General features: G+C 52.0%; 105 protein-coding genes (2 of these 105 only partly in view). 55 read left to right on the forward strand and 50 right to left on the reverse strand.

Annotated features, from left to right (window positions below; all coding sequences use genetic code 11):
- The 4 genes from EHSB41UT_RS12340 to EHSB41UT_RS12355 all read left to right on the forward strand — a co-directional run.
- Positions 1–407: the final stretch of a DUF1302 domain-containing protein gene (locus EHSB41UT_RS12340; RefSeq protein WP_087110244.1), read on the forward strand. It extends 1,429 nt beyond the left edge of the window; only the last 407 of its 1,836 coding nucleotides appear in the window; its start codon lies beyond the left edge, outside the window; it ends in the stop codon at positions 405–407.
- 20 nt (positions 408–427) lie between these two features.
- Complete coding sequence (locus EHSB41UT_RS12345) at positions 428–1,795, forward strand: DUF1329 domain-containing protein (RefSeq protein WP_087110246.1); 1,368 nt, start codon at positions 428–430, stop codon at positions 1,793–1,795.
- Positions 1,796–2,026: 231 nt separating this feature from the next.
- Positions 2,027–2,623, forward strand: coding sequence for an acetate uptake transporter (locus EHSB41UT_RS12350; protein WP_087110249.1), 597 nt, complete (start codon positions 2,027–2,029; stop codon positions 2,621–2,623).
- A 137-nt stretch (positions 2,624–2,760) separates the two neighbouring features.
- On the forward strand, positions 2,761–3,915 hold the full coding sequence (locus tag EHSB41UT_RS12355) for a MalY/PatB family protein (RefSeq protein WP_087110251.1): 1,155 nt from the start codon (positions 2,761–2,763) through the stop codon (positions 3,913–3,915).
- A 9-nt stretch (positions 3,916–3,924) separates the two neighbouring features.
- Here the strand turns inward: EHSB41UT_RS12355 and EHSB41UT_RS12360 are convergent, their stop codons facing one another.
- Complete coding sequence (locus tag EHSB41UT_RS12360) at positions 3,925–7,296, reverse strand: ankyrin repeat domain-containing protein (RefSeq protein ID WP_087110253.1); 3,372 nt, start codon at positions 7,294–7,296, stop codon at positions 3,925–3,927.
- 241 nt (positions 7,297–7,537) lie between these two features.
- Between EHSB41UT_RS12360 and EHSB41UT_RS12365 the strand changes: the two genes are divergently transcribed.
- From EHSB41UT_RS12365 to EHSB41UT_RS12445, 17 genes are all read left to right on the forward strand, one after another.
- The gene (locus EHSB41UT_RS12365; RefSeq protein WP_087110255.1) at positions 7,538–9,817 is read left to right on the forward strand and encodes a YgiQ family radical SAM protein; all 2,280 of its coding nucleotides are present in this window, start codon (positions 7,538–7,540) and stop codon (positions 9,815–9,817) included.
- A gap of 158 nt (positions 9,818–9,975) precedes the next feature.
- Positions 9,976–10,233 carry a Flp family type IVb pilin gene (locus EHSB41UT_RS12370; protein ID WP_207626629.1) on the forward strand — a complete coding sequence of 86 codons (258 nt, stop codon included), beginning with the start codon at positions 9,976–9,978 and terminating at the stop codon, positions 10,231–10,233.
- Positions 10,234–10,239: 6 nt separating this feature from the next.
- Positions 10,240–10,671, forward strand: coding sequence for an A24 family peptidase (locus EHSB41UT_RS12375; protein ID WP_133060495.1), 432 nt, complete (start codon positions 10,240–10,242; stop codon positions 10,669–10,671).
- 145 nt (positions 10,672–10,816) lie between these two features.
- Positions 10,817–11,635, forward strand: a complete 819-nt coding sequence (locus tag EHSB41UT_RS12380) for an RcpC/CpaB family pilus assembly protein (RefSeq protein WP_087110259.1) — start codon at positions 10,817–10,819, stop codon at positions 11,633–11,635.
- Positions 11,635–13,005, forward strand: a complete 1,371-nt coding sequence (locus EHSB41UT_RS12385) for a type II and III secretion system protein family protein (protein ID WP_207626630.1) — start codon at positions 11,635–11,637, stop codon at positions 13,003–13,005. Before EHSB41UT_RS12380 ends, EHSB41UT_RS12385 begins: the two co-directional genes overlap by 1 nt.
- Positions 13,002–13,238, forward strand: coding sequence for a hypothetical protein (locus tag EHSB41UT_RS12390; protein WP_087110261.1), 237 nt, complete (start codon positions 13,002–13,004; stop codon positions 13,236–13,238). The genes EHSB41UT_RS12385 and EHSB41UT_RS12390 overlap by 4 nt, the downstream gene beginning before the upstream one ends.
- A gap of 2 nt (positions 13,239–13,240) precedes the next feature.
- Positions 13,241–14,485, forward strand: a complete 1,245-nt coding sequence (locus EHSB41UT_RS12395; protein WP_087110263.1) for a CpaE/TadZ family protein — start codon at positions 13,241–13,243, stop codon at positions 14,483–14,485.
- Positions 14,485–15,864: a TadA family conjugal transfer-associated ATPase gene (locus EHSB41UT_RS12400; RefSeq protein WP_087110265.1), complete on the forward strand. Its 1,380-nt coding sequence runs from the start codon at positions 14,485–14,487 to the stop codon at positions 15,862–15,864. Before EHSB41UT_RS12395 ends, EHSB41UT_RS12400 begins: the two co-directional genes overlap by 1 nt.
- The gene (locus EHSB41UT_RS12405) at positions 15,864–16,787 is read left to right on the forward strand and encodes a type II secretion system F family protein (protein ID WP_087110267.1); all 924 of its coding nucleotides are present in this window, start codon (positions 15,864–15,866) and stop codon (positions 16,785–16,787) included. The genes EHSB41UT_RS12400 and EHSB41UT_RS12405 overlap by 1 nt, the downstream gene beginning before the upstream one ends.
- On the forward strand, positions 16,787–17,662 hold the full coding sequence (locus EHSB41UT_RS12410) for a type II secretion system F family protein (protein ID WP_207626631.1): 876 nt from the start codon (positions 16,787–16,789) through the stop codon (positions 17,660–17,662). The genes EHSB41UT_RS12405 and EHSB41UT_RS12410 overlap by 1 nt, the downstream gene beginning before the upstream one ends.
- Positions 17,649–18,452, forward strand: a complete 804-nt coding sequence (locus tag EHSB41UT_RS12415) for a tetratricopeptide repeat protein (protein ID WP_087110269.1) — start codon at positions 17,649–17,651, stop codon at positions 18,450–18,452. The genes EHSB41UT_RS12410 and EHSB41UT_RS12415 overlap by 14 nt, the downstream gene beginning before the upstream one ends.
- Positions 18,452–18,955, forward strand: a complete 504-nt coding sequence (locus tag EHSB41UT_RS12420) for a TadE family protein (RefSeq protein WP_087110271.1) — start codon at positions 18,452–18,454, stop codon at positions 18,953–18,955. The genes EHSB41UT_RS12415 and EHSB41UT_RS12420 overlap by 1 nt, the downstream gene beginning before the upstream one ends.
- Positions 18,945–19,484, forward strand: a complete 540-nt coding sequence (gene tadF / locus EHSB41UT_RS12425) for a tight adherence pilus pseudopilin TadF (protein WP_165767248.1) — start codon at positions 18,945–18,947, stop codon at positions 19,482–19,484. The genes EHSB41UT_RS12420 and tadF overlap by 11 nt, the downstream gene beginning before the upstream one ends.
- Before the next feature lie 2 nt (positions 19,485–19,486).
- On the forward strand, positions 19,487–20,767 hold the full coding sequence (locus tag EHSB41UT_RS12430; RefSeq protein ID WP_087110275.1) for a TadE/TadG family type IV pilus assembly protein: 1,281 nt from the start codon (positions 19,487–19,489) through the stop codon (positions 20,765–20,767).
- 197 nt (positions 20,768–20,964) lie between these two features.
- Positions 20,965–21,867, forward strand: coding sequence for an AAA family ATPase (locus tag EHSB41UT_RS12435; protein WP_087110277.1), 903 nt, complete (start codon positions 20,965–20,967; stop codon positions 21,865–21,867).
- Positions 21,864–22,871: a DUF58 domain-containing protein gene (locus EHSB41UT_RS12440; RefSeq protein ID WP_087110279.1), complete on the forward strand. Its 1,008-nt coding sequence runs from the start codon at positions 21,864–21,866 to the stop codon at positions 22,869–22,871. Before EHSB41UT_RS12435 ends, EHSB41UT_RS12440 begins: the two co-directional genes overlap by 4 nt.
- Positions 22,872–22,874: 3 nt before the next feature.
- Entirely contained in the window at positions 22,875–24,950 is a 2,076-nt protein-coding gene (locus EHSB41UT_RS12445; protein ID WP_087110281.1) for a transglutaminase TgpA family protein, read from the forward strand.
- A 10-nt stretch (positions 24,951–24,960) separates the two neighbouring features.
- On the opposite strand, the gene EHSB41UT_RS12450 is transcribed toward EHSB41UT_RS12445, so the two are convergent.
- Complete coding sequence (locus EHSB41UT_RS12450) at positions 24,961–25,998, reverse strand: hypothetical protein (protein ID WP_133060496.1); 1,038 nt, start codon at positions 25,996–25,998, stop codon at positions 24,961–24,963.
- A 199-nt stretch (positions 25,999–26,197) separates the two neighbouring features.
- On the opposite strand from EHSB41UT_RS12450, the gene radD reads away from it, so the two are divergent.
- On the forward strand, positions 26,198–27,985 hold the full coding sequence (gene radD / locus EHSB41UT_RS12455) for a DNA repair helicase RadD (RefSeq protein ID WP_087110285.1): 1,788 nt from the start codon (positions 26,198–26,200) through the stop codon (positions 27,983–27,985).
- 238 nt (positions 27,986–28,223) lie between these two features.
- On the opposite strand, the gene arfB is transcribed toward radD, so the two are convergent.
- Positions 28,224–28,637 (reverse strand): alternative ribosome rescue aminoacyl-tRNA hydrolase ArfB, encoded by a 414-nt coding sequence (arfB, locus tag EHSB41UT_RS12460; RefSeq protein WP_087110286.1) that lies wholly within the window; start codon positions 28,635–28,637, stop codon positions 28,224–28,226.
- A 138-nt stretch (positions 28,638–28,775) separates the two neighbouring features.
- On the opposite strand from arfB, the gene EHSB41UT_RS12465 reads away from it, so the two are divergent.
- Positions 28,776–29,069, forward strand: coding sequence for a GIY-YIG nuclease family protein (locus tag EHSB41UT_RS12465; RefSeq protein WP_087110288.1), 294 nt, complete (start codon positions 28,776–28,778; stop codon positions 29,067–29,069).
- On the opposite strand, the gene EHSB41UT_RS12470 is transcribed toward EHSB41UT_RS12465, so the two are convergent.
- Positions 29,044–30,594, reverse strand: a complete 1,551-nt coding sequence (locus tag EHSB41UT_RS12470; protein ID WP_133060497.1) for a hypothetical protein — start codon at positions 30,592–30,594, stop codon at positions 29,044–29,046. The two genes, EHSB41UT_RS12465 and EHSB41UT_RS12470, sit on opposite strands and share 26 nt — an antisense overlap.
- 565 nt (positions 30,595–31,159) lie before the next feature.
- Positions 31,160–31,648, reverse strand: coding sequence for a DUF4442 domain-containing protein (locus EHSB41UT_RS12475; protein ID WP_087110292.1), 489 nt, complete (start codon positions 31,646–31,648; stop codon positions 31,160–31,162).
- 177 nt (positions 31,649–31,825) lie between these two features.
- On the opposite strand from EHSB41UT_RS12475, the gene EHSB41UT_RS12480 reads away from it, so the two are divergent.
- Entirely contained in the window at positions 31,826–32,356 is a 531-nt protein-coding gene (locus tag EHSB41UT_RS12480) for a DUF2780 domain-containing protein (protein ID WP_087110294.1), read from the forward strand.
- 70 nt (positions 32,357–32,426) lie between these two features.
- Here the strand turns inward: EHSB41UT_RS12480 and EHSB41UT_RS12485 are convergent, their stop codons facing one another.
- The 8 genes from EHSB41UT_RS12485 to EHSB41UT_RS12520 form a co-directional block, all read right to left on the reverse strand.
- Positions 32,427–33,530 (reverse strand): BMP family ABC transporter substrate-binding protein, encoded by a 1,104-nt coding sequence (locus EHSB41UT_RS12485; RefSeq protein ID WP_087110296.1) that lies wholly within the window; start codon positions 33,528–33,530, stop codon positions 32,427–32,429.
- A gap of 90 nt (positions 33,531–33,620) precedes the next feature.
- Positions 33,621–34,547 (reverse strand): ABC transporter permease, encoded by a 927-nt coding sequence (locus tag EHSB41UT_RS12490; RefSeq protein WP_087110298.1) that lies wholly within the window; start codon positions 34,545–34,547, stop codon positions 33,621–33,623.
- A gap of 1 nt (position 34,548) precedes the next feature.
- On the reverse strand, positions 34,549–35,670 hold the full coding sequence (locus EHSB41UT_RS12495; protein WP_087110300.1) for an ABC transporter permease: 1,122 nt from the start codon (positions 35,668–35,670) through the stop codon (positions 34,549–34,551).
- Positions 35,667–37,259, reverse strand: coding sequence for an ABC transporter ATP-binding protein (locus EHSB41UT_RS12500; protein WP_087110302.1), 1,593 nt, complete (start codon positions 37,257–37,259; stop codon positions 35,667–35,669). The genes EHSB41UT_RS12495 and EHSB41UT_RS12500 overlap by 4 nt, the downstream gene beginning before the upstream one ends.
- 196 nt (positions 37,260–37,455) lie before the next feature.
- Positions 37,456–37,692 carry a hypothetical protein gene (locus EHSB41UT_RS12505; protein ID WP_087110304.1) on the reverse strand — a complete coding sequence of 79 codons (237 nt, stop codon included), beginning with the start codon at positions 37,690–37,692 and terminating at the stop codon, positions 37,456–37,458.
- Positions 37,693–37,704: 12 nt separating this feature from the next.
- Positions 37,705–38,859: a Na/Pi symporter gene (locus EHSB41UT_RS12510; protein ID WP_087110306.1), complete on the reverse strand. Its 1,155-nt coding sequence runs from the start codon at positions 38,857–38,859 to the stop codon at positions 37,705–37,707.
- Positions 38,860–39,151: 292 nt separating this feature from the next.
- A complete protein-coding gene (locus tag EHSB41UT_RS12515) occupies positions 39,152–39,634 on the reverse strand; it encodes a DUF1097 domain-containing protein (RefSeq protein ID WP_087110308.1) in 483 nt (160 codons plus the stop codon).
- Between the two features lie 139 nt (positions 39,635–39,773).
- Positions 39,774–40,697 carry a LysR substrate-binding domain-containing protein gene (locus tag EHSB41UT_RS12520; RefSeq protein ID WP_087110310.1) on the reverse strand — a complete coding sequence of 308 codons (924 nt, stop codon included), beginning with the start codon at positions 40,695–40,697 and terminating at the stop codon, positions 39,774–39,776.
- Between the two features lie 235 nt (positions 40,698–40,932).
- Between EHSB41UT_RS12520 and EHSB41UT_RS24630 the strand changes: the two genes are divergently transcribed.
- From EHSB41UT_RS24630 to EHSB41UT_RS12535, 4 genes are all read left to right on the forward strand, one after another.
- Positions 40,933–41,085, forward strand: coding sequence for a hypothetical protein (locus EHSB41UT_RS24630; RefSeq protein WP_165767249.1), 153 nt, complete (start codon positions 40,933–40,935; stop codon positions 41,083–41,085).
- A 373-nt stretch (positions 41,086–41,458) separates the two neighbouring features.
- Positions 41,459–41,758, forward strand: coding sequence for a hypothetical protein (locus EHSB41UT_RS12525; RefSeq protein WP_087110312.1), 300 nt, complete (start codon positions 41,459–41,461; stop codon positions 41,756–41,758).
- Positions 41,759–41,892: 134 nt separating this feature from the next.
- Positions 41,893–42,501: a hypothetical protein gene (locus EHSB41UT_RS12530; protein WP_087110314.1), complete on the forward strand. Its 609-nt coding sequence runs from the start codon at positions 41,893–41,895 to the stop codon at positions 42,499–42,501.
- A gap of 247 nt (positions 42,502–42,748) precedes the next feature.
- The gene (locus EHSB41UT_RS12535; protein WP_165767250.1) at positions 42,749–43,537 is read left to right on the forward strand and encodes an alpha/beta hydrolase; all 789 of its coding nucleotides are present in this window, start codon (positions 42,749–42,751) and stop codon (positions 43,535–43,537) included.
- A gap of 52 nt (positions 43,538–43,589) precedes the next feature.
- Here EHSB41UT_RS12535 and EHSB41UT_RS12540 read toward each other — a convergent pair whose 3' ends face one another.
- Positions 43,590–44,174 carry a 2-hydroxychromene-2-carboxylate isomerase gene (locus EHSB41UT_RS12540; protein ID WP_087110318.1) on the reverse strand — a complete coding sequence of 195 codons (585 nt, stop codon included), beginning with the start codon at positions 44,172–44,174 and terminating at the stop codon, positions 43,590–43,592.
- Between the two features lie 13 nt (positions 44,175–44,187).
- The gene (locus EHSB41UT_RS12545) at positions 44,188–44,913 is read right to left on the reverse strand and encodes an SDR family oxidoreductase (protein ID WP_087110320.1); all 726 of its coding nucleotides are present in this window, start codon (positions 44,911–44,913) and stop codon (positions 44,188–44,190) included.
- A 100-nt stretch (positions 44,914–45,013) separates the two neighbouring features.
- On the opposite strand from EHSB41UT_RS12545, the gene EHSB41UT_RS12550 reads away from it, so the two are divergent.
- Entirely contained in the window at positions 45,014–45,514 is a 501-nt protein-coding gene (locus tag EHSB41UT_RS12550) for a winged helix-turn-helix transcriptional regulator (RefSeq protein WP_165767251.1), read from the forward strand.
- Here the strand turns inward: EHSB41UT_RS12550 and EHSB41UT_RS12555 are convergent.
- From EHSB41UT_RS12555 to EHSB41UT_RS12580, 6 genes are all read right to left on the reverse strand, one after another.
- The gene (locus EHSB41UT_RS12555) at positions 45,490–45,942 is read right to left on the reverse strand and encodes a GNAT family N-acetyltransferase (protein ID WP_087110322.1); all 453 of its coding nucleotides are present in this window, start codon (positions 45,940–45,942) and stop codon (positions 45,490–45,492) included. The two genes, EHSB41UT_RS12550 and EHSB41UT_RS12555, sit on opposite strands and share 25 nt — an antisense overlap.
- Positions 45,939–46,397 (reverse strand): HIT family protein, encoded by a 459-nt coding sequence (locus EHSB41UT_RS12560; RefSeq protein WP_087110324.1) that lies wholly within the window; start codon positions 46,395–46,397, stop codon positions 45,939–45,941. Before EHSB41UT_RS12560 ends, EHSB41UT_RS12555 begins: the two co-directional genes overlap by 4 nt.
- Positions 46,398–46,457: 60 nt before the next feature.
- Positions 46,458–46,814, reverse strand: coding sequence for an inorganic diphosphatase (locus EHSB41UT_RS12565; protein WP_087110608.1), 357 nt, complete (start codon positions 46,812–46,814; stop codon positions 46,458–46,460).
- On the reverse strand, positions 46,811–47,365 hold the full coding sequence (locus EHSB41UT_RS12570; RefSeq protein ID WP_087110326.1) for a GNAT family N-acetyltransferase: 555 nt from the start codon (positions 47,363–47,365) through the stop codon (positions 46,811–46,813). The genes EHSB41UT_RS12565 and EHSB41UT_RS12570 overlap by 4 nt, the downstream gene beginning before the upstream one ends.
- 53 nt (positions 47,366–47,418) lie before the next feature.
- On the reverse strand, positions 47,419–47,958 hold the full coding sequence (locus EHSB41UT_RS12575) for a GNAT family N-acetyltransferase (RefSeq protein WP_087110328.1): 540 nt from the start codon (positions 47,956–47,958) through the stop codon (positions 47,419–47,421).
- A gap of 113 nt (positions 47,959–48,071) precedes the next feature.
- Positions 48,072–49,019 (reverse strand): ADP-ribosylglycohydrolase family protein, encoded by a 948-nt coding sequence (locus EHSB41UT_RS12580; RefSeq protein ID WP_087110330.1) that lies wholly within the window; start codon positions 49,017–49,019, stop codon positions 48,072–48,074.
- 424 nt (positions 49,020–49,443) lie between these two features.
- Between EHSB41UT_RS12580 and EHSB41UT_RS12585 the strand changes: the two genes are divergently transcribed.
- Positions 49,444–49,650 (forward strand): cold-shock protein, encoded by a 207-nt coding sequence (locus tag EHSB41UT_RS12585; protein WP_165767252.1) that lies wholly within the window; start codon positions 49,444–49,446, stop codon positions 49,648–49,650.
- Between the two features lie 160 nt (positions 49,651–49,810).
- Here EHSB41UT_RS12585 and EHSB41UT_RS12590 read toward each other — a convergent pair whose 3' ends face one another.
- The 4 genes from EHSB41UT_RS12590 to EHSB41UT_RS12605 all read right to left on the reverse strand — a co-directional run bounded on the left by EHSB41UT_RS12590 (position 49,811) and on the right by EHSB41UT_RS12605 (position 53,527).
- Positions 49,811–50,572 carry an iron ABC transporter ATP-binding protein gene (locus EHSB41UT_RS12590; protein WP_087110332.1) on the reverse strand — a complete coding sequence of 254 codons (762 nt, stop codon included), beginning with the start codon at positions 50,570–50,572 and terminating at the stop codon, positions 49,811–49,813.
- A gap of 10 nt (positions 50,573–50,582) precedes the next feature.
- Positions 50,583–51,548, reverse strand: coding sequence for an iron chelate uptake ABC transporter family permease subunit (locus EHSB41UT_RS12595; RefSeq protein ID WP_087110334.1), 966 nt, complete (start codon positions 51,546–51,548; stop codon positions 50,583–50,585).
- A complete protein-coding gene (locus EHSB41UT_RS12600) occupies positions 51,541–52,500 on the reverse strand; it encodes an ABC transporter permease (RefSeq protein WP_087110336.1) in 960 nt (319 codons plus the stop codon). The genes EHSB41UT_RS12595 and EHSB41UT_RS12600 overlap by 8 nt, the downstream gene beginning before the upstream one ends.
- A gap of 106 nt (positions 52,501–52,606) precedes the next feature.
- Positions 52,607–53,527, reverse strand: a complete 921-nt coding sequence (locus EHSB41UT_RS12605) for a siderophore ABC transporter substrate-binding protein (RefSeq protein ID WP_087110612.1) — start codon at positions 53,525–53,527, stop codon at positions 52,607–52,609.
- Positions 53,528–53,794: 267 nt separating this feature from the next.
- On the opposite strand from EHSB41UT_RS12605, the gene EHSB41UT_RS12610 reads away from it, so the two are divergent.
- The 6 genes from EHSB41UT_RS12610 (at position 53,795) to astB (ending at position 62,771) form a co-directional block, all read left to right on the forward strand.
- Positions 53,795–55,771: a TonB-dependent receptor domain-containing protein gene (locus EHSB41UT_RS12610; protein WP_087110338.1), complete on the forward strand. Its 1,977-nt coding sequence runs from the start codon at positions 53,795–53,797 to the stop codon at positions 55,769–55,771.
- Between the two features lie 511 nt (positions 55,772–56,282).
- Complete coding sequence (locus EHSB41UT_RS12615) at positions 56,283–57,503, forward strand: aspartate aminotransferase family protein (RefSeq protein WP_087110340.1); 1,221 nt, start codon at positions 56,283–56,285, stop codon at positions 57,501–57,503.
- Between the two features lie 24 nt (positions 57,504–57,527).
- A complete protein-coding gene (locus EHSB41UT_RS12620) occupies positions 57,528–58,745 on the forward strand; it encodes a hydrolase (RefSeq protein ID WP_087110342.1) in 1,218 nt (405 codons plus the stop codon).
- A gap of 101 nt (positions 58,746–58,846) precedes the next feature.
- Positions 58,847–59,899, forward strand: a complete 1,053-nt coding sequence (gene astA / locus EHSB41UT_RS12625) for an arginine N-succinyltransferase (protein WP_087110344.1) — start codon at positions 58,847–58,849, stop codon at positions 59,897–59,899.
- On the forward strand, positions 59,896–61,362 hold the full coding sequence (gene astD / locus EHSB41UT_RS12630) for a succinylglutamate-semialdehyde dehydrogenase (RefSeq protein WP_087110346.1): 1,467 nt from the start codon (positions 59,896–59,898) through the stop codon (positions 61,360–61,362). The genes astA and astD overlap by 4 nt, the downstream gene beginning before the upstream one ends.
- Before the next feature lie 74 nt (positions 61,363–61,436).
- Positions 61,437–62,771 (forward strand): N-succinylarginine dihydrolase, encoded by a 1,335-nt coding sequence (gene astB / locus EHSB41UT_RS12635; protein ID WP_087110348.1) that lies wholly within the window; start codon positions 61,437–61,439, stop codon positions 62,769–62,771.
- Positions 62,772–62,849: 78 nt separating this feature from the next.
- Here the strand turns inward: astB and EHSB41UT_RS12640 are convergent, their stop codons facing one another.
- The 4 genes from EHSB41UT_RS12640 to EHSB41UT_RS12655 all read right to left on the reverse strand — a co-directional run bounded on the left by EHSB41UT_RS12640 (position 62,850) and on the right by EHSB41UT_RS12655 (position 66,343).
- Positions 62,850–63,542, reverse strand: a complete 693-nt coding sequence (locus EHSB41UT_RS12640) for an HAD family hydrolase (protein WP_087110350.1) — start codon at positions 63,540–63,542, stop codon at positions 62,850–62,852.
- Positions 63,543–63,756: 214 nt separating this feature from the next.
- Positions 63,757–64,110 carry a VOC family protein gene (locus tag EHSB41UT_RS12645; protein WP_087110352.1) on the reverse strand — a complete coding sequence of 118 codons (354 nt, stop codon included), beginning with the start codon at positions 64,108–64,110 and terminating at the stop codon, positions 63,757–63,759.
- Between the two features lie 141 nt (positions 64,111–64,251).
- The gene (locus EHSB41UT_RS12650) at positions 64,252–64,719 is read right to left on the reverse strand and encodes an RDD family protein (protein WP_207626632.1); all 468 of its coding nucleotides are present in this window, start codon (positions 64,717–64,719) and stop codon (positions 64,252–64,254) included.
- 157 nt (positions 64,720–64,876) lie between these two features.
- Positions 64,877–66,343 (reverse strand): DEAD/DEAH box helicase, encoded by a 1,467-nt coding sequence (locus EHSB41UT_RS12655; protein ID WP_087110354.1) that lies wholly within the window; start codon positions 66,341–66,343, stop codon positions 64,877–64,879.
- A gap of 285 nt (positions 66,344–66,628) precedes the next feature.
- On the opposite strand from EHSB41UT_RS12655, the gene speB reads away from it, so the two are divergent.
- On the forward strand, positions 66,629–67,603 hold the full coding sequence (speB, locus tag EHSB41UT_RS12660; protein WP_242667301.1) for an agmatinase: 975 nt from the start codon (positions 66,629–66,631) through the stop codon (positions 67,601–67,603).
- Between the two features lie 59 nt (positions 67,604–67,662).
- Here speB and EHSB41UT_RS12665 read toward each other — a convergent pair whose 3' ends face one another.
- The 4 genes from EHSB41UT_RS12665 to EHSB41UT_RS12680 all read right to left on the reverse strand — a co-directional run bounded on the left by EHSB41UT_RS12665 (position 67,663) and on the right by EHSB41UT_RS12680 (position 71,757).
- Positions 67,663–68,175, reverse strand: a complete 513-nt coding sequence (locus EHSB41UT_RS12665) for a hypothetical protein (RefSeq protein WP_087110358.1) — start codon at positions 68,173–68,175, stop codon at positions 67,663–67,665.
- Positions 68,176–68,205: 30 nt separating this feature from the next.
- Positions 68,206–69,252 (reverse strand): NAD(P)H-dependent flavin oxidoreductase, encoded by a 1,047-nt coding sequence (locus EHSB41UT_RS12670; protein WP_087110360.1) that lies wholly within the window; start codon positions 69,250–69,252, stop codon positions 68,206–68,208.
- Between the two features lie 117 nt (positions 69,253–69,369).
- Positions 69,370–70,368, reverse strand: coding sequence for a glycine betaine ABC transporter substrate-binding protein (locus tag EHSB41UT_RS12675; RefSeq protein WP_087110362.1), 999 nt, complete (start codon positions 70,366–70,368; stop codon positions 69,370–69,372).
- A gap of 60 nt (positions 70,369–70,428) precedes the next feature.
- Entirely contained in the window at positions 70,429–71,757 is a 1,329-nt protein-coding gene (locus tag EHSB41UT_RS12680) for a substrate-binding domain-containing protein (RefSeq protein WP_165767253.1), read from the reverse strand.
- A gap of 83 nt (positions 71,758–71,840) precedes the next feature.
- Between EHSB41UT_RS12680 and EHSB41UT_RS12685 the strand changes: the two genes are divergently transcribed.
- A complete protein-coding gene (locus tag EHSB41UT_RS12685; RefSeq protein WP_133060499.1) occupies positions 71,841–73,436 on the forward strand; it encodes an F-box protein in 1,596 nt (531 codons plus the stop codon).
- Positions 73,437–73,525: 89 nt separating this feature from the next.
- Here the strand turns inward: EHSB41UT_RS12685 and acnB are convergent, their stop codons facing one another.
- The 3 genes from acnB to EHSB41UT_RS12700 form a co-directional block, all read right to left on the reverse strand.
- The gene (gene acnB, locus EHSB41UT_RS12690) at positions 73,526–76,117 is read right to left on the reverse strand and encodes a bifunctional aconitate hydratase 2/2-methylisocitrate dehydratase (protein ID WP_087110368.1); all 2,592 of its coding nucleotides are present in this window, start codon (positions 76,115–76,117) and stop codon (positions 73,526–73,528) included.
- Positions 76,118–76,478: 361 nt separating this feature from the next.
- Positions 76,479–77,963 carry a hypothetical protein gene (locus tag EHSB41UT_RS12695; protein ID WP_087110370.1) on the reverse strand — a complete coding sequence of 495 codons (1,485 nt, stop codon included), beginning with the start codon at positions 77,961–77,963 and terminating at the stop codon, positions 76,479–76,481.
- Between the two features lie 88 nt (positions 77,964–78,051).
- Positions 78,052–78,909: a universal stress protein gene (locus EHSB41UT_RS12700; protein ID WP_087110372.1), complete on the reverse strand. Its 858-nt coding sequence runs from the start codon at positions 78,907–78,909 to the stop codon at positions 78,052–78,054.
- Positions 78,910–79,143: 234 nt separating this feature from the next.
- Here EHSB41UT_RS12700 and EHSB41UT_RS12705 point away from each other — a divergent pair, with 234 nt between their 5' ends.
- Positions 79,144–79,773, forward strand: a complete 630-nt coding sequence (locus EHSB41UT_RS12705; protein WP_087110373.1) for a MiaE family protein — start codon at positions 79,144–79,146, stop codon at positions 79,771–79,773.
- Here EHSB41UT_RS12705 and EHSB41UT_RS12710 read toward each other — a convergent pair.
- Positions 79,756–80,418 (reverse strand): hypothetical protein, encoded by a 663-nt coding sequence (locus EHSB41UT_RS12710; RefSeq protein ID WP_133060500.1) that lies wholly within the window; start codon positions 80,416–80,418, stop codon positions 79,756–79,758. The genes EHSB41UT_RS12705 and EHSB41UT_RS12710 overlap by 18 nt on opposite strands.
- Positions 80,419–80,602: 184 nt before the next feature.
- On the opposite strand from EHSB41UT_RS12710, the gene EHSB41UT_RS12715 reads away from it, so the two are divergent.
- Together EHSB41UT_RS12715 and EHSB41UT_RS12720 are read left to right on the forward strand one after the other, a co-directional pair.
- On the forward strand, positions 80,603–81,313 hold the full coding sequence (locus EHSB41UT_RS12715) for a KTI12 family protein (RefSeq protein ID WP_087110379.1): 711 nt from the start codon (positions 80,603–80,605) through the stop codon (positions 81,311–81,313).
- Between the two features lie 17 nt (positions 81,314–81,330).
- Positions 81,331–81,966, forward strand: a complete 636-nt coding sequence (locus tag EHSB41UT_RS12720) for a hypothetical protein (RefSeq protein WP_133060501.1) — start codon at positions 81,331–81,333, stop codon at positions 81,964–81,966.
- Here the strand turns inward: EHSB41UT_RS12720 and EHSB41UT_RS12725 are convergent.
- The 6 genes from EHSB41UT_RS12725 to EHSB41UT_RS12750 all read right to left on the reverse strand — a co-directional run bounded on the left by EHSB41UT_RS12725 (position 81,953) and on the right by EHSB41UT_RS12750 (position 89,722).
- Entirely contained in the window at positions 81,953–82,858 is a 906-nt protein-coding gene (locus EHSB41UT_RS12725; RefSeq protein ID WP_087110383.1) for a M23 family metallopeptidase, read from the reverse strand. The genes EHSB41UT_RS12720 and EHSB41UT_RS12725 overlap by 14 nt on opposite strands.
- Before the next feature lie 98 nt (positions 82,859–82,956).
- Positions 82,957–83,694 carry a UDP-2,3-diacylglucosamine diphosphatase gene (locus tag EHSB41UT_RS12730; RefSeq protein WP_242667302.1) on the reverse strand — a complete coding sequence of 246 codons (738 nt, stop codon included), beginning with the start codon at positions 83,692–83,694 and terminating at the stop codon, positions 82,957–82,959.
- Entirely contained in the window at positions 83,695–84,192 is a 498-nt protein-coding gene (locus tag EHSB41UT_RS12735) for a peptidylprolyl isomerase (RefSeq protein WP_087110385.1), read from the reverse strand.
- A 104-nt stretch (positions 84,193–84,296) separates the two neighbouring features.
- On the reverse strand, positions 84,297–87,473 hold the full coding sequence (locus EHSB41UT_RS12740) for an efflux RND transporter permease subunit (RefSeq protein ID WP_087110387.1): 3,177 nt from the start codon (positions 87,471–87,473) through the stop codon (positions 84,297–84,299).
- Positions 87,470–88,804, reverse strand: a complete 1,335-nt coding sequence (locus tag EHSB41UT_RS12745) for an efflux RND transporter periplasmic adaptor subunit (RefSeq protein ID WP_087110389.1) — start codon at positions 88,802–88,804, stop codon at positions 87,470–87,472. Before EHSB41UT_RS12745 ends, EHSB41UT_RS12740 begins: the two co-directional genes overlap by 4 nt.
- A gap of 195 nt (positions 88,805–88,999) precedes the next feature.
- Positions 89,000–89,722, reverse strand: coding sequence for a hypothetical protein (locus EHSB41UT_RS12750; protein WP_087110390.1), 723 nt, complete (start codon positions 89,720–89,722; stop codon positions 89,000–89,002).
- Between the two features lie 210 nt (positions 89,723–89,932).
- Between EHSB41UT_RS12750 and uup the strand changes: the two genes are divergently transcribed.
- Positions 89,933–91,864, forward strand: coding sequence for an ATP-binding cassette ATPase Uup (gene uup / locus EHSB41UT_RS12755; protein WP_087110392.1), 1,932 nt, complete (start codon positions 89,933–89,935; stop codon positions 91,862–91,864).
- A 123-nt stretch (positions 91,865–91,987) separates the two neighbouring features.
- On the forward strand, positions 91,988–93,304 hold the full coding sequence (locus EHSB41UT_RS12760) for an ankyrin repeat domain-containing protein (RefSeq protein WP_087110394.1): 1,317 nt from the start codon (positions 91,988–91,990) through the stop codon (positions 93,302–93,304).
- Between the two features lie 23 nt (positions 93,305–93,327).
- On the opposite strand, the gene EHSB41UT_RS12765 is transcribed toward EHSB41UT_RS12760, so the two are convergent.
- Positions 93,328–94,140, reverse strand: a complete 813-nt coding sequence (locus EHSB41UT_RS12765; protein WP_133060502.1) for a TLC domain-containing protein — start codon at positions 94,138–94,140, stop codon at positions 93,328–93,330.
- Between the two features lie 393 nt (positions 94,141–94,533).
- On the opposite strand from EHSB41UT_RS12765, the gene EHSB41UT_RS12770 reads away from it, so the two are divergent.
- The 3 genes from EHSB41UT_RS12770 (at position 94,534) to EHSB41UT_RS12780 (ending at position 99,499) form a co-directional block, all read left to right on the forward strand.
- Entirely contained in the window at positions 94,534–97,080 is a 2,547-nt protein-coding gene (locus tag EHSB41UT_RS12770) for an aminotransferase class III-fold pyridoxal phosphate-dependent enzyme (RefSeq protein WP_207626633.1), read from the forward strand.
- A 51-nt stretch (positions 97,081–97,131) separates the two neighbouring features.
- Positions 97,132–98,406, forward strand: a complete 1,275-nt coding sequence (locus EHSB41UT_RS12775) for a cytochrome P450 (protein WP_087110400.1) — start codon at positions 97,132–97,134, stop codon at positions 98,404–98,406.
- Between the two features lie 184 nt (positions 98,407–98,590).
- Positions 98,591–99,499 (forward strand): alpha/beta fold hydrolase, encoded by a 909-nt coding sequence (locus EHSB41UT_RS12780; protein WP_165767254.1) that lies wholly within the window; start codon positions 98,591–98,593, stop codon positions 99,497–99,499.
- Here EHSB41UT_RS12780 and EHSB41UT_RS12785 read toward each other — a convergent pair.
- From EHSB41UT_RS12785 to EHSB41UT_RS12795, 3 genes are all read right to left on the reverse strand, one after another.
- A complete protein-coding gene (locus EHSB41UT_RS12785) occupies positions 99,492–100,175 on the reverse strand; it encodes a metal-dependent hydrolase (protein WP_087110404.1) in 684 nt (227 codons plus the stop codon). The genes EHSB41UT_RS12780 and EHSB41UT_RS12785 overlap by 8 nt on opposite strands.
- A gap of 105 nt (positions 100,176–100,280) precedes the next feature.
- The gene (locus EHSB41UT_RS12790; protein ID WP_087110406.1) at positions 100,281–101,348 is read right to left on the reverse strand and encodes a malate dehydrogenase; all 1,068 of its coding nucleotides are present in this window, start codon (positions 101,346–101,348) and stop codon (positions 100,281–100,283) included.
- A gap of 216 nt (positions 101,349–101,564) precedes the next feature.
- The gene (locus EHSB41UT_RS12795; RefSeq protein ID WP_087110408.1) at positions 101,565–102,002 is read right to left on the reverse strand and encodes a universal stress protein; all 438 of its coding nucleotides are present in this window, start codon (positions 102,000–102,002) and stop codon (positions 101,565–101,567) included.
- A 248-nt stretch (positions 102,003–102,250) separates the two neighbouring features.
- Between EHSB41UT_RS12795 and EHSB41UT_RS12800 the strand changes: the two genes are divergently transcribed.
- Positions 102,251–102,688, forward strand: a complete 438-nt coding sequence (locus tag EHSB41UT_RS12800) for a hypothetical protein (protein WP_087110410.1) — start codon at positions 102,251–102,253, stop codon at positions 102,686–102,688.
- Here the strand turns inward: EHSB41UT_RS12800 and EHSB41UT_RS12805 are convergent.
- Positions 102,685–103,932 (reverse strand): hypothetical protein, encoded by a 1,248-nt coding sequence (locus EHSB41UT_RS12805; protein WP_087110412.1) that lies wholly within the window; start codon positions 103,930–103,932, stop codon positions 102,685–102,687. The genes EHSB41UT_RS12800 and EHSB41UT_RS12805 overlap by 4 nt on opposite strands.
- A 431-nt stretch (positions 103,933–104,363) precedes the next feature.
- Here EHSB41UT_RS12805 and fadB point away from each other — a divergent pair, with 431 nt between their 5' ends.
- The 4 genes from fadB (at position 104,364) to EHSB41UT_RS12825 (ending at position 111,449) form a co-directional block, all read left to right on the forward strand.
- Complete coding sequence (gene fadB / locus EHSB41UT_RS12810) at positions 104,364–106,520, forward strand: fatty acid oxidation complex subunit alpha FadB (RefSeq protein WP_087110414.1); 2,157 nt, start codon at positions 104,364–104,366, stop codon at positions 106,518–106,520.
- 13 nt (positions 106,521–106,533) lie between these two features.
- Entirely contained in the window at positions 106,534–107,709 is a 1,176-nt protein-coding gene (gene fadA, locus EHSB41UT_RS12815) for an acetyl-CoA C-acyltransferase FadA (RefSeq protein ID WP_087110416.1), read from the forward strand.
- 533 nt (positions 107,710–108,242) lie between these two features.
- Complete coding sequence (gene topA / locus EHSB41UT_RS12820) at positions 108,243–110,882, forward strand: type I DNA topoisomerase (RefSeq protein ID WP_087110418.1); 2,640 nt, start codon at positions 108,243–108,245, stop codon at positions 110,880–110,882.
- A gap of 81 nt (positions 110,883–110,963) precedes the next feature.
- Complete coding sequence (locus EHSB41UT_RS12825) at positions 110,964–111,449, forward strand: DUF6586 family protein (RefSeq protein WP_087110420.1); 486 nt, start codon at positions 110,964–110,966, stop codon at positions 111,447–111,449.
- 28 nt (positions 111,450–111,477) lie between these two features.
- On the opposite strand, the gene EHSB41UT_RS12830 is transcribed toward EHSB41UT_RS12825, so the two are convergent.
- Both EHSB41UT_RS12830 and lexA read right to left on the reverse strand, forming a co-directional pair.
- A complete protein-coding gene (locus tag EHSB41UT_RS12830; RefSeq protein ID WP_087110422.1) occupies positions 111,478–111,930 on the reverse strand; it encodes a SulA-like leucine-rich domain-containing protein in 453 nt (150 codons plus the stop codon).
- A gap of 27 nt (positions 111,931–111,957) precedes the next feature.
- Positions 111,958–112,578 carry a transcriptional repressor LexA gene (gene lexA / locus EHSB41UT_RS12835; RefSeq protein WP_087110424.1) on the reverse strand — a complete coding sequence of 207 codons (621 nt, stop codon included), beginning with the start codon at positions 112,576–112,578 and terminating at the stop codon, positions 111,958–111,960.
- Positions 112,579–112,774: 196 nt separating this feature from the next.
- Between lexA and EHSB41UT_RS12840 the strand changes: the two genes are divergently transcribed.
- The 4 genes from EHSB41UT_RS12840 to ptsP all read left to right on the forward strand — a co-directional run.
- The gene (locus EHSB41UT_RS12840) at positions 112,775–113,428 is read left to right on the forward strand and encodes a TetR/AcrR family transcriptional regulator (RefSeq protein WP_087110426.1); all 654 of its coding nucleotides are present in this window, start codon (positions 112,775–112,777) and stop codon (positions 113,426–113,428) included.
- Between the two features lie 32 nt (positions 113,429–113,460).
- Complete coding sequence (locus EHSB41UT_RS12845; protein WP_423226867.1) at positions 113,461–113,934, forward strand: L,D-transpeptidase family protein; 474 nt, start codon at positions 113,461–113,463, stop codon at positions 113,932–113,934.
- A gap of 53 nt (positions 113,935–113,987) precedes the next feature.
- Positions 113,988–115,031, forward strand: a complete 1,044-nt coding sequence (gene nagZ, locus EHSB41UT_RS12850; RefSeq protein ID WP_087110429.1) for a beta-N-acetylhexosaminidase — start codon at positions 113,988–113,990, stop codon at positions 115,029–115,031.
- A gap of 208 nt (positions 115,032–115,239) precedes the next feature.
- On the forward strand, positions 115,240–115,343 hold the beginning of the coding sequence (ptsP, locus tag EHSB41UT_RS12855) for a phosphoenolpyruvate--protein phosphotransferase (RefSeq protein ID WP_242667303.1). It continues 2,464 nt past the right edge of the window; the window shows 104 of its 2,568 coding nt (coding positions 1–104); it begins with the start codon at positions 115,240–115,242; its stop codon lies beyond the right edge, outside the window.

Raw genomic sequence — 115,343 nt, forward strand, 5'->3', positions numbered from 1 at the left:
TGCGTTACGGTCGTGCGTTTACCTACGGTCTGGGTGAGGGCGCTTTCTGTAATCAGGTCGTGCAGCTGTCGCCAACCACTGTCATTAATGGTACGGCCAGTCAGTGTACGACGGATGGCTATGTGACCAGCGATTCCTGGGGTTACCGGGTTATGGGTGTGCTGGAGTACAACAATGTCTTTGCCGGCATCAACCTGAAGCCGAAAGTGGCTTACTCCCATGATGTGAATGGCTATTCCGCCAACGGTGTATTCCTGGAAGGGCGTCAGGCTCTGACAGTGGGTGTCGGTGCGGATTACCTGAACAAGTACAACGCCAGTCTGTCGGTCACCAAATACTGGGGTGGCGAATACAACCCGGCTAAGGATCGTGATTTTGCTGCGTTCAGCCTTGGTGTGAGTTTTTAAGGACTGCGGAGACAATAATAATGATAAAAACACTCAAAAGAACTCATCTGGCCGCGTCTATGGCCATGTGTCTCGGTCTGGCCAGCACAGGCCTGCAGGCAGCGGTTTCTCCGGAGGAAGCGGCCAAACTGGGTAAGGATCTGACGCCAGTAGGCGCGATCAAGGCCGGTAACGCCGATGGAACCATTCCGGCCTGGACCGGCAAGCTGGTCACCACCCAGGATGCTGATGGTTTTCTGATCGACCCGTATGCGGCTGACAAGCCGTTGTACACGATCACTGCCGCCAATATGGATCAGTATGCCGATAAGCTGTCCGATGGTGTTAAGGCGATGCTTAAGCGTTACCCGGACACTTACAAGCTGCCGGTTTACGAGAGTCGTCGTCCGGTCAGCTATCCGCAGAAAATCTATGATGCGGCCAAGGTCAATGCGACTACAGCCAAACTGAAAGAGGGCGGTAATGGTCTGGTGGACTTTGCTGAGTCCGTGCCTTTCCCTATGCCCCAGAATGGTCTGGAAGCGGCCTGGAACCATCTGACCCGTTTCAAGGGCGGCGGTTTTGAAGCCTTCACCATGCAGATGGTGGTTCAGAACACCGGTGATTACATGGCCGTACGCCTGCATGACTATCAGGTGTTCCCACACTATCTGGAAGAGGGCTTTGATGCCGAGCAGGACAACAACGTTCTGTTCTACTTTATGCGTCGTGCCCTCAGCCCGGCTCGTCTGACCGGTAACGTGCTGCTGGTTCACGAAACCATTGATCAGGTGGAAGAGGCACGCCGTGCCTGGGCCTACAATGCCGGTCAGCGTCGTGTACGCCGCGCACCGACCGTAGCTTATGATGGCCCGGGTTTTGCTGCCGAAGGTACCCGGACGTCCGATAACGTGGACATGTATAACGGTTCTCCGGACCGCTATAACTGGAAGCTGGTGGGCAAGAAGGAGATGATTGTTCCTTACAACGCCTACCGTCTGGCCTCCAAAGAGATCAAGTATGATGATCTGATCCAGAAGGGCCATATCAACCAGGATTCTGCCCGTTATGAGCTGCATCGGGTATGGGTGGTGGAAGCCACGCTGAAGGATGATGCCCGTCATGTCTATGCCAAGCGTACCATGTACATTGACGAAGACTCCTGGCAGGCGGTTCTGGTGGATCACTATGATGGCCGTGGCCAGCTGTGGCGTGTGGCCGAAGGGCATCATGTGTTCCTGGACCAGCCTCAGACTACCGGTATGACTGCCGAGGTGCTGTATGATCTGCAGTCCGGTCGTTATATCGCCATGGGGCTGGTGAATGAAGAAACCAAGCCAACCAACTTTGAGTTCAGCCCCAAGCGCAGAACCTTTACGCCTGCGGCTCTTCGCCGTGCCGGTAAGTAATGGTTATGCTTAATCACGGCTGACAGCCAGAAAGACCTCCTGCGGGAGGTCTTTTTCATTAGAGGTAATCACTGGAATTGTCAGTGATTTGTAATGGTAAAAACCCCGATTGTGTGTCGGGAACAACGCTCTACAATGGTCAACCTTCTCAGATGGCCATCTGTCCCCCCAGCATGACCACCCGCGATATCTCTCTTTGATTTTCTGCCTTTATAAACAACAGGACATACGATGAGTACGCAATACGCAAACCCTGCCCCCCTGGGTCTGTGTGGTTTCGGCATGACAACCATTCTTCTCAATATTCATAATGCCGGCTTCTTTGATATCAGTGCTGTGATTCTGGCCATGGGCCTGTGCTACGGTGGTCTGGCACAGGTGCTGGTGGGACTGATGGAGTTCCGTCGTGGCAATACCTTCGGCACGCTGGCCTTTACTTCCTATGGCCTGTTCTGGTGGTCGCTGGTCCTGATCTGGGTACTGCCGGTACTCGGCCTGACCGAAGCTTCTCCGCACAGTTTCGTTGGCTGGTATCTGCTGCTGTGGGGCATCTTCACCCTTTGCCTGTTCTTCGGCACCCTGAAAGGCGCTTTCATCGGAAAGTTTGTTTTTGGCTCCCTGACCACGCTGTTCTTCCTGTTGGCGTACAAGGACTTTACCGGTAACGCCAGCGTAGGCATCTTTGCCGGTTATGTGGGCATTATCTGTGGTGCCAGCGCGATCTATGAAGCGATTGGCCTGACCCTGAATGAAAAGTACGGTCGGGAAGTGATCCCGATGGGCGAACCGAAACAAGCCAGTGTCCAGGTAGAAGCGGTACTGGTGTGATGACAGAAACGGGCTCCTGGTGAGCTCGTTTTTTTATGCTCTTTATATCTCCGTGCTGAAGGCTTGTCTCAGGTCAAACGGTTCTGATGGTCTGTGCGCTTAGACTGCGTTTTTGACCTGACGACACCGAGCTTTTTGTGACCTTTATATTTGACCAAGTGATGGACCGCTCCCATACCGACAGTGCGAAATGGGAACTCTATGGCCCCGATGTGCTGCCGCTGTGGATTGCTGATATGGATTTCGCCACAGCTCCGGTGATCACCGAAGCCCTGCATCAGCGTATCAGCCATGGTATCTATGGCTATACCCAGCCCGGAAAAGACCTTGAGCAGTTGATTGTTGACCGTTGTCGTGAACGTTATCAGTGGGAGATTCAGGCCGAGTGGATTGTGTGGCTGCCGAATCTTGTATCTGCTCTGCATATTGCTACCCGCGCCTATACAACCAGTGATGAGAGTGTTATTGCTCCGGTGCCGGTCTATCACCACTTTCTGATAGCTCCGAAGAATGCCGATCGTGAGCTGGTCCAACTGAACTGGACTGACCGTGATGGTGTGCCGGTATTAGACCTTGAAGAGCTGGACGCTCGTCTGGCGCGACAGGAAAGCAAAGAACCACGACTGCTATTACTGTGCAATCCCCATAACCCGAATGGACGGGTTCTTTCACAGGCAGAACTGCAGGAACTGGAACAGTTTTGCCAGAAGCACAATCTGATTATCTGCTCCGATGAGATCCACTGTGATTTGATTCTGGATAAGGAAGTACGCCACACCCCGTTTGCTTCCCTGAGTGATTTTGCCCGTGAGCATACCGTCACCCTGATGTCCGCCTCCAAAACCTTTAACCTGGCCGGCTTTGCCAGTGCTTACGCCATTATTCCCAATGCAGAACTACGTGCACGTTTTCAGCAGGTGCGCGATGGTATTGTGCCACCGCCGGATATGCTGGGCTTTATTGCAGCCAAAGCGGCATACAGTGAAGGTGGTGACTGGCATGAAGCCCTGCTCGAATATCTGCGTGGTAATCATGACTATTTGCTGCAGGCGATCAATGCCATTCCCGGTCTGACCATGAAGCCGTTGCAGGGCACTTATCTGGCATGGATTGATACCAGTGCACTGGGGCTGGATGATCCTCAGGCCTTTTTCCTGGAGGCTGGTGTGGGCTTGAATGCCGGTGCAGTCTTTGGTGATAAAGACTACGTGCGCCTGAACTTTGCCTGTCCGCGTTCGGTGCTTGAGGAGGCTGTAGGCAGGATGGCAGCTGCCATAGCAGCTAGAGGATGATATCTGGCGTTATAGCTCCAGGTTTTTGAATTGAGCGAACCGTGCCAATGCGACGGTCACCGAGTTATTAAAGGCCTGGCCAACATGCTGCTGAAGCATCTGGTAGTGGTTTTTCGTGGGTGAGTCATTGTCGAGGCAGCTATCGATATATTGGCTGGTGGCCTGGGTGGAGACGTCCAGTGCTGCCAGCAAGGCCTGAGCTTCAATCTCTCCCAGTCTGCCCGCCGCACCCTTTTTGAGTAAGCCGGCAATGGTCGGTTTGTTCAGACCATTGGCATCATGAGCAGACTGCTGACTATTGCTGGAAAAGAGCGGCGGTAGCATAGAGTTATGCTCCAAAACCCTTTGGGCGCCAGCATAATCTCCTGATACAGCCAGTTGATGGGCTTCCTCAAGACATTCCCTGGCAATGTCACTCATCGATAACTTGTAGGAAAAGGCTTCTGCTTTCAAGGCTTCCAGCGGATAGCCAATTTCCTGTGGAATTGGGGTCTGGCCTTCAGGCAGCAAGGACAGGTAAGTATGCCCGGTTTCCAGCAGGTGGGAGGTGGTATTGGCACCTTCTGTCAGTGTTGGTAAGTCGGAGTTGCCAATCAAATGTTGGAACACCGGCTTCGGCAGTTCCGGTAACAGGCAGAGAGCTGGCCCTGTTTGCTGGCCCAGGGCTTTTACCTGTTCCATGACCTCGCCTTCGGTCAGGTCAAGTATTGGGACTTTCTCAATCCGGTTAAGCACATGCAGGGTATTGGGATTAACGCGGGATTTATTGATAAACAACACCGTGGGTTTATCCTGTCCTTTCAGCGCCCTTGTCCAGTTCTCCAAAGTATTACTTTCGCTGACTTTGGGGTGATGGGTGCCATAAATAACCCCGGTATGAATCTTCTGGTCACGACACTGACTACAGAGTTGGGCCAGTTGCTCGCCATAATGATTGGCTGGCTGACCCAGTTGGGTAAATTGCTGATCCAGCCATTCGTGTTCGCTGGTAATCCCGGAGGTTGTGCTAAGTTGCTCTGGAATAATACTGTTAACAGGAAGGTTAAGTGGTCGGACATTAGCGTGGTCACCATCAATATCCAAGGACGCCAGTTGTAGCTCAGAGGCAAAACGATAGGGTGCCACTCGCAGATAGTGGTTAGGATGAAGTTTGTTAAAAGTCAGGCGCTTATCTGTCAGCGCGGAAAAACCCAGTTCCAGTTGCGGCTCATCCTCGACGGCCTGATCATATTCAACGACCTGAATCTCACTGTCACCCAGCTTGAACGTTTGTGGCACACCGTTGTTGGGATCAAAACCGGAGCCTGACAGCAGAATGGCGAGCTTGTGGAGACTGACCTCCCGCATGCGTTGAAATTCGAGGTGCTGTTCCGGTGACCAGTTCTGGCGGGGGGTATCCGTCAGACATGGGCTGTTATCCGACAGGATTTCATCCGGAGGTGACAGACGCAGCTGAATGGTCGGCGTACCAAGGTCGGCCAGTTTACGCACTAGCTGCAGGCTGGCGTTTTCATCACCCATGGAATACAGCCGCTTAGTGCTCTCATTAGGGAAGCAGTTAAAACGTCCATATACACCAACCTTACCCAGCTTTTGTACCAGTTGGCTGGCCTGCTGCTCCAGTTGGGCATTTCCCTTGGTGACAGTCGATGTCAGATCAAGGCTGTCCACAGTGCTGGTGTGTGAGTCGGTGTGATTTTTTTGCGCCTTAGCTGTATCAACGGCCAGATCAAGAGCCTTGAGTGTGTCAGGAGATAGAGTTGAAGTGTTGGTTGGCGCGCCAGTTGAGGCAGCCTGTTGTTGCAGGCGAACTGGTTTGGCGGGCAGGGGAATGCGTCTGGCCAGCTGAGCCATTCGGTTATTGAGTGTGGCATTGTTGCAGAAGGGTGTATCGCGAATGCTGGTGATGGCTTCCTGAAACCCGGGCACGGTTGCTGCCTGCTCAATCAGTTTCAGGCGTTCCTGTTCAGAGAGCCGGGTATTGCGGATCATGGCCTGAAATGGCGTTTCCTGTCTGTCATCCCTAATAAACAGGGTTTCGGGGCTGCGGGCCATCATAAGGCTGCAACACTCATAAGAGTGTCCCCGACAGGCCAAGTGTTGCGGTGTTGCCCCTTTGCTGTTGGTGATTGAAAAGGCAGGATCTCTGTTGATGCTTGTCGGCAGCTGCTCCAGAAGTTCGGGTGTCTGGGCCATAAGATGAAGCGGTGTAAGACCACGGGCGTTTTTCAGGGTGAGAGCGTTCCGGCCCTGCTGAGTTGTTACGGCCTGCTGGACAGCCTGGGCAGCGTGGCGTTCTTCACTGAGCATATGCATCAGTGTTTCCGGGTTGTCGGGCAGATGCTGGTGCAGGGCGTGAGGATACCGTTCCAAAAGCCATGGGGCGTCGACGACCATAGATTTGCAGCTTAACAGCATGGCATTGTTCAGCAGGGTTTTGAACCGCATGGAGATCATGGCCCGGTCGGCTCGATCCAGCTCTTCGTCCTCAGAGAGCGTCAGTTGCTCAAGCAAAGCCTTGGGCGCGTTATATTGCCGTAGTGCTTTATCGAGTTGTGTGGCAAACGTCGGTGACGCCTTTCGCGCCACGGAGAAAAGCAGTTGCTTGTCTTCATCATGCAGGGTGTCGTCTTTCAATATCTGCTGCAGTGGTGTGGTGCCCAGATAATCTTCCTGCAGCAGGAGTTCCGGTGCAGCCCGCAGAGCATATACGCAGTTGGCCTGCTGGTCGTTGTAAACCGCCAGATGCAAAGGGGTTTTGCCCAGCTGATCCACCTGATGGTAGGCAGAAGGATCTATATCCTCAGCCACCATTTTCATAATATCGGAACGCTGGCTCATCAGGAGGTGGTGGGGTGTTTCTCCGGCCCGGTTGGTCAGACTATGCAGGGCATCGATAACTGGCGGGTAACAGAAAAGCTGCGACAGGAAGGCATCATCATTTTCCTGGCACAGTTTGTGGAGCCAGGTGTTATTGTTCTTGTCATAGTTTCTACTGAGGCAGCTCGGATCCCGTTTGAGTAGCCATGGGTATTCCTGCAGGATTTGGCAACAGGTTTCGTAATCATTCTCGGCAACCAGCTGATCAAATTCTTCGCCCATCTCCTGTTCTTCTTCTGGATCAAACTCATCGGAATAACTAACTTCAATATCTCTTTCGGATAGCGAGCTGGATGACGTCGTGGAGAGGGTATCAATACCGCTGTCTGTTTCAGAATCCTGGCTCAAAAGGGTGGAGGGGGATTCTGTTTCGCTCACTTGGCGACCGAAAAAGTTTCCGGATGTCTCTTCCGTGGCAGGGTGGTGTTTACCGGTCTCAATACGGTTCAGATCGGGATTGGGTTGTGGCCTTGGTGTGCTGCCTACACCATCTTTTGACATATCGTCCCTGAATGCGCCGTTGACTCCTGATAACTCTAGCAAAATCATTGGCATGGTCAGATTTTATGGCACGGTGAATGCGGATGTTGTGGCAGGGCAGCGCGATTAGAATCCGTTGCTTGATCTGCTATTTTCAGTAGCCGTTGGTTTTTACCGGCGTCGATCGTGGTGACTTTTTGTATATGTTTACCGCGATTTTTGAGAGAATGCCCGGCTTTTAAAATCCATCGCGCCTGAGTCTATGCCTGTACATACCGCTCCTGATCTTTTCTCATATCCCAAATACTGGGCAGAGTGCTACGGAACTGCACCCTGGCTGCCCATGAGTCGTGAAGAGATGGATGCTCTGGGCTGGGATTCCTGTGACATTATCATCGTGACCGGTGATGCCTATGTCGATCATCCCAGCTTTGGCATGGCCGTTGTCGGCCGCTTTATGGAATCCCAGGGTTTTCGGGTAGGGATTATCTCCCAGCCGGACTGGACCAAACCCGATGACTTTATGAAGCTGGGCAAGCCCAACCTGTTTTTTGGTGTGGCTGCTGGCAATATGGATTCCATGATCAACCACTACACGGCTGATCTGAAAAAGCGCAATGACGATGCCTACACCCCGGATGCTGCTCCCGGCAAGCGTCCGGATCGTGCCGTCACGGTATATACCCAGCGCTGCCGTCAGGCTTATAAAGATGTGCCGATCTATATCGGTGGTATTGAGGCCAGCCTGCGCCGTATTGCCCAGTATGACCACTGGGATGATGAAGTGCGTCGTTCTGTGCTGGTGGATTCTGGCGCAGACATTCTTATCTACGGTAATGCCGAACGGGCCATGGCTGAGCTGGCTCATCGTATGTCAGCTGGTGAGACGATCGACACCATTCAGGATATTCGCGGCACAGCCGTTCTGAAAAAAGCCCTGCCGGAAGGCTGGACCGAGATTGATTCTTCCCGTATCGATTGGCCGCGGGACATTGCTTCCCTGGAAGAGGCCTACGGTGGCAGCCCTTACGAGATAAAAGAAGAGTCCACCTGCGCGGAGAATAAGCAGGCGGAAGCCGAAGGTGTTCAGCCGGTACGGATTATTCCTCTGCCACTGCATCGCAAAGCCGGTTACGACAAGAGCAAGACCTGTATCCGTCTGCCATCTTATGAAAAGGTGAGCAAGGATCCGGCTCTCTACGCCCACGCTTCACGGGTTCTCCATCAGGAGTCCAACCCGATGAATGCTCATGTGCTGATCCAGAAACATGGCAACCGGGAAGTGTGGGTGAACCCACCGCCGATTCCGTTGACTACCGAAGAGATGGATGGCGTGTTTGGCCTGTTCTATCAGCGTCGTCCGCATCCGGCTTATGGCAATGCCAAGATTCCGGCCTATGACATGATCAAGACCTCGGTCAATATTATGCGGGGCTGTTTTGGTGGTTGTTCTTTCTGCTCCATTACCGAGCACGAAGGCCGGGTGATCCAGAGCCGTTCCCAGGAGTCGATCCTGAATGAGCTGGAAGATATCCGCGACAAGGTACCAGGCTTTACTGGCCAGATTTCTGATCTGGGCGGCCCAACGGCAAACATGTATTTCCTGAACTGTAAGTCTGCGGAGATTCATGCCAACTGCCGTCGTCTGTCCTGTGTGTTCCCGACCATCTGCAAGAATCTGGAAACATCCCACGAGAAGACCACTGAACTCTACCGTGCGGCGCGCAAGGTGCGGGGCATCAAGAAGATCGCCATTGCTTCCGGTCTCCGTTATGACCTGGCGGTGAAGGACCCTGAGTATGTGCGCGAGCTGGTGACCCACCATGTGGGTGGTTACCTGAAGATCGCTCCGGAGCATACCGAGAAGAATACCCTGGATTTGATGATGAAGCCGGGTATGGGAACTTACGATGAATTCAAAAAGATGTTCGATAAATTCTCGAAAGAGGCGGGCAAGAAGCAGTATCTGATCCCGTACTTTATTGCCGCTCATCCGGGTTCGACCGATGAAGATATGATGAACCTCGGCCTGTGGCTGAAGAAGAACGGCTTCCGGGTGGATCAGGTGCAGACCTTCTATCCATCGCCTATGTCTCTGGCCACGGCGATGTACCACTCCGGTCGTAATCCGCTGAAGCGGGTGACCTATAAGGATGGTCGTCTGTATATTCCCCGGAATATGGAGCAGCGTCGTCTGCACAAGGCGTTCCTGCGTCACCATGACGAGAAGAACTTCGATCTGCTGCGGAAGTCGCTGACCGAGATGGGCCGTACCGACCTGATCGGCTATGGCGAGAACCAGCTGGTACCGCCGGCAGAGCGTCGTGGTTCCGGTCGCGGTCAGCAGCGTCAGGGTGGTCGTCCACCGGCGCGTACTGCTGCGGGTAAGCCATTCCAGAAAGCCCGTGGCGGTCAGTGGGATAACCGTCGTGCAGATAAGCCTGCTTCCGGTGGTAACCGACCTGCTGGTGGCAATAAAGGTGGAAAGCCGGGTAAACCAGCCAAGTCTGGTGGCGCTCGCCGCAGCAAGCCGGCTCGTTAATCCTATCTCCTGTCTTTACTGTTACTCCACTGACTGATCGGTCAGTGGAGTAGTCTGCTGTTTACTTTTCTACCGTTTTATTTAACCGCTGCGTTACAAATCTGCCGAAACTTTAACCGGGTCGCTTCCTCTAAATCTGGCATTTACAGCAATGTTACATGTCAGACAGAGAAAGAGTGGAGTGTGTGATGATCGGTGAAAGACTAACCGCTTTGTATATCAAATCCTGGCTGTTCCTTGATCAGTTAAAGAGTGACCAGCGTGGCGTCACGGCCATTGAATACGCTTTGGTCGCTGTGGCGATTGCTGCCGTTGTTGGCGTGGTGTTCTCGGCAGATGGCACCAACAGTCTGAAGGGCGCACTGCAGGGAGCCATGCAGCGGTTGAGCAACCAGCTGAGTGGTGCCGGTTCCTGATACCCGATGTTGGGATTACTGGTGTTGCTGGTATTGACCCTGAGAGTCTGCTGGACCGATGGGCGATACCGGCACATCAGTAACTGGCTGGTGATGGCGGTTGCCATCACCGTCATTGTGATCAACGGTTTTAGCCATCCCCCATGGTCATCGTTAGGGTTGCTGACTCTGGCGACAGGTGTCCTGTACGCAGCAGGGATAATGGCCGGTGGTGACGCAAAACTGATACTCGCTTATTTCTGCGGTATCAGCTCCTCTCTTTGGCTTGATGTCTTTGTGGTGATGGCAATGCTAGGCGGCCTTCTGGCGTTTATTAGCCTCGCTTATGGCGGGTTGCATCGTGATCTGGCCGGCGTACGCAGACGCGGCATTCCCTACGGTATCGCTATCGGGCTCTCCGGCATGCTGGGGGTGATAGCTTCGACAGTGACGGTTTAGATAGTGGCTGTTTAGATAGTGACAGTTTAGATAGTGACAGTTTAGATAGTGACAGTTTAGATAGCGGCGGCCTGAACCTCTCTGCTCGTGCGTTGCCTCAGAACACAGGCATAGATTATTGGATTGATCAGAACAGGGTAAGGTTATGCGACGGGGATGGCTTCTGGTTCCAGCTTTTATTATTTCAGCAATCGCGCTGATGGGTTTGTTAAGTGATGGTGAGCCGCAAACCTGCCAGAGTGAAGCCGGAGCTGATAACGGTTCAGACGCAGTGATCCTTCTGGTCAGTGCCCGGGAGCTTAACCGGGGGCAAGCCTTTCATCCCGAAGATATCATCCAGCGTAAGATTCCCGGATCCGCATCATCCTCTGAATCGGGTCAATCCCTATCACACCCGCTCACTGCTTCTCAGCTTACGGCCTTGCCCGCCGACGCCATCTGGGCGGAACAGTTGCCCGCCGGAACACCACTGACCCGCAGTCACCTGTTAACCCCGAACGAGCCGGGTTATGCCGCCGCTGCGGAGATTCGTCATCGTATTGCTTATCTGCTGACTATTGATCGTCAGCGGGTGACGGAACAGAACATCCGACCCGGCGACCGTGTCGATATCACCCTGATTGGAATGGCTGACAAGCATCTGGCCAAGTCCCCCCATACAGGTGCTTCACCGCGCTTGTCAGCAACAACTGTTGTTTCCGGTGTGCAGCTGCTGGAAATGAAGATTCCAGATTATTCACTGGATACCAGTACCCCTGCGACGTTATTGCTGTCTCTGGCGCCGGAAGAGATGAAAAAGCTGATGCTGGCCCGTCATGCCGGTGTGCTGGAAGTGACACCCAGCAGCCCGGTCGCAACCGAGGCCATGGTGCTTAAGGAAGTCTTTCCCCAACATGCCGGGGTGACTGAGCTAAGAGGTGAGCGCAGTTCAGGAAGCAGCCATCAGGCACGGGGGGATAACTAATGACCCCTTATCGAATCGTTGCGCTAGTGAAAAGCCTGATGATGCTGTTGTGCGCGCTTGTGGCTATGGCCGCAAAGGCAGCGGATAACAATCTCTATCTGGATGTCCATAAGGCCGAGATGCTGCACTACAGCGGTCTGATTGATACCGTGTTTGTGGCTGACCCGCAGATTGCCGATTATCGGGTCATCAATAACAATCGGCTGGTTGTTTATGGCAAGCAGCCAGGCAGCACTTCACTGCTGGTCACCGATGCCAAGGGCAATCAACTGGATCAGCGCACGCTGGTAGTAACCAATAATCTCTCCTCTGTTAAGGCCCAGTTGAAACTGCGCTTCCCGGATGCGGATATTGCTTTGACCACGGTCGGTGATCAGGTGGTTCTGAGTGGAACGGTTGCATCCGATGATGTCAGTCAGGACGTTTATAAGCTAACCGGCCAGCTGCTCGGCAAAAAATATAAGGAAGATAAATTTGCCTGGAAGGAAGGCGGGGACGATAACCAGATCAGCTTTATGACCCGTTACACCTACGAGGGGCTGGTGAATAACCTGCAGGTGGATGCGGTTAAACAGCTCAACGTTAAACTCACTATTGCCGAAGTCTCCCACTCTTTTATCCGTCAGCTGGGCGTGAAGTTCGGCTCATTGCTGGGTGAGGGCGATGGCGCCAAGTTTATTGGTAATGGTCAGTTCTTTAACCGGCTCGGGCATCTGAACTCTTCATCGATTGGTCGGTTTATTTCTGCGGCGGATGATGATGCCATGGGGCAGATTCTGGCGGAGCCCAACCTTTCGGTTCTGTCTGGTGAAACCGCCTCATTTCTGGCCGGTGGTGAGATGCCTATCATCACCTACGTCGAAGGTTCCCAGAATATTCACTACAAGGAGTTTGGGGTTCGGCTGACGCTGGCTGCCAAGGTGCATAAGGATTCCACCATCAACCTCTCGGTAGAGCCAGAAGTCAGCTCGGTGGATGTGAGCAAGAGCAACAACAAGCTCGACCTGCCCGCGTTTAAAACCCGCCGTACCCGAACCACCATTCAGCTGGCCGATGGGGAAAGCTTTGTGCTGGGTGGTCTGATAAGTGCCGAGGATCGGGATGCGCTCTCTAAGGTTCCGTTTGCCGGTGATATTCCCATTCTTGGCGCGGCTTTCCGTCATACCGATAACCAGCGGCAGAAAACGGAGCTGATCATTGTTGCTACCGTCAACCTGGTGAAGCCGGTAAAGGCGGGCAGTATCCAACTGCCACAGATGAACCGTGTTGATAGCCTGCTGCGTTATTTCAATCTGGATAGTCGCAAGGAGCAACCTGCCGTCTCCGCTCAGGCCCATAGCATTCTGGCCACTGGAGGGTTCAAGCAATGATGCGCTCTCACCCTCTTAATTATTTAAAGCGAATCCTCTTGTGCGCTCTGGTACTGCTGGCAGGTTGTGATGGTCGATTCGTCAATCTGCGTGAGACGCCGGAAAACCTGATCGAGTGCCCGCTGTATGAGCCGGCCGCTCGGGTCAATGGTGGTGCCGAACAGATACGTAGCTGTTATCTGGACCGGGCTCGACAGCAGATGTTGGTCAATCCGTCTGGGTCGGGAGAGTAACCATGCTGGATTTTGATGATCTGAAAAGCGACGGCTCGACTGACAGTAAACTGCTGGATCGAGGATCCATACAGTTGATCTATCAGAGTGAACAGTGCCTGCAGACGGTGCGGGAAGCTCTGGCCAGTGAAGGGCTTGCTGACCCGGAAACACTGAGTGGTGAGTTAATGGCCTGCTTTGATCAGCTGGCCGGCAGTCAGGCTCAGCTGGTTATTGTCGAGGCTGGCAATATGACATCTACGGACCTCACGTCAGATAATCTGAGTGAGCAGCTAAAGCTGTTACGTCGTCTATTGCCTAATCAATGTGCCATTATCCTACTCGGTGAAGATAACCGTATCAGCATTGAACGACAGTGGCGGCGCAGAGGTATTCGCTATCTCTACTGGCCGGCGACGCGAGATGACCTGATAGAGCTGGTTCGTGAGTGTCTCGCTCCCACTGCAACTCGTTCTACCCACAGCGCGTTGCGTATTGGCATTGTCGGAGCCAAGGGTGGTGCAGGCTGCAGCTTTCTGGCGGCACAGCTGGCCAGGGCGCTGGCGGTTGAGACCGGTCAGCCGGGTCTGCTGGTGGATCATGCGGAAAACGGCAGTAATCTGCATGTCATGCTCGGCCAGTCGGAGCTGGAAGCCCGCAGTCGTGAAACCCGCACATCCTTGAGCGGTGAGCCAATACTGGACTTTGTCACCGCCAGCAGCCTGCAGATTCGTATATCACAACATTTGAACTACCTCGGCAGCGGGGCTTCGGAGCTCAACCGACAAGCCGTTGATCTGCTGGCCTGGGATAACAGTTTTGTGGTGGAAGATGGCGGCTCTCTGCTGCTCAGCCATAACCCGGAGTGGCTGAGCAGTCTTAATATTGTTTTGCTGATAATTCCTGCGACACTATCAGGACTTGCCCAGGGGCGCCTGTTTCTGGAGCAATTGCAGAACGAATACGCCGATGGAGAACGAAACCCGCGCTGTATTCTGGTTCTTAATCATAATCAGCCGGGCCGCCAGATCACCCGCCAGCTGGCCGAGCAGTATTTCAAACGCACGCTGCAGGCGGAACTGCCGTGGATTGATCGTTGTGAAGATTGGTTGATCACCGGGACTTTGCCGGAGTCTGGTTGTCCAAAACTGGCTGCACCCTTGAATGATCTGGCTCGCACATTGCTGGGTAAGACGCAGCGTGATGAATCCCTGTTCAACCGGCTATTGCACTGGCTTCCTGAATCCTGGAGCAGGAGGCTGGGCTGATGAACCGGCAGAGTTCCACTCAATCTACGAGTACGCCATCTCAGGGCGCTGGTGGGGCAGCAGCTTCAGCAGCGGATAACGCGGTTTTCCAGAGCCTGTTTCTTAAGATTCGCAGCCAGATTATGGAAGCCTTGGATGCGGAAACGGTGGTGAATCTTCCGCCGGAGGTGCTCACCCGACAGATACGCTCAGCTATCGATACGCTGGCAGAACAGGAAAGCAGTCGTTTACCCGCCCACCTTCGCGCTGATTTCACCCGTCGGCTGGTTGATGAGATAACCGGCCTGGGCCCTCTACAGCCGCTGCTTGATGATCCTGATATCGCCGACATTATGGTGAATGGCCCTGATTGCGTTTATGTCGAGCGGGGCGGGCGTCTTGAGAAGACGATGGTCACCTTTATTGATGATCGTCAGCTCCAGACCATTGCCCGCCGGATTGCCGTTGATGCCGGTCGTCGTGTTGATGAGTCTACGCCCATGTGTGATGCCCGTTTGCCGGATGGCAGCCGGGTCAATATTGCTATTCCTCCCGTGGCTCTTGATGGGGCGATTATTTCTATTCGTAAGTTCAGCGTCCGGGCTGTGGGCTTCAAGGACCTGGTCGGCTATGAGAGTCTGTCCCAGGCTATGGCCAGAGTGCTGGCGATATCAGCTCGTTGTCGTCTCAATATTATTATTTCCGGTGGTACCGGTTCGGGAAAGACCACACTGCTGAATGCCTTGTCCAGCCAGATTGCCGAAACCGAGCGCATTATCACTATTGAAGATGCTGCCGAGCTACAGCTGCAGCAGCCCCATGTCGTTCGTATGGAAACCCGGCCGGCGGGTACTGAGAATACGGGTGCGATTACCGCTCGGGATCTGGTGATTAATGCCCTGCGGATGCGTCCGGACCGGATCATTATCGGTGAGTGCCGGGGGGCGGAAGCCTTTGAAATGCTGCAGGCGATGAATACCGGTCACGATGGTTCCATGTCCACCCTCCACGCCAATACCCCTAGGGATGCGCTGGCACGGATGGAAAGTATGGTGATGATGGCGGTGCCCAGCCTCCCGGTGTCCGCCATTCGTCGCAATATTGCCAGTGCCGTTGATCTGATTGTGCAGGTTTCCCGTCTGCACAACGGCAGTCGTAAAGTGATGAGCGTCTGTGAGGTGATGGGGATTGAAGGGGACAGTATTGTTCTCGAAGAGATTTTTTCCTTTGAGTTGCTGCCGCAGCAGAGCGGTCAGCAAGAGCTACAGGGGCGCTTCAACTGCCACGGACTTCTGAATCGCTCGGTCCTGACCAGAAAATCCCTGTTTTTTGGTATGGAATCGGTGCTGGCCGCCATCTTTGATGATCAGGCTAGAACCTCAGGTACGGGGGCAGGGTGATGGGCAGTCCTCTGGTTATGTTCTGTGCCCTTGGTGTGGGGATTGTGCTGGCGGTGATTGCCTGCTGGCCTGTCCGGAAGCTGCCGTCATTTCTCCAGAATGATAATGAGAATATGGCGGCCAGCGAGCAGAAGTCGGCCCTCGATCTCCGAACATTGGGAGCAGGAGGCTTCTCGGTACAACTGCAAAGCTATCGGGAAACGCTGGGTACTTTTCTTGGGGAACGGCTGGTATTCAAGGTCACCCTTGCAGGTATAAGCCTGCTGGCCGGTTGTTATTTGCTGCATCAACAGTGGTCGGTGCTGCCATTGTGGCTGTTATCTTTACTGGTCTGCTCCGCAGCGTTGATCGGTACGCTTATTTTTGCCAGGGTCTGGAAAAAACGACAGTTTGAGGCCGGGTTTGCCGATGCTCTGAACCTGATAGCCGGAGCCGTCAGCACTGGCGAAACTCTGAATAATGCCATTAGTTATGCCGGACAAACCTTGGAGGGCATTGTCGGTCATGCTTTTCGCCGGATGGGACAGGAGATGGCGGTAGGTCAACCGGCCGACGAGGTGCTGATGCGGGCCTGTCAGCGCTTTCCTTATCCGCAGTTTCTGTTTTTTGCCCTTGCTGTAAGGGCCAATATCAGCCGGGGTGGCCAGCTCAATGACGTACTGAAAAGTCTGAGTCGGGTGATGTTTAACAGCCGGTCACTGGATAAAAAGAAAATGGCGATGACGGCTGAGGCGCGCCTGTCGGCCAAAATTGTTGGTGCTATCCCGCTGATTTTTCTGGTGATCATGAAAGTGATTATGCCGTTGGATTTTGACTATGTGATGTTCAATCCAGAAGGTAAACCCATTCTTTATTACGTGCTGGGCAGTGAACTGTTGGGTGCAGCGATTATCTGGAAGCTGATGCGCGGGGTGGATAGCTGATGGATAAGGTGATGATCTCCGTGGTCGCACTGGTTATTGCCATGGTGCTGGTGGCCGGCATAAACAGTTATCTGAAGCAGCAGAGCCGCAAGGTGTGGCTGGGTTTGACCTGGTCACGACGGGTAAGAGGAGAGGGTTCTAATAGCCTGCTGACATGGTTGGCTTCCCGCCTGACCCAGCCAAGGGATGATATAGAAAAGAAGATTATTGCCGCCGGCTTTTATAACCGGGCTGTTGTGAGCCATCTGGCCCGCGTCTATTTTCCGGGCAAACTCCTGCTGGCGGTACTGAGCGGGGCAGTGGTTTATCTGGCTTTATCATCTGAGCTTTCTGACCGTCTGGTTATGATCCTGCTGGTGGCGATTGGCTGGATTCTGTTACCGGATATGTGGCTGGAGCGGCGCAAGAAGAAGCGCACGGTACGGGTATCTGGCAATTTGCCTTATTTGCTGGAGTTGATGGCGGTTTGCGTCCAGACCGGCATGACCATTGAAGCCGCTATTGAATATCTCTCCCATGAGCTGAAAGGCTTTGACCGGGATCTCGCCTATCTGATGGAAATCACCGCTTCCCGGGCAAGGATGTCAGGAACTCAACAGGCCTTGAATGATCTGAGTGAACAGCTGCCGTCCCGGGAGATGCAGAGCTTTATTCATACTCTGCAGCAAAGCCTGCGTTACGGCAGCTCACTGTTTGTAACCCTGACAACCCAGGCCGGCAATTTACGGGAAGTGAATATGCTTACGCTGGAAGAGAAGGTGGCCAAGCTGTCCGCCAAGCTCTCGGTACCGCTGATTCTGTTCATTATGTTCCCGCTGGTCATCCTGATGACCGCCCCCGGTATTATGAGGATGATGAGCAATGCTGCACTCTAAGGGATTGATTAACCGTTCACTCATTCTGACTGTTCTGGTTTTGGTAGCGGCGCTATTGAATGGTTGTTCCGCGCTGGGACCCACCCAGAAACCTTCCGAACAGGCCAAGTATCAAGGAGCCAATGAAGCGCTTCTGAAAGCGGCAGATAATCATGCCGGTCTGATCGAACTCTATAAAACCCGCATGCAGAAAGGCGAGCCTGCCGAGCGGGATCGTGCCCGGCTTGAGCTGGGGCAGGTCTATCTCGATACCGGGGATCCGGAATCCACCTTATTTACCATAGAGCCTCTTTTTCTACGTACGGTTGAAAATGGTGAAGGCCGTCCGGATGCCGAAGGCTGGTTGTTGAAATCTCGGGCCCAGCTGGCGCTGGGACAACCGACACCGGCCATGGAGTCTATCAAGCAGGCGCTGGCACTGCGTCCCGGTCATCCCCATATTCTGAACCAAAGTGGTTTAATTTATGCGGAAACCGGCAACTATTCGGAAGCCCGCCAGGCCTTTATCCAGGCCCGTCATGCCATGCTGGATGATCTGACCGTAAAGAATAATCTGGCCATGCTCGATATTCTCGAGGAAAACTACAAGGCTGCTATCCAGCGGTTGATGCCTTTGTACACCAGTGGTCAGGCTGATGATCGCATCAAGGCCAATCTGACTCTGGCCGTTGTGCGGGCCGGACTGTACCAGGAGTTTCGGACCCTGTGTGGTCAGGGCAAGACCGAACAGGAAACCGCTGCGCTGTTTATGGCACTGTCGGAAGCAAAGCCAGCCGCCGGAGTACACTGATGCCTGCGCGGCAGCCGTTACGCCAACCTTTACGTCAGGAAGGTATGGTGGCACTGGAAACAGCTTTGGGGTTGCCGGTGCTGATGTTGGCGATCTTTCTCTGGTGTGAGATGTGTTTTGTTGGTTATGTCAGTGCCATTCTCGATTACACCATCACCGAAAGCGCACGTCATCTGCGTGCCTATCCCCATGACCATTACCATCAGGCTTTCCACCGGATTATCAATAATGATCAGTCGTTCTGGCGTCACTTCATCGATACGGAAAGGCTGGTTCTTGAGTCCTGGTATCAGGCTGATATGGATATGCTGTATGAGAGCCACTGTCGGGAGAACACCGGGACTCTCTGTTACACCCAGGAGCAGAAGGGCAGTCTGATTGCTGTCTATCAGGTCGAGTATCGTTACCGGCCACTGTTTCATATCTTCCGGTTGGGGCGTATCGAAACACCGGTGCTGCGTCGTGAGGTCATTGCCGTACAGGAGTATGAACGTGGCAGTTAATAAGCTGACAGGCCGACAACGTCAGCGGGGCACGTTTGTTATCGAATGTGCGCTGGTGCTGGGTGTGCTGGTACTACTGATCGGTTTTACCTCCGATATCATCAGCTGGCAGGCTGTTTATGCCCGCTTACAGCGGATGGCCCATAGCGGCGCAACGCTGATACGTGAGCGTGAGTTGTTGTTCGCCGATCGGGAAGTCTTAACCAACGATGATGTACAGAAGCTGTACCAGATTACCAGACAGTCCTTAACCCGTACCTATGGGGACTTTGCGCCCGGACAGCTGGGGCTTTATGTCGAGCAGGTTGAGCGTCAATATCCTTCAGGTCAGTGGAGCTCTGTTGCATTTCATCAAGGTAGCCCGTGTCGTCCGGCACGGACGCTAAAAGGTAATAGTCGCCTGTTTCCTGCTGACCAGAGTCTGATTATTTATCAGGTCACGGTCTGTTATCCCGCTGATAGTTATTATCAGGCCTTACTGGGTAATGGTGGTGTACTTATCGCCAGTACCCTGATGCCGGGGCGCTGATCATGTTGTACCAGCTCATCAGCCGGAAGAAACAGTGTGGAGGCGCAGCAGTTATTACCATGTTGATGCTGCCGGTGCTGGCAGGAGTGATGCTGTTTGTGATGGAGTCGGCACAACTGCTTAGAGCCCGTTCAGCTTTGGGGGATGCCAGTGATGCGGCAGTGCTGGCTGTAAGCACTTTGAAAAATGATGATACTAAGGAACGGCGAGCCATGGCCCGAAGCTGGATGGAAGAGGCCGTGACAGGGCGAGGGGCAAACGCATGGCTGGATCGGGTAGATATAGACTTGTTGTCGTGTTTTGAGAACCCTGATTGTGATGCCCGCAGTGATAATGGTTTTGAAGAGTTACGACTCGTAGTTTCTGGTCAACCGCCGCAATGGTTTCAGTCCCGGGTCGCTGGCTATTCCATTAGCGGGAGTGTGGCACACTCGGCGCGAGCACGCCGATATGTCGATAGCGGAGCCAAAGATGTCTATTTTGTGGCTGACTTCTCTTCGTCCATGGATCTGTATTGGGCGAAACAGAGAAAAATCACCATGTTGCGTAATCTTCTTAATGATATGGCGCAACAGCTGGAAGATGAGACAGAAGACAGAGTTGCGGGTGATGGAAAAAATACCATCGCAGTCATTCCTTATTCCACTTATACCATGGAGACGCGCCCTGAACCGGGCAAGGAAATCTGTTCTCTGATACAGATACCTTTTGGTCTATCGCCGGAGGAAGAATACCAGCGCCATTGGGATCAGCTGGATGATGCCCTGGCGATTATGTTTCAGGCCAAGCCATGTCATCGTACCTATCCAGCCCGGTTAATGTCTGACCCACTGTTTTTTCCGTTTTTTACAGTTCCTTCGACGACCAGTGCCCAGGTGATCAAAAACCAGTTGGCGAAGATGAAGCCCGATGGGGAGACGGCGTCTTACGAAGGTATTATTCGAGCCGCACAGGAGGCGATGAAGGGTAAAAACCCGATTCGCACAATTATTGTGTTATCCGATGGCGCCGACACCAACTCCAACTTGCACCGTGCCATGGTCGAAGCCGGATACTGTGACACCATCCGGGAAGTTCTGGAAAACCAGGACAGCTATGATGGCAAGCCGGTACGAGCCTCTATTGCTGTAGTCAGCTTCAGTTATGCGCTCAAGCCTACCAATGCACTGGCCCAATGTGCGGATAAGGGCAAGGTCTATACCGCCGAGAATGTTGATGATCTACGCCGCAAGGTGGTATCGATTATTAAAGACGACTCAGCCCACCTCTATCGTAAGCCCTGATTCTTGTGTCGAACCTATCACCTCTGGTTCCCACGCTCTGCGTGGTAACCATATATGCATTCCTACGGGGGACCGTAGGAACGAGAAATGAAACCGTAAAGCAGAAGTCTGCGTAGATTAAGTTTCGCGTGCCGATAGCTTTTTCAGGCATAATCCTGAAAAAATCCAACAACTGACAATGTGGCGAACAAGAATTTATGACGCTGACTGACCAGGTTCTGTCCGGATTATCTCAGGCAATAAGTGGGAAACCCCAGCAGCTAAGGCTGGCACTGTGTTGCCTGCTGGCTCGTGGCCATCTGCTGATTGAAGATGTTCCGGGTATGGGGAAAACGACGCTGGCCCATGCACTGGCAAGAGTCACCGGACTGGATTGGCGGCGGGTGCAGTTTACCAGTGATCTGTTGCCAGCCGATATTCTCGGGGTTTCCATATTCGAGCGCACTAGCTCCACTTTCCGTTTCCAGCCGGGTCCGGTGTTTACTCAACTGTTGCTGGCGGATGAGATCAACCGCGCTACACCCCGCACCCAAAGTGCCTTGCTGGAAGCCATGGAAGAAGGGCAGGTCTCTGTTGAAGGGGAATCCCGTCGTCTGCCTGAGCCCTTCTTTGTGATTGCCACCCGTAATCCGGTAAACCAGTCCGGTACCTTCCCATTGCCGGAGTCGCAGCTGGATCGATTTCTGATGCGTATCGAGCTGGGTTACCCTGATCCTGCTTCCGAACGGGCCATGCTCAGTGGTCAGACGGGTCGTACCGTGCTCTCTAGTCTGCCGGTCCTGATGGATGACCAGCAGCTGCGTACCCTTCAGCAGCAGGTGGATCAGGTACAGGCCAGCGAACGATTGCTGGATTATCTGCAGCGGCTGGTGGCAGCAACCCGTGAAGGCGATCGGTTTGTCTGTGGTCTTTCTCCCCGTGCCGCGCTGGCGTTATTGGGGGCAGCGCGTGCCTGGGCATTTCTTGCCGGTCGTGACTATGTCTTGCCGGAAGATGTACAGGCAGTCTTTCCTGCTGTAGCCGGCCACCGTCTGCAATCCCGTGCCGGCGGCAGTGTCGCCAGTCTGCTGGCAGAAGTCGATGTGACCGGTTCGGCATGAAGTCGTTCTTATCTCAAATATTGCTACCTCAAGCGTTCAGAAACCGTTGGCAGCGTTGGCTGGATCGCCGGATTCCCCTAGCTCGCAGTATCACCCTTAATCAGAAAAGCCTGTTTATTCTGCCTACGGCCGCCGGTTATGGTTTTTTGCTGGTGGCCCTGCTGATTTTTCTGGCCGGCGTTAACTATCGCAACAGTCTTAGTTACGGTGTCGCCTTTTTTATGGTCGCGCTGTTTCAGGTGGCGCTGTGGCAGACCTGGCGCAACCTTGCCGGTTTAACTCTGACGGCACGGCATGGATATTCTGTTCATGCCGGTCAGCGTGCCCGCCTAGTGGTGACAGTGGGAAGTGAACAGAGCGGAACGGGTAAACGCTTCGGCGGCCTTGGGGTTATGGTCGGCTGGCCGGATGGCAGCCAACCGAACGGCAATCTGGTTCGGGTCGATCCTCAGGGGCAAAACGTAGACGTTGAACTGACCTGTGCCACTGAGAACCGGGGAGTATTGAGACCCGGTCGTCTACGGGTGGAAACCACCTGGCCGCTGGGGCTGTTCCGAACCTGGAGCTGGGTGGCTCTGGATCAAAGTGTACTGGTGTGGCCGTCCCTGATCCCAGTTGAGCCTTTCAATGCCTCTAGCAGTCAGGGGGAAGGGCATCAAAGTGTGGCCGGGGGGATGGATGACTTTGATGGCTTTCGCAGCTTTCAGCCTACCGACTCCGCTGCGCAGGTGGACTGGAAAGTCTGGGCACGCAGTGATGAGCTGGTGGTTCGACAGTTCCATGGGCTTGCAGGAGATGATCTGTGGCTGGATCTGGCTCAGGCACCCGGTCGAGATATTGAGCAGCAGCTCAGCTGGCTGGCGAGCCAATGTGTAGCATTGTCGTCCACTCAGGCCATCTGGGGACTTAAGCTGGGTGAAATAGTGATTGCACCGTCACAGGGTGGCAGTCACTGCCAGCAGTGTCTGGATGCACTGGCTCGTTTTTCAGGGCCGCAGGAGTAACAGATGCTGAACAGCTTGCTTAATAAAGAATGGCTCCGACGTAAACGAAAAACCGCACCTGCCGTTGCTCCGGTAACCCGTGCTGCCAGTTTCAGTCTGGTCTTTATTCTGGTGCTGGTCTGTCTGCCGTTGGCACCCTTGCTGCCTGCTGGCACATGGGTGCTGGTCAGTCTTGTCGTTGGTTGGCGGCTGATACTGTTACGTGCTCGTGGGGCTCACCCTGGAAAACTGATTCGTACGCTGCTGGTCGTTGTTGCTCTGGCTCTGGTTCTGCTGCATTACGGCACCTTGCTGGGGCTTGAAGCGGGTGCAACTACGCTGGTTTCTGCCTATACCCTCAAACTGCTGGAGATGCGCAGCCGACGTGATGCTCTGGTGCTGAGCTTTATGGGCTTCTTTGTTGTGGTGACCGGGTTGCTGTTCTCACAATCCATTGCCATGACCGGTTATCTGCTGGTGTGCCTGGTGGCTCTGGTGTCGGTACTGGTGGGGCTGCATCAGCCGGGCACACAGACGGATATCGGACCCGCCTTGCGTACAGGGTTGTTGTTAAGCGCACAGGCACTGCCTTTAATGGTGATTCTGTTTGTACTGGTGCCACGTATTCCGCCACTCTGGGCGGTGCCTCACCCTGATAACAGTGCCCGTACCGGGCTGAGTGATGAGATGGCGCCCGGTGATATTGCCCGGTTAAGCCAATCGGGCGAGCTGGCCTTTCGGGCAACCTTTACCGGTGAGGTTCCTCCTCCCGAGCAACGCTACTGGCGTGCAGTGGTCATGTATTGGTTTGATGGGCGACGCTGGTCGCAGGGCGATCAGAAGGATTGGCAAAAGGTCGGTGTTGCTGAAGAGGAACTGATTAGCTGGTATCCGCAAAAGCCCGCCTGGGCGCCGGAACAAAGTTCTGCGAATGTGGATTATCGCTACGATATTATCCTCGAACCCAGTGGTCGCCCCTGGTTGCCGGTGCTTGGGCCGGTCAATACCGCAGTGCAGGGCACGGGGCTGACCCGGGATTGGCGCTTGTTGTCCCGGGATAATGTCGATCTGTTGCGGCAGTATTCCATGCCCTCCTCCGGTTTCCAGGGTATGGATGCAGAATTACCTACCTGGTTAAAGGCAGCCAGTCTGCAACTGCCCGCCACAGGTAATGCCCGGGCTCGCCAGTGGGCCGAAGAGTTAGCAAGCCAGTATGGAAGCAATACGCCGGCACTGGTTTCTGTGGTGTTGAGGCACTTCCGTGAGCAGGATTATTACTACACGCTGCGACCACCGACCCTGAGTGGCAATACCATTGATGCCTTTCTGTTTGATACCCGTCGTGGCTTCTGCGCCCACTATGCAGGAGCTCTGACGTTTATTCTCAGAGCGGCCGGTATCCCGTCCCGTGTCGTAGCGGGCTATCAGGGCGGGGAAGTGAAAGAAGGTGGTGTCGTACAGGTACGTCAGTTTGATGCCCATGCCTGGGTGGAATACTGGCAGGCAGGTTACGGCTGGCAGCGTGTCGATCCGACCGCAGCTGTTGCGCCTGAACGGGTGGAGCAGGGGCTGGAACAGGCCGTTGCTGAAGAAGGTTCATTTCTGGAAGGAAACCTGTTCTCTCCGGTGCGCTATCGCCATATCGATTGGGTTAATACCCTGCGCCTGCAATACGAACAGCTGGAGTACCAATGGCAGCGTCTGGTGCTGTCCTATGATGAGGACGCCCAGAAAGATCTGTTCAAAGACCTGTTTCCCGGTAAGGACACTTTGACGGTGTTACTGCAGTTGTTAGTTATCACTGTTTTGTTGGTTATGGTGATATCACTTATCTGGGTGACACGACCCTGGCAGCAAAAACTGGCACCGGCTGATCGTTACTATCAGCAGTTTTGCCAACGGATGAAGCGAAAAGGTTTGCCTCGCCATCCCGGAGAAGGACCGGAAGATTATGCCCTCCGGATAAAAAGGGAGCGCCCGGAATGGGGACAAAAGGCGCAGGAGGTCACGGAGCTGTATATTCGGCTGGCTTACGCAAACCAAGAACCGCAGAGCCATGAGGCGACTCTGCAGCAGTTGAAAAGACTTGCTTGTATCTAGCGGTTCTTTTTTAGGATTGCTCAGATTGAGGTTTTTGCGCAGTAGCTGGTATGGGGTTGTTGTACATCAGACGAGGATGGTATTCGTAGGTGTCCCGTAATCCATCCAGACATTTATCGATGAAATCGTAGAGGGTTTTGATCAGCTTCGCTTCTTCTAACGGTAACTGTCTCTCCGGAGTATGGACCAGATGGAAGGAGCACAGATAATCCAGCGCATGCATGGTTTGATCAAGCGTCAGGTTTTTCATCACAGCGTTAATGTCATTACGGATCACTGCAAGACACTGGTTGAGATGCGGGTTCTTTTGATATTGGACATAACCACGGGAAATCCGGCTTCCTTCCGGACACTGATTCAAAGACAGTGTCAGAGTTGCCCTCTCGTGGATTGGCCGCCAGCTGGTTAACCGTTGCCCCAGCTCCTCAAAAAGGGTATGCATTTTCCTGATATAGCCTTGAGTACTGTCCTCGCTCAGGCATTGGCGTTTAGCGGTTTCCTTCTTGCGGAACTCGTGAATAATGACCATGGCGATATGCGCAGAACCCATCTCTTTCTCAGTTTGACCGCCGGACATATAGCGGTTGGTCTCTCGAATGATGCGTTGTCTGCCTTCCACAGTCATCATCACTTCTTCTACCTGTGCCATTACCTTGGGGAATTCCACTGGTTTGTAATCCTTGGGGAACGGCTTTATCGGGGTCAAAGTACGACGGGGATCGAGCTGATACTGATCTTCAAGGCTGGGCAGGGTCAGCCCGGTTGTGGGCAGTGATGCTGGCAGACTGCTGACGCGTGGCAGCGGGCCTGATGAGCCATTGAGTGTCCAGATCGGAAGCGGATTGTTGGACGTGACGGGAATAACGGAAGGGACGGGGGAAGGGTAGGTGGAGACAGTATGTCCTCCCAGCATCCCGGCCAACTGCGGGTAACTGGCCACATACCCCTGATCAATTGGTGCAGGGGAAGGATAGGCAGGACTTGTCGTAGTCGGTAAGCCTTGTGCATTTTGATTATGGATTGCTCTGGGGGGATAGGGTGTAGCCATGCTTTTATTCTTTCAGCAGTGAGTATCCCCATTAAGGCAATGAAGGCGAGAGCAGGGTTCTTTATAAGCCCTGTCAACGCTGATAGTTGTGCTGACCATTTCAATATCTTCATCTTTACCTGCGGTATAACAGGATTCTCCATTGAGGCTGCGGGCTGATAGAATCCCTTTATCATTCAATGACAACCGATACCCATTCATGAGTTTCCAGCTTCGCCCCTATCAGCGTGATGCCGTACAGGCGGTGGTTCGCCACTTTCGCAAAACCAGTGATCCGGCGCTGATTGTTTTGCCAACCGGTGCCGGTAAGAGTCTGGTGATCAGTGAGCTTGGTCGAATTGCCCGGGGCCGGGTTCTGGTGCTGGCCCATGTGAAGGAGCTGGTCGAGCAAAACCACGGCAAGTATGAGAGCTATGGTCTCAAGGCCTCGATATTCAGCGCCGGACTCGGCCGCAAGGAAGCCTCCGAACAGGTGGTGTTTGGTAGTGTACAGTCTGTCGTGCGTAATCTGTCGTCATTTGAAACCGAAGGCGAGGCTGCCAAATTCACCCTTTTGGTGATCGACGAATGCCATCGTGTTTCTCTGGAGAAAGACAGCAGCTACCACAAGGTTATCAGTCAGCTGAAAAGTCAGAATCCCCAGCTCAAGGTTCTGGGCCTTACCGCGACACCTTACCGGCTTGGGCTGGGATGGCTCTACAACAGCTATGTCCCGGAAGGTGAGAAGGGCAAGCTTCGTACCGAGCAGGAACGCTTTTTTAAAAACTGTGTCTATGAACTTCCACTGCCGTGGATGGTAGATAATGGTTATCTCACCCCACCCCAAATGATTGATGCCCCCGTTGCCTGGTATGACTTCTCGCTGTTACCTCGCACAAACCTGGGCGGATTCCGGGAAGGGGATATGAATCAGTTGCTTAAAGGGGAAGGTCGTGCGACCAAGGCGATTATCCAACAGGTGATCAAGCTGTCTGATGAACGTCAGGGGGTGATGATCTTTGCCGCAACGGTTGAACATGCCAAAGAAGTATTGGGATATCTACCTGAGTCCGAGAGTGCCCTGGTGATTGGTGATACTCCGGGACCTGAGCGGGATCAGCTGATTCAGCGCTTTAAAGAGCGGGAACTTAAATATCTCGTCAATGTGTCCGTATTAACCACTGGCTTTGATGCACCCCATGTGGATGTGATTGCTATTCTGCGTCCCACTGAATCTGTCAGTCTCTATCAACAGATTGTCGGGCGTGGATTGCGGTTGTCAGAAGGCAAAGAGGATTGTCTGGTGATGGATTTTGCCGGCAATAACTTCAGCATCTTTGCCCCTGAAATTGGTGATCCTCGCCCGGATTCTCGTGCTGTACCGGTACAGATAGATTGCCCTATGTGTGGCTGTCAGAACGACTTTTGGGGACTGGTGGATAGTGACGGCGATCTGGTCGAGCACTATGGACGTCGTTGTCAGGGCTTTATGGAGAATCTGGAAGGAGAGCGGGAGCGCTGTAGTTTCCGGTTCCGGTTTAAGGAGTGCGGAGAGTGTAATGCTGAAAATGATATTGCCGCCCGCAAGTGCCATGAGTGCGGCAAGGTGCTGGCTGACCCTGATGATAAGCTGCGGGCGGCGTTGAATCTGAGAAATACCACAGTACTGCGATGTTCCTGGATGACCATGGAAGCCGACAAGAACCGCAGTGGTGAGGAGCGCATCAAGGTCAGTTACTTTGATGAAGACGGTTTAAGTATTACCGAGTTTTTCCGCCTGGAAACGCCGGCTCAACAGGGTGTTTTCTATCATCGCTTCGGAAAGCTGCACCAGATTAATCGGGGGGAGGCATTTCGGGCGCGTTCTGTGGAAGATGTTATAGGGCAAAGTAAAAAGTTTCGTAAGCCGGATTTCGTCATTGCTCTGCGGGAGCCGCGAGGATGGAAAATTCGTGAGAAGATCTTCGATTATAACGGGGCTTATCGCAAGGCTGTTGAGGCTGGGTGAAGATTGAAAATAGGATTGTTCGGTTAGTCTTTGTTGCGGGGATTAATTGCTCAGGGTTTCAGCCGGGATGTTGCGGAGGGGAGCTGATGGTGCGTGAGCACTCCTGATAGAGAAGCCTCGCAGCTGGGCGTAATCTTGCTGCCATCGGCTGTCACGACTCAATCCTTGCCGATTATGGCCAGACCTTGGTGGGACAGGGTCTGGCCGCCTCTTATTTCTTCCGCATAAATCTCTCAACTTAGTCATGAACACGTCCTCGCATGGCTTTGACCGAACTTCTTCGGGTTTTACTATCCAATCGTCTCTTCTTTGATGCCAGTGTTGGCTTGGTGGCAATCCGCTTTTTTTGGGTTGCTTGTACCGAGCGTATTAGCTCACACAATCTTTCCAGCGCATCTTCACGGTTTTTCTCCTGGGTGCGATAGCGCTGGGCTTTGATAATAATGACCCCATCCTTGCTGATGCGGCTGTCCCGCAGTTTCAGCAGTCGGGACTTGTAAAAGTCCGGCAGGGATGAAGCATTGATATCAAAACGCAGATGGATGGCACTGGATACTTTGTTAACGTTCTGGCCGCCGGCCCCCTGGGCCCGAATGGCACTCAGTTCAATCTCTTCGGCAGACAGGCTGACATGGCTTGATATTGCCAGCATTGGGTTACTCCTTGTATGGTTCTTCTCATAGTCCTTGTCAGGGTGAGCGCCGTATTCTACGGGAGTCGACAAATTTTATGGACTTTATTTTTATTCCCCCCGCACAATGGAATCTTTAGTGAGTTGCAAAGCAGGACTATGAGCCGCTGGAGTGTGTATCTGATCCGTTGTCGGGATGGCAGTCTTTATTGTGGTGTCTCTACTGATGTCGCACGGCGTTTTACTGAGCATAGTACTGGTGGTCCACGCAGTGCCCGCTATGTTCGTGGCAAGGGACCGCTAGAGCTGGTTTATCAGCATGTGGTTGGCGGTCGTGCTGAAGCTTTACGCGCAGAATATCGCATAAAGAAATTGAATAAGGCCACCAAGGAGAAGCTGGTGGCCGGTACAGTGCTGTTCAATGAGGTTATTGTCCTTGCTCCATCGTGCTGACAGTTAAAGTCTCTAATTGGTCTGATATCGGGGCAAAGTGTTGTTGCAGAGCCGATGTGATGGCTTGTTCCAGAGGCTTATCATCCGTGAGCAGTGTTGCTGTGGTCCTGGTGTTCGCTCCACCGGGTGATGGATAGTAAAGAGTTGCCCGCTCAGGCAGGGGCTGGTCATCAGCGACCAGAGAGTAGACCTCTGTTGCACCGTTATCCAGTCTGGAAGCCAGTAGCTCTGGATTAACAAGATGCGCAAAATTGCTATGACCAAAAGGCTGATCCCGAAACAGGATCGGGTAATCATTGGTCAATATCGTCAGAAATGATGTGATCAGGTTGAGACTGGGAAATTTATCACTCTGCAGAGGATGAAGTAGAAATTCACTGTGCAGCCGAAAATCCGCCAGCACTGCGAATGGTGAGTCTGACTCAATAAGTTGGGTCAACGTCATCTGCAGAAGATACATCATGCTGTCCAAAATCAGCTCAACAGGGTAACTGTGAACCACAAACCGGTCACTGCTCGGTTCTGCATCAAGTTCTTTTGGGAAGTCCTGTTCCGCTGTCCATATTTGCGCAGGATCAGTACTACCGTATTTATGATTGAGATAGGGATCATCATCCGTTGCATAAGACACCAGCCTTTGTCTTTCAACCATAGTGTGATGTTTTAACTTTTCCCCCAGTTGATTCGCAGTCGTTTCTTTGTGCTGACTGAGATAACTGACAAAAGTGCTGTGTAGACGGGCAGCGCTATAAAAATGTTTCGCAGTAAAAAACTCCCTACTAAGAGCGTGCATGATAGGTGTTGTTCTTAGCAGGTTGTGCTCAAGTTCTTCATCAAAACCCTGTTCCAGACCATTGTGAGCAAGTACTTGGGGATAGACATGCAGATAGTCAGCCAGAGTTTTCGGTTTCAAGAGGGCGTTTGTTGAGAGCCAGAGTTTGAGCAGTTGCTCACTGAGTATTGGTATAGGAACCTGACCGTCAAAATTTTGCTGATTAAATTCGAGCAGATTAATAAAACCCGACCAGAGATTCGCTGACTTTGCTACGTTTAACTCGGAGGTCTGATCCAGGGTGTAGTTATCAGATTCGTCAGTAACCGGTACTAATCTATCCGAACTGTTCTGCTGAGCCTTAGTATTAAATTCGGTCATCACCAGCCTTAATAGAAGGCGTGGTGGGATTGCCTGAAGCCGCTGGGCAATTAAATTTGTTTCGATTGCAAACTTACGGTCAGGCTTTAAAGAATCTGCTTTCTCCTTGATCGGCGGTTTTTCCTTTATCTGAGGCGGCTCAGTACTATCCATTGCGTTGCCCGTTTGAGAGTCGCTGCCTACCAGGCTCCCATTTATGTTTACAGGCACTGTGTTGCTTGACGTAATGGTGGTAGGAGGTGAAGGCGGCGGTCGTCTGGTTATTTTATTCTGAGATGTGATCTGCCCTGGTTTTGGCGGCCGTGACGATGTTGCTGCTGTTGTTGTGACTGTAGTAACAGATATCGATTGCAGAGTGACGGTACTCATCATCCCAGCGAGCCTGTCCGCATCATCATCTTGGTTATTCTGGGAGTGAGGGAAGATGGTATCTGAGGCTGTAGTCGGTAGAGAGGATGTTAGAAATACGTGACTGCCGGAACCCGTTGAGGCCATTGAAGGGAGGTGACTGCTGTTAGCCTCTGAGCTTTTCTTTTTTCTGCCAGTCGGCCGTGGTGGAGCCTTATGATTATCGTCTTGCCGGGCTCTTGGCTGGGGCTGTATGGGATGGCTTGCACCATTCCCGGACGGTCTTTTCTTTGGAATCAGGAGTGGAGAGGATGTTGGTGGTGGCAAGGTCAGAGAGGCTTTGCCTTTTCCGGAAGCCTGTATCGGAACGCTGACAATGCTAGTCAAGAGAATGGCCAGGATAGTAACGGGATGGGGGGCAAGCCCGCCGAGAATTGTCAACGACCTTCTGTCCCACATAACCTGCTATCCCACCATCATCTGCTGTTGTTGTGCGGGATAAAATAGACCACTGGCCTTGAAAACCAAAAAGTCTTACGACTATTTCTCAGGCACGCTTGTGCCAGTGGTCTGATGTGAGGTCAGAGGTTTAAGAACGCTTTTTGGGGGTCCAGGCCCAGATCATTTCTACCTTGATCGGCTCATTACCAGTGGCATCGGTAATGGTGCAGGGCACTGTCACTTCACCTTTCTCGGCACTTTTGATCTGTTCGATCTGTTCATCGGTGAGATGGGCCTTGGCGGTAATATCACCGGAGGAGCGTTTGACGAAATCAACATTCATGGATTTGATCACCGGTACGCCGCTATCCGGCACGTTCATACCGACGATCAGGCCTGTAGCGGTTTCCGCAGCCAGCGCCATGGCGCAGGCATGGACACTGCCTATATGGTTCTGATTACGCTTAAGGTTACGGACAATGATGATGCTGTCCCGTTCGGTAAGGCGTTCGATCCGGGTCTTGGTGGTACCGACAAGCTTGACGGCACCGCCAAGAAACTTGCTGACCAGCCAGACGCGCATACCCTCTGGGGCTTTATTGAGCAGACTTACGCCCCGGCTCATACGATTTGCCATGGGTGACTCCTTATTATTTGCTCTTGTCGTTATTTTATCTGTGGGTGGAGATTACATACGGCTACAGAGAACGGCAACTGCGTTGATAAATCTGTTGGCTGTCGTTTGAGTCAATTGGTGGGATTGTGGAGGGTTCACTATAGTTCTCAACTCCCTGCAACAATATCAGGAGCGATCATGACTGCGCTCAGCCATCCTGACTCAACACTTACCAGCAGCGGCTATTTTTCTTTATTCCGCGCGGTGCGAATCGTGAGTGTGGTGTTGTCGATTCTCTTCGTTCCGCTTTTGCAAGCTGAGACACAGCCAGGTTTGATTCCAACGCTGGTCAGCAAGCTTAATGTGTCCGAACCCCAGGCACGGGGAGGTCTGGGTGCCATTCTGGAAATGGCCAGTGCCAACCTGTCTTCCAGTCAGTTTGGGCAACTTGCCAGTGCCATACCCGGTGCCAAGGATCTGATCAAGGCAGCCCCACCCGTAGAGATGCCGGATCCGCTCAAGAAAGATGTACAGAGTAATGCGCTGTTTGATCTGAATAATCAGTTTATGAAGCTGGGAATGGATAACTCTATGCCGATGAAGTTTGCCCAGACGCTGGTGGAATACTTAAAGTCATCCGGGAATGTGAAGGCATTGCAGGCGTTTAAGGATTCGTTCCCGCTGAATTTGAAACTGGAGGGAACATCCTGGATGGATATTATTAACTAGCGGAAGGTTCGCGCTTATAAAAAACGGGGCAGGTGAGAAACCGGCCCCGTTTTTATCTGTACGCAGCAGCTTAGTTGGTAGGCAGCTTGCCTTCCACGCCCTGTACGTACCAGTTCATGGACAGAATGTCCTTGTCTTCCAGCTTAACGCCGTCAGCAACTTTCTCGGAACCATCCTGTGCCTTGATCGGACCTTCAAAGATCACCAGATCACCGGAGGCAATACCGGCGCGGGCTTTCTCGGCCAGGGCAACAACATCAGCAGGGATCGCTTTGTTGTATGGAGCCATCTTCACCATACCGGTATTGATACCACCCCAAGTGTCGTTAGCTTCCCAGTTGTCGTTGAGTACAGACTTGGCGACGTCGGCATAGTAATCACCCCAGTGCACCAGACTGCCGGTCAGGTGGGCATCCGGGCCGAACTTGGCCATATCGGTGTCGTAACCAAAGGCAAAGACACCCTTATCCTGCGCAGCCTGAACCGGAGCCGGGGAGTCAGTGTGCTGGTTGATGATATCTGCACCCTGGGCAATCAGGGCTTCAGCCGCTTCACGCTCTTTAGCCGGGTCGTACCAGCTGTTGATCCAGACAACCTTAACGGTGGCATCCGGGTTGGTTTCCTTCAGCCCCAGGGTAAAGGCATTAATGCCCTGTACCACTTCAGGAATCGGGAAGGAGCCAACATAACCAATCACGTTGGACTTGGTCATCTTGCCGGCGATCAGACCAGTCACATAACGGCCTTCATAGAAGCGAGCCGCGTAGGTGGATACGTTATCGCTACGCTTGTAACCGGTGGCGTGGTGGAATTTTACCTTGGGGAACTGCTTGGCCACCTTCAGGGTCGGGTTCATAAAACCGAATGAGGTGGTAAAGATCAGGTCGTTACCCTGTTGAGCCAGCTTGCGGATAACCCGCGCGGCATCAGCACCTTCTGCAACGCTTTCCACGAAGGTGGTTTCCACTTTGCCTTCCAGCTTTTCGATCATCTCCTTACGGCCTTCGTCATGGCCGAAGGTCCAGCCGGCATCACTGACCGGGCCAACGTAAACAAAGGCGACCTTGAGCGGGTCTTCTTTGGCGACGGCCTGACCAGCCAGACCGAGGGTCATGGCGGCGGACAAGGCAACAGTTGCTGCCTGTTTCAAGGTTTTCTTGAAGGATGCTTTCATGGTTGCGATACCTGCTCCTGTTATTGTTTTGCTTTCTTTGGCTCTGATTTGCTCAGTTATTATTATTTTTTATTATTAGTATTCTGTTGTTTATCCGGCCGGGTGGAACGGCTTGCCCAAGGACATAGGCGCCATCAACCGGATACGGGACTGCTTACTGGACAGAATAACCAGTACCACTATGGTGGCCAGGTACGGCAGTGTGGCCAACAGGTTGGACGACATATCGACGCCCATACCCTGGAATACCAGATGCAAGATGCTCGCCAGCCCAAACAGCCAGGCACCGAGCAGAATCCGACCGATACGCCAGCTGGCGAACACCACCAGAGAGAGGGCGATCCAGCCGCGACCTGCGGTCATACCTTCTGCCCACAATGGGGTATAGGCCAGTGACAGATAGGCGCCACCCATTCCGGCCAGTGCGCCGCCAAAGGCCACCGCAAGCCAGCGAACCCGCAGAACCGGCAGACCCAGGGTAACCGCCGACCAGGGGTTCTCGCCGATGGCTTTGACAATCAAACCGGCGCGGGTGACCCGGAAGAACAGCCAGACCAGCACCAGCAGCACCAGTGACAGATAAACCAGAATATCCTGCTGGAACAATGCGGGTCCAATCACTGGGATATCAGACAGTACCGGAATGGCTATTGGTGCGAAACCAACCAGAGGCTTGCCGACAAAATCGGCACCGATAAAGGCACTCAGGCCGGCACCGAAAATGGTTAGCGCCAGACCGGTGGCGACCTGATTGGCGCGCAGGCCCAGGGCGATCATGCCAAACAGCGCGGACATCAGTACCCCGGCCAGCATGGCCGCCAGTACACCCAGAGCAAGGCTGCCGGTGGTCAGGGCAACAATAAAGCCAGTCACGGCGCCCATCAGCATCATGCCTTCCTGCCCGAGGTTCAAGACCCCGGACTTTTCACATACCACTTCCCCCAGTGCAACCAGAAGAAGGGGTGTACCACTGCGCACCATGGCGAACAGGATATTGGTGATCAGTTCGATATCCATCTCAGACACCCTCCTGCACAGCCGAGTGTTGTGTATTGGTCTGTGGTCGTTTTTTCCAGACCAGCCGGTAGCTGATCAGTACATCGCTCATTAACAGATAAAACAGCAGCATGCCCTGGAACAGGCTGCCCAGTGCCAGCGGCAGACCGAGGTTGATCTGTCCCATCTCACCGCCCATATACACCAGAGCCATCAACAGGCTGGCCAGAACAATACCAACGGGATGCAGACGACCAAGGAAGGCAACGATGATGGCGGCATAGCCATAGCCCGGGGAGACGCTGGGAACCAGTTGCCCAATCGGGCCGGTCACTTCACTGGCACCGGCCAGACCAGCCAGAGTTCCACAAGTCAGCAGGGCGAAGTAGACCAGAGCCTTCTCCTTATAACCGGCAAAGCGACCGGCGCTGGCATCCATTCCGATGACCTTCAGCTGGAAACCGATAAAGGTACGGCTTAACAGAACCCAAACCACAGACACGGCGAGCAGGGCAAACAGCGCCCCGATATGCAGGCGGGTTCCTTCAAGAATGACCGGCAGGGTAACGCTGGCTTCAAATAGCGCTGACTCGGGGAAATTAAAACCATCCGGGTCTTTCAGCGGTCCGTGTACTGCCCAGAGCAGCAGGTTCAGGGCCACATAGTTGAGCATGATGGTGGTGAGGATCTCATTGGTATTGAAATGATTGCGAAGAACTGCAGGAATTCCGGCCCAGAGCAGTCCGGCCACACTTCCTGAGAACAAAGCCACAGCTAATGGCCAGGTTCCTTCGTTATCCATCACCTGTAGAGCTGCCCAGGAGCCGAACAGGGCGCCCATCAGCAATTGGCCTTCCGCTCCGATATTCCAGATATTGGCCCGGAAGCACAAAGCCAGTCCGGTGGCACACAGCAGCATGGGGGCAGCTTTAATACAAAGCTCTGCCAGACCATAACTGTCGTTAATAGGCAGAATAAAAAAGGTGTACAGGCCTTCTACAGGATCCTGCCCCTGCCACAGAAAGATCAGGGCACCGGAGAGCAGGGTTAACGCAATGGCAAGTACCGGGGAGAGGTAACGAAACAGGTTGGAGTCCTGCTGTCGTCTTTCCAGTTGCGGCAGGGAAAAAGGCAGAGTGATCATAATGCAACGGCCTCCGCCTGGTCCTCGGTTTCAGGAGCGTCAAAGACGCCAGCCATCCAGCCACCAACTTCTTCAATGCTGGTGTTCTGGATCGGTTTGATAGGGGAGAGCTGACCATGGCAGAGTGCACCAATACGATCGCTGATCTGGAACAGTTCATCCAGATCCTCGGAGATCACAATAATGGCTGTACCCTGATCCCGCAGGCTGATAAGCGCCTGGTGAATGGTATTGGCGGCTCCTACATCAACACCCCAGGTCGGGCTGGCACAGATCAGCAGCTTGGGGTTCTGCTGGATTTCCCGGCCAATAATAAATTTCTGCAGGTTACCACCAGATAGAGAGCGCGCCTCGGCATGAATGCCGGCAGCCTTGACTCCGAACCGCTCGACCACGTTGCTTGAGAAGTTGGCAATCCGGCTGTTGCGCAGAAAGCCAAGCTGCAGCAGGTTTTCCAGAAAACCGGTGAGCAGACCGTTCTCCTTCAGGCTCATTTCCGGTACTGCGCCACGACCGAGACGCTCTTCGGGAACAGTCGCGATACCAAGACGGCGACGCTTATAAGGAGAGAGCTGACCGATTGCCTGACCTTCCAAAGTAATCTGGTTGGCCTGTGGAGCATGACGTTCACCACTCAACAACTTGAGCAGTTCCTTTTGGCCATTACCAGCGACACCGGCAATGCCGAGGATCTGACCGGCACGCACATCCAGGCTGATATCCTGCAGGTCGGTGCCGAAGTCATCTTCTTTATTGGCGGAAAGCTTGTGCAGCGTTAGCAACTCACGTCCACCGTCAACTTTCGGGTAGGGCACTCCCAGTTCGGTATGGCTGCCAACCATCATCGCCGCCATCTCTGTGGTGCTGGTTGTGCGTGGATCACACTCACCACTGACCTTGCCGTTACGCAGTACAGTGGCACCGTGACACAGGGTCTGCACTTCATGGAGCTTATGGCTGATAAACAGAATACTGCAGCCTTCATCGGACAAGGTACGCAGGGAGTCGAACAGGCGGTTCACTTCCTGCGGTGTCAGTACCGAGGTGGGTTCATCAAGAATCAGCAGGCTGATGTTCTGTAACAGGCAGCGGATAATCTCTACCCGCTGTCGTTCACCGATGGAGAGCGTATGAACCTGACGGTCGGGATCAACGGCAATACCGTACCGTTCGGAGACACTGCGGATGCGTTCGTTGAGCTGCTGACGATCCCGAGCCTGATCAGCAGGCAGGCCAAGGGCAATGTTTTCAGCAACGGTCAGTGTTTCAAACAAGGAGAAGTGTTGAAACACCATGCCGATGCCCAGATCTCTGGCCTGGCCGGGGGAACGAATAGAGACGGGCTCGCCATTCCACCAGATCTGTCCGGTATCAGGGTTGGTGACACCGTACAGGATTTTCATAAGCGTGCTTTTGCCAGCACCGTTCTCACCCAGCAGGGCATGGATCTCGCCGGGCCGAATCGCCAGGCTGATATCATCGTTGGCACGGACGCCGGGATAGATCTTACTGATCCCCTGACAACGTATCCGTGAACGGAAGCCGGTTTCACTACTGAAGGAACCGGAGGATGATTCGGGTGGTGACATGGGTATTATTGTTCTGCTGGCAGTACACACTGTCGCCACTTCCGACGACAACCGTCAGTCTGCTGTTGTTGGATTTATAGGTGATAATTATTGTTACGGAATTTTACTCTAATCTTGTTTCGGAAAATACTACCGGCGAAAAAAAACGCCCATGGTCATAAGATCATGGGCGTTTTGTTCTTACCGGGCCTTGGGTTTAGCGTTTGCCACCCAGCAGACGACGGATCTTGCTGAAGATGGACACGTGATGTGCTTCTTCCTCTTCCAGCCAGTATTCCAGGTTGTCAGCGACTTTGTGCTGTTCTTCCATACGCAGCTTTTCCAGCTCCGCTTTCAGTTCATGCACTTCCCGCTGGGCAGCCTTAAGACGAATCTTCAGGGCCTTACGCTGCTTCTTGAAGTTCTTCAGGTTATGGGCGCTATGCTCAGTCATGATCGATTCCTATTAACGGGTCAGCAGAATCAGAGCGGCTGGCAGAATAAAGAACACGCCAATCACATAACCAAAAACAATACTGCGGTTCCGGCTGGCTTTCTGGGCGAAGGTACGCGCCGCCAGGTACGGAATATTACGCAGGAACGGAATCCCATAGATAACCACTGTCGCAGAGATGTTGAACATCAGGTGGACAAAGGCAATCTGCAGACTCTGTTCAGCCATCGCACCGGATACCGACAGTGCCGCCATCAGCGCAGTCACACAGGTACCGATATTACAGCCCAGGGTGAACGGATAAACTTCTTTAAGTTTGAAGATACCGTTACCAGCCAGAGGCACGATCAGACTGGTGGAAGTAGAGGAAGATTGTACCGCTACAGTCACCAGAGTACCGGACGCCATGCTCTTCAGCGGGTTACCGCCGATCGCCTTATGCAGGACTTCCTTGGCACGTCCAACCATCAGCTTCTTAAGCACTTTGCCCAGAACCATGATGGAGATAAATACAAACGCCAGACCCAGCAGAGCCAAGGCTACACCACCCCAGATACCCGGCAGGATTTCGAACATGTCTTTGAACAGGCCAACAACCGGTTTGGTGATTGGCTTGATAAAGTCCAGACCGGACATGTCCATATCCGCGCTGCCGCCATAGAACCAGCCCGCCATGGCTTCAGAAACCTTGCCCAAATAACCGGTCGCGATCTCCATAGGCAGGAAAATAGCAACGGCCAGCAGGTTAAAGAAGTCGTGAATCGTTGCGGCTGAGAAGGCGCGGCGGAACTCTTTACGCTTGCTGATATGGCCCATGCTGACCATGGTGTTGGTCACGGTGGTACCAATGTTGGCACCCATAATCATGGGGATGGCTGTTGCGACCGGCAGACCACCGGCTACAAGACCTACGATTACAGACGTTACAGTACTGGAAGACTGGATCAGCGCAGTTGCGAAGGTACCAATCACCAGACCCATAACAGGGTTGCTGGCAAAAGCGAACAACTGGCGTGCGCCTTCTGCGCCCCCGGATGCCCACTTGAAACCACTGCCTATCATGCCAACTGCGAGCAGCAGCAGATAAACCATAGCAATAACGGTCGCCCATTGACGGATAGTTCCGGCAGTAGTAGTGCCGGTTTGAACCGTTTGAGTCGCTTGCATTGTGTAAAACCAGAAATAGAACCCACATGGGTGCCCGGTGAACTTTATGGATTTACAGAATCCAGACAATCTCGGCAAGGCGTAATTGTCGGTGTGATATACCTAGCTGATTGGCGATGATGTATGGGGAGAGTGTGTGTCCTGTTGCTGGGTTGTACGGATAATTTGGAGGGATGTGCTGAGAATGGGCAACAGTGCGGGTGTTGGGCTGATGACTATAAAAATCGAAGAAAAGAGTCTGGACTCTGATAAGCGTTACCAGAGTCCATTAAGGCGGGTGGTCGGATAAACGTTAGAGTGTATCGCCAACAGTTGAGACAGCCTGCTTCTGGCAAATTTTATGCAGCCAAAGACCGGAGGCTTTCATGGCATAGCCAAACACAGCGCCAACCAGAAGAGAAGGCAGAACCAGCTGCCAGTCGCCATTGGCCGCAAACGTCGCACAGCTGCCGATAAATGTTCCTGGAATAAAGCCCAGCCAGGATTTCTTCGCCTGAATACACATCAAGAAGGCGACAACTGCCGTGACGACATAGCCCAGAATCTCCAGGCTGGCGACAGAAGACAGTTTGATAATGACCATGGCCCAGAAAACGCCGGTGATATTGGTCAGCATACTTTCTGCCAAACCCGGCAGGCCATCGCGGGGGGAGGCGAAATATGTGGTGCAGCCCATAAAGCCGGCCCAGCTCAACAGGCCCAGTGAGACGGAGACCCACCCCCACAGGCCGGAGAGAATACCGGTGGTCAGGGCGATAGCGAAAAGAACGGACATCGACGGGGTCTCCCTCGTGAATCAAATCACTGTTTTATCGAACCATCAGGAAGCCAACAATAGGCATTGTTGGCACAGATTTACTGATGATTACCGAGTGACACTGGTGAAATATTGACCGGGTGGGCGATCTGCGCGTTCAGGTATCCAATAGGTGAGCGGGCAATAGATGTTCCGGTTGCCAGGCCAGCAGATAGTCTTTCAGTTGGCGGAGCATATTACTGTGGTATTTCTTTTTATGGGTCAGCAGATAGAAATGCCGTTTCAGGTTCAGGTCACGTACATGGATAGTGCTGATCATTCCCGAGGTCAGGGCAGATTTCACCGCAAAGCGGGAGAGGCAGGCGATACCTATATCGTCAATAACACACTGCTTCACTGCTTCTGCCCGGTTCAGCACCATGCCGACCTGAGTGTGATCAAAATAGGGCGCGATCATTTCATCAAACAGCTCGCGGGTGCCGGAACCATGCTCCCGAAGAATCCAGGTTTCGTCGGCAAGCTCCGATAAACAAACATCTTTCTTGTTGGCGAGCGGGTGGTTGTTGCTGCAGATAATCAGCAGCTCATCTTCCAGCCATGTCGTCACTTCGATATCAGGATGCAGGCAGGTGCCTTCCACCATGGCCATATCAATCTTGAACTCCAGCAGCCGCTGCTCAATGGTCTTGCTGTTCTTGATTTCCATTTCGATACGGACGCCGGGTTGTTTCTGCTGAAAGGCAGAAAGTATCCGGGGCATCAGGTTATTGCCGACGGTGGAGCTGGCATTGAGGATGATATTCCCCGACAGCGGACCATCACTATGGGCAAACTGGTTTTCCAGCTCCTTGGCGCGATCAATCAGTTCGCTGGCTTTAGGAAGCAGTGCACGACCCGCATCGTTCAATTTCAGGCTGCTGCCCTGATGACGGTCAAATAGAGGGCCGAGATGCTTTTCCAGCTCGGAGAGGGCCATGCTCGCTGCGGGTTGGGAGATATACAGGGATTCGGCGGCACCGGTTACACGACCAATCTGAGCGACTGCCCGAAAGATCTCCAGCTGACGAAGGGTAATGTGCATGGAAGCGATTGCCTGTCCCAAAAATAATCAGACAGTGTATTCAGCAAGTGCGCATCAGGGCTAACACATGGATCAAAAAAACAGCAGTTCGAGGGGCTGAAAGTTATAAGTTAAGTTGATGGGTTAGAAAAATATTATTGATTTTTGTAGTAATTTTTCCGGCCATATACTCGCCACAAGGCCTGCGGAATCCATCCCTTCATTACTCCGCAGGGTTTATAAACCGAGTTGTAAAATGAAAAACAGCAATATCAACAGCTGGATCGAGCTGAAGAAAATGACCCCTCATTATGAAGTCCTGATGAACTACAAGCGTATGCTGAATCGTTCAACACCATGGACTGATATGTCTCAGTTTTTCAAGGAAGCTGACAAGCATATGAAATGACAGATATTTCTGTCTTGATGCCTGTCAATGAGCCTCTGTTGCTCATGCTCTAAGGAAGCGTTATTGGTGATCGTGTGAATGTGTGCAGTTATCACCAATAGCGCTTTTTCTATTTTGGTATGTCTTGCTTTATCTCCTTTCTTCTTTCCTTCTATTTATATGTATCCATTTGTGAGCTGACGACCCTGTCAGTACGGCTGGCTATTTCTTAAACACCGTGGTTTGTATGGCACTATCGGCTTTCTGATGACTCCAATTACTGATTATCATCAGGAGTTCTTCCATGCGCTGCCCATCCAATCCCCTCGTGATTACCATTGAGGCCTATCCCCCACCCAGATTCAGGAAAGAACAGCGTGGATGGAAAGGGCGAATGGTCCGATTGTATGAGCAGGTCACGCCCAATCTGAAACTGGCAGGCCGAATAGTCGGGCAGGGAACGTTATGGTGCGCCCGTCAGCTACTTAAGACTCGCGAACTTATGCCCGTTTCACCGATGGAGGCTGTTTCTCTAGGGGGCACCGTAATGGTCTTTTCCTATCTGGGCCTGTTCAATCTGGATTCTGACAAAGAACTAACACCCAGACACCTCTTATGGACCATGGTGATTGTGGCTCCTACGCTCATACTTTCTAATCTCTATGAGATCAGGGATCTGTTCCGCAACCCTTGAATCTGCCGGTGAATCCACGACTTCGACTTTTTGCTCACGACCAATGGCCAATAGTGTTAGTGGCTCGCGAACGCTATTGTTGGGCAATCAATAATTGCGCCAATAGGGTCAAAAACAGCTCAAGGAGGACGGTTATGGACGTACGGCAAAGCAGTCTGGGCGGTGTGAGCAATAATCCTTCACTGTCCCGAAGTGTGTCACTGGAGGCACAATCCAAGACGGAAGTCTGGGGCCGTTCCATAAAGCCTTCTCTGAAGCAGCGCATTCTGAAAGCACCAGAATTTATGGTGTCGGGAGCCAAACGTTTCTCTGAGCGGGTGACCTATCCGGTGCGAGAGTTCGTGACTGAAGTTCTGGTCGAAACAGCGTCAAGCTTTTGGAACGCTTTGAATCAGAGTACAAGCAGCTCTTACCTGTCGTGTGTGAAAGCGTTGAAGCCCATGGGCTTGAAGCCCCAGAGGGAACATAAAATCCGTACAGTAGTGCTGGATATCTACCAGTTCTCCGGTGCGATTAAGGGCGGCGTAAAGGCTTTACCACTCGGCACCTTCTCGGCCATACGGAAGGTTTTTAAGGAAGGCCTTCAATATGATCCTGCCAGACAGTGCCATACCCGCAACCGGGTAAGAGATAGCTGGGATGCAGGTGCGGATCGGTTTGATGAGTCCATTCGCCAGATCGAGCGTGACAATCTGTGTGGTGTCCTGTGGCATGATCGTAAGCTTGCCGCACAGAAAAACTAAAAACAGGTGTTGTTATTGCAGTGCGGGGCAATATTCTTTTGTCCCGCACGATAGCTTGCCTCAGCAAATCTCTTCTCTATAAGATGACGTCTCTGATTTTGAACTGTTGATCCTGATGTTAAAAATAATAACCCGCTCGTTCTCGGCCCTGTGTGCTTTGCTCATCTTATTGTTCGTAGCGGCAGCCTGGTATTTCTCTGGTCAGCTGTTACAGCCTGGACGTGCGCCCTGCAATCAGGATCACTATGTGTTTTGTACCACCCCGGCTCAGATAGGTTTGCCGTTTGAATCATTAGAGCTGAAGACTGCTGATGGGCTTCGGCTCTCCGGCTGGTATATCCCGGGTCGTCTGCAGGGGGCCGGTATCGTGATGGTTCACGGTCGTGGTGCGACCCGCCATGAAGCTTTAAGGGATGCTATTGCCCTGGGGGAGGCTGGCTTCCCTATGTTGCTGATTGATCTGCGTAACTCCGGCGACAGTGAAGCCTCTTTTAATTCCATGGGTTTCCATGAGCAAAAGGATGTCCAGGCTGCTGTCGAGTATCTGCAGAACAGAGGTAAAGATCGGATTGGGGTGGTTGGCTACTCTATGGGCGCATCGACTTCGATTATGGCCATGGCGGATAACCCACTGATTAAGGCCGGCTGGTTTGATTCCGGGTTTACTGATCTTGACACTATTATTCTTGACCGTGGTGCGCTGGATTATGGTCTGCCACGGAATGCGCTTTTCTCGGGTATGGTGCGATTCTTTTATGAATTGCGTGGCGACCTGGAAACCGAAGGCTGGACGCCAGTCGCTGTTATTGCCTCCATAGCACCGCGCCCCGTCTTTATTGTTCATGGTACAGCAGACAGTGATGTGCCGGTTGCCCATGGACGAGCACTTTATGAGGCTGCCAAGCAGCCTAAAACTTATTGGGAAATTCCCGGTGGTGAACATACCCGGGCCTGGCAGGCGGACCCAAAATTATCCGCGCAGCTGATCCAGCAGTTTTTCCTTCAGGCTTTAATGCCGGAAACCCTTCAGCAGTAATCAAAAGCCCCTTGCTCGTTAATGAACAAGGGGCGTCTTCGTGGCGTTGGTATTACTGAAGAGCTTCTTCAATAAAGTCCAGACGATCCTGGCCAAAGTACATCTCACCGTCCATAAACAGCGTTGGAGCACCAAATACTTCGCGGGCCACCGCTTCCTCAGTCACAGTAATAAGAGCCTGCTTGATGGCAGGATCCTGCGTGGCGGTGATCAGGGCATCGGCATCGAGTCCGGCTTCGGTCAGAACCTCGCCGATAATCTCCAGTTTCCCCATATTCTTGTTATTAACCCACATGGCCTTGAAGACAGTGTCCACGTAGGCCATAAAGCAACCCTGCTGTTCCGCCGCCAGAGCGCCGCGCATCAAAGGGAGAGTATTGATAGGGAAGGCGGAATTGAACGTCATGGGGACGTTATATCGGCGGGCAAAGCGGGGAATATCCTTCAGCATATATTTGCCTTTAAACGGCACCACTCCTGGCGGCTGATTGCCAGTTGCCTTATGCACACCACCTAACAGCATGGGTTTGTAGTTAACCTTGAGGCCATACTGTTGGGAAAGCTGCTTGAGGCGCTCATGGGCTAAATAGGCCGTTGGGCTGCCCACATCAAAATAGAAGTCGAGTTCCTTATTCATTTTCTTGTCTCCTCTACCACTTCTCTGTCCAGGGGCGGACATCCAGTTCAAAGGTCCAGGCACTGCGGGGTTGCTCATGCATCTGCACATAGAGCTCGGCCAGATCGTCAGGGTTAACGACACCGTCATTGTCTTTGCGCTGCTTATAGTCAGGCAGCATTTGTTGAATCCAGGCGGTATCCACTGCGGCATCAATCACAATATGTCCGACATGGATATTCTTCGGGCCCAGTTCTCGGGCCATACTCTGGGCGAGAGCGCGCAGACCATGTTTGGCACTGGCAAAGGCGGCAAAGCCTGCTGAGCCTCGCACGCTGGCGGTTGCGCCGGTAAAGAGTATGGTGCCGCGATTACGTTTGGTCATATAACGGGCCGCTTCCCGCCCGGACAGAAAGCCGGCAAAGCAGGCCATTTCCCAGATTTTGAAAAACTTGCGACTGTCGGTTTGCAGAATGCCCATGGGAACATTGGCACCGACATTGAAGACCACAACATCCAGTTCACCAATATTGCTTTCTATCTCGGCAAACAGGTTTTCAATCTGGTCTTCTTTTCGGGCATCACAGGTAAATGCATAGGCATTGCCTCCAGTGGCCTCAATCTCTTCAACCAGTGGGGTGAGCTTGTCGCCATTTCGACGAGCGGCACAAATGGTGTAACCCCGGCCGGCAAACTTGCGGGCGATGGCGCTGCCAATGGCATCACCGGCACCAATAATCAGGGCGGTCTTGTTATTCATGGAGTCTCCGCATCTGGTTTCAAATGAAAACCAGTTTTATCCTGTGCAAGCTTGTTTTAAAATGCAACTACTTTTTGTTCAAGCTATTCCAAGGATCATTGTGAAACGGAAGACACCTTCAACCTTTAGCTGTACGTTTGCCCGCGCACTGGAAGCGATTGGTGATGGCTGGTCCTGGTTGATTATCCGCAACCTGTTTCATGGGCAGTCCCGGTTTGCGGTGTTGCAGGATGATCTTGGTATTGCCCGGAATATTCTCTCCAACCGTCTGAAGCAGTTGGTGGGTGCGGGCATTGTCGGGAAGGTCGCAGATCGGCAGGGCAGTAAATACCCCGAATACCTGTTAACGGAGAAAGGTCAGGAGCTGCTGACGGTGATGGTGGCTTTAAATCAGTGGGGCGATCGTCACTACACGCCCACTAAAGGATTGGCTTCCTGGACCATTGATCGGGCAACCGGTGAACCATTGGCTCCAGTCGCTCTGCAGAACAATCTGGGGGAGAACGTCCCTGTAGAACGTCTGCGCCATGTGACGGTGGGGGAGGTTCGGGATCATGGCTGGCCTCATCCTGAAAATCAGGACGCTGCTCTCCAGGAATAACTGACCCAGTTTATCGGTGGTGTACCTACGGTTTTTATGGCCGCGTATCGAAAGCCCTGTTTTTGGTAAAGGCTGATAGCGGGATGATTCTGTTCAGCCGTGCCGACCCAAAGCGATGAATAGCGTTGCTGACAATAACGGATGAGTTGAGTGGCAATACCCTGGTGAAAGTATCCGGGATCAACGACCAGACGGCTGATCCATTTCTCAGAGTTTTCTTCATTGATTTCGATAACGGCTACCAGCTTGTTGTCTCTATAGCTGCCATAGAACCGCCCTGTGCCTGCCATAAGATCCTTTAGGGTTTCCCGTAGCGGCGGGATTTGCGAGTAGCCGATCAAATCGGCTTCCACGGTATAGGCGGCCAGTGAGACTCTCAGGGTTTCTCGCGCTAGAGTCTCATCCGAGATATTCAGCTCTGTGATCATAGTGGGTATGTCGTGTGCATTGCAGATCGTAATTGCTCAATCCACTGTGCCCGTTGTTCGGCAGGTATTCTGACCCACGCTGTGTTATAAAAATTATCGTTTGAGCGACGTCCTTTGACGTGAAGGTGAAAGTGCCAGACATCCTGCCCGCCGGCCGGTTCATTATTTTGCAAAAGTGTTATTCCATCGAGCTGCCATAGTTTTTTCATAACCATAGCTACACGTTTTGCTAATAGTATGACCTCAGAGAGATGCTGTTCATCGATAGTATAAATGCTTTCGGTATGGATTTTGGGGATCACCATTACCGGAGGTCCTGCAGTGGGGCGGTGTTCCAGCGGGAGACAAACATAGGCATAGCGATTTTGGTAAATCACCTCGGCCTCATGTTCCTCTTTGCTGTTCAGGATCCGGCAAAACGGGCAGGCATAGTGATCGGGAGTGTGGGAGTGCATAAATTTCTAGTGTTAAGGCGTTATTGTTAGATTTTATTGGTGATTCGACTGATTAACAGTCTAAGAGCCTCGAACAACTTCAGTTTGAAAATACTGCTCCTGAAAGTGAACGGCTATTGAGATGTCCTCATCTGAGAAGGATGACTTTTCCGGTGCAATAATGAGCTTATTCTCGCAATCATCGTGGCGGAAAATAATAGCAATACATTGCCCCGTAAATTCGGATATAGGTTCATTGACTCCAAGGATATAAGCATCTATTTCCTCACGGTCTTCAGCTTGCGTGTTGGGGATGAACCCATAGTTTACCGGGTATTGATAATGGTATTCAGGGTGTCTGCTCCCCAGCGGACGATCTACCTTGACAGTTAACTGTTGTCCAAGAAAATGCTGGTAGTTGGGTATTGAGTTTTTCATTTTATACTCGACCATTGAATTCGCGTGAGGCGATAAAGGCAATGTTCCCTCAATGGATGACCCTCAGCCAGTGCCGGATGCTCAAAGGTGTTTGGCTCTCGAATCATGCCCAGCCGCTCCATTACCGCTGTGGATTTAAGATTGTCCTTGACCGCAAAGGAGACAATTTCTTCCAGTTGTAATTGCTCAAAGCCGAAGGTCAGGGCCGCTTGTGCAGCTTCGATTGCCAGCCCCTTGCCCCAAAATGCAGGCGATAAACGCCAGCCAATTTCCACGCAGGGAGAGAAGGGGAGATCATCCTGTGGTGTGTTCAGGCCGGTAAAGCCAATAAACTCACCTGTTTGCTTGTATTCCAGTGCCCAGAATCCCCAGCCTTTTTCGTCTATTAAAGCCTTGCAGCGATCAATGCGCTCATCACTTTCGGATCGTGATAGCAGAGCAGGGAAATATTCCATAACCTGTGGGTCGCGGCACATTCTATGGAATGGTTCTCTGTCGCTTTCTTTCCACTGCCTGAGTAGCAGACGCTCGGTTTCAATCTGTATGGGCATAACAGGATGAGTGGTTATTAATAGGCCAATGTAAAGGATTTCAGAGACACAGACTAATTAACATGCTGTTCGTGATCTGCTTTCAGTAAATAGGAAGGGTGTTCGAGCCCTGTTGGTTGATAAAACTCATCATGAGTGTAGAGAAAGCCCAATTTACCCAGAAGGATTTGAGAGCCGCTATTGTTAGGGTTATGTCCGGCAAACAGCGCCTTAACCTTTAACTGGTTAAAGGCATAGTCAATCACCGCCAAAGCGGCTTCACGAGCATAGCCTTTACGCCAGTGTTCAGAGCGAATGTGAAAACCGATTTCCAGAATATCCATTTCTGATTTGTAAGGTCTCAGGCCTGCGCAGCCGATAAAATCACCAGTTTCGAGGTCAAAACACGGCCAATACTGTATGTCGTGGGTCTCCTGTGTTGTGATCTCTTTGAGCAAGCGCTCTTTTACCTGTTCTTCGGAAAGTGCACCTCGGCTGTCAAAATAACGGGTGACCTGATAATCACCCCACAGTGCCATGGCAAGAGGAAGGTCTGTTGTCTGCCAGTGGCGGAACCCCAGACGCTCACTACATAGAATATAATCGTTGCTCACAAGTATCCGTTCTTTCAAGGCCTTTGATAGAAGTCAATTATCCCTCTTTATAACCGGCAAAGTCATAGTGTCGGTCAAAGGTAGGATTGTTAGAGAGAGCGGGGCTTTGAGCATTAACATTCATTCCCTGGGTAGGTGACTTTGCCCAGATGATAAAGATCGCGGGCCAGTCGCTGAATTTTGTCGGTCATAACTAAACGCTGCGTCCATTCTGAGGGAATACCTTCAAGTCCGTAGAACGCACCCGCCAGTTGCCCGCATACAGCAGCTGTTGTGTCGGCATCATCCCCGAGATTGGCTGCCAGGAGTATGGCTTCCCGAAAATTACGACCATGGTAGAAGCACCAGACTGCGCTGATGAGGCTCTCAATTACATAGCCACTTCCGGTGAGCTGGTGATATTCAAGATCCACAAAGGAACCGTCGAGAATCGGAATGAGTTCGTCGTGGCGGTCTGATGTTGGCAGGGTAGTACCCAGATTGATAAAAATATCCTGTTTGCTGGTGGCCACAAGAGCCCGCGATATCAACAGCGCGAGAAGTCGGCAGGCGCTCAGGCAAAGAGGAGAGCCATGGGTTGTCCGAGAGCTTTCACCCGCATAATGAAGGCAGAGGTCAAGATCTTGTGAGAAAAACAGAGGGATGGGCGCCAATCTCATAATCGACCCATTGCCAGATGTGTCCAGCCCGGTTGGGCCGGAAATGGGATCGCCGGTTTCGATATAGTGCTGAAGGGCTGACTTGACGGTATGGCCGATATCAAAGCACTCACCATTGCTGCTTAGCGTGCCATTCAGATACCAGTCGACATATCTCTTCATCTGGTCATCTGCATTGTAACCGGCATTATCAAGCAGACTGTATCCCAGGCACAGAGCCATGGAGGTGTCATCCGTCCACTCCCCTGGATTGAGATAAAAAGGCCCGCCCCCGACCATATCGGTTATCGGGGTGAGGGTGTTGCGATTCTGAAACTCAAGGGTTGTTCCTACGGCATCACCGCAGGCCAGTCCGGTTAATGCTCCGATGGCTCGGCTTTCCAAAACGTAGCGTCTCTCCATAGATTTATTCTTCTTGGCCAACAACGCAGATATGTAGCATTGCTCTGACGGTTTGTGTCCTCGGCTTCTTCTATTTAGAAGCGATATCTGCGTGGGGCAGGGGCGTGAAATATACCATAAAGTTGGATCATTCTGATCCGCCGGATGATGGACTCCCATGGATTATTTCGAGTGATTTTGTGGAATTGTGCTAGAACTCGTTGGGGACCTTTGATTGTAATGAAAGGATTATGAAAATCTTCATCGACGGAGTCTTGAAGATGATATATAGTTGGGGCGCTAAAAAGTGTGCTTGGGTTTATGCAAAAATTGAGAGTGTCGGCCGTAGAGGTTCGTCCTGTTCTTGATAGATAATCCGTCTCTTTTTGCTCAACCGCTCTGGAAACAGGGCACAATTATTTATTTGAAAGATCAGGGTGACATAATGTCTACTTCTACCGGTACCGTTAAGTGGTTTAACGAAGAAAAAGGTTTTGGTTTCATCGCTCAGGACAACGGTCCAGACGTGTTTGCTCACTTCCGTCAGATCAAGGGTGACGGCTTCCGCACTCTGCAGGAAGGTCAGCAGGTACGTTTCGTAGTTGCTCAGGGCCAGAAAGGTCCTCAGGCTGAAGAAATCGAAGTAATCTAAGCGCCTCGCGTTTAAAGTTTCGATATAAAGGCAGTACCTTCGGGTACTGCCTTTTTTTATGCCTCAAATTCGGGGGAGGGGGGCTGAGCTTGAATGCCCAATGACAGTTGTAAGTATCTGCCATTGGGTGAGAGCTACTGGGGTTGTCGGTGTTTGGTGTTCAGGCGTTGTAGTACAAGCAGACCTTCTGGCCATCAATCTCACAAATCTGGAACGGAATCTCATAAATGGATTCCATCACCTCTTTGCAGATCACCTCATTCACTGTACCCGCCTTAATCACTTCCCCTTTCTTCATCGCGACGATATGGTCGGAATAGCAGGACGCAAAGTTGATATCGTGAATAACGATCACCACGGCCTTGTTGAGCTTATGGGCCAGGTGACGCAGGGTCTGCATAATCTCAACGGAATGTTTGATATCCAGGTTGTTCAGCGGCTCATCGAGAAAGACATAATCGGTGTCCTGGGCAACAACCATAGCGATAAACGCCATCTGTCGCTGTCCACCACTAAGCTGGTCAAGATAACGATCCTGAATCGCTTCAATATCCAGATGCTTCAGCGCCTGATCCACAATCTCATGATCCTGGTCGGTCAGGCGTCCCTGAGAGTGGGGGAAGCGGCCAAAAGAGACCAGTTCGCGCACGGTGAAGCGCATATTTATGCTGTTGGACTGACGCAGTACCGCAAGGTGTCTCGCCAGTTCTTTGGTATCCCATTCCGCCAGCAGCTTGTCACCAATCAGCACCTCACCGGCATCGCTGTTGGTCAGGCGGCTGGCCATTGAGAGCAGGGTGCTTTTGCCGGCTCCGTTAGGGCCAATCACCGAGGTCACTTCGCCCAGAGGGAACAGGGCGTTGGCATCTCTCACGACAAAGGTTTTGCCGTACTTCTTACTTAATCCGGTCAGTTTGATCACAGTACGGCCCTTATTGAATCCGGTTACGCATCAGCAGATAGAGGAAATAGCAGCCACCGGTCAGATTGATAATGACGCTGATGGTGGTGGAGAACGACAGTACCTTCTCGACGAACCACTGGCCAAAGACCAGCAGAAAGACTGACAGCAGACAGCTGGCCAGTATCAGGGTGGTGTGGTGGTAGCTCTTGAACAGCTCGCGAGTCAGGCTCACGGTGATCAGACCGAAGAACAACACTGGTCCAACCAGGGCGGTGGAGATGGAGATCATTATGGTGATTAATACCATAATCCGGCGGGTAATGGCCTGCGGATCAAGCCCAAGGTTGATGGCGTTATCGTTACCCAGCCACAGCACATCCAGTTGAGGTGCGTAATAAATAAACGCGCCCAGACACAGGGCCAGAGGGATTACGCTCCAGTACACCAGCTCGGCATTGATATTGTTGAAGCTGGCGAACATGGCATCCTGCACCGCAGTAAACTCGTTTGGATCAATCACCATGGTCAGGAAGCCGGTAACACTGCTGAACAGGCTGCTGCAGATGATACCGATCAGAATCAGGGTAAAGACATTGCTGCCCAGTTTCTTGAAGTAGAGGGCAAACAGACCGAGGGAGAAGGCAATCATCACCAGTATGGACAGCAGGAAGTTGGTCATCGGTGTGGTAACCAGAGCACTCGTGCTGCCGAGAGTGACAACCAGCAAGACCTGAATCATCACATACAGGTTGTCAAAACCAAGGATGGACGGTGTAAGAATCCTGTTGTTGGTCAGGGTCTGGAATACCAGGGAGGAGGCGGAGATAGCAACTGCCGCCAGCACAATCGCCAACACTTTTGGCAGCCGCAGGGACAGGAAGAACTGATAATTATCCGCTGTCAGCCCCTGGCCAATAAACCAGGCGATAATCGCAATGCAGCCAAAACCAAGCAGGGCGATCTTGGCAGAATCCTTCTTCATAACATCAAACATTGGCTTTATCCCTCAGCACCAGGTAGATAAATACACCGCCACCGATAATGCTGATGATCAGGGAGATAGGCATTTCATAAGGGAAGATAACCAGACGGCCAATAATGTCGCAGACCAGTACCAGAACAACGCCCCAGTAGGCTGTCCAGGGCAGAATGCGTCTCATGTTGTCACCCATAAACAGGGAAACAATATTGGGAATAATCAGGCCAAGGAACGGAATCACGCCGACAATCATCACCACGGAGGCGGTGCTTACGGCAACCAGTGCCACACCAATAAAAACAATCTTCTCAAAGTTCAGACCAATATTTTTGGCAAAGCTTTCACCAATGCTGGCGGCGCTGAACTGGCTGGCATAGAGATAAGCCAGTACACAGACCGGTACAGCCAGATAAAGTACCTCGTAGCTGCCCTGCAGCACACTGGCAAAGTTGGCCGTGGTCCAGGACGACATGGATTGAATCAGGTCAAAGCGATAGGCCATAAACGTGGTGAGAGCGGAAACCACATTCCCGTACATCATGCCGATCAAAGGCACCAGTACTGCATTCTTGAACTTCAGCCGCTGCAGAAATTTCACAAAGATCAGTGTGCCGCCCACGGCAAAAGCAAAGATCACGCCGAGCAGTGACCATTGGGACGCATCACTAAATAGAGCCAGACCGACGATATAGCCAAGCATGGCGCAGTCGATAGTGCCAACGGTGGAAGGGGAGGCAAAGCGGTTCTGGGTGATCTGCTGCATGATCAGGCCGGCCACGCTGAGCCCGCCACCGGCCAGTACCACGGCAAACAAGCGGGGAATACGGCTGATAACCGTAATCGACCAGGCCTGAGCATCCCCCTGAAGCAGTTCGGACAGGCTGAATTGGGCAGCACCAATCATAAGTGAGGCCAGCGCAAGTGCTGCCAGCAACAGGGTGGAAAGAATGACTTTAGGGAGTGCCATGGCGCTGACTCGGCTTAGATGGGCATGATTTCATAGGGCGGGCTTGTACGGTGAAAGAAACACAAAGGCGGGCAATAATACCCGCCTCCAAAATCTTTAAGGCCTGTTATTTCAACGCTTTCTCGACATCATCAATCACCAGCTCAACACCGGTCATGCCGCCGTTGCTGATGTACCAAGCATTCGGATCAACATAGATCATCCGACCTTCTTTAACCGCACGGGTTTCAGTCACGAGTGGGTTGTTAAACTGCTTTTGTGCCAGACCCATCTCTTTGCCGATGGCCTGATCACGATCCAGCACAAACATAACGGAAGGGTTGGCTTCAGCAATATATTCAAAGGAGATCAGGTTGCCGTGGGCACCGGTCGGCTTGCTGCGTACGGTTTCTGAGGCATTGATAAAGCCGAGTTCATCAAACAGTAAAGAGAAGCGACTGTTGCGATCATACATGGCCAGCTTGCTGCCATTGCTCATCACCATCAGGGTGTTGAGTTTCTGGCTGGTGACTGTCTGGTTGATCGCGGTGATATCGGCTTTGATATCGGCAATAATTTCAGCGGTTTCGGCTTCCTTGTTAAACAGCTTGCCCAGCATATCCCAGTTTTTCTGCGTACCTTCCCAGAAGTTGGCATCCTGAGAATGGAACATAATGGTTGGCGCAATACGGTTCAGGTCGTCGTATAGCTTGATCATCCGCGGTTCGGCAATGATGACATCCGGCTTCAGGGTGTAGATGGTTTCATAATCCGGTTCTTTAAGGGAGCCGACATTGGTAGTGCTGGCACCGTATTCCTGCAGGTAAGGAGGGAACAGGTCGTGCACGGCACCAACCGGCTGGATACCCAGACGATCAAGGACATCAAGGCTGCTCATGCCCAGAACCACAACCCGCTGTGGCACCGCATCAAATTCCATCGTGCCTTTTCCGTGCTCAACGGTCAGAGCCTGAACCTGGGTGCTGATGGCCAGACAGGCCGCCAGTGCGGTAAGGCTTTGCTTAAACTTTCCCAATACGGATGCCATGTGTCCTTCCAAACTTCTGTGAACCGGATGCTGAAGACCTGTCAGCATTAATGGAACACGATTCTTATTGAAAACAATTCGCGTTTGAATAACGTTTTACCGCGATTGAATCGGTGGATGCCGCTTCTTTGATCTGGGTCAACTGTTGTTCTGATAATGGTTTAACCCATTGATATTGATGGAAAAGTCTAGGGAATGACTATTGAATGCATGGGCTAATGAGAATAAATTGCATTCGCCTTTTTGTTTACTCTCGGATTTATTTCAATGCAGCGATTTAATGGAAAGCTCTGCCTGCTGTTTGCGGCAATCTCGGCAGCAATGAGCGCTAACGCGGAGACCGTTAATCAGAACAGCCCACTGGTCTTTGATAAGGTGGTTGTGACAGCCACTCGTACTGAAAACAGTGTGGCGGATGCGCCGGCATCCATAGCCATTATCACTGCTGAACAGATTCAGGAGCAGCCGGGGCTGGCATTGAATGATCTGGTAGAGCAGGCGGCAGGTGTTGAAAGTCGTAAGCAGAGTGGTCGTTCTGGCCGGGAAACCATCAGTATTCGTGGTATGGACAGTAGCTATACCCTGATTATGGTGAACGGTCGCAAGATGAACTCTTCCAATGCCGTTGTACGCGGCAATGACTTTGATCTTTCCACACTGCCGAAAGACAGCATTGAGCGCATTGAAATTATCCGTGGTCCTATGTCTGCCCTGTACGGCTCTGAAGCTTTGGGTGGTGTAGTCAACATCATTACCAGGCTGCCAGCTAACGAATGGCACAGCACCTTCAATATGGATGGCTCTTCCCCGTTTGATGGCAACGGTGGTGAAGAGAGTATGTTGGGCCTGAACACCGGTGGTGCAGTGATCGATGATGAATTGTATCTGAACCTGTCTGTTAATCAGAGTCAGCGTGAAAGCCGCACACCTTGGGCAAAAATGCCAAGCACCATTGATAAAACCACCATGCTGACACCGACCGCTCTGGAAGAGCGCGATACTCTCAGCCTGTCTGGTACTCTGAATTGGTTTATCGACGATGTACATTCCCTTGATCTGGATGTGAACTACAGCGATGACAATCGTGAAGGTGTTAACAGAACCACCAAGGGCGGTCAGCCAACCAGGCAGGATGTGACCCGTCACAATGTTGCCCTGACGCATACTGCGGAGTGGGAAATCGGTGAATCACAGCTTCGCTACTACCGTGAAGAGGTCGAGATTGCCGAGCGTGATTTTGAAAAGCATCGTACCGACTCTGTGACCGAGACCACCAATACCATCGATGGTTCTTTCTCCACCGAACTGAGCGAACACCGTCTGACAGTGGGTGGTGAAGTGCGTAAGTCAGAACTCGATAACAAGCGTGATCTGGCTAATGTTGGTGGTGCTGAGGTGACTCAAAAGGCTCTTTATGCGCAGGACGAATGGAGTCTGGCTGATGACTGGACACTGACGTACGGTGCCCGTGCTGATAATCACGAAAACTTCGGTACAGAAATTAGCCCTCGGGCCTATCTGGTGCACAATATGACCGACAATCTCACCATTAAAGGTGGGGTGGGCACTGCATTCAAAGCACCTTCACTGCTGCAGCTGAATGAGGATTACATCCTTTCCAGCTGTAAAGGTAACTGCAAGATCAAGGGTAATCCTGATCTGCAGCCGGAAACCAGCACCAGTTATGAGCTGGCAGCCAACTATCGTCAGGATACCTGGGAAGCGGAAGTTGCTGTTTTCCGTAACGATATTGAGAACCTGATTGAACGTACTGTACCGGACGTTCCACTGGAAGAAATTCCGGTAGGTGCTGTTTATACCTATGAAAATATCAAGGAAGCCCGCGTTCAGGGTATTGAGATCGGTGGCCGTGTGGCGCTGACCGATGATATTGCCTTGAGTGGTGATGCGACCTATACCGATGCTCATGATGAAACCACTGGCGAACGTCTCTATGACCGTCCTCGTCAAACAGCATCGGTTAAGCTGAGCTGGCAGGCTACTGATAAGCTGAACACCTTCGTACAAAATACCTATACCGGTCAGCAGAAACTGAGCTCTGATGTTGAGCTGGCTGGTTATTCTTTGTTGGATGTCGGTATGACGTACCAGATGTTTGAAAACACTAGAATTCGTGCCGGTGTAACCAATCTGGGCAATGAAAGTCTGCCAGAAGATGCCTCCAAGCTGGGCTACAGCGAAGACCCACGTACTGTCTATATGGGCCTGAGCTACAACTTCTAATCCATTCAACCAATCCCCACTCTCTGTAGTGGGGATTGGTTATTCTGAATCGCTAGTCATTGCGCATTAACGCTCTTCACTGTCCTTTCCTGTCCCTTATCCGATCCGCCAATAACACATCTCTATCGCATTATTAGGATTGCTTAATAATCATTAGCAGGGTTGATGTGTGTAGGTATCAATGGTAAAAATGACGCGAACTGAGGCGGCACTTCTGTAAAGAAATGTTGTCGTATAAATAAGTGATACATTGTTTCTGCAGTCATTTAAGGGAATGCTGCAGTGCGGATTGGTAAAGAACACGGTCATGGGCTGCACAACAATAACAACTGGGTGTATTATCTTTATGTCCAGACAGTCTTTGACGACCCTTTTCATCTCTTCATAACAATAAACGGGCCAGATTTAAGGTGTAGTGGCCCTTAGACCGAAGCAGCAAATAATATGCATTCCCTCAGCCGAGAGAAGGAATGCCTGTGATCTGAATATTGAGAATTACAAGGATAACAGTATGACTGACACGCCCCTGAACCGCGCCGTATTTGATCAAGTTATGGTTCCCAACTACAACCCGGCCGCCTGTGTTCCGGTCCGTGGTGAAGGCTCCCGCGTTTGGGATCAGGAAGGTCGCGAGTATATCGATTTTGCCGGTGGTATTGCGGTAAACGTCCTGGGCCATAATCACCCGAAGCTGGTTGGCGCGCTCACTGAGCAGGCGTCCAAGATCTGGCACCTCAGCAATGTGTACACCAATGAGCCGGTTCTGGAGCTGGGCCTGAAGCTGACCAATCTGACCTTTGCTGACCGCGTATTCTTCTGTAACTCCGGTGCGGAAGCCAACGAAGCCGCATTCAAGCTGGCCCGTAAGTATGCTTTCGATACTGTCGATGAAGAGAAGAACGAAGTGATCTCCTTCCAGCAGTCCTTCCATGGTCGTACGCTGTTTACCGTATCTGTAGGTGGTCAGAAAAAGTACCGTGAAGGTTTCGCGCCGGTACCGGAAGGCATTAGTCACGTGCCGTTCAACGATATTGAAGCCCTGAAAGAAGCCATCTCCGATAAGACCTGTGCCGTGGTTATGGAACCGGTACAGGGCGAGGGCGGTGTCATTCCTGCCGATCCTGCTTTTGTTAAAGCGGTCCGCGAGCTGTGTGATCAGCATAATGCTCTGCTGATTTTTGATGAAGTGCAGACGGGTGTAGGCCGTACCGGCAGCCTGTATGCCTATATGGATATGGGTGTTACCCCGGATATTCTGACCACAGCCAAATCCCTTGGCGGCGGCTTCCCAATTGGCGCCATGCTGACCCGCAAAGAGATTGCCGGCAGCCTGGGTATTGGTACCCACGGTACCACCTATGGTGGTAATCCTCTGGCTTCCGCTGTAGCCAATGCTGTGCTTGATACCGTCGCCACTCCTGAGGTAATGGCGGGTGTTAAGAGCAAAGAGAGCCTGTTTGTTCAGCGTCTCGAAGACATCAACAAGCGTTTCAATGTATTCCGTGATATCCGCAGCGCCGGTCTGCTGATTGGTGCCGAGCTGGAAGAGCCATGGCGTGGCAAAGGCGGCGCAATTATCGCCAAAGCCCGTGAATTCGGTGTGATGCTGCTGATTGCCGGTCCTAACGTGTTGCGGATGACGCCATCGCTGGTCATCACGGAAGAGGAAATCAACCTGGGTATGGATCGTCTGGAACAGACCCTGGAAGCCTTGATCAGCGAAGCCGAATAAAGCCTCCGTCACGGAAGTAGAATAATGACAACAGATAACCGTTTCGCTCCCTGGCTGTCGTGGATCGACAGCCAGCATGAGCAGATGCTGGCGCGTACTATAGAACTGTCGGAAGTAAACTCGGGAACCCTTAATGCTGAGGGGGTGAACCGGGTTCGTAAACTGCTGCAGACGTATAGTGAAGCGCTGGGCGGTACCATGGAAGTGGTACCGGTTGAACCTTTCCGCAAGATGAATGAGCAGGGTGAACTGATCAGCTATCCGCTGGGTGATGCACTGCGCATCAGCAAGCGTCCGGAAGCTCCGCTGCAGGTATTTTTCTGCGGCCATATGGATACGGTGTTTGCCATCGATCACAGCTTCCAGTCGGTACGCTGGCTGGATGAGGAAACCATTAATGGTCCAGGCGTTGCCGATCTGAAAGGCGGCCTGCTGGTGATGCTCAAGGCTATCGAATGTCTGGAGCGCAGCCCTTACGCAGAAAGCATCGGCTGGGAAATTCTGTTCAATCCCGATGAAGAGATTGGTTCACCATCGTCTGCTGCCCTGATCGATGAAGCCGCCAAGCGTGCTGATATCGGCATGATCTACGAGCCCTGCATGCCTGACGGTAACTTTGCCGGTGAGCGCAAGGGCAGTGGTAACTTCAGTGTGGTAGCTCGTGGTGTGGCTGCCCATGCCGGCCGTGAACATCATCTTGGCCGTAATGCTCTGCGGGCACTCAGTGAATTTATCGTTGCGGTTGATGACCTCAATGGTCAGCGTGAAGGTGTCACTTTTAATCCCGGTGTTTCTCTCTGTCAGGGCGCGGTAAATGTGGTACCGGATCTGGCGACCGCGCATTTCAATATCCGTATTCAGTCCCCTGATGATCAGGGTTGGTGTTTGGAAAAGCTGGATAACATTGTTGCCGGCATTAACCAGAAAGATGGCATCTCCCTGGCGCTGCATGGCGGCTTTACCCGTCCGCCAAAGGTGATGACCGAAAGTAACCGTGCCCTTTATGAACTTGCCCGCGAGTGTGGCCATGAACTGGGTATGGAGCTGACCTGGCAAGCGACGGGTGGTTGCTGTGATGGCAACAACCTTGCAGCTGCCGGGGTTCCGAACATCGATACCCTGGGTGTGCAGGGCGGTGCTATCCACAGTAGTGATGAGTATATGAAAGTGGCCAGCCTGGTGGAGCGGGCAAGGCTGAGTGCTTTGATGCTGATGAAGATGGCGGTGAACCCACCGGTTTAACCGTCAGCAGTCGGGTACAGTCGTTGATCCTTATCCGGGATCCATGGTTGTACACGACTGCCGCAGTCTTTACCTGATTGTGAACTTAGCGAGATAACATCATGATTAGAATAAGAACGGCCAGGCAGGCCGATAAGGCGACCATTCGTGCGTTAGCCGGTAAAACCGGTCCTGGCATGACCTCCCTTCAGGATGATGATGACTATATACAGTCTCTGATTGACGACAGTGCCGAAGCGTTTTCCGGCATGGCTCCTGAGGAAGCCTATTACCTATTCATCATGGAAGATATGGCCACCGGTAAGGTGATTGGTACCTCCGCCATTGCTACCGGGATTGGCCTCGAAGAACCTTTTTATAATTACCGTCTGGGTACACTTGTCCATGCTTCGCCAGAACTGAATGTTCGCCGGCAGGTGCAGGTACTGAGCGTGACCCACGATATGACCGGCTACAGTGAGCTGTGCTCTCTGTTTCTTGATCCCGATTACCGCGGTGGTATCAACGGACATCTGTTGTCCAAGTGCCGGTTCCTGCTGGTTGCTGATTACACCGAGCGTTTTAGCCCGAGTCTGATCGCGGAAATGCGTGGCTATTCCGACAGCGATGGCAAGTCACCTTTCTGGGATGCCGTAGGCAGCCACTTCTTTGATCTGGACTTTGATCATGCTGACAGCCTCTCGGCCTTTAATAAGGTGTTTATCGCCCAGCTGATGCCGAAGTACCCGATCTATACCAATCTGCTGCCGGAATCAGCGGTAGAAGTGATCGGTATGACCCATCCTGATACCACTCCGGCCCGCCGTTTGCTGGAAAGCGAAGGCCTGCGCTTCAACAACTATGTCGATATTTTTGATGCCGGTCCGGTGATGGAAGCCCGTGTGGATCATATCCGTGCGGTACGTGAAAGTCAGGTTGGCAAGATCGCCATTGATAATGTCACCGAAGGCGACGAGATCTGGATGCTCAGTAATATGGATCTCGAGAACTTTATCTGCACGGCTTCGGCTGCGGTTGCCGTGAAAGGCGACACCATCGTGATTGGTCAGGAACTGGCTGACGCGCTGGAAGTGCATCAGGGCCAGCTGCTGCGGGCTGTACCGCTGTTTTCCGATAAGCGCACCAAGAACAAGAGTCAGGGGGAAGAAGAATGAACGGTCAACTGTTTATAGAGAACCAGTGGCTGGCGGGAACTGGTGATGCTTTTGTCTCCCTGGATCCAGCCCGCAATGAAGTTGTCTGGCAGGGTAACAGTGCCAGCGAAGAGCAGGTTAATTCCGCCGTTGAAGCGGCTCGCAAGGCATTTCCTGCCTGGGCGCGTCTGGGCGTTGAAGAGCGTATAGCGATCTGCCGTCGTTTTGGTGAAGAACTGGGCAAAGCCCGTGAGCTGATTGGTGACACCATCGCCCGGGAAACCGGCAAGCCACGTTGGGAAGCGGCGACCGAAGCGGGCGCCATGATCGGCAAGATCGAAATCTCCATCAAGGCCTATCAGGAACGTACCGGCACCAAAGAGTCGGATATGCCGGGTGCGAAAGCGGTTCTGCGTCACCGTCCTCATGGTGTGGTTGCGGTTTTTGGTCCTTATAACTTCCCGGGTCATCTCCCCAATGGCCATATCGTACCGGCCCTGATCGCCGGTAATACCGTGGTGCTGAAGCCAAGCGAGCTGACACCGATGGTCTCCGAGATTGTGGTTGGTTGCTGGGAACGTGTTGGCCTGCCTGCAGGTGTGCTCAATCTGGTTCAGGGTGAGAAGGACACCGGTATTGCTCTGTCCCGTCATCCAGGCCTTGATGGTCTGTTCTTTACCGGCAGCTCAGCGACTGGTCATATCCTGCATCAACAGTTTGCCGGCCATCCGGGCAAGATTCTTGCGCTGGAGATGGGTGGTAATAACCCGCTGGTTGTGGGTGAGGTGTCAGATCTGCGGGCTGCAGTCCATGAAACCATCCAGTCAGCCTACATTACGGCTGGCCAGCGTTGCACCTGCGCCCGTCGTCTGTATGTGCCTGTCGGTGAAACCGGTGATCAGTTTATCAGTCAGCTGGCAGAAGCCACCCGTCGTATCAAGGTGGGGCTGGATGATGGCGAAGATCAGCCGTTTATGGGCAGCATGATCTCTGTTCAGGCCGCGAAGGGCATGATTGCAGCCCAACAGCGGCTGCAGGAATTGGGTGGCAAGAGCCTGGTTGAGATGAAACATCTCGATGAGCAGACCGGTTTTGTTTCACCGGGTCTGATTGAGGTCAGCGCCATCAGTGAGCTGCCGGACGAAGAGTACTTTGGCCCGTTACTGCAGGTTGTTCGTTACCAGGACTTCGATCAGGCGATTGCTCTGGCCAATAACACCCGTTACGGACTGTCAGCCGGTCTGTTGAGTGACAGCACCGAGCAGTATCAGCAGTTTATCGAAGAGATCCGTGCCGGTATCGTCAACTGGAATAAGCAGTTGACCGGCGCCAGCAGTGCTGCACCGTTCGGTGGTATAGGTGCCAGCGGCAACCACCGTGCCAGTGCCTTCTATGCGGCAGACTACTGCTCCTATCCGATGGCAGGTATCGAAGCCACTGAACTGGCCATGCCGGAGAAACTGCTGCCAGGACTCGACCTGTAACCTGTTCTGGAGGGTTTCGGCGCTGCTGAGTGGCAGGGCGGCGTCGAACCCCTCCGACCTGATGGAAAGATTTGATGAAGGCTATCGAAGCGAATTTTGATGGGCTGGTTGGCCCTACCCATAATTACAGTGGCCTGTCGTTTGGTAATGTGGCCTCCGGCAGTAACCGTGCCCAGGCCTCAAATCCGAAGATGGCCGCATTGCAGGGGCTGGCCAAAATGAAAGCCCTGCATGATATGGGCATGACTCAAGGCGTGTTTGCACCGCAGGAGCGCCCGGATATTCATACCCTGCGTCGTCTGGGCTTTACCGGATCAGACAGTGATGTACTGACAGCAGCGGGGAAGTATTCACCCGGAATGCTGGCTTCCTGTAGCTCCGCTTCCAGCATGTGGACGGCGAATGCAGCAACGGTGTCTCCCAGTGCGGACAGCGCCGATGGCCGTGTTCATTTCACTCCGGCCAACCTGATCAATAAATTCCACCGCTCCATCGAACATAATACGACTGGACGCATTCTGGCAGCCATGTTCCCTGATGAAACACGTTTTGCTCATCATCAGGCTTTACCGGAAAGTGAATACTTTGGCGATGAAGGTGCTGCCAACCACACGCGTTTTTGCCAGGAATATGGTGACGCGGGCGTACAGTTCTTTGTTTATGGTCGTGCGGCCTTCCGGGGGGATAAACCGGCTCCGGTCAAGTATCCTGCCCGCCAGACTCTGGAAGCTTCTGAAGCCATTGCCCGCAAGCATCTTCTGACTCAAGAGCGGGTTGTCTACGCCCAGCAGAATCCGGATGTGATAGATCAGGGTGTGTTTCATAACGATGTCATCGCGGTGGGCAACCGAGAGCTGATGTTCTGCCATGAGCAGGCATTCCTGAATCAGCATGCGGTGAAAGATGAGCTGACTGCAGCCATGGGCGGCGCCTTTTCGGTGATTGAAGTGCCGACGAACCGGGTCAGTGTGCAGGATGCCGTGAAGTCGTATCTGTTTAACAGTCAGCTGCTGTCATTACCCAACGGTGAAACCCTGTTGGTGATTCCGGAAGAGTGTCAGAACAATCCGGCAGTATGGGATTATCTGAGCGAGCTGGTTGAGCAGGGCAGGGGCATTGATCGTCTGCAGGTGTTTGATCTGCGCCAGAGCATGCAGAATGGCGGTGGTCCGGCCTGCCTGCGCCTGCGGGTGGTATTAAATGATGCGGAACGCGAAGCGACGAATTCTTCTGTGCTGATGTCTGATTCGCTGTTCACCACACTCAATGGGTGGGTTGAGAAACACTACCGTGATCGCCTGTTGGTTGATGATCTGGCTGATCCGCAGCTGCTGATGGAATCTCGTACGGCACTGGATGAGTTGACCCAAATACTGAATCTTGGTTCAGTCTATCCGTTCCAACGGTAAGGAACAGTCGTTCAACCGGAAAGCCGGACGTCGCTTCACACGTTACTGTGTATGAGTGCGTCCGGCTTTTTATCAGACTTACGTTAAGAAAATCTGCTTAAGGTCATCGAGGTTCGTTAGCGTATTATCAGGCTTGCTAACGCCAGAGGGGAGGGGAATGAAACCTTCCAGCCAGTAGGCCGTCATACCACTGCGTGTCGCCCCCAGATAATCATTGGTGTAATGATCGCCGATATAACAGCAGTCTTCCGGTGCCAGACCCATTTGTTGGGCAGTATGAATAAATATGGAAGCATCTGGCTTCTTGGTTCCGAATTCATCAGAACTGATAACCACCTCAAAGTCTTGAAGAAATCCCAGAGCATTGAGAGTAGCCAGGCGACTGAAGGCCGCTCCATTGGAGATCACACCCAATCTGTAGCCCTGGTGTTTGAGTAGGGTCAGCAACTCTTTGGCTTCGGGTATGGCTACTGAGTGAAGAGGGAAGTTGTGCATCCAGTGGTTGAGAAGCACATAGAAACTGACTGGTGTTTGCCATTGCGGCAGTTGAGACAGGGCATAAGCAATGGACATCTTCTGGCTGGAATGGGTATTCGTCGGGTTGCCATAGCCATTGTTGTCTATTCCCTTGATCAAGGCTGCAATCTCTTCCTTTGAGATTGATGTCAGCTGTGCTTGAAAGTCTTCAACAAAGGCTTCGGCATACTGCTCAATACTCTTGTTTCGGTGGGTGAGGGTATTGTCCAGATCAAAAATAATGGCTTTGATCATCGTAAATTCAATCTCTTGTTATTGTTTTTAGTGGGCTAGAAGGCAGTTGTCTGGCAATCGTGCCATACAGATCTTGATAGTGTAAATATTTATACAATCATATGTTTATAATTTTATTTTGCTCACATCACTATCGAGTTCTTCTGCACATTTGTAATCAGCTAGGGAACCCGCAGGCTCCCAGCTAAAGAGAGAAAGGGGTGTTTAAAATGCGTTAGTGATCAGACCAGACAGCAAGTTCATTACCACCCGGTTCGATAAAGTGGAACCGGCGACCACCGGGAAAGCTGAAGATAGGTTTAATGATCTTACCGGAGTTATCAGTGATCTTACGCAGCGTCTGTTCCAGATCGTCACTATAGAAAATTACCAAGGCGCTGCCATGGGCGGTTAGGGAAGGGTGGGTCGATTGATAAAATCCACCGGTCATGCCCTGACTATCGAACGCAGTATATTCCGGGCCGTAATCCATAAACTGCCATTGAAAAACATCAGTAAAGAACTGTTTGGTGGCCGCCAGATCAGTAGACGGCCACTCAATATAATCGATCTTTTCGTGGGAGGGCATGAAGATACCTGCAAGTCTTATTGTTCGATATGGCTCTGCTGGCTAGCAAAGCCTTTGCGGCTATCTTAGTGCGAGACTTGCACGGTTATAAAGCGTTGATTGTCTGAACTGGGCATTTTGTAAGGGAGTTAACGATTAAGTTCAGTCCTGTTGATCTTTTATCACGAGTGTTCTGGCCAGAGTATCGTGCAGCCCTTGCTTCTTCTTATGCCAGCCAACCCGTAAAAAGCCAATGCCCATAGGAATGGCAGAGATAAAATACCCGAGATAACGTACCAAAGACTGCCCCAGACCGGGTTTGTTATAGCTACGCTCATCGACAACCTTGAGATGAAAGACCATTTTTCCCGGTGTGGCCGAAAGTCTCATCCAAAGCACAACGGTGGCAATAATGGGGAACAGATAAGAAATCAGCAGGTCAGCATAGCCGTAATAAAGCAAACCCTGTTCAAAGTAGGCATCACCATAAATGACGTACATCAGGGGTAGAGTGATAACCAGGATAATAACGGTATCGATCAGCGTTGCTGCCAGACGAATCCAAAAACCCGCGAACTCCACAGTCTTTGCTTGAGGAGGCTCAGCATTTGAACTGGTCATATCATCCATAAGTTTTCCCTGTCCTGATTCTTCGAGTAGTTTTTAAGTTATTGTTTGAGTTAAGCGTATCCAGTGCTGGGAGTTAACTCAAGAATCAGAAAGGAGACAGGTGAGAGGTGGGTTGCCAATCAATAGGACTGGCAACCCAAAGTCACATTATCTGTGATCAGGCGGTTTGTGCAGGGCGTGGTGCGCGTGAAGGGCGACGTTTTCTCTGTGCCGGACGTGCGGCAGGCTTTTCAGACGAGTTACCACGGTTTTGAGGCTGGCCACTCCGAGGTTTGTCACCGGTTTTGTTGCCCGCAGTCTTTCCACGGCGTGGAGCGTTGCCATTGGCTCCGTTGCCATTATTAGACTTTCCATTTTTAAAGCTTGGCTTACGGGAACGTTCGGTATTTTGCGGACGGGTCGAAAACTCTTCCGTATTATCCCGCGGCTGCTTTGGTTTCTTAGGCTTTTTCGGTTTAAGAGGGCGCTGCAGACGGGATTCCGGTACAGATTCCCGTGGTTCATAGCCCGGATACATCTTGCGATCCAGCAATTGCTGGGTCAGACGTTCAATATCACTCAGCAGCTTGAACTCTTCAGCGCAAACCAGAGATATTGCGGTACCTGTGGCCCCAGCGCGGCCAGTACGACCGATGCGGTGGACATAATCTTCCGCAACCTGCGGCAGGTCAAAGTTCACAACCTGCGGCAGTTGGCTGATATCCAGACCACGGGCCGCAATATCCGTTGCGACCAGCACATTAATTTCACCGGATTTAAAATCAGCCAGAGCCTTGGTACGCGCACCCTGACTCTTATTGCCGTGAATGGCCGCTGCCTTCACACCGTAGCTGTCCAGATAACGGACCAGTTTGTTGGCACCATGCTTGGTTTTGCTGAAAACAAGGACCTGTTCCCAACGGTTGCTGGTGATCAGTTTCAACAACAGGGCAGGCTTCTGCTTTTTATCGACCGGGTGAATCCACTGTTCGACGCTGCGGGCCGTGGCATTCGGTGGTGTCACTGAGATTTCGACCGGATTATTTACGATTGTCTTGGCCAGACTGCGGATCTCTTCCGAGAAGGTGGCGGAGAACATCAGGTTCTGGCGCTTTTGAGGCAGCAGACGCAGGATCTTGCGGATATCGTTGATAAAGCCCATATCCAGCATGCGGTCGGCTTCGTCCAGAACCAGCACTTCCAGCTGTTCAAAGCGGATAGCGTTCTGCTGATAGAGATCCAGTAGACGACCTGGGGTTGCGACAAGAATATCCACGCCACGGCGCAGGCGCATCATCTGCGGATTAATTTTTACGCCACCAAATACCACAGTCGAAGAGAGCTGCAGGTTCTTGCCGTACGCCTCAACACTATCCGCAACCTGAGCGGCCAGCTCACGGGTTGGAGTCAGTACCAAGGCACGAGCCTGATTGTTTTTCGGGCGTGGACCTTTGGTGAGCCTTTCCAGCAGGGGCAGGGTGAAGCTGGCGGTCTTGCCGGTGCCGGTCTGCGCCGCAGCCATCACGTCTTTACCATCAAGAACTGCCGGTATGGCCTGGGCCTGGATCGGAGAAGGCGTCGTGTAGCCTTTCTCTTCAACCGCCTTGAGAATAGGAAGGGATAAGCCCAGGGACATAAAACTCATAGACTGACCTGTGTTGAGGGGAACAACAATAAAATTAAGCGCGCAAGGCTACAGCAAACCGGACAGGGGGGATAGTGATAGATATGGCGCTGAGCTGCGTCTTATCACGTGTTGTTCGGGTGGAGGGCTGAGGATAGAGCGTGATAGCATAAGCGGGTCGCAAACATCACGACAATAAATCTGATGTCCATCGGGTCTGCAGGGCTAACCCCTACAGTACAGAGCAGACCGGTGAGATTGCCTCTGTACCATTTAACTTATGGCCTGTTAATTGAGAGCAATCCCTTGAATCCGAAAACCAATAATAATACTGACCTGAGCAACGACTCATCCATTCGACTCCCCGGCCCGGACTGGGCATCTCCCTCACTTTACTCCGGTATGCAGAGTTTTATGGGGCGGCCGTATTACCGGGACCTGTCCAACCCGGATGTTGATATTGTTGTGTCCGGCGTGCCTTATGATCTGGCCACCACCGGCCGTTCCGGTGCCCGCTTTGGGCCACAGGGTATCCGTGCTGCCACTTACAACCTGAGTTGGGAAGAGGAGCGCTGGCCTTACAACTTCAATGTTTTTGAAAAGCTGGGTGTGATTGACTGGGGTGATGTCGAGTTTACTCCCGGTGACTGCGTTCACTTTGTGGAAGCCCTGGAAAGTCACGCTGACAAGGTACTTGAAGCTGATAAGACCATGTTAACCCTGGGCGGTGATCACTATATTACCCTGCCTCTGCTGCGTGCCCATGCCCGTAAGTTTGGGCCTATGGCGCTGATTCACTTCGATGCTCATACCGATATCGACGAGCAAGGTGGTTTTTACGACCACGGCACCATGTTCCATACCGCTTTGGAAGAAGGTTTGCTGATTCCCGAGAAATCTATTCAGATCGGCATTCGCACCTGGCTGGATCGGGCGGAGCATCCGTATCATGTGATCGATGCAGCTGAGGCCAATGATATGCCGGTGGCTGAAATCAGCCAGAAGATCCGGGATGTGGTTGGTGAGACTCAGGCTTATCTGACTTTTGATATCGATTGCCTTGACCCGGCCTATGCGCCTGGAACGGGAACACCGGTTTGTGGTGGTTTAACAACGGATCGGGCCATGAAGTTGATTCGCGGTCTGAAGGGTTTGAATATTGTTGGCATGGATGTGGCAGAAGTCGCTCCAGCCTATGACCATGCGGATATCACGTCTCTGGCAGGGGCGACTCTGGCACTGGAGATGTTGTATCTGCAGGCGAATAACCGAATGAGCTGATAGCTCTCATTAGAACGGCTCGATCTCATGCCTTTTTGAGATCGAGCTTTAACTCTGAGTCATAGTGCTGGATAAAGCTGCACAATCCCGGTTTTACCGTCCTTATCTCCCACAATCCATATCTGTTCAAACGGGTGCCGGGCAGGAACGGTAATCTCGCCCTGTAATCCAGCGATATCATCACGGCTCCAGCCCGGATTTACATTGCGCAGAACCAGCCACACGCGGTTCGATGTGTAGGTCTTACCCGCTTTATTATTAAGAATTCGATTCAGGGCACTGACCAGACGCTGATGGGGATCGGTGACATGCTCCAGTAATCGCAATTCATACCGGGTCTTTTCATCCAGATGACGGCCTAACAGTTTCATCGCTTCCAATTCGGAACCATAGATATGGGCGATTTCGATATCGAGCCGTTCATCATTGAGCAGGCAGGAGACATCAGGCTTGCGCGGCTGGTTATGCCAGATATGACGTATTTTCTGGCCAGTCTGCTGTTCATACCAGCGCATAAACAGTTTGGCAGCCTCATGTTCGAGTTCGACTTTTTCTTGTTCGCTGGAATACATAGCGGTGAGTGAGTGCAGTCTCCGATAAATTTAATTATCCGGCTGGGTGGTGTTATTCCAAAAGACCTGTGTCAAACGACTTGCAGATATCTCCTGACAACCTTGCTGATTGATACCTGCCCATAAGGGAGAAAAGTCGTCACGTCCCAGAGCTTCTGCTTTTGCCCGTAAAGGTGCCAGCGCCACCGAAGCGTAAGGGAAGGAGGTCACATGCTCATTGATATATTGAAGATCTTGCATCAGTCGGTTGCTGATACCACGGGCAAGTCGTCCACTAAACAGATTGGTCAGTGCTGTAGGTGAAGCACCATCTTTCAGTCTTTGGCGGTGTAGAATTGAGGTTTTGGCTTCATCACACAGTAGGTAAGAGGTGCCAATCTGCACAGCCTCGGCACCAAGCTTCATCAGATCAAATACATCTTGATGACTGGCAATACCACCAGCCGCAATGATGGGAACAGATAACGCACTACTGAGCTCGGTTACCAGTTCTGCGGTTGTACGCTGGGTATTGGGATCATCCGTTAGAAACATAGCCCGATGTCCACCTGCTTCCGAACCTTGGGCTATCACCATATCGGCTCCGTTTTCCTGCAACCACAGACCTTCTTCAACAGTTGTGGCCGATGACAGGATAACGGTTCCCCAGGATTTGATTCTCTGAACCAGTTCGGGTGAGGGCAGGCCAAAGTGGAAACTCATAATTGGTGGGCGATAGGATTCCAATACGTCAGCGATGGTTTGATCAAAAGGACGTCGTAAGCCGTTTATGTTGTCAGAGGGTTCAATCCCCAGCTCCTGATAGTAGGGAGCGAGCAACTGTTGCCAATCAGTCAGTTCATCGTTGCTGATTTCTGGCATGGTATGACAGAAAAAGTTGAGGTTATAAGGCTTATCTGAATGTTCACGGAACTGCTTAATTTCATTAGTGATTTGTTCCGGAGACAACATGCCGCAGGGAATAGAACCCAGACCTCCGGCCTCACTGACCGCAAGCGCCAATTCCCAGTTTTGAACACCTGCCATAGGTGCCTGGATAACGGGCTTCTCAATACCGAGGGTGAGGCAGAGCGACATAACGGTGTCCTTTATTATTTTTAACAGCGCAACTTAAGGCACAAAAAAGGTCTCATAGCGAGACCTTATAAATATTGCGGGTATGCCTCAAGACAAACCGATGAATAGCCGTTATTTCTACTGCAAATCCTTTAACGCTTTCTTCACCGAGCGTGCGGCTGGGCCATCCAGCCAGCGGCGCCATATCGGCCCGTGATTTTTAAGAAAATATTCCATGGCCGCCTCGCCATCAGCTTGGTTTTCTTCCATCCAGGCGAGGATTTCATTCATCTGTGCATCGCTCCAGCCCCTCCGGGCAAAATACTTGACCGAGCGTGGCAAAGTACGGGCAAAGTGAGTGGTGATAACGGTTTTAATTTCCGGGGATGGGTACATGGTGACTTTGGTGTCAGTACACTCAGGCTGTGAAGTGCAGCGTTTGAACTCTTGTTTATCGATGCCCGATTCAAAATCCACCAGACGCATTTTATATTGACCCAATACAGCGGTTGGCGACCAGTAATAACCGAACCAGGGCTGTTGTTTTTCATAGGCCTGCTGGAGAGAACTCATTAACTCAGCGCCACTGGCAGCAGTCACAAATTCAAAGTTAGCGTCCTCCAGTTTCAGGGCTTTGAATAGATTTTTGGATGAGATATGACAGTTCCAGCCCTCAGGACAACCATAAAACGGCGCTTTAGCACCATTTGAGCTAAACAGGGCAGCGTGTTTGATAACACCACTAATCGTTGCGAGTTCGGGTTGTTGCTTGACCATATATTCCGGTACCCAGAACCCTTCTATGGCTCCATCGGAAAACGGTTCACCGGCGTAAAGCAGTTGATTATTGACCACCGCCTGATCGAAGGCCTCACTCATGGCATGAATCCACAACTCTGGAACCACATCAGGTTTTCCCTCATTGAGCAGTTCTTTTCCTGTTGCCTGAGTATTACCAGGAACCAATGAGGCAGGGCAGCCAAAGCCATGTTCAAGAATAAATTGATCAACATGGGCAATGAAGCTGGCCGAGTTCCAGTTCATATCAGCAATGGTGAAATTTTCGCACTCTCGGTCGGAGCCCCAGGATAAGGGTGAGCCGAGAATGAAAATTAAGGACAGAATAAACGTTTTCATAAAAGCATCCCTGCTTCTGTCATGTTCATATCAGTAATTATAGGTTGGAGACTGGTACCACTATTTTGAAAACCAGGGTTTAAACCAGGCCTCAACCCGAATATTTCTCATATCATCCTGCTTTGTCCGTCCTGGAGAGAGCAGATGCCGACTTCCTAATCCACGCACCAGAATTCGACTTCGGCTGATACCGGCTTTTACCAGCGCGGCACTGACCTGTTTAGCCTTAACCGCTGAGAACTCCCGGGAACGGTTTCCTTCTGACAGACCATAAAAGCCAATCAGCAGAAGGGAGCCGTTATTGTTTTCCATAAACTCGACAATCTTCTCGATGCTTTGCAGGCCAAAGTTATCAATCACCTTACCGCTGGGGGAGAAGCGGATATTGGTGCTTAGTCGTTGATAGCCAACGGTGGCGCGCTTATAGCGTGTGGAGAGACCTTCGTAACTCACAGGGATTGTGTTGATTGTGGCCGGAATGAAGCCTGCATCTGTGACAAGCTTGCTGTGGTCCGAGGACTTAATAAATTGATAAAAGCGCCGGGCCTCTTCATTACTCGTGTCCGCTGGCATATAGAAATACAAACGGTTGGAGAGTGGGTAGTCTTCGGTCAGGATGCTGGCCTGGTCGGGCTTTATCTGCCGGTCCTTGGTGATGGATAACGCAAGTACCTTATTCCGTGGATTATTACTAAATCCTACAAACCCAACAGCGCCTTTATTGTTGGCGACGGCTTTAGAAAGTTCATCGTTGGAGGTAAATGACTTGTGTTGATAATAGATCGGGTTTCCTGAACCCATGACGACATTCTCAAAAACTGTCCGGGTCCCTGACTTCTTGTCACGCGCCATAATGGTTACGGTTTGGTTGCTCCCTTCCAGTCGCGTCCAGTTGCCATAGAGTCCTTTAAACAGCTTGGCGGTATCCGATAGTGTCAGAGCATTAAGCGGATTCGTGTTGTTAACAATTATATTGACGGCATTGAGGGCGATCACATGTTCGGATTCAGGCGCTGAGAGATCGCCATAATTGGCTAACGCAGCAACCTCCTGCTCCCGTATTTTTCGTGAAGAAGCCACAATTTGTGCCTCATTGTTATTGAGAGCATCAAAACCGGTACTGGAACCTTTTGAAACGATTCTGATGGATGTGGTGGGTGATGAGGACAGGCAGGTAACCAGGGTTTCATAGTTTGTGCTTTGCTGGGATATTTCGACCTGCTGGCAGCCCTGATCCTGTAAGTAGGCTTCAACCAGTACAGGAGCCAACCGGGCACCAACAGTGTTGGAGCCATGGATTTCAAAGAGATGGGGCGCCCCCCCAAAAGCTGGGAAGGCCCATAAGTGGAGCGAAAATAAGCCTATTAAGCCGAATAATCCTTTTTTCATCAGTGAATCCATTCTTTCAGCTCAACCGGTTAAATATAGACGATCATCTGATTTCTTCCCAAAAGCACAGAATGGGTCAGCCTGTGTCTGTATTTCTGACCAGAGTGTCAGTCCACGTTCTTCGTTCGCAGGAACATTCTCCTAAACGGGGATTCCATAAGTTCCATGCGTTTATAACAGGACTTGGAAACAGGCTGCAGGAGGTAATTGTGGAGAGTATGCAGATATCGACATCAGGGAATAATCCTACCTCCCTTTCTGCTCCAGAGACCGCCCAATCACGACCGCAACAAGCTCCGTTTCAAGGGTTTTCGGTAGAAACACTTGAACATATAGCCAGTTTTCTTCCCATTCGTGGACTTATGGCTTTCTCACGGGTCAGCCGTAGCTGTTATCAGATTGCCAGCTGGCACATCAGTTCCGGGCGGGCTTTTGCCAAAACCTGTGCAGGGCAGTTGCCGGTCTGTTATCAACCGGAGTATTTTTCCTACGCCATCAAGCCTTGGCTGCAGGTGGTTCAATCAGATTCAGATGAGGTTGACGATCTGGAATCCTGTAAAGCCCTGCCTGATTTTCCCGAACGGGTGAACCTCTCCATCGCCAAAACACTGGGAAGGCTGCCAGAGCTGAGGTTGTATCGGATATTCTGCCGAAAACATTCCGCATATCAGGAGAATAGTTACCCTCAGTTATCTGCTGACGGAACACACTTTGCCATTAGCGATGATCATATTTTTGTGCAAACGGAGTTGTTTCGTATTGCGGGCATCCATCCACCAGTACACGTGAAGGATCTGAATCTTGCTCCCATACTAGGCAAAAGCTATTTCTCAGAGGACAGCTGTTTTTTTGTGGCTGAAACTATTGAGCAGGGTGTGTTTATCTCCCGCAGAGATCAGCAAGGGCGATGGTCTGCCTATAAAAGACCCAATCCCAAGAAGGTGGCCAACGCCAGGGAATCAGCCATAAATCCAATTACCCCTGTGAAAGCCAGCAGTATCACCAAGGTTCTATCTCCTGAAGGGTGCCCAGGGTATATTCGCGAGGTGTTCAGCCCGGACTGGTTACATGTGGTCACAGTGAACAGAGCCTGTATGGAAATGTTTTCTCAGATGGAATCGAAAAAATGGGCGCGAAGCTCCCCATTGATTTCTGTGCTTCATGAAGAGTCACCCCCTACGCCTATTCAGGTCACATTTAGCCCCGACAGCTACCACTGTGTGTTTAAGCCGGGTTTAGGGCCACCTGCACAATTACTCACTACAAAATGTGCGCTGGTGTATACCTTCAATCGGCATAGTTGTTTTTGGCACCAAACGGGAGTCATTCGTTGTGACAAGACCATACGCCATATCAGTTTCAGCCCTAACTCTGTCCTGTTAGGTGTCGCAGCCAATGATAAAACCCTGCGGATCTATGGCCGCACCTGCTATGGCATCTGGATGCAGAAAGGAATCTATCGTTTTTGTCATGCTGTTGATCACGTTTCATTCACCAAAGATAATTTTCATGTCATCGTGACCACAGGCAGCATCATGCACTACCTGACTATCGGAAAGATGGGAAATAACAGGGCAGAGCAGCAACTCGGCAGGGCTAAGCATAAACAGAAGACTGAGCAGACGTTAAGGTTACAGCCGCCTTCCAAAAGATATCATCTTCGTGTGCCTGCCGCTTGATCGAGCCGCTAACAATAGACCGGGAATAAAAAAGACCGGAAACCCTTGAGGGCTTCCGGTCTTTTGGCGCTTAGTTAAAAAGCGAAGCGTTAGCTGGCTTTGGCAATAATCGCGTCAGCCGCCTTCTGGTAGCTGGCAACCTTGTCAAAGTTCAGGTAGCGATAGATTTCACCGGACATGCTGTCGAGGTTCTGAGCATAAGCCATGTACTCGTCCGCAGTCGGGATACGGCCAATGATCGCACCTACTGCTGCCAGTTCGGCAGAGCAGAGGTAAACATTGGCGCCGTCACCCAGACGGTTCGGGAAGTTACGGGTGGAAGTGGACAGTACAGTCGCACCGGCGTTCACTCGTGCCTGGTTACCCATGCACAGGGAGCAGCCCGGAACTTCGGTACGGACACCGGCCTTGCCGTAAATGTTGTAGTAGCCTTCCTCCATCAACTGGTCTTTGTCCATCTTGGTCGGAGGACTCATCCAGAAGCGGGTCTGCAGCGGCTCTTTGTTCTGCTCCAGCAGCTTACCAGCGGCACGGAAGTGACCGATGTTGGTCATGCAGGAACCCAGGAAGACTTCATCAACCTTGTCGCCGGCAACATCAGACAGAGTACGGGCATCGTCAGGATCGTTTGGCGCACACAGGATAGGCTCCTTGATATCGGCCAGATCGATCTCGATGATTTCCGCGTACTCGGCGTCAGCGTCAGCACGCATCAGCTCAGGGTTGGCCAGCCACTCTTCCATCTTCTGAGCACGACGCTCCAGAGTACGAGGGTCGCCGTAACCTTCGCTGATCATCCAGCGCAGCATGGTGATGTTGGAGCGCAGGTACTCAGCCACAGACTCTTCGGACAGCGTGATGGTACAACCGGCAGCGGAACGCTCGGCAGAAGCATCGGACAGCTCGAATGCCTGCTCAACGGTCAGGGATTCCAGACCTTCGATTTCCAGTACGCGACCGGAGAAGGCGTTCTTCTTACCGGCTTTCTCAACGGTCAGCAGACCTTGCTTGATACCGTACAAAGGAATGGCGTGTACCAGATCACGCAGGGTGATACCCGGCTGCATTTCGCCTTTGAAGCGCACAAGAATGGACTCTGGCATATCCAGCGGCATAACACCGGTAGCCGCAGCAAAAGCAACCAGACCGGAACCGGCCGGGAAGGAGATGCCCATTGGGAAACGGGTGTGGGAGTCACCACCGGTACCCACGGTATCTGGCAGCAGCATACGGTTCAGCCAGCTGTGGATGATACCGTCGCCCGGACGCAGGGCAACACCACCACGGTTCATGATGAAGTCTGGCAGGGTGTGCTGCATTTCAACGTCAACAGGCTTTGGATAAGCCGCGGTGTGACAGAAAGACTGCATAACCAGATCGGAAGAGAAGCCCAGGCAAGCCAGGTCTTTCAGTTCGTCACGGGTCATTGGGCCAGTAGTGTCCTGGGAACCAACAGTGGTCATCTTAGGCTCGCAGTACTGACCGGCACGTACGCCTTCAACACCACAGGCCTTGCCGACCATCTTCTGAGCCAGGGTAAAGCCCTTGCCGGAATCGTTCGGAGCAACCGGACGACGGAACACATCAGAAGCGCCCAGCCCCAGAGCTTCGCGAGCCTTGTCAGTCAGACCACGACCGATAATCAGATTAATACGGCCACCGGCCTGGACTTCATCCAGAATCACGTCGGACTTGTAGGAAAACTCGGAGATGGTTTCGCCGGCTTCGTTCAGTACCTTGCCTTCATAAGGACGGATATCAATCACGTCACCCATGTTCATCTTGTCAACCGGGGCTTCAAAAACCAGCGCGCCAGCATCTTCCATGGTGTTGAAGAAGATAGGAGCCACCTTACCGCCGATGCAGACACCACCGCCGCGCTTGTTAGGCACGCCCGGCATATCATCACCGAAGAACCACAGTACAGAGTTAGTCGCAGACTTACGGGAAGAACCGGTGCCAACCACGTCCCCAACAAACGCAACCGGCAGGCCTTTCGCCTTGATCTCTTCGATCTGAGCCATAGGGCCGGTAACACCGTGCTCTTCCGGGGTCAGACCGTCACGGGTCATCTTGTAGGCCGCGCGGGCATGCAGAGGGATATCGGGACGGGACCAGGCATCCGGCGCCGGAGACAGATCGTCGGTGTTGGTTTCACCGGTGACCTTGAATACGGTCATCTTGATGCTGTCAGCCACTTTAGGACGCTGAGTAAACCACTCTGCGTCTGCCCAGCTTTGCAGCACGGCTTTGGCATTGGCATTACCGGCCTTGGCTTTCTCTTCCACATCGTGGAAAGCATCAAACATCAGCAGGGTGCTTTTCAGCTCGGTTGCTGCCAGTTCTGCCAGATTGGCATCATCCAGCAGTTCAACCAGAGTGGTAATGTTGTAACCACCGTGCATATTGCCAAGCAGGGCAACGGCTTTCTCTTTGGTCAGCAGTGGAGAGCTGGCTTCACCGGCGACGATTGCGGACAGGAAACCGGCTTTTACGTAAGCCGCTTCGTCAACACCAGGAGGAATACGGTTTTCCAGCAGATCGAGCAGGAACTCTTCTTCACCTGCAGGAGGGTTTTTAAGCAGCTCAACCAGGTCGGTCACCTGATCGGCGTTCAGAGGTTTTGGCGGGACACCTTCCGCTGCACGCTCTTCGACGTGTTTACGATATGCTTCTAGCATTCAATTACCCTCATCAAAGGATCTGCCTGACAGTGTTGTCCGGCCAAATTGCCTGGCTCGTGCGGGTAGCGTATTCATGCCTGTATGTAATGCATGAACAGGAGCGCGACAGACTCCGTGCCTGATAGGGCCTTCCATGGGTTGCTTGTTGGCATGCCAGGGAGAAGCACGCAGTCGTAGAAAAGTGAGTCTGTCCGGCAATCCAGCCCGTGGCAGAGCCGCGTTACTGAATTCGTTTTGTTGTCGGCGGCGTGAGTATAACCGATGGACCACTATCAAGTTAAGTAGATACCGAGGCAACAATTATAAATACAGTGAATACCGGTTATTTCCCTTAATTTTATGGGGTTATAGCCTCGAATCAGGTCCCTGTATCGGAATAATAAGCATTGTATGTGTTGCGGAAATGAACAGCCGGCATCTGCATACGGGCAGCACGGTAGAAACGTTCCCCTACAGACCGGGATGCGGCATTCATCAGCCCGGCAGCCAGCCACCAGACCGCTTGATGCCCTAGCTTGTACAGTTCCTGAGTTCGGTAGTTTAATTGAGCCGGCTGGCTGTTGGTCATGGCGCGCAGATAATTAAGCTGAACAGTAATGGGTTCAACGTCGGTAATCAGGCTGATGCGGGGCAGAGTCGGATGCAGGCTTTGATCCTGCCAGTCCAGAAGCAGGAGACCCGGCTGCTCTCCGGGGCTATTGATGGTGGCCAGAGTATCGCTGACTACGCTGCGGGAAGAATGCAGCAATAGCGGTGGTTGAATGGGCGTTTCCCTATTGGCCAGTGCTTCCGGTAAATAATCCGGCAATCGCTGAATGATCTGATGGGATAACGGGTTCAGGGTATTAATGGCCAGATCATTGCTGTCCGATAAGTCGCTGTGCCACCAGTTTATTGGTTGATCATTATGCAGATAGCTGGCAACCAGTGTATGAGAGCCAGAGCCTTGTTCAGTGAATGATTGCAGATACAGCCGGGTAGTAATGTCATCACTCACCGGATACAGCCGTAAACGATAAATTTTACGCAGTCGTGCCTGATCAAAAAGAGTCAGCCAGGCCCGAGTCGCGGCTGTTTCTTCGACGCTGTCATCAACGATGCGACTTTGCGGAAAGAGTTCAATATCAATGACCGAATCGCGACCCGTATGGCTGGTGTTATAAATCAGCGTAACCCGCCCCTGACGGCTCAGGGTTTGATTCTCAAAGGCAATCGGCAATATGTGCTGGTTGTCTGGCAGCAGTTGCAGATTCGGATCGGTCAGTGTTTTAAACAGGGTGTGACTATAAGCCGGAAGACTCGCAAGAAGATAACCGAGTAAATTATCTGGCAAACGGTTCGCCAGCCAGGGGGAAAAGTTGGTCAGTACCAAGGCCCGAAACAAAGTGTCCTGCAGATTTTCACTTTCCGTGATCTGTTGCAGATTACCTGCAGCCAGGAGGTGCCAGAGGGTACCCCGGAGCGATTGATGGGTCAGGAGATTATCGTACCCCTTTTCATCCCAATGAAAGCTGCGCAATAACGGGTAGAGCAGGCTGGAGCCCGCAGCAATGCCAACGGCCTTGAGCGCAGCCATGGTTTCCGCACCGGCAATATCGGTGACGGCATTGGGCAAAGGTGGCCGGGGAATGGACATATTACGGACCATATAGGCGGGCATCCATTCCGGCAGTGTCGCCAGATCAAAGTTACGACCACTGCCCTGAAGCAGCTGTATCTCACTGTTATTGGTCCAGTCATTCATGCCGGACTGAGAGGAGTCAGCATAAACAGCGTTGCACAGCAGAAGGGCTATCAGGAATGCAGAAGTGAACAGGGCAGGTGTGAAGGCCTTAATCGACACGGATACTCTTCCCCCACATTAACCTGCCTTTATAAAAGTCGGGATAATGTAGGAGAAGGGTGGGCTGTCAGCCAGTGACAGCGTGTTATTAATTTTTGCCGAGGACTTTTTCCAGCGGATCCATCAGATCCCGAGGGCGCAGAGCCAGCACATCGGTATGGATCATACCGAGAATCTGCTCAGCGGTATTGCCCAGCAGAGCCCCCTTCAGGCTGGTATTGGCCACAGTCCCCATCACCACCAGAGAGGCATCCACTTCTTTGCTCAGTTCCGGGATAAAGGTTTCCGCCGGGCCTTCCTTCACATGGATATTGTCTGTTGGAACTTCATACTGCTCGGCCAGCTTTTCGCAGTTGTCCTGATAACGATTGCGGGCATCGGCTTCAGTATCTTCGCCGGTCAGCATCAGGCCTGGATAGGCACTGCCCATATGCAACTCACTTTCGGTGAAATTGGCGATGGCCGCAGCGTGTTCCAGAATGACATCATTGAGGATGGCGTGGTCACTGTCTTTCGGGCAGGCATCAATCGCAGCCAGAATCCGGCCTTTCATCCAGCTGGTATCATTACGCACCAACAGAATAGGCACCCGGCACTGACGCAGCAGGTTCCAGTCTTCCGGACGACTGATCAGGGTTTTCAGGCCATGTTCTTTCTTGGGCTGTTTTATAACCAGACTGCAGCGCTCAACCTGACGCACATGGATAATGGTTTCGATAACACCGCCATGCCACTGCTCACTGCCGGTCACATCCAGACCTTCATCACGCAGCGGTTTCAGCATGGCTTCAAGAGCGGCTTTGGTCTGCTCGGTTGGGTGTGGGTTGGGAGCCAGTGCCACCAGGGGAACGCCCGTCGCTTTGGCAATCATCCGGGCCCGGTTCAAGGCAATGCTGATCTCTTTTCGGGTATCAACAATGGCAAGGATTCTGGTCAAACTACGCATGAAGCACTCCCTTTAGCACGTTGTTTTAAAAATTGTTATCAGACTGTCAGGCTTCTTATGAAACTAGAATAACAGTGATAACACAGTAAAATTTGATGCAGGTCAAAGTTTGCGCCGCAATCTGGACGAACGTTTGTTCTTTTTGGGGTGAAATTCCTCGTTTTGCAGGGCTACGTCTGCTTACGGAAATATAGGTATAATGCGCGCACGAGCAATAATAAGGACAATACCATCATGAGCGGACAGAACTGGCAGTTACCTGAGCGGGATCAGTTTCTGTTATGTGCAACACCTGACGCCTGGCTGGCGCAGGCGGTTGAGAACCTCGATACTTTGCTGATCGACCATGCCAACTGTGAAAAGAAAGCCGCAGCGACCGCCATTAATCTGATGTTCCGTTACACCGGTCATCTGGATTTACAGAACAAGATGTCCCGTCTGGCCCGGGAAGAGCTTGTCCATTATGAACAGGTACTGCGACTGCTGAAAAAGCGCGGCATTGCCTATGAGCCTCTCTCCGCATCCCGTTATGCCTCCCGTATGCGCGCCAATGTCCGCACCCATGAACCGGAACGGATGATTGATACTCTGGTGGTAGGTGCCTTTATTGAAGCCCGCAGCTGTGAACGCTTTGAAGCCATAGCGCCACTATTGGATGAAGAGCTGCAGAAGTTTTACCTGGGGTTATTGAAGTCGGAAGCCCGTCACTTTCAGGATTATCTGACCCTGGCCAGAAATGTGGCCGGCTATGATGTCGCCGACCGGATTGCAGTGTTTGCGGAAGCGGACCGGGCGGCAGTGGAAGATCCTGATGAGGAATTTCGCTTCCACTCCGGATGCCCGGCATCAACTCTCGGCTGTTGATTCGCTGGTTTGTTCATATTCGGGAATAAAACGCTGTCCCTGGTAAATATGTTGATGGGACAGTGTCACGGTAATTTCGCTGAACTGTCCCTCATCCTGTATACCCATAGGATAAAGACGACCATTAGGTTGTAGCAGCTCACCGAGGGTCATTATCACAATAGGTGATTTTAGCGGCGGTACAATTGAACTTGAGTAGCGGTAGCACTGTACTGCCGGTGTGATATTTCTATCGTTGGTAAAGACCCGACACCCCTGATCCCGTAATGAGAATGAATGAAAATAAGACATATCCAGCTCCATGGTATTGAGCGCCGTCTGTGATGCTTTAGTGGCGGGTACAGAATAGAAATCACACACCATACGGTCTTTACAGGGAATATCGGAAGAGTATTGAAAGCTCACTCTGCTTTGCTTTTCACTGACCACAGAGCGCTCGTGGATTGGAACATAGAGCTGGGTTTTATGATCAACATTCATAAAAGTCATTAATTCATGGCTAACCTTCTGACTTGCAGTCAGTGAGCAACGCCGGCTATCGCGGGTCTCATGAAGACTATCGGACAGACTACTCCTTTTACGGCGAATCGGTGGGTTGGGGCTGTTTTCAGCGCTTCTTGGTGGTGTTGATCCTGCTGCTTTCATATTAATACTGCCTGGTCTGAACTGTTTATGTTCCGCTCGTCTATAGACTCTTAAAACAGGAAAATGATGCCTCTGGTTAACGATACGGGCAGAATCACTGACAGATAACCTCCCCACCAAAAACTTACGTATTCCCCCGGTTTCCAATACCGCATAGCGAAAATATCAGTATTGGAGTATTCGGATGGCCAGCCCTCTCAGACCCAGCCCACAGTCTTCTGATCGATTGTCCGATCTGTTTGCGGGACTGCAGATAAGAGAATTCTGCGTACAAACTCTCGAACGAAAAATCTCTAATCATGTCGCCGCTGAGCTGCAGATTTCCGGTCATCAGCTTGTCTATGCCAAGGTGCCAGAATCACAGATTCCGATTGACCAGCGGACAATCAGTCTGTCCCCTGCACAGGTTATGGGGCGCACTAAACTGGCTGATTTTTATCGCCCTGGATTTGTTGATCTTCATGATGATTATGAGGTGATCGGCACGCAAAGATATGAAGAGTCCACAGTCAGCCTGGTTAACGAACCCTTTCTGTTTGCCTATCTGCGCGCGCCCGAAAATAAGAAAAGATCGAAGGAGCGGGTTGTCGGTTTATACACTGATGAGCTGATAGATGCCGGGGTACGCCTCTATCCCATTCCCAACAGTTATGACACTGCCACACAAGGCAAATGGGAAAGACCAATGTTTGTAGTGACCGCACCAACGCCTGAGGTCACCATTCCATTCAATAATGCCAATGGCACCCCATACAGTACTCCCCAGCTGCTCGAAAGAGAAAGACGGGAAATACAACCAAGAGCCAGGATTAGAACCACATTGAGTGGACGCGACCACATCCCTCGTCGGCGTGATCCGAAAGATGGCGTAGCTTATTCCAAAGATCAGGGTTGATCAGTAAGGAGATTATTATGGCAGCATCATTAAAGAATCAGGTTGTAGTCTCCCCCTATACCGAGATGGGCAAAGCTTATGATGCCCTCGATGAAGTGGATTCCTGGCTTGGCTGCCAGCTGGTTAATCAACAAGTTTTACCGGCGGCTCTAGGGCTTGATGAAAGCTCTGGGCTCTATTTCCAGATTAAGCCCAGAGACAAATCACTGATGAGCCGAACCATAACTATTCCCGCCGGAAAGCAGGATGTGGTGGCTGATTTCTATAGCAAGAAGCTTGAGTTACAGAACCAGCAAAATAAGGTGGATCGAGGTGAAATGAGCAGTGACAAGGTCAGACTGGATATGGCTTTCAAGTGTTTATCGCAGGCTGAACTTAAAGCGCCGTTACTACTGGTAAAGATCAGTCGTGGTGAAATCGAACCTGCCTTCAGTGACAAGGGAGATGTTTTTTATACCCAAATGACCGATATCGAAGAGGCAGAAGCGTCTCTGTATCCGTTTGTGCAGGATATTCGGGGACATTTCAAGCCTCAGCCCAAAGAGTGCATTCTTGCGTCTTCTTTGCCTTTTAATATGTATAACCAAAAAGGCATGCTGTGTGACGAACGCCCACTTCGGAAGAAGAGTAACCCCAGAATTAATTACGGTTGAGAAAAAACGCGTTCAAGTCTTCAACAAATTTTAACGGGTTTACCGGTACACCTTGAATATGCACGCCCCAGTGCAGGTGAGGGCCGGTAACACGCCCCGTAGCGCCGGTTTTTGCAATCAACTGCCCAGCTTTCACTTCATCGCCCGGGTTCACCAATAGTTCTGACAAATGAAAATAACTGGTGGTAATGCCCAGACCATGATCAAGAATCAAATGACCACCGGTATACCAGTTATTCTGCGCCATTCTAACAATACCCCTCTGAGGTGCCTGCACCGGTGTTCCTTCTGCCGCTCTGAGATCCACGCCGGTATGGCGACTCTTAACCGTGCCGTTATAGAGACGACGAATCCCAAAGGGACTGGTGATTTTCTGTAGAGGCACTGGCAGCTGCATGGCGCCGGCAATCATTCCTTGAGTGGTCGTGTTCAGTGCACTGGCGATTTCTTTGCGTTCGCGTTGAATACGTTCCAGAGCCTGCTCGGGAGGTTTAACCATATCCGGATTCACCGACAGGGCTTCTTCAGGGTAATCCGGTTCCTCGGTGGTCAGTATGTAATCTTGCCAATCCCTACCTTTCTTCCTCACTTTCAGGGTGTAGCAGCTTTCCCCATCGAGTGGTGTAGCGATCAGTGCCATGCTCTGGTTCTCATTATTAAGTGGAGAAGGGAACAGGTTGAGTGGCTGGTTTTCGAGGCAGGCTTCGCAGCGGCTTGCAGGGCAGGGCAGCTGCAGCCAAAGCGCTTCACCTTTCATCAAGACCAACTCTTCAGTCAAAACCTGCACGCCTGAAGGAGTCTTATCAGAATTATCAAAGCCCAACACCGGTACGCTGATCAACGTCATAAACAGGGTTTGCTGAAGTCGCTTTAAAAGAAAGAGCTGAAGCATGGAACTCTCATCATCAGACTAGTTGTTGCATGCCGTTTTCGTAGCAATGACCACATGCGGATACCAAAGGCTGAGTGAGAGTAGTCCAGAAAAGAGGATCAGGAGGCGATTGGGAAATTGATCATCTCGAAGCGTTCATGGGCGGGCTTCTGGTCATCATGAATCAGATACCAGCCGAGCTTATCCCAGTCTCCCAGCACGATACGCTGACGCTGGTTCTCAAGGGCATGGATATGGGCACGATGGGTATGACCATGGATCAGCGTGCTGACCCGGGCCTGATCGAGGGCCTGTTCAACCGCTTCTGGCGTAACATCCATCAGGCTCATGGGTTTGTCCTGCATGGCTGCCATGCTGTTATCCCGCAATTTACGCGCAGTATTGCGGCGACGACTGGCGGGAAGCGAGAGAAACAGCTTCTGCACCAGGGCGTTGCGCAGCACTTTTCGGAAACGCATGTAGCCTTTATCACTGGTGCACAGGCTGTCACCATGCATCAGCAGCAGGTCATCGTTACCCAGAGTAATGACGGAAGGGTCAGGCAGCAGTGTGCATCCGGCTTCCCGACAGAAGGCTTTGCCAATCAGGAAATCCCGGTTGCCATGCATAAAGTAAACAGACGTCCCGGAATCGGACAGCTTACGCAGTGCCGCCGCAATTTGGTGATGAAACTCATCCATCACATCATCGCCAATCCAGTACTCGAAGAAATCACCAAGGATATACAGAGACTGGGCGGTAGGGGCTTCCTGCTCCATAAAACGCAGAAACGCCCGGGTAATATCCGGGCGTCCAGGTGTCAGGTGCAGGTCGGAGATAAACAGCGACCTCAACACTTACTCCGTGATTTCAGCAGATTCGATAATCACTTCTTCGGTCGGTACGTCCTGATGGAAGCCGTAGCTGCCGGTGCGCACGCCCTTGATCTTGTTAACCACTTCCATGCCGTCGGTCACTTTACCAAATACCGCGTAGCCCCAACCCTGAGGGTTCTTGCCGCTGTGGTTCAGGAAGTCGTTGTCGGAGACGTTGATAAAGAACTGGGCAGTCGCAGAGTGCGGGTCCATGGTACGGGCCATGGCAATAGTGCCGGTGTTGTTCTTCAGACCATTGTCCGCTTCGTTTTCGACTGGTGCGCCGGTGGATTTTTCTTCCATGCCCGGAGCCATGCCGCCACCCTGGATCATGAAGTTATCAATAACCCGGTGGAAGATGGTGTTGTTGTAATGACCGGATTTCACATACTCCAGGAAGTTGGCCACGGTCTTGGGTGCCTTTTCAGCATCCAGTTCCAGAGTGATGTCACCGTAGTTGGTGTGCAGAATAACAGCCATTGAATACTATCCGAAATGTCTTTAAGAAAGTCCGCAGCAGTGCGGAGGTCTGCCTATGATAACTGCTTTACGGGATTTGTGCAGTTATCACAGGCAAATTGCCGCTAATTGGTCGCCAGAGATTCGGTTTGTGCTTCAAGCCGTTCGGGCACCAACAGGGCATACAGGCAGGGGATAATCACCAGCGCAATGGCAGTTGAAACCACCAGTCCATAGACAATCGCCATACACAGCGGATACCACTGCGGATCGCTGAACGCCAGCGGCATGAGGCCCAAAACCGTGGTCATGGTGGTACTGACAATCGGACGTAAACGATCGGAAGAGGCCTGAGCCGCAGCTTCCACCACCGATAACCCGCTCACCACATGACGATTGGCCGTATCAATCAGAACGATGGCATTGTTCACGGCAATACCCACCAGGGCGACGATGCCGATCAGGCCGGAGAAGGACAGTGGAATATTGGTCAGGAAGAACCCGCCTAGCGTCCCGGTCAGCCCCAGTGGAATAATCAACAGGATAATGATGGGTTGGCGAATGGAGTTGTAGAGCAGTGCCAGCAGAATCAGAATCAGCAAGACCGCAGCAATAAAGGCCATGCCCATATCGGAGTAGCTGTCACCGGCCTTGGTCAGTTCGCCGCCCAGCTCATAGCTGTAGCCGGCCGGCCAGTCCTGCTTCATCTGTTCGAGATCGGCCTGCATACCCAGCATGATTTCACTGGCAGTCTGACCTTCGGCTCGGGCCTGTACAGTAATGGCCCGACGACCATCCTTATGGATATAAACTCTGGGCACACTGTCTACGTCATATTCACTCAATGTTTCCAGCGGCACTACATCCCCTTTCGGTGAGATCACCTGCATCAGACTGACTTCAGCGACATGACGGGGATTACCCAGCTCACCTTCACGGCTGGGCCACAGATAACCTAAGCGGAGCTTCGGATCATCCGCAGTACCGGCCGACTTGAACCGGCCATATTCATCATCACCCATCGCCAACCGTACTTGCTGACTGACATCACTTTCATCCAGGCCAAAGAAGTTGAGCATCTCCCGGTCAAAGGTAAACCGTGCTTCCGGCAGAGCTGCGCCCAGATTATCGCGAATATCCGTTGCGCCAGGCTCCTGCGCCATTCGCGCTTTCACCTGCGTGGAGATATCCCGAAGGATCTGATAATCCGGACCAACCAGAGCAATCGCCACCGGTGCGGCCGTATCCGGGTTACCGCCAACATGGGTCAGCTGGATACGCAGACCTGGTTCATCAGCCAGCACAGATTCAAGGCCTTGGCGGATATCCGGCAGGTAGTCAAAGGACAGCTTTTCCCGTTGATCCTTGGGGTAGAGCAGGATGGTGAACCCAGCCAGGTGGGCATTTTCATTGGGAAGAATGGCTTCCTGCAGATTGCCGGACGTCACCGGGCTGCGGGCGCCGGTATAAACGACAAACTTCTCAATCCACGGCTGGGCACGCAGCCATTCGCTGGCTTTATGGGTAACCTGACGACTCTGCTCAAGCGTGGCATCCGGCGGCAGCTCGATGGACACACCAATCTTCCGATCATCCGCTTCCGGATACATCATGCTGGGTAACAGGCTGGAACCCATTACCGTCAACAGGAACAGGCTGAAAGCACCAGCAGCCCAGCCCAGGGTTTTGCCACGGCTGGAAAGAGGGCCATTTAACAAGAAAGTTTTCAGGCGGGTACCCGTAATTCGCGCCAGCTTATCGACTGGCAGCTCACCATGGGGCTTTTCCCCAACCAGCAAGGTGCGGGACAGGGGAATACAGATAAGGAAGGCGATAATCAGGCTGATAATCAGTGCGAGGGTAATGGTAATGGGCAGGATACGGATAAATTTACCGTCGACACCGCCCACCATCATCATCGGTACCAGTGCCAGAATAGTGGTGAGCTGACCGGCAATCGCGGGCATGGCAAAGGTCTTTACCGTTTTCAGGGCTGCCTCGGTAAAGCTTTCCTTACGGACATACAGCCCTTCATGCATGCCTTCCATCACCAGAATGAACACATCCACCAGCAGGCCCAGTGCCAGCACCATGCCGATCATCACCATGCTGTTAAAGGAGTAACCCAGCGGAATCATCAGGCCAAGTACCGCCAGCAGGGTGACCGGGATCGCCAGGCCCGCAATCAGAGCCGCCCGCCAGGTGAGCAGCAGCATCAGAATGGCAAAGACAATCAGCACCGCCTGAAACATGGAACTGGCGATATCGTTAAAGGCGGTCTCGATCAGTTCAGCATCATCGCTGACCTTGGTAACGGTGAGCGACACTGGCCAGGTACCCCTAGCCATCAGCTCGCCAATAACCACTTCCGATTCGGCAATAACGCCCAGAGTGTCTGCCCCAGGACGTTTCTTCACCCCCAGAATAACGCCGGGCGTCTCCGGTGCACCGTTAAGGCTGAAGCCGGTTATCATCTCCTGACGGTCAGGACGCAGCTGAATGTCAGCAATATCCCCCAAACGCACCGGAGCATTGTCACCTGTACGCATCACGGGTAGCTGTCGAACCGCGTCAACACTGTCAAAGCGACCTTCCTGATAAAGAGAGAAGGTATTGCTGTCACCTTCAAACTCGCCCCAGCCCATATCCCGGTTGGCGGCCAGCAGCAGGTTCTTTACGGTAATAGGGGAGAGGCCCAGCATCCTTAACTTTTCGGGATATAGGCGTACATGCAGGCTCTTTTCTCGCTGCCCGCTGATATCAACCTTCTTAACGCCATCAATTTTTTCCAGCTCTTCCTGCACCCATTGGGCGGTATCGGTAAGCAGAAGATCACTGGCATCACCATGCAATACCCAGTTCACCACTGGAGTGTCAGACATGGTCATCTCTTCGATATCCGGCTTTTTCACGCCGCTGTTGGCGGGGAATTCACTTTCCGCCTTGCTGACCGCCGCCCGCAAACGCTGCATGGCATCAGACACCGGCAGATCAGCATCAAATTCCACCGAGATCATGGAGTAGGAGTTGTAGGAACCACTCTCATAGCGGATAAGGCCTTTCAACCCGTTAATTTCTTCCTCAATATATTTGGTGACTTCCTTCTCCACCTGTTCGGGTGAAGCCCCAGGCCACTCGGTAATCACCAGCGCCATGGGGATTTCGAGGTCGGGATAGTTTTCCCGCACCAGCGTGTTCCAGGCGGTCAAACCCATCAGGATAAACAGGGTCAACAGCAGTTTGGCGAGAAGACTGTCGAGGAACAGACGACGGGCCGCACCTTCAGGTCGCAGCCAGCTCATTGTCCCGACTCCTCATTAACCGCCAGCTCGGTTGTCGGGGCGTTTACCACCTCTACCAGCGTGTCGTTCCCCAACAGATGCTGGCCTCGAATGACGACCTTTTCCCCGCGGGTCAGGCCCTTGGTGATTTCAATTTTGCTCAGACCTTCAAGCCCGGTGGTAATGCTGCGACGTTCAACACGATCGTCGTTACCGATGACATAGATAAATGGCATCCGGTCGCGGAAGGAAAGAGCCTCAACAGGCAGCGTCAGGGTGCTGTTTTTTTCTACCGCGGCAATCCAGACCTGGGCGTACAGGCCATCCTGCAGGGTATTGGGCTGGTTGATATCAGTGCGGACTTTCACCTTACGGGTGCGGCTGTTCAGGCTGATCGCCGGGCTGACCGACCAGATCCGACCAGTCATCACGCCATCTGCCGGCTCGCCATCACCGGCACTTTGGTAAAGGGCGCTGCTATTGACACTCACCCAGACGGTTTGCCCTTCTTTAACGGGACGAGCTGATTGTTCCGGGATTTCCAGAGTGATCTCGTAGCGGCTGTCATCCACCACAACAACGGCGGACGCATTTTCCCGATCACTGTTACTGCTGATGCCCATAGGCGGGTAGTAATAGTTGCCTTCCCGCAGGTTCATTACCGTAATCACGCCATCAAAGGGAGCAAACAGGCTGTCTTTGCTGAGGGTGACCAGCGCACCTTCCAGCTCAGCCGAGATGCTTTCCACTTCCGCCTTGGCAGAGGCTTCCGCACTTTGAACGGCACTCACAGCGGCTTCGGCATTGAGCAGGGCGGTACGATCCCGGTCCAGGGCATCCCGGGAGATCAAGCCCTGCTGATTTAATTTCTGGGTACGCTCAAAAGCGATACGGGCCAGCTCGCGATCATTCTTTGCCCGGTCAATATTGGCCTGGGTCTCTTCCCGGCGCAGACGGGCAGACTGAAGGCGGGCAGACAGACTGTTGACATTGGCGGAGGTGTTGCGGGAGTCCAGACTGGCCAAACGCTGGCCACGGGCTTCCAGTGAAGTGGGGCCGCTAACCCGCGAGCCTTCCCGAAGACTAAGATTGTTGTGATCGGTACCCACAGAAACCACTTTCCCGGCCCGCTCAAAATCCAAAAAGGCTTTGCGCTGGGCTTCCACAGTGCCTTCCGCAAACACCCAGCTGGTTAAGGGCGCCGGTTCAACAGTGAGAGCACTGACCTTGATAACACGCTCTTCACTGGTCATTACCGGCGGCTGCAGATAACTATTGAGACGAAAGGCTGCCAAACCAGCCAGCGAAAGGGCGATAACACCAACCGCCAGCTTCCCTTTATTCAAGGTCATGAGTGGTAAATCCCTGTTGTTATTCTTCAGGCGGCTGAAAAGCCACCAAGCGGTATTTTGTTATTGATGAACGACTTTATCATGAATTCTGTGACAAAGTGTGAGGGGGCGAAGGCAAAACTCAATGACCATGTAAGGTGATGTATCAAAGCTCATCACAGATTAGGATTGAAAGTTGCTGCAGTTTTTTGGGACTTAACCCAGCGGGCAGACAGACCTGTCTGTTTCACACAGTTGTATCCAGGTCAGGTGGTACTCATGCCAGGCAATATAGGCGACAGCCATCCCGTACATCAGCACAAACTGGGTAACAAAATTACCTGCCAGCTGATAGGGCACAGGTATGATATGACCAACCAGCTCACCTACAGCCCGAAATGCCATGGCCTGCACACCTTGCCAGAGAGCATAAGTATCAATCAGAACGGCTGTATCCCAAAGATCTGCCGCGCCTCTGTCAGTGATTATCGGCGTTACATCCTTTATTGAGGGCGTCGCCGTTACCAAAGCATCGGCCGTGGCATAGAGGCCCGCATAAAGCACCGGATTAACCGGTATGCCCCCGCGCTGCAGAAAGTCGTAAAGGATGCCTGAGATACCGGCTCGCACGGTATTGGAGCTGACGATTTGAAGGATCTGCGCCGGATTCAGCTCCGGGCCGGCCAATACCTCATTAACCACCGAGCGAATAATGGCATCGTTTATGCCGATACCGGCACCAATGATCAGCGGATTCACGCTGCGATACGCCATGCCCTCAATATTGCCGAGACTCTGAACCGCGATCTGCCCGGTCATTGCCGCCACCACACGACTATTCAGGGTTACGGGCAAGTCTGTGTAAAACCCAGCACAGGGCTGGGCATGGAGTAACACAGAGAGCAGAGCCGCCCCCAGCAGGTTGTAAAGAGTTTTCATCGTCAGGACTGCTCCGCCCCACAGGTACTGCGCTTAGACAGGATTGGGAAGGCAGGTTAGATGGAAGCGTGTCTTTCTCCAGTCAATAAGTGTTTCAATCTGTAATAGCAGCTGTGTAACGGTGTCATGCACTACGCGGTGCAGACTTGCTGTAAAACCGGTATCCTTGCCGCCAATTTTCTTGTGTGACTATCGGGGAACTCCCTGTCCATGCCTCTCCTACGTTTTGATGATGTTTCGGTTGCCTATGGTGACCAGCCTCTGCTTGATAAAGCCAGCTTCCAGATTGATGCCGGGGAGCGGGTCTGCCTGATTGGCCGCAACGGCGCCGGTAAATCCACCCTGATGCGTCTGGTCTCCGGCCAGGCGATCCCGGATGATGGCGTGATTCGCCTTGATGATGGCGTCAAGGTCGGTCTGCTGAACCAGGATCTGCCACTGGCGGATGATCAGCTGGTTTATGATGTGGTGGCCGGTGGTCTCGATGGCGTAGGCCAATTGATTGCCGAGTGGCATGCCCTTTCTAACCAGCTTGCCCATAACATCAGCACCGATGCCGATATGAAGCGCTTCGAGCGTGTGCAGCATGAACTGGAAGCGAAAGATGGCTGGAATCTGCAGCAACGGGTCGAGAAAACCCTGGAACGCCTGCAGCTGCCGGCAGATAAGAAGATGGGTGAGCTGTCTGGCGGCTGGCGTCGTCGGGTTGAGCTGGCCCGGGCACTGGTGAGCGAGCCTGATGTTCTGCTGCTCGACGAACCGACCAACCATCTGGATATCATCACCATTGCCTGGCTGGAAAAACAGCTCAAGGAATTCCGTGGGGCACTGCTGTTTATTACCCACGACCGCGCGTTCCTGAAATCCTTGGCCACCCGCATTATCGAATTGGATCGCGGCCAGCTGACCAGCTGGGACTGCAACTATGAAACCTTCCTTGAGCGCAAAGCCCATGCGCTGGAAGTGGAAGCCGAACATAACGCCCTGTTTGATAAGAAACTGGCCCAGGAAGAGGTCTGGATTCGTCAGGGCATCAAGGCTCGTCGTACCCGTAACGAAGGTCGGGTTCGAGCGCTGAAGGCTTTGCGTGCTGAGCGTCTGGAACGCCGCAATCTGCAGGGCAATGCCGACTTCAAGGTCGAGGCCGCTGATAAATCCGGCAAGCTGGTTGTTGAGGCGACCGGTATCAGCCATGGCTTTGATAAGGGCCTGGTGGTTCGTGATCTGGACTTTACCGTGATGCGCGGTGACAAGATCGGTCTGATCGGTGCCAACGGTGTCGGCAAGTCTACGCTGCTGAAAATCCTGCTGGGCAATCTTGAGCCGAATGAAGGCAAGATCAAAATGGGCACCAAGCTCGAAGTGGCTTACTTCGACCAGATGCGTGACCAGCTGGATCTGGAAAAGACCGTTATTGATAACGTCGCCGAAGGTCGCGAGAAGATCTCCATTAATGGCCGTGATCGCCACATTATCAGTTATCTCGAAGACTTTCTGTTCCCGCCGAAGCGTACCCGGGTTCCGGTGAAGGCACTGTCTGGTGGTGAGCGTAACCGTCTGCTGTTGGCCCGTCTGTTCAGTAAACCGGCCAACGTACTGGTACTTGACGAACCGACCAACGATCTGGATGTAGAAACCCTGGAACTGCTGGAAAGCATTCTGGTGGACTTCCCGGGCACCGTGCTGCTGGTGAGTCACGATCGGGACTTCCTGGATAATGTTGTCGGTAGCTCTCTGGTGTTTGAAGGCGATGGCATCGTTCGCGAGTATGTCGGTGGTTTTGAGGACTGGCTGCGTCAGGGCGGTAGTCTCGATAAGCTGTCGGCAACCGGCGATGGCGGCAAGACCAAAGACGAGCCAGTAAAAGCCAAGGTTGAGGCCGCACCGGCACCCACACCAGCTGTTGAACCGGTGAAAAAGAAACTGAGCTATAAGCTTCAGCGGGAACTGGATGGCTTGCCGGGGGAAATTGAAGCGCTGGAAGAGTCGATTGGCGAACTGGAAGCACTGACCGGTACCAATGATTTCTATCAGAAAGATCAGGAGACCGTGCAATCCACTCTGGCAAAGCTACAGGAGTTGAATGATCAGCTGGAAGCGAAGATGGATCGCTGGGCTGAACTGGAAGATATGCAGGGCTGATCGTCTACATCATAAGGATCGGAAGCTTCGTTTCCGATCCTTATAACCAGATAGTTATGGTTGTGGGTCATGTTACCCAGTTCTAAGTCTAAGACTAAAATCATCACTATCTAGGCCTAAGTTATGAATAGTTCTCCAGCCGCCGTACAGCCTGCAGCGACTCCCCGTACAATTATTGCTGGCACAAGCTCTTCTCTTGATCAGTTTACGGACATACTCAAAACCGGTTCAGAGCAGGCAATTATTGCGGCCCTGGAGACTAATCCCAGCTTGTCATATCAATGTTATGCCGTTACTTCTGATTCGCTCCCCATCAACCTTTTGGCTCTGGCCTCTATAAACGGCTATACCCAATTATTCGATTATCTACTGTCTTCAAGATACCGGGATGTCCCCATTTCTGAAGTCGTGGGCGACCCTTTGCAGCACGGGCAGTGCGCTCTTCAACTGGCATTGGAGCATGGTCATATCGCTTTGGTACGCAAGCTGATTGATAAGCTTTGCTTCCCAAAACTTTCGCCAACGCGTTTTGATTTCTCGGGAGATAAACTGGAACAGCTTTGGCCAGCTCTGTCACGAGGTTTCCAACAGCCCTTTCCTGATAGTCATACTATCCGTGAACTTCTGGACAAATATCCGGCCATGCAGGATGAGACACATCAGGCTCTGTCCAGGGTGGTCGAAGAATTTGGGCTCACTTATCGGATCAGTCCGGGATTTTGGTCTGACCTGGATTGCCAACTGTTTGCCGCACTGTTCCAACAATGCTGGTGCCGCGTTTTTGAGGGACACTTTGATGAAGCCATAGGGTTTGCGAAAAAGCTGGGTATTGCCGGCCATATTCCCGGGCTGTTTGCCTTGATACTTAAAGCACAGAACTGTGTTGAGGATACGGCGGAAAAGAAAGAGCTGTTTGAACGGGTTATTCGCACGGTAAAAGATGATGTAGAGTCCCGGATTCCTGATCATCCTATGGCTGTCTTCGGGCGGGCCTGTGCGTTGGTGCGTATCTGCGAGTTGTCATCTGGAGTGGCAAATGCCATGAAAGGCACAGCCAAAGATATGCTGATTGAGCTTGAAGGATTGGTGGAAAAGAACCCTGAGTTTATATACGCCAAAATTTCCCTGGGTGGTGTTTATGCCGGCATTATTGAACAAACGTCTTTCTGGGGCGGGAGTGTTGTGAGAAAGGCGCTGACCAGTCATGCAACGCCTGAAAATATTCATACCCAGTTTGCACAACCCCTGCAAGTGAGTCCAATCCTGCCAGTGGCTCATCTTGAGTATGCCAATGCCCTTATCCGGATAAAAAAAGAACCTGAAACAGTTAAGAAACATCTTGGTATCGCGGCACAACAGACTCCTCTCTGCGCCGAAGAGGAGTACGACATTAACCACGCACAGAAACAATTACAGGAACTGAGCACAAAAGAAAAATAAGCTCAGGCAATCTGGGGATACCGTCACGGCCGGTGATAGACATACTTGTCGAGTATTTTGCCCAAAGTGAGTATGCCCCAGTAGCCACTTAAAGCATTAAAAGCGGCACCGGCAGCGACCAGTGCACGTCGACGCCATTTGCGCTCCGGGTACTCAAGCTCCTCTCCCGTTTCCGGTGCCTGGGCGATAGTCCACCATCCTTGTGGAAACAGTCCCCACCGATAGATATAAAATGTGCCAGCAAATGCCATGGCAAAGATATCGTGATAATCCTTCAGGCCAAGGAAGATTGATGACAATTCAATCACCAGAACATCTGATAAAAGATGCAACTCCCCAAGCCCGGCAAAAATAGAGAACACCGCTGTCATGGCCGCGCTGTGAAAAATGAAGTCGGGTCTGGCCGGTGTTGATGTCAGATAATGAAATAACTCATACCCCGCATAACCGTAAGAGATCAGCGGAATAATAATGTCCATTTCTGAATCAGGCGGTGCACGTCGTAAAAACCGCTCCGGGTAATAACTATCTCGTCCAAAGTAGAGCGTGTGTGACCCTATGCCGCTAATCAATCCATGGATAAACGGGGCATTAAAGAGGCTGTCTCGATAATGGGGCATAGCCTGAAATGCCAGACCCGACAGGAAAGGTATAAGGAAGCGGTAGTTATCCCAGAGACTGTAGTTATCAAATTCACTTTTTTGGGGATCATCATTATGGGTAATCTGATAACAGTGTTTATCTGACATTTCCCGCTCAGCATTATTGCGTGTATGACCCAGCGTTATCTTCACACTGGAACTATCTGCCGCCGCTGATACCCGTATTGAATTCATATCCTTACTCCCAACAGGAATCCACTGACTGGATTTCTGCCCCTGTGTGCAAGGCTGAAGTGAAAATGAATTGTCCGATTGGGCCAGCTCTGGCAACAGCAACACTACGAAGACAACAGCTACAACATATATGCGGGACTGCAAAGACACTGTGTCAACCATCCTGATGCTTATTGTTTGGCTGAGTGAAGGTAGATGCTAACGAACGATATGCAAATACGAAGGATTTACCAATAACAACCCATAACGAATGCAACTCGTTCTCATTTGTGTGTCTATACTGCTGCTCCATTCAAGCCCTGGCGCTGCAGGACACAACTTTATGTTTTCGAGGAAGGCATAGACATGCACCCGATCAATGAATACCGCGCACAACTAAGCACTGCATTACGAATGGATCTGGATCTGGTCTCATGCAGCGGCAACAAGCTGACAAAGCGTGATGGAACTGTGGTGCTGGACTTTTTATCTCAGTATGGGGCTCTTCCTTTTGGGCATAACCCGGAATTTGCAGTTCAAGCCGTTAACCAATATCTGTCAGATCAAAAACCGGTATTTTGCCAACCGGTCATGCTTGATATCAGCAAACGGTTGGCTGAACGGTTAATAGGAGCAATGGGGGGAGCCTACCAACATTGTGTCTTTACCAACAGTGGCGCAGAAGCGGTTGAGGCGGCAATTAAACTTGCACGCATGAGGACAGGCCGTAAGAAAATCCTGTCTGTTCATAACAGCTTCCATGGGAAAACCTCAGCAGCACTGGCATGTACCGGTTCTTCACGGTATAGCGTTTCAGTGCTTGATACACCTGATTTTGATCAGATTGCTCTCAATAACAGAGATACATTAAACGACGCTTTATGTAGTAAGGAATTTGCTGCGTTTATTGTTGAGCCCGTACTTGGTGAGGGAGGCATGGTGTGTGCGGATAAAGTCTGGCTGCAGCGTGCCCGGGAACTGTGCAAAGAGACAGGAACCCTGCTCATTTTTGATGAAATCCAGACAGGCCTGGGGCGCGTGGGTGCTATATCTATGTCAATCAAACTCGGCATTGACCCGGATATCCTGCTTCTAGCTAAAGCCTTGGGGGCCGGTGTTCTTCCTTCCGGCGCGATACTCTACAACGATAGGGCCAGTTGCAGGGAGTTTGAGCGAAAACACAGCTCAACATTTGCCGGCAATGGCCTTGCTGCTGCGGCCGGACTGGCTTTGCTCGATCATTTGGAGGCGGGTCAAGGTCAAATCTTCCAGCATGTTGAAAACATCGCACGGATCATTGATCAACACTGCTTCAGACTGAAGGAACAATTTTGCGATATGTTCAATTTCTCCGGCGGTGGGCTAATGCGTGCGGTGACCATCAACGACATTCATAACACCGAAAACTATACCGTTAATTATTTGCAAAATACGGGTTATATGGGATGGATAATCTGTTCCTGGCTATTGAATCGACATTCACTGCTGGTTGCTCCGCTATTATCAAGCCCCGGGGCTATACGTATAGAACCCAATCTGAATGTGTCGGAAGAAGACATTAACACCTTGTTTATAGGTATTGAGCAGGTGTGCGAAATTATCGCCAAAGGCCGTTATGATCTTCTGCTGGCTGATCTGGTTGGAGTGGATGTTGAAACATTACCGAAGGTTAATTCTGGAAGGCCTGACTGGAAGGTAAAAACTCAACTGACTGCAGGTTCAGAGAGGGTGAAAGGCAAAACCTTCGCGTTCCTTATTCATACAACCATGGAAAAGGATGTTATTGCCAATTTTCCGAGCGTCGTAAAAGAGAACTTTCCAGAACGGGGCGTTCGTAGACTGGCCCAGCTGTTAATTAAGTTGGGTCGTATAGCCCCCAATCCCCATATTGCCCTCAAATTTACTGTCCATGGTGCTTTGGCTTCGGCCCAGGGCATTTTAATCTCCAGTCCAATCACCGCCGAGGATATGATGAAATTGCCGGCCAGTGAAAAAAAGAAACTGCTGGAGGATTGGTTGCACGTTGCCAGACAGGAAGGAGCGGAGGTTATTGGCCTTGGTGGCTATTCCTCTGTGATCAGCAAAGGGGGACTCACTGTAAAGGATCAGCTTAAGGATATAACCCTGACATCAGGTAACAGCCTGACTGCCTGTTCAACATCTGAAGCTATTCTGCAAGCCGAGGATTATGATATGCGCGGTAAGTCTGTCCTGATTATTGGTGCCAGAGGATCCGTAGGCAAGCTCATCACCGCACAGTTGAGCATGTATTGTGATGACCTCATTCTGGTAGGCCGACAAGGCAACGGGGAAAGGTTACGACGTGACCTTCTCCAATACCTTTGCAGGCAAGTCCTTTTGTGTTCATCAGAGAATGCGCTGGAAGGATCCGTTTATCAGCGATTAGACGCCTATATCACTCATCCCGATATACAAAAACTGATCAATAATATTGACGATCCCAGTCTGCTTTTGCCCTGCCAGCTTATAACCGAGCGCATTATGGCTGCAGAATATGAGCAAAAGCTTGGTCTGACATTCTTTGCTGGTGATTTTTCCGCTATCAGGGAAATACCAAAGATCGATTATGTCGTGTCCGCGACCAGTGCCGGGAAGGCCATTATTAAAGCGAATGTCTTTGGTTCTGGTACGACGATTGTCGATGTCTCAAGACCTTTTGATTTTGACATCTCAGAGAGCGGGCCAAGAGTGATTGAAGGCGGGCTTGTGCATCAGCCCTCATCCCAGAGTTATGGTGATAGCAATGTGACCGGTACACCTGCCGGAATAAACCTGGCCTGTTTATCCGAAACCATCGCTTTGGCACTTAACAGCAGCGAGGGCCATTACAGCATAGGCAAGTGTATTGATTATAAAGAGGCACAAGCCGTTATGGAGATTGCCTTGAAGCATGGCTTCACACCTGTGCACTTTAGCCACGCCCGACAGAATTGCGCCTGATAGTCATCCGTTCCTTTAAATCATTAACGATATTCGCTCGGGAGTTATGCTATGAGTGTTTTTGCCCGTGTGCTGGATAATATCTATTGGCGTTATTACCCCTATCGTTTTATGTATGGAAAATCCGGCTCGATCACTCATCTTGACGTTGATGGGTGGGAGAAGCTGCGTTTTTTTTCTGAGCCCGATGAGCTTAAAGAGATAAGCCGTAACGCAGATAAGGTCTTTCTTGGTGGGGCTGGTAATGAGTTTCTGCAATCTCTGTTCGGGCCAGAGAGTGTCTTTTTACTTGATGGTGAAAAGCACCTGCAAGCACGCAAAATCATCTCTTCAGAGCTCACGAACACCGCAGTCAGTGATATTCAGCCCTTTATCGACACAGTGATCCAAAGTGAACTCTGCCGGGTTTCGGATTGCGGTCGCACAGACCTATGCTCTTTGGCTCGGTTTATCGCACTGCGAATAATGTGCAAACTTCTCCTGAATAGACAGGATAGGGCTGTGGCGAAAAGCCTGTTTAAGCAGCTGGAGCAGCTTACCGGGTTTATGGCCAATATCGTCAGTTTCAACAAACGCTACTGGCGTGCAAGGCAGCGTATTTCGGTTGGCAGTTTTGTTGAAAGGCAGACGAACAAGCTTCGTACAACTCTTAACACGCTGATTCTTGAATCAGACCATTCATCCCAATTCATAAAAAAACTCAACTCTGTCTGTGACCATCCTGGTTTCGGCCCCAGCTTTTTGATAGATAATCTGATTTCCTGTATGACTGCTGGCTATGACACTACCGGATCAGCTCTGGCCTGGAGCCTGTTCTGGTTTGGAAGGGAAGCAGGGGAAGCCCAATATTTGCGAACAGCTGTAGCCGCCGGCGATATGAAGGCGATTAAGTATTTCCGGCAGGAAGTACTGCGTTACTGTCCACCTATTGATGTGCTGCCACGAAAATTAAGATCAGGCTGTGAACACAGCTCTGATGTATTGTCCCAGCTCGAAGAGGGTGCCGTCGCCTGTCCTTATATTCATCGAGCACACCACCGGGCTCAGACTTATCAAAATCCGGAGCGATTCTCCCCGCAGCGTTTTGCCCGTAAGGAGGGTTATTCCAACAATGAATTTTGTCCATTTGGGGCCGGTAATAGGCTGTGCCTTGGAATGAATGTCGGCAGGGTGATTATGGATCGATTGCTGACCATTCTTTGTACTGACGACTGGAATGTCTGCCTTTCCAACCATCGTTTTCGTCTGGTCCGGCGTAATGTTTCGATTTGGCCAGGATACCCATTGAAGGGCAAATTGATCCGGGGAAAGATTTCAGGGTTGTAATGCTCTGATAATTTCCTCTTCATGTTCATTTGCTGCCTATAGTCACTGTCACGACTTGACGGCAGGGTAGAGGGCTTTGGCATATTTCAAAATTCTGGAGAGATCCAGGTCTGGTCGGATAGACAAATGGGTATTTTCGCTTCTTGTGATCAGCATGCTGTCTTTACCTTTGCATGCAGAGGTTATGACCGTGGTGTCCGATGACGGGCCGGATGGATTCCCCGTGTATCTCTGGAAGCAAAAGAGCCCGGTTGCCACCGTCCATATTGCCCATGGCATGGCTGAACATGCACTGCGTTACAGCGAATTTGCCGAATATCTGGCCGGCAGGGGTTATCAGGTTATTGTCCATAATCATCGAGGTCACGGTGGACGGGGCCTGCAGGGGCACTTTTCCGATGATAATGGCTGGGAACTGGTCATTGATGATCTGCTGAAGGTGCAGCATTCATTGTCCGGTAACGAGCCTGTGTTTCTGCTGGGGCATTCCATGGGATCTTATCTCGCCCTCGGTTTTGCCCTGCGCTACGGTGAACGCCTGTCCGGGCTGATCTTATCTGGTTCAGGGTTCGATTATCGGCTGGCCGGCTATGGCGGCCTTCTGTTGCTGAAGCTTCATCGTCTACTCTTTGGTCCGCAGGCCGTATCCCGTTTTATGAACTGGTATGTGATTCAGGGGTTTCAACGCTCATTGGGGCCGGAAGCCAAATCCGGGCACTGGTTGTCCCGTGATATCGCGGAGGTGCACGCCTACCAGCAAGACCCGCATAGTGGTCATCTCTGCACCATTCAACTGTGGCATGATCTACTGACAGGCGTTTTAGAAGTATCAGCCCCGGAAAATCTGGCTCATATACCTGAGGGCTTGCCGATCTTTGCGCTGTCCGGTACGCATGATCCGCTCGGTGCAGAGGGCAAGTTTGACCGTTTACTGGAACTACTGGAGCAAAGTGGCCATTCCCGGGTTACACCAAAGCGTTATCCCGAGGGGCGTCATGAAATGTTCCATGAGCTGAACCGTCACGCGGTGTTTCAGGATGTTGAGGCGTGGATGGCAGAGCAGGTTCGGTTGCAGGCTGACTCGTTCAACTGAAGGCCATCAGAGTGCTGCTAAGGCGATCCAGTACCAAGGTGAGGTCAGCCATTTCCGGCAACAGAATAACCTGCCAGACAAACAGCAGCATCAGTACCAGTGAAGAACCCCATTTATCCAGCGAGCAGAGTTTCAACGCGGTGCCAAAAGACTTTTTTACCTCCCAGCGTTTCAAATCAATGGCACAGATCTCGTCCAGTAAAAGATGAGTCAGAAAACCAAACACAAAGAACAAACCGCAGAGGTAGGCCAACTGGATATCCAATCCCAATACATAATGGGTAATATTGGTGGTCAGAAAACCCTGGGTAAAAGCCGCCAGCAGCGAATGACTGTTGCCGCGATGATCCATCAGCCACAGGCAGGCCTTCGGGAGAATCAGGTAATAGAGCAGGGCAATACTGCCCACAATAACCGCCACCGTATAGGGCAGGGACAGGATACCTGGCAGTCGATCCGCCAGAATCCACGCGCAGAGTCCGCAGATCAACAAAAAATAGATGCGCTGGGAGATGGAGTTCTGTGAATCCAGATCCGGTGATAAGCCACCCAACGAACCGAGTGCCCACAAGACCATGGCCTGGGATGATATGGTCAGGTCAGCATAGAGTGAGGTGGTTGCCATCACGCCACTGACTAGACTGGCAGTAGCGAGATGGGCCTGAAAATTAGCCATGGGGGGAAAGACTGCAAAAGACTGATCAATAATTATACGTTCAAGTTCTTATATTTGCAGTCAGAACCTATGGCTAATCCTTTGTTTTATAACAATTTCTAATGATTATGGGCGGCGATTAATCGCCGCAACCGTCATATAGTGTTCACCAAAGCGTGGCAGCTCAAGATTCTCATGACGTGCTTCGGTTTCCGCCGGCAGCAGGTCGCGCACCATCTCCCGCTCGGTCAGTAACTCTTCTTCGGTACGCTTGATCATATCCACCAGCCATGGTTTCAGTGGCAGGCCCTGGACAATCTGGTAGCGGCCAAAGCGGCAGCGCACCGGGAACGAGAACATAATCCCTTTGCTGATACCGTAACTGCCATCGCTTGGTACGACCATGCTGACATAGTCATCACCGTGGGTGCCATTTACCCAGCTGTTCATATGGTCAAGAGCAGCACTGGCAGCAGACAGACTGCTGGACTGACCACACATCTGGATAATTTCTGCGCCACGCTGCTGGATTCGTCCAACAAACTCGTTCTGGTACCACTGCTGATCCACCAGTTCCGTTAACGGCTGACCAAAGATATTGCCATGGGTGATATCCGGAACCATGGTCGCGGAGTGATTGCCCCAAACAGCCAGCTTGCGAATATCAGAGGCATTGGTGCCGGTGCGGCTGGCCAGAATCCCGGCCATACGGTTATGGTCCAGTCGGCTCATGGCCGTGAACTGTGTTGGATGCAGATCCGGCGCATTGCGGCTGGCGATCAGAGCGTTGGTGTTGCAAGGGTTACCAACCACAAGAACACGGACATTTGGGTTGGCATGGTCATTGATCTGCCGTCCCTGCACACTGAAGATTTCTGCGTTGATACGCATCAGGTCAGAGCGTTCCATGCCTTTGGTACGCGGGCGAGCGCCGATCAGAATGGCGTAATCAGTATCCTGAAAACCAGTCGCCGGATCACTGTGCAGGGTAATTTCATGTACCAGTGGGAAAGCACAGTCTTCCAGTTCCATAGCGACGCCACGCAGCTGGTCCATGGCAGTGGGAAGCTCAATCAGTTGCAGGATCACTGGCTGATCCGGACCCAGCATGGCGCCAGATCCAAGACGAGATAACAGTGCCCGGCCAATACTGCCGGCGGCACCAGTCACTGCAACACGTACAGGGCTTCTCATAACATCGTTCTCTATAAGAATTGAGCGCTGAAGTGTAGTGATATTCCAATTAAGTGTTATGAGAGAGAGCAGTAAAACCGCAAATAACAGGCAGAAAACCGAAATTCAGACTTGTTTATCACACGGCTTTTGCCGGGGTATTTTCGGACGGGAGTGAAGAAAGATAAAAAAGACAGGAGGTTAGGGGCCGAAAGCGTCTTCCGGCCCGGGTCATTATCAGGATTTACCTACCCGAACTGCCAACACATCACAGTTCGCACCATGAAGGATGCTGGTTGAAGTAGAACCAAGAATCAGTGCAAGCCCATGACGGCCGTGGCTGCCGACTACGATCAGATCAATATCGGACTCTTCGGCAATACGGTGGACTTCCCGCTCTGGACGACCATAAACGACATGCTGCTCACCTTTTTCAATATTGATCTTGTCGGCAAGGCGGGCAATGCGCTCTCGGGCCTGCTCGGTGATTTCATCCTGCAGAGTGGTGAGGTCGAGAGGGATATCGCTGCCATAGGCAACACTTAAAGGCTCAACCACATGTACCAGAGTCAGCCTGGCACTGTTCTTTTCGGCAATACTGCGCGCTTTTTCCAGTACAACATCGGCTTCTTCGGTGAGGTCGATGGCAACAAGAATATGTTTATAAAGGCTCATGATCACTCCCCCTGGGGTTCGTTAGTCTTGTTGTGGTGTCGAAAGGTGGTTGGGGTTGGAACTGACTCAGCCCGCCCACCCGAGTGTTCTTTACCGGTACTCAGATTGCCGGTTACCGGTTGAAATGGCAAATGCGCTGACAGATACTGCCTGCCAAGCATTGCGTCTGAGGGGAGAACATTCACGCTGTTCATTTTTAGCCTCCCTTTAGACTCGATTCCAGTCTAAATCAAAATCAATAACAACGTATGATCTGGCTCATTATTTTACTGGTTATTCTGTTTATTGCCGGAAATATTCTCTGGCTTTTGCCTTCTTCAGATGAACGACGCCGGATGAAACTCAGAACCGAGGCCATGGGCAGAGGACTAAGTGTCCGTATGCCACCAATGGCTGATGATTTACCAGAGGCTTGCGCGAAGCCAAGAAGTCAGTGGTATGAATACGGTCTGCTGGCAGTCTCACCCGATAATGCTTTGGAAGAGCGGCAGGCCTGGCTAAACCATGCCAAAGATACCGGCGGTCATGACGAGTTGTTTGCATTGCTCAGAGATATGCCTGAGGGAGTCATGCGTGTGAAGCACACACCAGAAGGACTGTTTGTGCTCTGGAATGAACAGGGTGACAGTGCTGATCTTGAGCACATAATCACATTGCTGAACGACAATCTCAGACAGAACGGCTAGGGATTCCTGCGGGCATCAACCTGAAATGCCTGCAGTAATGTTAAGCGACGTTTGTCTCGTTCGTTCGGCACAGTTTCTAATAGGGCAGCCCTGACATCCGGCCCCGGAAACAGACGAATCAGATTACTGATACTGCCGCCGGAATCATCACGCTGAATCAGCGCGCCAATTTTATCGCCGCACAGGCGAATAAACTCAGCAGGAGCACCCCCGCATACTCGTCGGACACAGGCTGTCAGTAGTTCATGCCTTGCTTCTGTCATGGTAGGGATAAATCCGTGGAGAAGAAGACTCTCTATCCGTTCACCCACGATCCGGACGATATCCCCAGGCTCCATCTGTTCGAGCATGGGAATAGCGGCCGCATAATGGAAATGATCAATTAACGCAGTAAAGAGTGCCTTTTTGTGGCAGGCATTGTCCGCTATGTAGTGCTGAAGGCTGTTTATAGCCCTGTTCCCATATTCACTATCGGGCTTGGAGTGCGCGAGACGTGTTATAAGGTCTTCATCAAGCAGATTATGTTGATGTAAAAATCCAAGAACGGTATTGAAAATATCCAGGGGCATTAAATAGCCCTGGCGAATAAACGTCTGCTTCAGAATATTCCGTATTTCATCACTGTCGGGGAGCTGTAGCAGTAAATCACTGAGGACGCTTTCGGCAGGCGGCATTAACAGCAAGTACTCGAACAGCACTCTGGACGCCTGAGGGCATCGGACAAGACTGGACAGCAGCTCCCTGGTGGATGGCGTCGACGGTTCCGGATTCTCATTTTTTAGAACCATCATCGCTACTGCTGGCCTGGACCGACAATATTCAAGGAAGTGATCAGTCGTAGGGCATGCTGAGTGACTGGCCAGTGCCTGCAGAGCCCTTTGGTATTGCTCTCTTGCCTGCTGATCCTGCTCCTCACGCTCTTGGGCTCTTTTTTGTTGTTCCTGCTTTTGTTCAAAAGTAATGATTCGGGAGAACGCCAGCTGCCTATAAATTTCAGGGAGCTGTTCCCCGGATTGGGGCAGTGGAAGGCTATGTTCGATCAAATAGAGAACCCGTGTTCTTACAGCGTCTGTTTCCCGATCATAAATTTGTCTGGCAACAGGCTGATTCTGAACAGGGATAATCTGCTTTAAAACCACCTGTGCCCGCTGCCAGAGAGTATCGTCATTTGACGATTCGGAGGTATCAGCGGGTTGGGCGATCTGATACATAGACTTTGCTGAAAGCGAGGCAGAGAATTGCATAACGGATGATCCGGAAACGGGGTAATCAGGTGTTTGAGACTCTGTCTGCGGATGAGTTCACCAGAGCACCTAAGAATCAGGTTACCCGCAATAACACCAGCTTAAGATCATAAAGGGAGCAGGTCATCGCTCCTTGAAAAAGCGAGAATCACCTACGTACACTCCACAGTTCTACATAGTAAAAACCTTGACAAGCAGACCTATTTGTTTGAAGGTGTCGCTGCCTGATTCAAACGCTTGTATGAATTCATGCTTTCATGAGAATAAGGCACAGGAAGTGGAACAACACAGGGATAGGGTGCGGACTTACTGGCCGCTCCGGGTGAATAAGAATTTTGTGTCACTACCTATCTGAGGGCGGCCGGTCTGTCTAAAGGATTCGTGGTGGCTTTATAACAGGCCCAGTATCCAAAACGCGTGGAGAAAAGTTGATGATCTATGATGGCAGCGCTATCACAGTAAAATTACTGGACGATGGCATCGCTCAGCTCGACTTCAACCTGCAGGGGGAGTCAGTCAACAAATTTAACAGAGTTACTCTTGAAGAACTCAAGCAGGCCACTGAAGTACTTCAGGCAGCTATTCAAGAGAGTGCTGATGTTAAAGGTGTTGTCGTCACCAGTTCCAAGGATGTGTTCATCGTTGGTGCTGATATCACCGAATTCACCGAAATGTTTGCCCTGCCGGAAGAAGAACTGGTAGAAGGCACCGTCGCCACCAACGCTATTTTCAGCGCCTTTGAAGACCTCAACGTACCAACCGCAGTGGCCATTAACGGTATTGCTCTGGGTGGTGGTTTCGAGATGTGTCTCGCGGCTGATTACCGTGTTATGTCCGCCAAGGCCAAGGTTGGTCTGCCGGAAGTGAAGCTGGGTATCTTCCCGGGCTTCGGTGGTACCGTACGTATGAGCCGTCTGGTCGGCTGCGATAACGCCATTGAGTGGATCGCCGGTGGTGCAGAGAACCGTGCTGATGCCGCCCTGAAGGTGGGTGCTGTTGATGCCGTTGTCGCTCCTGAAAAGCTGTTTGAAGCGACAGTTGATCTGGTGAAGCGTGCTATCTCCGGCGAGCTGGACTACAAGGCCAAGCGTCAGGAAAAACTGGACCCGATCAAGCTGCCAATGATGGAACAGATGATGGCGTTCAACTCTGCCATCGGTTTCGTAGCTGGCAAGGCGGGCCCGAACTACCCGGCGCCGGTAACAGCCATCAAGACTATCCAGAAGCACTGTGGCAAGAAGCGTGATGACGCCATCCGCATCGAAGCCAAAGGCTTCGCCAAAATGGCCAAGACCAGCGTTGCCCAAAACCTGGTAGGTCTGTTCCTGAACGACCAGGCCCTGAAGAAGACCGCCAAGGACTTCGAGCGGAAGGCTGGCAAGGTTGAGCAGGCTGCGGTACTGGGTGCCGGCATCATGGGTGGCGGTATTGCATACCAGTCCGCTCTGAAAGGCACGCCAATCATCATGAAGGACATCAACCAGGCCGGTATCGATCTGGGTCTGAATGAAGCCAAGAAGCTGCTGTCCAAGCGTGTGTCCCGCAAGAAGATGGACGCCGACAAGATGGGCGACGTCCTCAACGCTATCAAGCCAACTCTGTCCTACGGTGATTTCGAGACCGTTGACGTGGTTGTTGAAGCTGTTGTTGAGAACGTGAAGGTCAAGCACGCAGTTCTGGCTGAGGTGGAAAAGCATGTTAAGCCAGGCACTGTTCTGACGTCCAACACCTCCACAATCTCCATCACCAAGCTGGCAGAAGCCCTTGAGCGTCCGGAAGATTTCTGTGGCATGCACTTCTTCAACCCGGTACACATGATGCCGCTGGTTGAGGTTATCCGCGGTGAGAAGTCCAGCGAAGAAACCATTGCGACCACCGTGAAGTACGCCAAGCAGATGGGCAAGACTCCGGTTGTTGTCAACGACTGCCCGGGCTTCCTGGTTAACCGTGTCCTGTTCCCTTACTTTGGCGGCTTTGCCGGCCTGCTGCGTGACGGTGCCGACTTCCAGAAAGTCGATAAGGTGATGGAGAAGTTTGGCTGGCCGATGGGCCCTGCCTACCTGATGGACGTTGTTGGCATCGACACCGGCGTTCACGCTGAAGGCGTAATGGCTGAAGGCTTCCCTGAGCGTATGGGTCGTGACTTCAAGAGCGCCGTTGATGTGATGTTCGAGAACGAGCGCTACGGCCAGAAGAACAATATTGGTTTTTACAAGTACGAAACTGACAAGAAAGGCAAGCCGAAGAAGGTTGTTGATCAGTCCACTTACGATCTGATCGCTCCAGTGTGCGCCGAGAGCAAGGACTTTGAAGCGGATGACATCATCGCCCGTATGATGATCCCTATGTGCCTGGAAGTTGTGCGCTGCCTGGAAGACAACATCGTTGAAACCCCGGCTGATGCAGATATGGGTCTGATCTTCGGTGTGGGCTTCCCTCCATTCCGCGGTGGTGCGATTCGCTACATCGAGGAAATGGGCCTGCAGAACTTTGTAGACCTGTGCGACAAGTACGCTGATCTTGGCCCGCTGTACGCGCCGACCGAGAATCTGCGCAAGATGGCCGCTGAAGGCAAGACTTTCTACTAAGGAGCGATTGAAGATGAGTCTGAATCCAAGAGACGCGGTTATCGTCGACGCAGTGCGTACCCCAATGGGTCGCTCCAGAAACGGTATGTTCCGCAACGTCCGTGCTGAGAAGCTCTCCGCTGAACTGATCCGCGCGCTGATGGCCCGTAACCCGAACTGGAACACCGCAGAAACAGAAGATGTGATCTGGGGCTGTGTGAACCAGACCAAAGAGCAGGGCATGAACATTGCCCGTAACGCTGCGATGCTGGCCGAGCTGCCACGCACCGTTGCTGCTCAAACCGTCAACCGTCTGTGTGGTTCTTCCATGCAGGCACTGCACACTGCCACTCAGGGCATCATGACCGGTAACGGTGATGTGTTTGTTGTTGGTGGTGTTGAGCACATGGGCCATGTTGCCATGGACCACGGTATCGACCTGAACCCGGAAGGCTCCAAGCACTACGCCAAGGCCTCCAACATGATGGGTCTGACCGCTGAGCTACTGGGCCAGATGAACGGCATCAGCCGTCAGATGCAGGACGAGTTCGGTCTGCGCTCCCACCAGAAAGCCTGGGAAGCCACTCAGGAAGGTCGCTGGAAGAACGAGATCATTGGTATCGAAGGCCACAACGCCGACGGTTTCAAAGTAATGTGCAACATTGATGAAGTGATCCGTCCGGAAACAACTCTGGAAGGTCTGCAGGGTCTGCGCCCGGTATTTGATCCGAAGAACGGCACCGTGACTGCCGGTACGTCCTCCGCACTGTCCGATGGTGCTTCTGCACTGCTGGTAATGTCTGCTGAGCGTGCCCAGGCACTCGGTCTGAATATCCGTGCCAAGGTACGCAGCATGGCCGTTGCCGGCTGTGAAGCCGCTGTTATGGGTCGTGGCCCGGTTCCTGCTACCCAGAAGGCGCTGGCGCGTGCTGGCCTGAGCATCGACGATATTGATATCTTCGAGCTGAACGAAGCCTTTGCTGCACAGGGGCTGGCGGTAATGAAGGAACTGAAAATCCTTGACCGCATGGAAGACAAGATCAACCTGAACGGCGGCGCGATCGCACTGGGTCACCCACTGGGCTGCTCCGGCGCACGTATCACCGGTACTCTGCTGAACGTGATGGAAGGTAAGGACGCGAAGTTCGGTCTGGCCACCATGTGTATCGGTCTGGGTCAGGGCATCGCAACGGTTATTGAGCGCGTTTAAGCCTTAATTAAACCCGCGCGTTAACCATCCACCACCAGAGCTTTGACTGTAGAGCTCTGGTGGCTTTATTCCTGTATCCGCTAATAATGGGCTGATTCGGCCCCCAGCCTGTCTGTATTTCCACCCAGCACTCATATCAACGCTCATTGCGCCCTGTGTTCAGCCTCCTATATAAAGGAAGGGGTCTGCTAAGGCGGGATTATTGTTGTTTGTTTTGTTCAGACTGCCGTGGTTAACTGAAAAGGCTCTGTTCACCGTAATCACCGGTATTTATTTACAACCGGGTAAAGCACAGCTAAAGATGAACAGGGTGAGAGAAGGAATTTTCCGTACCAGCAGCGACCGCCAGCCCCAATTTTCTGGCTGACAGTTAGCAAAACCGGCAGGTTCGCGACACTCTTTGATAACGATCAATTGCAAAAGTCGCTTGACCAAGGGTACGGTAAAAAATATATAGTTGTGCAAATTTTGATAATACTCGTCCCGGACACACTCCCGGAGGGGTAGCAAAACAGGATGTGAGCTAATCGTTTATGGGTAAATCTCTGGTTATTGTGGAGTCGCCGGCCAAGGCGAAGACCATCAATAAATACCTGGGCAAGGAATTCGTGGTGAAGTCCAGTGTCGGACATATCCGCGACCTTCCGGTGAGTGGCACGGGCCAGCGTAAGCCGGTGGATGCCAAAGCCAGGGCCAGAGCCGCGGCGGAGTCTCGCAAGCTCAGCCCGGAAGAGCGTGAGCGCCAGAAGAAGATCAAAGCCCACCGTCAGCTTATCGAGCGGATGGGTGTTGACCCTGACAATAACTGGGATGCCCACTACGAGGTTCTGCCCGGTAAAGAGAAGGTGGTCGAAGAACTGCGCCGCCTGGCCGAAAATGCCGACACCGTCTATCTCGCAACGGATTTGGACCGCGAAGGGGAAGCCATTGCCTGGCACCTGCAACAGACCATTGGTGAAAATGTTGCTCCCTACAAGCGGGTCACCTTTAACGAAATCACCAAATCTGCCATTACCGAAGCCTTCCAGCGTCCGGATGAGCTGAACATTGACCGTGTAAATGCCCAGCAGGCCCGTCGCTTCCTCGACCGGGTTGTAGGTTACATGGTCTCTCCATTGCTTTGGGCCAAGATTGCCCGTGGTCTGTCAGCCGGTCGGGTACAGTCCGTTGCGGTGCGATTGATCGTTGACCGTGAGCGGGAGATCCGCAGCTTTAACCCGGAAGAGTTCTGGGAAGTCTATGCCGATCTGGAAGCCAGCAAAGGCACCAAGGTGCGCTTCCAGGTAGAAAAACAGAAAGGCGAGAAGTTCCGGCCTACCAATGCCGAGCAGGCCAATACTGCAGTGGCTCAGTTGCAGGCGGCCAGCTATCAGGTGGCAAGCCGTGAAGACAAGCCAACTTCTACCAAACCACCGGCACCATTTATTACCTCCACCCTGCAGCAGGCGGCGAGTACCCGTCTTGGCTTCTCGGTGAAGAAAACCATGACCATGGCTCAGCGTCTCTATGAAGCCGGTCATATCACTTACATGCGTACCGACTCCACCAATCTGAGTGGGGAAGCAGTGGCCAACGTTCGTGACTTTATCGGCGATGTGCTGGGTAAGCAGTACCTGCCGGAAAATCCAAACGTTTACTCCAGCAAGGATGGCGCTCAGGAGGCTCACGAAGCGATTCGTCCTTCTGACGTTAAGCTGGAGCCAAACAAGCTGAAAGGCATGGAGCGCGATGCAGAGCGCCTGTACGAACTTATCTGGCGTCAGTTCGTCGCCTGCCAGATGCCTCCGGCCCAGTATCTGAGTACCAGTGTTATCGTTAAGGCCGGAGACTTTGATCTGAAAGTCCGTGGCCGTACCCTGAAATTTGATGGTTTCACCAAGGTGTTGCCGCCTGTTTCCGGCAAAGGGGAAGACGTTATCCTGCCAGCAATGGAGAAAGGTCAGACCCTGGACCTGCAGACTATTGATCCACGCCAGCTGTTTACCAAGCCACCGGCCCGCTTCTCGGAAGCCGCTTTGGTGCGTGAACTGGAAAAGCGTGGTATTGGTCGTCCATCCACTTACGCATCCATCATCTCCACAATTCAGGATCGTGGTTATGTTACCCTGAAGAATCGTCGATTCTATGCCGAGAAGATGGGCGATATCGTGACCGACCGTCTGGTTGAGAACTTCCATGATCTGCTGGACTACAGCTTTACCGCCCGCATGGAAGAGAACCTCGACCATGTAGCCAACGGTGAAACCGACTGGAAAGTGTTGTTGAACGGTTTCTACGACGATTTCAGCAAGACTCTGGAGCATGCCGAGCAGAAAGAAGGCGGCATGCGTGCCAACGAACCGGTTATGACCGATATTCCTTGCACCGACTGTGGTCGTCCGATGCAGATTCGTACCGCCAGTACCGGTGTATTCCTGGGCTGTTCCGGTTATGCGCTGCCTCCGAAGGAGCGCTGCAAGAAAACCATGAACCTGGTACACGGTGAAGAAGTCATCAATGCCGATGATGAAAACGCCGAGGTTAATGCATTGCGTGCCAAGCGTCGCTGTCCGATCTGCTCCACTGCCATGGAAAGCTATCTGCTGGATGAAACCCGCAAGATTCATATCTGCGGTAATAACCCGGACTGCGTTGGTTATGAGATCGAAGCAGGTCAGTTCAAGATCAAGGGTTATGAAGGCCCGATCATTGAGTGCGACAAGTGCGGCTCGGATATGCAGCTGAAAGCCGGACGCTTTGGCAAATACTTTGGTTGTACCAATGAAGACTGCAAGAACACCCGAAAGCTGCTGAAAAACGGTGAAGCGGCTCCGCCGAAGATGGATCCGGTGGATATGCCGGAACTGGCCTGTCAGAAGGTTGATGACCATTACGTTCTGCGTGATGGTGCTTCCGGCCTGTTCCTGGCAGCGAGCAAGTTCCCGAAAAACCGGGAAACCCGCGCACCGTTTGTTCACGAACTGATTCCACACAAGACGGCTATCGATCCGAAATACCACTTCTTGCTGGATGCGCCAGTGAAGGATCCGGATGGTAACCCATCCATGATTCGTTACAGCCGCAAGACCAAGCAGCAGTATGTAATGACGGAAGTGGAAGGCAAGGCCAGTGGCTGGCAGGCCTTCTATGTTGATGGCAAGTGGGACATCACCGACAAGCGCAAGAAGAAATAATCTCAAGCATGGCTCTAATCGAACCCGTTCGCTTTGCGAACGGGTTTTTTATAGGCTGTGCGCAGTAAAAGGGGAGACGTCATGTCGGAACTGGCAGGTTTTACCAATAAGAAACTGGTGATGGCGGCAGCTCAGGTGCGGGTTATGGCTCAGGAAGAGGGGCTGGCCCAACAAAGCTTTCAGGAAGGCGCGCTATCGCATCTTTACAGTGCACTGACCGGTTTATTGGGGGAAGTGCTGGCGAGCCATCAGCTGGCTGTCGCACCGATATCACCCGAGCAGGCTCAACTACTGTTAAAACAAAATAATGTACATTCAGGGCTGGCAGAAGAAATCCTTCACCTAGCCCACGATGGATGGGGGCGGGATATGTTGCGAGCCTACGCAATGCAGCAATCATTCAATACAGCTGCACAGATGTTTCAAGGTGGAGAGACATTGATTGCTCGCTTTTCTGATGGACATCCTGTCCAGCAAGACACAGTCACTGTTGAAAGTTTAAAGCTTTGGCAGAATGCGATGCAGGAATTAATTCAGAATATTCGGGGACAGATGCAGGAGTGGTAAACGCCCTGTATGCCAGATTGGCACCCCCTTACCCCCGACGCTGACGAATAATCACACCAGCGCTATCACCAATGCTGGCAGCCTGCTCCAGATCTCCCATCACCATGGCCGGGGACTGGCTTAGCCAGCTGATCACAGTATGGCTGTTACCGGCCGCCAGTACTTTTCTACTCAGACTGAGGCAGCCTTGCTCATCTTCCGCAGTCAGCAGCAACAGCTTGTTGACCACCACTCCGGTGGTTTTCAGCCAGCGACTGATATCACGGGCCTGGCCCTGACTGCAGATCAGCGTCAACCAGCGAGGGCTGTGATTGCGGCTGAGCTGGGTCAGCATCGGGGCAATCAGGGCTGCCATGCTGAACCCTAAAGAGGGGAGGATCACTTCACTAATACGATCCTCAAGGGCTGCGCTTGCGGGTGCAGATTCGGGGGCGGGCTGTGACCAGACCAGATCGAGGTTGCTCTGCAGCTGAGTATTCATAAATCGCTCCTCAGTGGTTCCGGTGTGTTAGTGGCGAATCACGCCAACACTCAGGCCTTCAATATCCAGGTGTTCATAGCTCAGATCGACTTTGATAGGCGCAAAGTCTTCGTTCTCAGGATGTAGACAGACAATATTGCCTTTGCGTTCAAATCGTTTCACCGTCACTTCATCTTCAATACGGGCCACCACGATCTGGCCATTATGGATATCTTTGGTCTTGTGAACCGCCAGCAGATCACCATCCATAATCCCGATGTTCTTCATACTCATGCCTTTAACCCGCAGCAGGTAGTCGGCTTTAGGACGGAAGAAGTCAGCAGGGAGCTGGCAGTGGTTTTCAATATGTTCCTGAGCCAGGATCGGAGCACCGGCAGCGACCTGACCAATAATCGGGAGACCGGCTTCATCATTGATTGCTTCACTGGATGTCTGGGCCGCAGGAATACGAATACCACGAGAGGTACCAGGGATAATCTCAATGGCGCCTTTACGGGCCAGTGCCTTTAAATGATCTTCTGCGGCATTGGCAGAGCGGAAACCAAGCTGCTGAGCAATTTCTGCACGGGTAGGGGGGAAACCGGTGGCTTCAATATGTTCCCGGATCAGTTCAAGAATCTGGGTTTGGCGTGGTGTCAGCTTAATCATAAGTGATGATCTGTGTTTTTATACAGTAACTGTGATTGTATACAGTATTTTCCACTGTGCAAGTTTCATTTGCTGAAAAACTTGACTTGGAGGGGGATTTATAAAACATTTGTTTCAAACGATTGTTTGTTTCCCTTCCCTCAGAAAGTACTTTGGAAGCGTTAGGGAAACCACAGAAATAACAGACAGGCAGCCTATGGCACACAACGATACTGTAGAGCGCATTCTTGATGCTGCTGAGATTTTATTCGCGGAGAAAGGATTTGCAGAGACCTCTCTCCGCTCCATTACCAGTCGAGCCAATGTGAACCTGGCGGCAGTCAATTATCACTTTGGCTCCAAAAAGGTTCTGATTCAGGCGGTGTTCACTCGTTTTCTTGATCCGTTTGCGGAAGGGCTGTCCAAAACACTGGATGACATTGAAGCTGCCGGTAAAGAGCCAGAGCTTGAAGCACTGATCGCACTACTGTTTAAGGAAGTCCTCAAGGTTAAGCCTCGCGGCCAGAACGATATCAAAATCTTTATGCGCCTGCTGGCTATCGCCTATGCCCAGGCTCAGGGACACTTGCGCAAACACCTGCAAAATATCTACGGTACCGTCTTCCGCCGTTATCTGAAGCTGGTCATGGTGGCCGCTCCGGACCTGCCTCTTTATGAGCTGTACTGGCGCATCAACTTTATGATGGGCTCGGTCATCTTCACGCTCTCCGATTTTGATACACTGGATGCTATCGGACAGGCAGAACATCAGCAGAAAGCCAGTATGGAACAGACCATGATGCGTCTGGTACCGTTTCTGGTATCCGGGATGCAGGCTCCACGCCCTGAAGACATGCCTGAACGTCCTTAATATTTACTTGGTTCTGCAGGGAGCAGATGCACGTGGCTATTGCTATCAATATCTCTGCGCAGCAGTTGACTCTTACCACTCCGGAGAAAACCTGGCACTGGCCGGTTTCTACCGGTGCCAGGGGAGCCGGACAGGAAGAGGGGAGTTGGCAAACCCCATTAGGGCGCCACTTTATCCGCGCCCGTATCGGTGAAGGTCTGGATCCTTATGCCGTGTACCGTGCCCGACGTCCTACCGGAGAGTGCTGGACCCCCGAATTGCACGCTTCCCAACTTGGCCGGGACTGGATCTTAGGCCGCATTCTCTGGTTATGCGGTGATGAGCCGGGCTTTAACCGCCACGGCAATGTCGATACCCAGCGTCGTTTTATCTATATCCACGGTACGCCGGACAGTGAACCCATGGGAATACCAGCCTCACACGGCTGCATTCGTATGCGCTGCTCTGACCTTGTGGAACTGTTTCCATTGACCACACCGGGCATGCCCGTCACTATTCATCTGTAGACAGTTTTCTCTGACATTATTCTGATATAGGTCCTTCGTAGGGAGCATTACGAATGACGGTCCAAAACGGATATTTTCTTGTGGCCGATATTGCCGGCCACATCCTGAGCACCGAAGAACGCCAGCGTCTCAACCATCCCGCGCTGGCAGGTATCATTCTTTTTACCCGAAACTTTTCCAGCCGTGAGCAGCTATTGGATCTGATTGCCTCCATACGCGCTGAAAACCCGCAGCTGCTGATCATGGCTGATCAGGAAGGGGGGCGGGTTCAGCGTTTTCGTGGTGACGGTTTTACCGAAGTCCCTGCCATGGGTCGTTTTGGTCAGCTTTATCAGCGAGACTCTGAGCGTGCCTGCGCTTTAATCCGCGAAACCGGCTGGCTTCTGGCCTCTGAGCTTTTGGCATCAGGTATTGATCTGGGGCTGGCACCGGTTCTGGACCTGGATCGTGGCATCAGCCGCGTGGTAGGTGACCGTAGTTTTGGTGTTGAGCCTGAGATCGTCAGCACTCTTGCCAATGCTTATCTGGAAGGTATGCATGAAGCGGGTATGGCCGCTGTCGGCAAGCATTTCCCGGGCCATGGTGGTGTCGGCATTGATTCCCATATTGCCCTGCCGGTTGATCGTCGAACCGCAGAGCAGCTGCAGGAAGATATTCAGCCTTTTGCCGCACTTGTTCAGGCTGGTATTGATGGCGTTATGCCGGGCCATATCTGCTATCCAGCAGTCGACAGCGAAGCAGCAGGCTTCTCATCCCATTGGCAGCAAAAGGTATTACGCCAACAGCTTGGTTTTAACGGTGTGATCTTCAGCGATTGCTTGAGTATGGCGGGTGCCAGTATTGGCGGTACAGCTGTTGAAAGGGTTGAGAAGGCCCTGACGGCCGGTTGTGATCTCACGCTGGTGTGCAATACCCCCGATGATGTTGCCAGCATACTGGAGGCTTTTGATAACGGACGCTTTACCGCTGATCGTAAAGCGAGTCAGGAACGTATTCATCAACTGTTGAAATGGCGAACGCATACAATCCCAACCTGGCCCGAGCTAATAGGCTCCGAGCGTCGTCAACAACTACTGGCGGCTTTCTCTGAACTCTGAAGATGAAATGCAGATAGACGGTCATATCTGTCTATCTGCCACCCTGAATTCTTCACGCGTAAAATTTCCCCAGCCATTCCCTGCATTATCAAATCGTTAACTATACTGCTCCCTCGATAACTTCACGTAATGTTCTGCAATGTGTCAGTAAGTTATTGATATATAGCGCTGCGTGATATGTCGTCCTATCTGCTATGGAGCCCCTCCTTTGAGTCCTAACGCATTGGCATCAGACCGGGAGCTGGTCTTGCTGTCGCCACTCTCCGGCCTGATATTACCGCTGACTGAAGTTCCCGATCCCGCTTTTGCGCA

The sequence above is a fragment of the Parendozoicomonas haliclonae genome, assembly GCF_900174585.1.
Taxonomy (GTDB): domain Bacteria; phylum Pseudomonadota; class Gammaproteobacteria; order Pseudomonadales; family Endozoicomonadaceae; genus Sansalvadorimonas; species Sansalvadorimonas haliclonae.

Excerpts from the sequence above, each read along its gene's own strand:
- acnB (WP_087110368.1), bottom strand. The coding sequence starts at position 76,117 with ATGCTAGAAGCATATCGTAAACACGTCGAAGAGCGTGCAGCGGAAGGT.
- EHSB41UT_RS12710 (WP_133060500.1), bottom strand. The coding sequence starts at position 80,418 with ATGAAAGCAGCAGGATCAACACCACCAAGAAGCGCTGAAAACAGCCCC.
- lexA (WP_087110424.1), bottom strand. The coding sequence starts at position 112,578 with ATGATTAAGCTGACACCACGCCAAACCCAGATTCTTGAACTGATCCGG.
- nagZ (WP_087110429.1), top strand. The coding sequence starts at position 113,988 with ATGACGGTCCAAAACGGATATTTTCTTGTGGCCGATATTGCCGGCCAC.
- EHSB41UT_RS12725 (WP_087110383.1), bottom strand. The coding sequence starts at position 82,858 with ATGCTTCAGCTCTTTCTTTTAAAGCGACTTCAGCAAACCCTGTTTATG.
- EHSB41UT_RS12580 (WP_087110330.1), bottom strand. The coding sequence starts at position 49,019 with ATGGAGAGACGCTACGTTTTGGAAAGCCGAGCCATCGGAGCATTAACC.
- astD (WP_087110346.1), top strand. The coding sequence starts at position 59,896 with ATGAACGGTCAACTGTTTATAGAGAACCAGTGGCTGGCGGGAACTGGT.
- EHSB41UT_RS12525 (WP_087110312.1), top strand. The coding sequence starts at position 41,459 with ATGGTCCGATTGTATGAGCAGGTCACGCCCAATCTGAAACTGGCAGGC.
- EHSB41UT_RS12800 (WP_087110410.1), top strand. The coding sequence starts at position 102,251 with ATGATCTGGCTCATTATTTTACTGGTTATTCTGTTTATTGCCGGAAAT.
- EHSB41UT_RS12680 (WP_165767253.1), bottom strand. The coding sequence starts at position 71,757 with ATGAAAAAAGGATTATTCGGCTTAATAGGCTTATTTTCGCTCCACTTA.
- EHSB41UT_RS12780 (WP_165767254.1), top strand. The coding sequence starts at position 98,591 with ATGACCGTGGTGTCCGATGACGGGCCGGATGGATTCCCCGTGTATCTC.
- EHSB41UT_RS12530 (WP_087110314.1), top strand. The coding sequence starts at position 41,893 with ATGGACGTACGGCAAAGCAGTCTGGGCGGTGTGAGCAATAATCCTTCA.
- EHSB41UT_RS12665 (WP_087110358.1), bottom strand. The coding sequence starts at position 68,175 with ATGTATTCCAGCGAACAAGAAAAAGTCGAACTCGAACATGAGGCTGCC.
- EHSB41UT_RS12705 (WP_087110373.1), top strand. The coding sequence starts at position 79,144 with ATGAGCGGACAGAACTGGCAGTTACCTGAGCGGGATCAGTTTCTGTTA.
- EHSB41UT_RS12655 (WP_087110354.1), bottom strand. The coding sequence starts at position 66,343 with ATGAGTTTTATGTCCCTGGGCTTATCCCTTCCTATTCTCAAGGCGGTT.
- EHSB41UT_RS12505 (WP_087110304.1), bottom strand. The coding sequence starts at position 37,692 with ATGACTGAGCATAGCGCCCATAACCTGAAGAACTTCAAGAAGCAGCGT.
- arfB (WP_087110286.1), bottom strand. The coding sequence starts at position 28,637 with ATGCTGGCAATATCAAGCCATGTCAGCCTGTCTGCCGAAGAGATTGAA.
- EHSB41UT_RS12620 (WP_087110342.1), top strand. The coding sequence starts at position 57,528 with ATGACAACAGATAACCGTTTCGCTCCCTGGCTGTCGTGGATCGACAGC.
- EHSB41UT_RS12645 (WP_087110352.1), bottom strand. The coding sequence starts at position 64,110 with ATGCCCTCCCACGAAAAGATCGATTATATTGAGTGGCCGTCTACTGAT.
- EHSB41UT_RS12435 (WP_087110277.1), top strand. The coding sequence starts at position 20,965 with ATGACGCTGACTGACCAGGTTCTGTCCGGATTATCTCAGGCAATAAGT.
- EHSB41UT_RS12805 (WP_087110412.1), bottom strand. The coding sequence starts at position 103,932 with ATGCAATTCTCTGCCTCGCTTTCAGCAAAGTCTATGTATCAGATCGCC.
- EHSB41UT_RS12765 (WP_133060502.1), bottom strand. The coding sequence starts at position 94,140 with ATGAATTCAATACGGGTATCAGCGGCGGCAGATAGTTCCAGTGTGAAG.
- EHSB41UT_RS12650 (WP_207626632.1), bottom strand. The coding sequence starts at position 64,719 with ATGGATGATATGACCAGTTCAAATGCTGAGCCTCCTCAAGCAAAGACT.
- EHSB41UT_RS12760 (WP_087110394.1), top strand. The coding sequence starts at position 91,988 with ATGAATAGTTCTCCAGCCGCCGTACAGCCTGCAGCGACTCCCCGTACA.
- EHSB41UT_RS12790 (WP_087110406.1), bottom strand. The coding sequence starts at position 101,348 with ATGAGAAGCCCTGTACGTGTTGCAGTGACTGGTGCCGCCGGCAGTATT.
- EHSB41UT_RS12610 (WP_087110338.1), top strand. The coding sequence starts at position 53,795 with ATGCAGCGATTTAATGGAAAGCTCTGCCTGCTGTTTGCGGCAATCTCG.
- EHSB41UT_RS24630 (WP_165767249.1), top strand. The coding sequence starts at position 40,933 with ATGAAAAACAGCAATATCAACAGCTGGATCGAGCTGAAGAAAATGACC.
- fadA (WP_087110416.1), top strand. The coding sequence starts at position 106,534 with ATGAGTCTGAATCCAAGAGACGCGGTTATCGTCGACGCAGTGCGTACC.
- EHSB41UT_RS12365 (WP_087110255.1), top strand. The coding sequence starts at position 7,538 with ATGCCTGTACATACCGCTCCTGATCTTTTCTCATATCCCAAATACTGG.
- EHSB41UT_RS12735 (WP_087110385.1), bottom strand. The coding sequence starts at position 84,192 with ATGGCTGTTATTCTGCACACCAACTACGGTGACATCACTCTGGAACTG.
- EHSB41UT_RS12420 (WP_087110271.1), top strand. The coding sequence starts at position 18,452 with ATGCCTGCGCGGCAGCCGTTACGCCAACCTTTACGTCAGGAAGGTATG.
- EHSB41UT_RS12770 (WP_207626633.1), top strand. The coding sequence starts at position 94,534 with ATGGATCTGGATCTGGTCTCATGCAGCGGCAACAAGCTGACAAAGCGT.
- EHSB41UT_RS12570 (WP_087110326.1), bottom strand. The coding sequence starts at position 47,365 with ATGCCCATACAGATTGAAACCGAGCGTCTGCTACTCAGGCAGTGGAAA.
- EHSB41UT_RS12350 (WP_087110249.1), top strand. The coding sequence starts at position 2,027 with ATGAGTACGCAATACGCAAACCCTGCCCCCCTGGGTCTGTGTGGTTTC.
- EHSB41UT_RS12700 (WP_087110372.1), bottom strand. The coding sequence starts at position 78,909 with ATGCGTAGTTTGACCAGAATCCTTGCCATTGTTGATACCCGAAAAGAG.
- EHSB41UT_RS12840 (WP_087110426.1), top strand. The coding sequence starts at position 112,775 with ATGGCACACAACGATACTGTAGAGCGCATTCTTGATGCTGCTGAGATT.
- EHSB41UT_RS12410 (WP_207626631.1), top strand. The coding sequence starts at position 16,787 with ATGGATAAGGTGATGATCTCCGTGGTCGCACTGGTTATTGCCATGGTG.
- EHSB41UT_RS12585 (WP_165767252.1), top strand. The coding sequence starts at position 49,444 with ATGTCTACTTCTACCGGTACCGTTAAGTGGTTTAACGAAGAAAAAGGT.
- EHSB41UT_RS12385 (WP_207626630.1), top strand. The coding sequence starts at position 11,635 with ATGACCCCTTATCGAATCGTTGCGCTAGTGAAAAGCCTGATGATGCTG.
- EHSB41UT_RS12450 (WP_133060496.1), bottom strand. The coding sequence starts at position 25,998 with ATGGCTACACCCTATCCCCCCAGAGCAATCCATAATCAAAATGCACAA.
- EHSB41UT_RS12540 (WP_087110318.1), bottom strand. The coding sequence starts at position 44,174 with ATGAATAAGGAACTCGACTTCTATTTTGATGTGGGCAGCCCAACGGCC.
- EHSB41UT_RS12495 (WP_087110300.1), bottom strand. The coding sequence starts at position 35,670 with ATGATCACTCTGCCTTTTTCCCTGCCGCAACTGGAAAGACGACAGCAG.
- EHSB41UT_RS12795 (WP_087110408.1), bottom strand. The coding sequence starts at position 102,002 with ATGAGCCTTTATAAACATATTCTTGTTGCCATCGACCTCACCGAAGAA.
- EHSB41UT_RS12485 (WP_087110296.1), bottom strand. The coding sequence starts at position 33,530 with ATGAAAGCATCCTTCAAGAAAACCTTGAAACAGGCAGCAACTGTTGCC.
- EHSB41UT_RS12490 (WP_087110298.1), bottom strand. The coding sequence starts at position 34,547 with ATGGATATCGAACTGATCACCAATATCCTGTTCGCCATGGTGCGCAGT.
- EHSB41UT_RS12675 (WP_087110362.1), bottom strand. The coding sequence starts at position 70,368 with ATGAAAACGTTTATTCTGTCCTTAATTTTCATTCTCGGCTCACCCTTA.
- uup (WP_087110392.1), top strand. The coding sequence starts at position 89,933 with ATGCCTCTCCTACGTTTTGATGATGTTTCGGTTGCCTATGGTGACCAG.
- EHSB41UT_RS12830 (WP_087110422.1), bottom strand. The coding sequence starts at position 111,930 with ATGAATACTCAGCTGCAGAGCAACCTCGATCTGGTCTGGTCACAGCCC.
- EHSB41UT_RS12605 (WP_087110612.1), bottom strand. The coding sequence starts at position 53,527 with ATGGCATCCGTATTGGGAAAGTTTAAGCAAAGCCTTACCGCACTGGCG.
- topA (WP_087110418.1), top strand. The coding sequence starts at position 108,243 with ATGGGTAAATCTCTGGTTATTGTGGAGTCGCCGGCCAAGGCGAAGACC.
- EHSB41UT_RS12555 (WP_087110322.1), bottom strand. The coding sequence starts at position 45,942 with ATGATCACAGAGCTGAATATCTCGGATGAGACTCTAGCGCGAGAAACC.
- EHSB41UT_RS12475 (WP_087110292.1), bottom strand. The coding sequence starts at position 31,648 with ATGGCAAATCGTATGAGCCGGGGCGTAAGTCTGCTCAATAAAGCCCCA.
- EHSB41UT_RS12515 (WP_087110308.1), bottom strand. The coding sequence starts at position 39,634 with ATGTCCGTTCTTTTCGCTATCGCCCTGACCACCGGTATTCTCTCCGGC.
- EHSB41UT_RS12785 (WP_087110404.1), bottom strand. The coding sequence starts at position 100,175 with ATGGCTAATTTTCAGGCCCATCTCGCTACTGCCAGTCTAGTCAGTGGC.
- EHSB41UT_RS12775 (WP_087110400.1), top strand. The coding sequence starts at position 97,132 with ATGAGTGTTTTTGCCCGTGTGCTGGATAATATCTATTGGCGTTATTAC.
- EHSB41UT_RS12500 (WP_087110302.1), bottom strand. The coding sequence starts at position 37,259 with ATGTCACCACCCGAATCATCCTCCGGTTCCTTCAGTAGTGAAACCGGC.
- EHSB41UT_RS12395 (WP_087110263.1), top strand. The coding sequence starts at position 13,241 with ATGCTGGATTTTGATGATCTGAAAAGCGACGGCTCGACTGACAGTAAA.
- EHSB41UT_RS12445 (WP_087110281.1), top strand. The coding sequence starts at position 22,875 with ATGCTGAACAGCTTGCTTAATAAAGAATGGCTCCGACGTAAACGAAAA.
- astB (WP_087110348.1), top strand. The coding sequence starts at position 61,437 with ATGAAGGCTATCGAAGCGAATTTTGATGGGCTGGTTGGCCCTACCCAT.
- EHSB41UT_RS12375 (WP_133060495.1), top strand. The coding sequence starts at position 10,240 with ATGTTGGGATTACTGGTGTTGCTGGTATTGACCCTGAGAGTCTGCTGG.
- EHSB41UT_RS12400 (WP_087110265.1), top strand. The coding sequence starts at position 14,485 with ATGAACCGGCAGAGTTCCACTCAATCTACGAGTACGCCATCTCAGGGC.
- EHSB41UT_RS12600 (WP_087110336.1), bottom strand. The coding sequence starts at position 52,500 with ATGGCACTCCCTAAAGTCATTCTTTCCACCCTGTTGCTGGCAGCACTT.
- EHSB41UT_RS12745 (WP_087110389.1), bottom strand. The coding sequence starts at position 88,804 with ATGACCTTGAATAAAGGGAAGCTGGCGGTTGGTGTTATCGCCCTTTCG.
- EHSB41UT_RS12520 (WP_087110310.1), bottom strand. The coding sequence starts at position 40,697 with ATGCACATTACCCTTCGTCAGCTGGAGATCTTTCGGGCAGTCGCTCAG.
- EHSB41UT_RS12740 (WP_087110387.1), bottom strand. The coding sequence starts at position 87,473 with ATGAGCTGGCTGCGACCTGAAGGTGCGGCCCGTCGTCTGTTCCTCGAC.
- EHSB41UT_RS12670 (WP_087110360.1), bottom strand. The coding sequence starts at position 69,252 with ATGTCGCTCTGCCTCACCCTCGGTATTGAGAAGCCCGTTATCCAGGCA.
- EHSB41UT_RS12720 (WP_133060501.1), top strand. The coding sequence starts at position 81,331 with ATGGCAGCATCATTAAAGAATCAGGTTGTAGTCTCCCCCTATACCGAG.
- EHSB41UT_RS12390 (WP_087110261.1), top strand. The coding sequence starts at position 13,002 with ATGATGCGCTCTCACCCTCTTAATTATTTAAAGCGAATCCTCTTGTGC.
- radD (WP_087110285.1), top strand. The coding sequence starts at position 26,198 with ATGAGTTTCCAGCTTCGCCCCTATCAGCGTGATGCCGTACAGGCGGTG.
- EHSB41UT_RS12825 (WP_087110420.1), top strand. The coding sequence starts at position 110,964 with ATGTCGGAACTGGCAGGTTTTACCAATAAGAAACTGGTGATGGCGGCA.
- EHSB41UT_RS12345 (WP_087110246.1), top strand. The coding sequence starts at position 428 with ATGATAAAAACACTCAAAAGAACTCATCTGGCCGCGTCTATGGCCATG.
- EHSB41UT_RS12640 (WP_087110350.1), bottom strand. The coding sequence starts at position 63,542 with ATGATCAAAGCCATTATTTTTGATCTGGACAATACCCTCACCCACCGA.
- EHSB41UT_RS12715 (WP_087110379.1), top strand. The coding sequence starts at position 80,603 with ATGGCCAGCCCTCTCAGACCCAGCCCACAGTCTTCTGATCGATTGTCC.
- EHSB41UT_RS12560 (WP_087110324.1), bottom strand. The coding sequence starts at position 46,397 with ATGCACTCCCACACTCCCGATCACTATGCCTGCCCGTTTTGCCGGATC.
- EHSB41UT_RS12430 (WP_087110275.1), top strand. The coding sequence starts at position 19,487 with ATGTTGTACCAGCTCATCAGCCGGAAGAAACAGTGTGGAGGCGCAGCA.
- EHSB41UT_RS12545 (WP_087110320.1), bottom strand. The coding sequence starts at position 44,913 with ATGAATAACAAGACCGCCCTGATTATTGGTGCCGGTGATGCCATTGGC.
- EHSB41UT_RS12565 (WP_087110608.1), bottom strand. The coding sequence starts at position 46,814 with ATGAAAAACTCAATACCCAACTACCAGCATTTTCTTGGACAACAGTTA.
- EHSB41UT_RS12750 (WP_087110390.1), bottom strand. The coding sequence starts at position 89,722 with ATGAAAACTCTTTACAACCTGCTGGGGGCGGCTCTGCTCTCTGTGTTA.
- EHSB41UT_RS12405 (WP_087110267.1), top strand. The coding sequence starts at position 15,864 with ATGGGCAGTCCTCTGGTTATGTTCTGTGCCCTTGGTGTGGGGATTGTG.
- EHSB41UT_RS12380 (WP_087110259.1), top strand. The coding sequence starts at position 10,817 with ATGCGACGGGGATGGCTTCTGGTTCCAGCTTTTATTATTTCAGCAATC.
- EHSB41UT_RS12480 (WP_087110294.1), top strand. The coding sequence starts at position 31,826 with ATGACTGCGCTCAGCCATCCTGACTCAACACTTACCAGCAGCGGCTAT.
- astA (WP_087110344.1), top strand. The coding sequence starts at position 58,847 with ATGATTAGAATAAGAACGGCCAGGCAGGCCGATAAGGCGACCATTCGT.
- EHSB41UT_RS12440 (WP_087110279.1), top strand. The coding sequence starts at position 21,864 with ATGAAGTCGTTCTTATCTCAAATATTGCTACCTCAAGCGTTCAGAAAC.
- EHSB41UT_RS12595 (WP_087110334.1), bottom strand. The coding sequence starts at position 51,548 with ATGTTTGATGTTATGAAGAAGGATTCTGCCAAGATCGCCCTGCTTGGT.
- EHSB41UT_RS12370 (WP_207626629.1), top strand. The coding sequence starts at position 9,976 with ATGTCAGACAGAGAAAGAGTGGAGTGTGTGATGATCGGTGAAAGACTA.
- EHSB41UT_RS12415 (WP_087110269.1), top strand. The coding sequence starts at position 17,649 with ATGCTGCACTCTAAGGGATTGATTAACCGTTCACTCATTCTGACTGTT.
- EHSB41UT_RS12615 (WP_087110340.1), top strand. The coding sequence starts at position 56,283 with ATGACTGACACGCCCCTGAACCGCGCCGTATTTGATCAAGTTATGGTT.
- EHSB41UT_RS12465 (WP_087110288.1), top strand. The coding sequence starts at position 28,776 with ATGAGCCGCTGGAGTGTGTATCTGATCCGTTGTCGGGATGGCAGTCTT.
- EHSB41UT_RS12470 (WP_133060497.1), bottom strand. The coding sequence starts at position 30,594 with ATGATGAGTACCGTCACTCTGCAATCGATATCTGTTACTACAGTCACA.
- EHSB41UT_RS12360 (WP_087110253.1), bottom strand. The coding sequence starts at position 7,296 with ATGTCAAAAGATGGTGTAGGCAGCACACCAAGGCCACAACCCAATCCC.
- EHSB41UT_RS12510 (WP_087110306.1), bottom strand. The coding sequence starts at position 38,859 with ATGCAAGCGACTCAAACGGTTCAAACCGGCACTACTACTGCCGGAACT.
- fadB (WP_087110414.1), top strand. The coding sequence starts at position 104,364 with ATGATCTATGATGGCAGCGCTATCACAGTAAAATTACTGGACGATGGC.